General features: G+C 46.2%; 99 protein-coding genes, 5 tRNA genes and 3 rRNA genes (1 of these 107 cut by a window edge). 24 read left to right on the top strand and 83 right to left on the bottom strand.

Annotated features, from left to right (window positions below; translation table 11 throughout):
• The 4 genes from obgE to hpt all read right to left on the bottom strand — a co-directional run.
• Nucleotides 1-178: the 5' end (the start) of a GTPase ObgE gene (obgE, locus tag V8Z93_RS04610; protein ID WP_203048922.1), read on the bottom strand. Its footprint begins 983 nt before the window's first position; 178 of the gene's 1,161 nt are visible here — the first part of the coding sequence; the start codon lies at nucleotides 176-178; its stop codon lies off the left edge, out of view.
• 71 nt (nucleotides 179-249) lie between these two features.
• Nucleotides 250-822 carry an adenylate kinase gene (locus V8Z93_RS04605; RefSeq protein ID WP_089543891.1) on the bottom strand — a complete coding sequence of 191 codons (573 nt, stop codon included), beginning with the start codon at nucleotides 820-822 and terminating at the stop codon, nucleotides 250-252.
• Between the two features lie 149 nt (nucleotides 823-971).
• Nucleotides 972-1,214: a DUF6722 family protein gene (locus V8Z93_RS04600; protein ID WP_218411779.1), complete on the bottom strand. Its 243-nt coding sequence runs from the start codon at nucleotides 1,212-1,214 to the stop codon at nucleotides 972-974.
• Nucleotides 1,215-1,224: 10 nt separating this feature from the next.
• Nucleotides 1,225-1,764, bottom strand: a complete 540-nt coding sequence (gene hpt, locus V8Z93_RS04595) for a hypoxanthine phosphoribosyltransferase (protein WP_203048921.1) — start codon at nucleotides 1,762-1,764, stop codon at nucleotides 1,225-1,227.
• Between the two features lie 114 nt (nucleotides 1,765-1,878).
• Between hpt and V8Z93_RS04590 the strand changes: the two genes are divergently transcribed.
• On the top strand, nucleotides 1,879-3,396 hold the full coding sequence (locus V8Z93_RS04590) for an NAD(P)H-hydrate dehydratase (RefSeq protein WP_203048920.1): 1,518 nt from the start codon (nucleotides 1,879-1,881) through the stop codon (nucleotides 3,394-3,396).
• Between the two features lie 106 nt (nucleotides 3,397-3,502).
• Here the strand turns inward: V8Z93_RS04590 and V8Z93_RS04585 are convergent, their stop codons facing one another.
• Nucleotides 3,503-4,474: a helix-turn-helix transcriptional regulator gene (locus tag V8Z93_RS04585; protein ID WP_439432515.1), complete on the bottom strand. Its 972-nt coding sequence runs from the start codon at nucleotides 4,472-4,474 to the stop codon at nucleotides 3,503-3,505.
• 493 nt (nucleotides 4,475-4,967) lie between these two features.
• Between V8Z93_RS04585 and V8Z93_RS04580 the strand changes: the two genes are divergently transcribed.
• The 8 genes from V8Z93_RS04580 to V8Z93_RS04545 all read left to right on the top strand — a co-directional run bounded on the left by V8Z93_RS04580 (nucleotide 4,968) and on the right by V8Z93_RS04545 (nucleotide 16,886).
• On the top strand, nucleotides 4,968-5,555 hold the full coding sequence (locus V8Z93_RS04580) for a DUF3575 domain-containing protein (RefSeq protein ID WP_439432514.1): 588 nt from the start codon (nucleotides 4,968-4,970) through the stop codon (nucleotides 5,553-5,555).
• Between the two features lie 85 nt (nucleotides 5,556-5,640).
• Nucleotides 5,641-7,131: a DUF3868 domain-containing protein gene (locus V8Z93_RS04575; RefSeq protein ID WP_439432513.1), complete on the top strand. Its 1,491-nt coding sequence runs from the start codon at nucleotides 5,641-5,643 to the stop codon at nucleotides 7,129-7,131.
• An 80-nt stretch (nucleotides 7,132-7,211) separates the two neighbouring features.
• Entirely contained in the window at nucleotides 7,212-8,711 is a 1,500-nt protein-coding gene (locus tag V8Z93_RS04570; protein ID WP_439432512.1) for an Mfa1 family fimbria major subunit, read from the top strand.
• Nucleotides 8,712-9,040: 329 nt separating this feature from the next.
• The gene (locus V8Z93_RS04565) at nucleotides 9,041-10,159 is read left to right on the top strand and encodes a FimB/Mfa2 family fimbrial subunit (RefSeq protein ID WP_439432511.1); all 1,119 of its coding nucleotides are present in this window, start codon (nucleotides 9,041-9,043) and stop codon (nucleotides 10,157-10,159) included.
• Between the two features lie 69 nt (nucleotides 10,160-10,228).
• Nucleotides 10,229-11,908, top strand: a complete 1,680-nt coding sequence (locus V8Z93_RS04560; protein WP_439432510.1) for a hypothetical protein — start codon at nucleotides 10,229-10,231, stop codon at nucleotides 11,906-11,908.
• A 24-nt stretch (nucleotides 11,909-11,932) separates the two neighbouring features.
• Nucleotides 11,933-13,813 carry a hypothetical protein gene (locus V8Z93_RS04555; RefSeq protein WP_439432509.1) on the top strand — a complete coding sequence of 627 codons (1,881 nt, stop codon included), beginning with the start codon at nucleotides 11,933-11,935 and terminating at the stop codon, nucleotides 13,811-13,813.
• 14 nt (nucleotides 13,814-13,827) lie between these two features.
• A complete protein-coding gene (locus tag V8Z93_RS04550) occupies nucleotides 13,828-15,741 on the top strand; it encodes a hypothetical protein (protein WP_439432508.1) in 1,914 nt (637 codons plus the stop codon).
• A gap of 305 nt (nucleotides 15,742-16,046) precedes the next feature.
• Complete coding sequence (locus V8Z93_RS04545) at nucleotides 16,047-16,886, top strand: DUF5106 domain-containing protein (protein ID WP_439432507.1); 840 nt, start codon at nucleotides 16,047-16,049, stop codon at nucleotides 16,884-16,886.
• 144 nt (nucleotides 16,887-17,030) lie between these two features.
• Here the strand turns inward: V8Z93_RS04545 and V8Z93_RS04540 are convergent, their stop codons facing one another.
• From V8Z93_RS04540 to V8Z93_RS04495, 10 genes are all read right to left on the bottom strand, one after another.
• Complete coding sequence (locus V8Z93_RS04540) at nucleotides 17,031-17,513, bottom strand: hypothetical protein (protein ID WP_218411768.1); 483 nt, start codon at nucleotides 17,511-17,513, stop codon at nucleotides 17,031-17,033.
• Nucleotides 17,514-17,941: 428 nt separating this feature from the next.
• Nucleotides 17,942-18,955, bottom strand: coding sequence for a class II fructose-bisphosphate aldolase (locus tag V8Z93_RS04535; RefSeq protein ID WP_022122161.1), 1,014 nt, complete (start codon nucleotides 18,953-18,955; stop codon nucleotides 17,942-17,944).
• Nucleotides 18,956-19,161: 206 nt separating this feature from the next.
• The gene (locus V8Z93_RS04530; protein WP_439432506.1) at nucleotides 19,162-20,391 is read right to left on the bottom strand and encodes a sugar MFS transporter; all 1,230 of its coding nucleotides are present in this window, start codon (nucleotides 20,389-20,391) and stop codon (nucleotides 19,162-19,164) included.
• A gap of 17 nt (nucleotides 20,392-20,408) precedes the next feature.
• Entirely contained in the window at nucleotides 20,409-21,086 is a 678-nt protein-coding gene (locus V8Z93_RS04525; RefSeq protein WP_439432505.1) for a hypothetical protein, read from the bottom strand.
• 132 nt (nucleotides 21,087-21,218) lie between these two features.
• Complete coding sequence (locus V8Z93_RS04520) at nucleotides 21,219-22,529, bottom strand: DUF58 domain-containing protein (protein WP_439432822.1); 1,311 nt, start codon at nucleotides 22,527-22,529, stop codon at nucleotides 21,219-21,221.
• A gap of 17 nt (nucleotides 22,530-22,546) precedes the next feature.
• Entirely contained in the window at nucleotides 22,547-23,518 is a 972-nt protein-coding gene (locus tag V8Z93_RS04515; protein WP_254880594.1) for an AAA family ATPase, read from the bottom strand.
• Nucleotides 23,519-23,577: 59 nt separating this feature from the next.
• Nucleotides 23,578-24,819 carry a DUF4350 domain-containing protein gene (locus V8Z93_RS04510; protein WP_439432504.1) on the bottom strand — a complete coding sequence of 414 codons (1,242 nt, stop codon included), beginning with the start codon at nucleotides 24,817-24,819 and terminating at the stop codon, nucleotides 23,578-23,580.
• The gene (locus tag V8Z93_RS04505) at nucleotides 24,806-25,456 is read right to left on the bottom strand and encodes a DUF4129 domain-containing protein (RefSeq protein ID WP_439432503.1); all 651 of its coding nucleotides are present in this window, start codon (nucleotides 25,454-25,456) and stop codon (nucleotides 24,806-24,808) included. The genes V8Z93_RS04510 and V8Z93_RS04505 overlap by 14 nt, the downstream gene beginning before the upstream one ends.
• A gap of 53 nt (nucleotides 25,457-25,509) precedes the next feature.
• Nucleotides 25,510-26,448, bottom strand: a complete 939-nt coding sequence (locus tag V8Z93_RS04500; RefSeq protein WP_203048906.1) for a hypothetical protein — start codon at nucleotides 26,446-26,448, stop codon at nucleotides 25,510-25,512.
• Nucleotides 26,449-26,466: 18 nt separating this feature from the next.
• Nucleotides 26,467-27,438: a stage II sporulation protein M gene (locus V8Z93_RS04495; RefSeq protein ID WP_439432502.1), complete on the bottom strand. Its 972-nt coding sequence runs from the start codon at nucleotides 27,436-27,438 to the stop codon at nucleotides 26,467-26,469.
• A gap of 139 nt (nucleotides 27,439-27,577) precedes the next feature.
• Here V8Z93_RS04495 and V8Z93_RS04490 point away from each other — a divergent pair, with 139 nt between their 5' ends.
• The gene (locus tag V8Z93_RS04490; protein WP_203041732.1) at nucleotides 27,578-28,324 is read left to right on the top strand and encodes an RDD family protein; all 747 of its coding nucleotides are present in this window, start codon (nucleotides 27,578-27,580) and stop codon (nucleotides 28,322-28,324) included.
• 83 nt (nucleotides 28,325-28,407) lie between these two features.
• Here V8Z93_RS04490 and V8Z93_RS04485 read toward each other — a convergent pair whose 3' ends face one another.
• The gene (locus V8Z93_RS04485; protein WP_439432501.1) at nucleotides 28,408-31,449 is read right to left on the bottom strand and encodes a PEP/pyruvate-binding domain-containing protein; all 3,042 of its coding nucleotides are present in this window, start codon (nucleotides 31,447-31,449) and stop codon (nucleotides 28,408-28,410) included.
• 144 nt (nucleotides 31,450-31,593) lie between these two features.
• On the opposite strand from V8Z93_RS04485, the gene V8Z93_RS04480 reads away from it, so the two are divergent.
• The gene (locus tag V8Z93_RS04480) at nucleotides 31,594-32,142 is read left to right on the top strand and encodes a septal ring lytic transglycosylase RlpA family protein (protein ID WP_439432500.1); all 549 of its coding nucleotides are present in this window, start codon (nucleotides 31,594-31,596) and stop codon (nucleotides 32,140-32,142) included.
• A 68-nt stretch (nucleotides 32,143-32,210) separates the two neighbouring features.
• Here the strand turns inward: V8Z93_RS04480 and V8Z93_RS04475 are convergent, their stop codons facing one another.
• From V8Z93_RS04475 to V8Z93_RS04215, 53 genes are all read right to left on the bottom strand, one after another.
• Nucleotides 32,211-33,083, bottom strand: a complete 873-nt coding sequence (locus tag V8Z93_RS04475; RefSeq protein ID WP_203048901.1) for a hypothetical protein — start codon at nucleotides 33,081-33,083, stop codon at nucleotides 32,211-32,213.
• Between the two features lie 194 nt (nucleotides 33,084-33,277).
• Nucleotides 33,278-33,763, bottom strand: coding sequence for a 50S ribosomal protein L17 (gene rplQ / locus V8Z93_RS04470; RefSeq protein ID WP_203041087.1), 486 nt, complete (start codon nucleotides 33,761-33,763; stop codon nucleotides 33,278-33,280).
• A gap of 33 nt (nucleotides 33,764-33,796) precedes the next feature.
• A complete protein-coding gene (locus V8Z93_RS04465) occupies nucleotides 33,797-34,792 on the bottom strand; it encodes a DNA-directed RNA polymerase subunit alpha (RefSeq protein ID WP_203041086.1) in 996 nt (331 codons plus the stop codon).
• 12 nt (nucleotides 34,793-34,804) lie between these two features.
• Nucleotides 34,805-35,410, bottom strand: coding sequence for a 30S ribosomal protein S4 (gene rpsD, locus V8Z93_RS04460; RefSeq protein ID WP_203041085.1), 606 nt, complete (start codon nucleotides 35,408-35,410; stop codon nucleotides 34,805-34,807).
• 42 nt (nucleotides 35,411-35,452) lie between these two features.
• Nucleotides 35,453-35,842, bottom strand: a complete 390-nt coding sequence (rpsK, locus tag V8Z93_RS04455; RefSeq protein WP_153092358.1) for a 30S ribosomal protein S11 — start codon at nucleotides 35,840-35,842, stop codon at nucleotides 35,453-35,455.
• 20 nt (nucleotides 35,843-35,862) lie between these two features.
• On the bottom strand, nucleotides 35,863-36,243 hold the full coding sequence (gene rpsM, locus V8Z93_RS04450; RefSeq protein ID WP_022252022.1) for a 30S ribosomal protein S13: 381 nt from the start codon (nucleotides 36,241-36,243) through the stop codon (nucleotides 35,863-35,865).
• 97 nt (nucleotides 36,244-36,340) lie between these two features.
• The gene (gene rpmJ, locus V8Z93_RS04445; RefSeq protein ID WP_006848814.1) at nucleotides 36,341-36,457 is read right to left on the bottom strand and encodes a 50S ribosomal protein L36; all 117 of its coding nucleotides are present in this window, start codon (nucleotides 36,455-36,457) and stop codon (nucleotides 36,341-36,343) included.
• Between the two features lie 18 nt (nucleotides 36,458-36,475).
• Nucleotides 36,476-36,694 carry a translation initiation factor IF-1 gene (infA, locus tag V8Z93_RS04440; RefSeq protein WP_006848815.1) on the bottom strand — a complete coding sequence of 73 codons (219 nt, stop codon included), beginning with the start codon at nucleotides 36,692-36,694 and terminating at the stop codon, nucleotides 36,476-36,478.
• A 2-nt stretch (nucleotides 36,695-36,696) separates the two neighbouring features.
• Nucleotides 36,697-37,497, bottom strand: a complete 801-nt coding sequence (gene map, locus V8Z93_RS04435; RefSeq protein WP_439432499.1) for a type I methionyl aminopeptidase — start codon at nucleotides 37,495-37,497, stop codon at nucleotides 36,697-36,699.
• A 15-nt stretch (nucleotides 37,498-37,512) separates the two neighbouring features.
• A complete protein-coding gene (gene secY, locus V8Z93_RS04430; RefSeq protein ID WP_203041083.1) occupies nucleotides 37,513-38,850 on the bottom strand; it encodes a preprotein translocase subunit SecY in 1,338 nt (445 codons plus the stop codon).
• A 4-nt stretch (nucleotides 38,851-38,854) separates the two neighbouring features.
• Nucleotides 38,855-39,301: a 50S ribosomal protein L15 gene (gene rplO, locus V8Z93_RS04425; protein ID WP_203041082.1), complete on the bottom strand. Its 447-nt coding sequence runs from the start codon at nucleotides 39,299-39,301 to the stop codon at nucleotides 38,855-38,857.
• A gap of 26 nt (nucleotides 39,302-39,327) precedes the next feature.
• Entirely contained in the window at nucleotides 39,328-39,504 is a 177-nt protein-coding gene (rpmD, locus tag V8Z93_RS04420) for a 50S ribosomal protein L30 (protein ID WP_006848818.1), read from the bottom strand.
• A 16-nt stretch (nucleotides 39,505-39,520) separates the two neighbouring features.
• Entirely contained in the window at nucleotides 39,521-40,033 is a 513-nt protein-coding gene (gene rpsE, locus V8Z93_RS04415; RefSeq protein WP_117662536.1) for a 30S ribosomal protein S5, read from the bottom strand.
• Between the two features lie 6 nt (nucleotides 40,034-40,039).
• A complete protein-coding gene (gene rplR / locus V8Z93_RS04410) occupies nucleotides 40,040-40,384 on the bottom strand; it encodes a 50S ribosomal protein L18 (RefSeq protein ID WP_022122151.1) in 345 nt (114 codons plus the stop codon).
• An 18-nt stretch (nucleotides 40,385-40,402) separates the two neighbouring features.
• Nucleotides 40,403-40,975 carry a 50S ribosomal protein L6 gene (rplF, locus tag V8Z93_RS04405; protein WP_203041081.1) on the bottom strand — a complete coding sequence of 191 codons (573 nt, stop codon included), beginning with the start codon at nucleotides 40,973-40,975 and terminating at the stop codon, nucleotides 40,403-40,405.
• Between the two features lie 14 nt (nucleotides 40,976-40,989).
• On the bottom strand, nucleotides 40,990-41,385 hold the full coding sequence (gene rpsH / locus V8Z93_RS04400) for a 30S ribosomal protein S8 (RefSeq protein WP_006848822.1): 396 nt from the start codon (nucleotides 41,383-41,385) through the stop codon (nucleotides 40,990-40,992).
• Between the two features lie 70 nt (nucleotides 41,386-41,455).
• The gene (gene rpsN / locus V8Z93_RS04395; RefSeq protein ID WP_089543921.1) at nucleotides 41,456-41,758 is read right to left on the bottom strand and encodes a 30S ribosomal protein S14; all 303 of its coding nucleotides are present in this window, start codon (nucleotides 41,756-41,758) and stop codon (nucleotides 41,456-41,458) included.
• A 5-nt stretch (nucleotides 41,759-41,763) separates the two neighbouring features.
• Nucleotides 41,764-42,318, bottom strand: coding sequence for a 50S ribosomal protein L5 (rplE, locus tag V8Z93_RS04390; RefSeq protein ID WP_203041080.1), 555 nt, complete (start codon nucleotides 42,316-42,318; stop codon nucleotides 41,764-41,766).
• Nucleotides 42,318-42,635, bottom strand: coding sequence for a 50S ribosomal protein L24 (gene rplX, locus V8Z93_RS04385; RefSeq protein WP_203041079.1), 318 nt, complete (start codon nucleotides 42,633-42,635; stop codon nucleotides 42,318-42,320). The genes rplE and rplX overlap by 1 nt, the downstream gene beginning before the upstream one ends.
• Before the next feature lie 21 nt (nucleotides 42,636-42,656).
• The gene (rplN, locus tag V8Z93_RS04380; protein WP_089543923.1) at nucleotides 42,657-43,022 is read right to left on the bottom strand and encodes a 50S ribosomal protein L14; all 366 of its coding nucleotides are present in this window, start codon (nucleotides 43,020-43,022) and stop codon (nucleotides 42,657-42,659) included.
• 2 nt (nucleotides 43,023-43,024) lie between these two features.
• A complete protein-coding gene (gene rpsQ, locus V8Z93_RS04375) occupies nucleotides 43,025-43,291 on the bottom strand; it encodes a 30S ribosomal protein S17 (protein ID WP_006848827.1) in 267 nt (88 codons plus the stop codon).
• A 2-nt stretch (nucleotides 43,292-43,293) separates the two neighbouring features.
• Nucleotides 43,294-43,488, bottom strand: coding sequence for a 50S ribosomal protein L29 (gene rpmC / locus V8Z93_RS04370; RefSeq protein WP_006848828.1), 195 nt, complete (start codon nucleotides 43,486-43,488; stop codon nucleotides 43,294-43,296).
• Nucleotides 43,489-43,490: 2 nt separating this feature from the next.
• Nucleotides 43,491-43,919, bottom strand: coding sequence for a 50S ribosomal protein L16 (gene rplP, locus V8Z93_RS04365; protein ID WP_006848829.1), 429 nt, complete (start codon nucleotides 43,917-43,919; stop codon nucleotides 43,491-43,493).
• A 16-nt stretch (nucleotides 43,920-43,935) separates the two neighbouring features.
• Entirely contained in the window at nucleotides 43,936-44,670 is a 735-nt protein-coding gene (rpsC, locus tag V8Z93_RS04360; protein ID WP_203041078.1) for a 30S ribosomal protein S3, read from the bottom strand.
• Nucleotides 44,671-44,679: 9 nt separating this feature from the next.
• Nucleotides 44,680-45,084: a 50S ribosomal protein L22 gene (gene rplV, locus V8Z93_RS04355; protein WP_006848831.1), complete on the bottom strand. Its 405-nt coding sequence runs from the start codon at nucleotides 45,082-45,084 to the stop codon at nucleotides 44,680-44,682.
• 36 nt (nucleotides 45,085-45,120) lie between these two features.
• Nucleotides 45,121-45,387 carry a 30S ribosomal protein S19 gene (gene rpsS / locus V8Z93_RS04350; RefSeq protein WP_006848832.1) on the bottom strand — a complete coding sequence of 89 codons (267 nt, stop codon included), beginning with the start codon at nucleotides 45,385-45,387 and terminating at the stop codon, nucleotides 45,121-45,123.
• Between the two features lie 10 nt (nucleotides 45,388-45,397).
• Nucleotides 45,398-46,225: a 50S ribosomal protein L2 gene (gene rplB, locus V8Z93_RS04345; RefSeq protein ID WP_022122147.1), complete on the bottom strand. Its 828-nt coding sequence runs from the start codon at nucleotides 46,223-46,225 to the stop codon at nucleotides 45,398-45,400.
• An 8-nt stretch (nucleotides 46,226-46,233) separates the two neighbouring features.
• Entirely contained in the window at nucleotides 46,234-46,527 is a 294-nt protein-coding gene (rplW, locus tag V8Z93_RS04340; RefSeq protein ID WP_006848834.1) for a 50S ribosomal protein L23, read from the bottom strand.
• Nucleotides 46,528-46,544: 17 nt separating this feature from the next.
• Nucleotides 46,545-47,174, bottom strand: coding sequence for a 50S ribosomal protein L4 (gene rplD, locus V8Z93_RS04335; protein WP_439432498.1), 630 nt, complete (start codon nucleotides 47,172-47,174; stop codon nucleotides 46,545-46,547).
• Nucleotides 47,174-47,788, bottom strand: coding sequence for a 50S ribosomal protein L3 (gene rplC, locus V8Z93_RS04330; RefSeq protein ID WP_153125299.1), 615 nt, complete (start codon nucleotides 47,786-47,788; stop codon nucleotides 47,174-47,176). Before rplC ends, rplD begins: the two co-directional genes overlap by 1 nt.
• Before the next feature lie 20 nt (nucleotides 47,789-47,808).
• Nucleotides 47,809-48,114, bottom strand: a complete 306-nt coding sequence (rpsJ, locus tag V8Z93_RS04325; protein ID WP_006283658.1) for a 30S ribosomal protein S10 — start codon at nucleotides 48,112-48,114, stop codon at nucleotides 47,809-47,811.
• Nucleotides 48,115-48,227: 113 nt separating this feature from the next.
• Nucleotides 48,228-50,342, bottom strand: a complete 2,115-nt coding sequence (gene fusA, locus V8Z93_RS04320; RefSeq protein ID WP_203041076.1) for an elongation factor G — start codon at nucleotides 50,340-50,342, stop codon at nucleotides 48,228-48,230.
• Between the two features lie 30 nt (nucleotides 50,343-50,372).
• A complete protein-coding gene (gene rpsG / locus V8Z93_RS04315; protein ID WP_022110377.1) occupies nucleotides 50,373-50,849 on the bottom strand; it encodes a 30S ribosomal protein S7 in 477 nt (158 codons plus the stop codon).
• Between the two features lie 185 nt (nucleotides 50,850-51,034).
• Nucleotides 51,035-51,415, bottom strand: coding sequence for a 30S ribosomal protein S12 (gene rpsL, locus V8Z93_RS04310; RefSeq protein ID WP_006848839.1), 381 nt, complete (start codon nucleotides 51,413-51,415; stop codon nucleotides 51,035-51,037).
• 239 nt (nucleotides 51,416-51,654) lie between these two features.
• Nucleotides 51,655-51,978, bottom strand: coding sequence for a DUF3467 domain-containing protein (locus V8Z93_RS04305; RefSeq protein WP_203041075.1), 324 nt, complete (start codon nucleotides 51,976-51,978; stop codon nucleotides 51,655-51,657).
• A 195-nt stretch (nucleotides 51,979-52,173) separates the two neighbouring features.
• On the bottom strand, nucleotides 52,174-56,508 hold the full coding sequence (rpoC, locus tag V8Z93_RS04300) for a DNA-directed RNA polymerase subunit beta' (RefSeq protein WP_203048900.1): 4,335 nt from the start codon (nucleotides 56,506-56,508) through the stop codon (nucleotides 52,174-52,176).
• Between the two features lie 31 nt (nucleotides 56,509-56,539).
• Nucleotides 56,540-60,352, bottom strand: coding sequence for a DNA-directed RNA polymerase subunit beta (gene rpoB / locus V8Z93_RS04295; RefSeq protein ID WP_439432497.1), 3,813 nt, complete (start codon nucleotides 60,350-60,352; stop codon nucleotides 56,540-56,542).
• A 111-nt stretch (nucleotides 60,353-60,463) separates the two neighbouring features.
• Entirely contained in the window at nucleotides 60,464-60,841 is a 378-nt protein-coding gene (gene rplL / locus V8Z93_RS04290; protein WP_089543935.1) for a 50S ribosomal protein L7/L12, read from the bottom strand.
• A 56-nt stretch (nucleotides 60,842-60,897) separates the two neighbouring features.
• Nucleotides 60,898-61,416, bottom strand: coding sequence for a 50S ribosomal protein L10 (gene rplJ / locus V8Z93_RS04285; RefSeq protein ID WP_203041072.1), 519 nt, complete (start codon nucleotides 61,414-61,416; stop codon nucleotides 60,898-60,900).
• 18 nt (nucleotides 61,417-61,434) lie between these two features.
• Complete coding sequence (gene rplA, locus V8Z93_RS04280) at nucleotides 61,435-62,127, bottom strand: 50S ribosomal protein L1 (RefSeq protein ID WP_439432496.1); 693 nt, start codon at nucleotides 62,125-62,127, stop codon at nucleotides 61,435-61,437.
• A gap of 21 nt (nucleotides 62,128-62,148) precedes the next feature.
• Nucleotides 62,149-62,589 carry a 50S ribosomal protein L11 gene (gene rplK / locus V8Z93_RS04275; protein WP_118311603.1) on the bottom strand — a complete coding sequence of 147 codons (441 nt, stop codon included), beginning with the start codon at nucleotides 62,587-62,589 and terminating at the stop codon, nucleotides 62,149-62,151.
• Nucleotides 62,590-62,651: 62 nt separating this feature from the next.
• Nucleotides 62,652-63,194 (bottom strand): transcription termination/antitermination protein NusG, encoded by a 543-nt coding sequence (nusG, locus tag V8Z93_RS04270; RefSeq protein ID WP_203041070.1) that lies wholly within the window; start codon nucleotides 63,192-63,194, stop codon nucleotides 62,652-62,654.
• A 12-nt stretch (nucleotides 63,195-63,206) separates the two neighbouring features.
• Complete coding sequence (secE, locus tag V8Z93_RS04265; protein WP_089543940.1) at nucleotides 63,207-63,395, bottom strand: preprotein translocase subunit SecE; 189 nt, start codon at nucleotides 63,393-63,395, stop codon at nucleotides 63,207-63,209.
• A 16-nt stretch (nucleotides 63,396-63,411) separates the two neighbouring features.
• A tRNA-Trp gene (locus V8Z93_RS04260) sits at nucleotides 63,412-63,484 on the bottom strand.
• A 62-nt stretch (nucleotides 63,485-63,546) separates the two neighbouring features.
• The gene (tuf, locus tag V8Z93_RS04255) at nucleotides 63,547-64,743 is read right to left on the bottom strand and encodes an elongation factor Tu (protein ID WP_089543941.1); all 1,197 of its coding nucleotides are present in this window, start codon (nucleotides 64,741-64,743) and stop codon (nucleotides 63,547-63,549) included.
• 90 nt (nucleotides 64,744-64,833) lie between these two features.
• A tRNA-Thr gene (locus tag V8Z93_RS04250) sits at nucleotides 64,834-64,905 on the bottom strand.
• Nucleotides 64,906-64,918: 13 nt separating this feature from the next.
• A tRNA-Gly gene (locus V8Z93_RS04245) sits at nucleotides 64,919-64,991 on the bottom strand.
• Between the two features lie 12 nt (nucleotides 64,992-65,003).
• Nucleotides 65,004-65,085 (bottom strand) — tRNA-Tyr (locus V8Z93_RS04240).
• Between the two features lie 17 nt (nucleotides 65,086-65,102).
• Nucleotides 65,103-65,176: transfer RNA gene (locus V8Z93_RS04235), tRNA-Thr, on the bottom strand.
• A 100-nt stretch (nucleotides 65,177-65,276) separates the two neighbouring features.
• Nucleotides 65,277-65,576, bottom strand: a complete 300-nt coding sequence (gene hpf / locus V8Z93_RS04230; RefSeq protein ID WP_203041069.1) for a ribosome hibernation-promoting factor, HPF/YfiA family — start codon at nucleotides 65,574-65,576, stop codon at nucleotides 65,277-65,279.
• Between the two features lie 23 nt (nucleotides 65,577-65,599).
• Complete coding sequence (locus V8Z93_RS04225; protein WP_439432495.1) at nucleotides 65,600-66,484, bottom strand: tyrosine-type recombinase/integrase; 885 nt, start codon at nucleotides 66,482-66,484, stop codon at nucleotides 65,600-65,602.
• A gap of 104 nt (nucleotides 66,485-66,588) precedes the next feature.
• On the bottom strand, nucleotides 66,589-66,780 hold the full coding sequence (gene rpsU / locus V8Z93_RS04220) for a 30S ribosomal protein S21 (RefSeq protein WP_006848852.1): 192 nt from the start codon (nucleotides 66,778-66,780) through the stop codon (nucleotides 66,589-66,591).
• 139 nt (nucleotides 66,781-66,919) lie between these two features.
• Entirely contained in the window at nucleotides 66,920-68,707 is a 1,788-nt protein-coding gene (locus tag V8Z93_RS04215; protein WP_439432494.1) for an aminopeptidase P family protein, read from the bottom strand.
• Between the two features lie 303 nt (nucleotides 68,708-69,010).
• Here V8Z93_RS04215 and V8Z93_RS04210 point away from each other — a divergent pair, with 303 nt between their 5' ends.
• The 4 genes from V8Z93_RS04210 (at nucleotide 69,011) to V8Z93_RS04195 (ending at nucleotide 73,100) form a co-directional block, all read left to right on the top strand.
• Entirely contained in the window at nucleotides 69,011-70,003 is a 993-nt protein-coding gene (locus V8Z93_RS04210; protein ID WP_203041066.1) for a malate dehydrogenase, read from the top strand.
• A 220-nt stretch (nucleotides 70,004-70,223) separates the two neighbouring features.
• The gene (locus tag V8Z93_RS04205; protein ID WP_439432493.1) at nucleotides 70,224-71,078 is read left to right on the top strand and encodes a DUF3737 family protein; all 855 of its coding nucleotides are present in this window, start codon (nucleotides 70,224-70,226) and stop codon (nucleotides 71,076-71,078) included.
• A 241-nt stretch (nucleotides 71,079-71,319) separates the two neighbouring features.
• Nucleotides 71,320-72,522 carry a MalY/PatB family protein gene (locus tag V8Z93_RS04200; RefSeq protein WP_203041064.1) on the top strand — a complete coding sequence of 401 codons (1,203 nt, stop codon included), beginning with the start codon at nucleotides 71,320-71,322 and terminating at the stop codon, nucleotides 72,520-72,522.
• A 53-nt stretch (nucleotides 72,523-72,575) separates the two neighbouring features.
• Nucleotides 72,576-73,100 (top strand): nitroreductase family protein, encoded by a 525-nt coding sequence (locus tag V8Z93_RS04195; protein ID WP_118311611.1) that lies wholly within the window; start codon nucleotides 72,576-72,578, stop codon nucleotides 73,098-73,100.
• 145 nt (nucleotides 73,101-73,245) lie between these two features.
• On the opposite strand, the gene V8Z93_RS04190 is transcribed toward V8Z93_RS04195, so the two are convergent.
• Together V8Z93_RS04190 and gltX are read right to left on the bottom strand one after the other, a co-directional pair.
• Nucleotides 73,246-74,538, bottom strand: coding sequence for a 3-deoxy-D-manno-octulosonic acid transferase (locus V8Z93_RS04190; RefSeq protein WP_439432821.1), 1,293 nt, complete (start codon nucleotides 74,536-74,538; stop codon nucleotides 73,246-73,248).
• 108 nt (nucleotides 74,539-74,646) lie between these two features.
• Nucleotides 74,647-76,164, bottom strand: a complete 1,518-nt coding sequence (gene gltX / locus V8Z93_RS04185) for a glutamate--tRNA ligase (RefSeq protein WP_218411747.1) — start codon at nucleotides 76,162-76,164, stop codon at nucleotides 74,647-74,649.
• A gap of 212 nt (nucleotides 76,165-76,376) precedes the next feature.
• Here gltX and V8Z93_RS04180 point away from each other — a divergent pair, with 212 nt between their 5' ends.
• Nucleotides 76,377-78,512: an HD family phosphohydrolase gene (locus V8Z93_RS04180; protein ID WP_439432492.1), complete on the top strand. Its 2,136-nt coding sequence runs from the start codon at nucleotides 76,377-76,379 to the stop codon at nucleotides 78,510-78,512.
• A 177-nt stretch (nucleotides 78,513-78,689) separates the two neighbouring features.
• Nucleotides 78,690-80,243 (top strand): OmpP1/FadL family transporter, encoded by a 1,554-nt coding sequence (locus tag V8Z93_RS04175; RefSeq protein ID WP_439432491.1) that lies wholly within the window; start codon nucleotides 78,690-78,692, stop codon nucleotides 80,241-80,243.
• Between the two features lie 145 nt (nucleotides 80,244-80,388).
• Here the strand turns inward: V8Z93_RS04175 and priA are convergent, their stop codons facing one another.
• From priA to V8Z93_RS04115, 12 genes are all read right to left on the bottom strand, one after another.
• Nucleotides 80,389-82,662, bottom strand: coding sequence for a replication restart helicase PriA (gene priA, locus V8Z93_RS04170; protein WP_439432490.1), 2,274 nt, complete (start codon nucleotides 82,660-82,662; stop codon nucleotides 80,389-80,391).
• Between the two features lie 137 nt (nucleotides 82,663-82,799).
• Nucleotides 82,800-83,435, bottom strand: coding sequence for a porin family protein (locus tag V8Z93_RS04165; RefSeq protein WP_218411744.1), 636 nt, complete (start codon nucleotides 83,433-83,435; stop codon nucleotides 82,800-82,802).
• A 63-nt stretch (nucleotides 83,436-83,498) separates the two neighbouring features.
• Nucleotides 83,499-84,563: a gliding motility protein GldN gene (gene gldN, locus V8Z93_RS04160; RefSeq protein WP_439432489.1), complete on the bottom strand. Its 1,065-nt coding sequence runs from the start codon at nucleotides 84,561-84,563 to the stop codon at nucleotides 83,499-83,501.
• A 27-nt stretch (nucleotides 84,564-84,590) separates the two neighbouring features.
• Nucleotides 84,591-86,147, bottom strand: a complete 1,557-nt coding sequence (gene gldM, locus V8Z93_RS04155) for a gliding motility protein GldM (protein WP_439432488.1) — start codon at nucleotides 86,145-86,147, stop codon at nucleotides 84,591-84,593.
• Nucleotides 86,148-86,179: 32 nt separating this feature from the next.
• Nucleotides 86,180-87,166 (bottom strand): gliding motility protein GldL, encoded by a 987-nt coding sequence (gene gldL, locus V8Z93_RS04150; RefSeq protein WP_439432487.1) that lies wholly within the window; start codon nucleotides 87,164-87,166, stop codon nucleotides 86,180-86,182.
• A 5-nt stretch (nucleotides 87,167-87,171) separates the two neighbouring features.
• Nucleotides 87,172-88,632, bottom strand: coding sequence for an SUMF1/EgtB/PvdO family nonheme iron enzyme (locus V8Z93_RS04145; protein WP_203041055.1), 1,461 nt, complete (start codon nucleotides 88,630-88,632; stop codon nucleotides 87,172-87,174).
• Between the two features lie 28 nt (nucleotides 88,633-88,660).
• Entirely contained in the window at nucleotides 88,661-89,596 is a 936-nt protein-coding gene (locus V8Z93_RS04140) for a PorP/SprF family type IX secretion system membrane protein (RefSeq protein ID WP_439432486.1), read from the bottom strand.
• A 138-nt stretch (nucleotides 89,597-89,734) separates the two neighbouring features.
• A complete protein-coding gene (locus V8Z93_RS04135; protein ID WP_089543964.1) occupies nucleotides 89,735-89,956 on the bottom strand; it encodes a DUF2795 domain-containing protein in 222 nt (73 codons plus the stop codon).
• 124 nt (nucleotides 89,957-90,080) lie between these two features.
• On the bottom strand, nucleotides 90,081-90,698 hold the full coding sequence (locus V8Z93_RS04130; RefSeq protein WP_439432485.1) for a hypothetical protein: 618 nt from the start codon (nucleotides 90,696-90,698) through the stop codon (nucleotides 90,081-90,083).
• A gap of 153 nt (nucleotides 90,699-90,851) precedes the next feature.
• Nucleotides 90,852-90,964: ribosomal RNA gene (gene rrf / locus V8Z93_RS04125) — 5S ribosomal RNA — on the bottom strand.
• Nucleotides 90,965-91,040: 76 nt separating this feature from the next.
• Nucleotides 91,041-93,938, bottom strand: a 23S ribosomal RNA gene (locus tag V8Z93_RS04120).
• 360 nt (nucleotides 93,939-94,298) lie between these two features.
• A 16S ribosomal RNA gene (locus tag V8Z93_RS04115) occupies nucleotides 94,299-95,830 on the bottom strand.
• The 16S, 23S and 5S rRNA genes sit together here, the layout of an rRNA operon.
• Before the next feature lie 674 nt (nucleotides 95,831-96,504).
• On the opposite strand from V8Z93_RS04115, the gene V8Z93_RS04110 reads away from it, so the two are divergent.
• The 7 genes from V8Z93_RS04110 (at nucleotide 96,505) to V8Z93_RS04080 (ending at nucleotide 115,306) form a co-directional block, all read left to right on the top strand.
• Nucleotides 96,505-98,046 (top strand): DUF3575 domain-containing protein, encoded by a 1,542-nt coding sequence (locus V8Z93_RS04110; protein WP_439432484.1) that lies wholly within the window; start codon nucleotides 96,505-96,507, stop codon nucleotides 98,044-98,046.
• Nucleotides 98,047-98,082: 36 nt separating this feature from the next.
• A complete protein-coding gene (locus tag V8Z93_RS04105; RefSeq protein WP_439432483.1) occupies nucleotides 98,083-98,397 on the top strand; it encodes a hypothetical protein in 315 nt (104 codons plus the stop codon).
• Nucleotides 98,398-99,162: 765 nt separating this feature from the next.
• A complete protein-coding gene (locus V8Z93_RS04100) occupies nucleotides 99,163-99,924 on the top strand; it encodes a hypothetical protein (protein ID WP_439432482.1) in 762 nt (253 codons plus the stop codon).
• 85 nt (nucleotides 99,925-100,009) lie between these two features.
• On the top strand, nucleotides 100,010-100,990 hold the full coding sequence (locus V8Z93_RS04095; RefSeq protein WP_439432481.1) for a hypothetical protein: 981 nt from the start codon (nucleotides 100,010-100,012) through the stop codon (nucleotides 100,988-100,990).
• A 47-nt stretch (nucleotides 100,991-101,037) separates the two neighbouring features.
• Complete coding sequence (locus V8Z93_RS04090) at nucleotides 101,038-102,222, top strand: hypothetical protein (protein WP_439432480.1); 1,185 nt, start codon at nucleotides 101,038-101,040, stop codon at nucleotides 102,220-102,222.
• Nucleotides 102,223-102,235: 13 nt separating this feature from the next.
• The gene (locus V8Z93_RS04085; RefSeq protein ID WP_439432479.1) at nucleotides 102,236-114,430 is read left to right on the top strand and encodes a hypothetical protein; all 12,195 of its coding nucleotides are present in this window, start codon (nucleotides 102,236-102,238) and stop codon (nucleotides 114,428-114,430) included.
• 120 nt (nucleotides 114,431-114,550) lie between these two features.
• Entirely contained in the window at nucleotides 114,551-115,306 is a 756-nt protein-coding gene (locus V8Z93_RS04080) for a Bax inhibitor-1/YccA family protein (RefSeq protein WP_254880685.1), read from the top strand.
• The last annotated feature ends 37 nt before the right edge of the window (nucleotides 115,307-115,343 follow it).

The raw sequence follows: 115,343 nt of genomic DNA, 5'->3' as shown, positions 1-115,343 counted from the left end.
GCAGGGTCCAGTAGTTGTGGTTGCCGCGAAGATAGATGCTTCCTCCACGTCCGCCATCGCCACCGTCAGGACCGCCATTAGGTTGGTACTTCACGTGGCGCAGGTGCATGGAGCCTTTACCACCCTTACCAGAGCGGCAGTTGATCTTTACATAATCTACGAAATTGGATTCAGCCATTTATATTTTCTTTTTATATTTAACGAATAAATCTTCCCCACTCAGTTGTGGGGAAGATTTTTTTATCTTGATTACAAGTTGTCGATAACATTGCAAACGCGGGCGAAGATCTCATCCACTGTACCGAGACCCTCGATGTGGTGGTGGATACCTTCCTTCTCATACCAGTCGATGAGAGGTGCAGTCTGAGTGTGATATACGTTGAGACGCTTCTTGATAGTCTCCTCGTTATCGTCAGAACGGCCGCTCAACTTACCGCGGTTGAGCAAACGAGCCATCAGCTCATCCTCAGGAACAGCGAGCTCAATCATGGCAGCAATCTTGTGGCCACGCTCTGAGAGCATCTTCTTCAAAGCCTCAGCCTGTGGTGTGGTACGTGGGAAACCATCGAAGATGACACCTGCGTGATCCTTACCGAAGCTGTCGTATACGCTAGCGAGGATGTCGATCATCAACTCGTCAGGAATCAACTGACCATTGTCGATATAACCCTTAGCAGTCTTACCAAGCTCAGTACCGTTCTTGATTTCGTTACGAAGTACGTCACCTGTTGAAATGTGACCGAGACCATACTTCTCGATCATCTTGTCGCTCTGTGTACCCTTACCTGCACCAGGAGCGCCGAAAATTACAATATTCTTCATTTTTACCTTAAATATATATATAAATTGTTTTATGTTGTGTCAGAAACTAATATTCATTCATCCATTTCTGTCCCCAAGGAGACAAAAGTATAGCAATAGTTATGCCAAAGAAAACGGTAAACATGCCTAAAAATATTAAAGTGTTCATCTTACATCCTCCTATTTTTATTGTTAAACTTATTATATTTTTTACGCTTTGCTTCTTTTTCTTTTTTACCTTTCTTATCAAAATACAGAGCAAACCCCAAAAGGGCCACTGCCAAGATAAAGCTAACCAGATAAATAAGCCAATGAAGTTCTTCCCCCATATCTCCAACAAAAGTCGTAATAAACGCAGCTGTTATAAGATATTTGGAAATATCTATAAAATAATCGCTCAGTTTCTCCCACATGCTTCACCCCCTATTCTTCTACAATCGTGTAGATGTCGCGGAGGTTTCTGCCTTCTTGGTCGTAATCCAATCCATATCCCACGATGAAATCGTTAGGGATTTCCATAACAGCATAGTTGATATCAAGGTCAACCTTCAGGTTGCCTGGCTTCACGAGGAGGGAACAAACCTCAACGCTGGCTGGATTCATCTTCTTCAGGTCTTCTATCATGTGGGCCATGGTGAAACCGGAATCTACGATGTCCTCAACAATAACCACGTGGCGACCTGCCAAATCCTGGTTCAAACCCATCAGGGTCTTCATGCTGCCCGTAGAGGAAGTACCCTCGTAAGAAGCATACTTCACGAATGAAATCTCGCTTGGCACGGTAATCATTCGCATCAAGTCGGCTGCGAAGATAAATGCGCCGTTCAATACTGCCAAGAACACGGGGGTCTTGCCTTCATAGTCCTTGTTCAGACGGTCTGCTACGACCTGAACCTTCTTGAGTATTTCGGCCTCTGGAATGGAGGTTTTGAAGGTCTTATCCTTAATTTTTACTATGCTCATAGTCATATTATATAATATTTTCTGCAAAATTACGAAAAAATCGTGAAACTTCATGCTTTCATCGACTTTTTTTAGTACTTTTGCATGAAAATAATCAGATAATCGGACAAAGACATGAAGATTTTCACTAGTACTCAGATACATGAGTTGGATAAATACACCATTGAGCATGAACCAATCACTTCGCTCAACCTCATGGAACGTGCCGCTAAAGCACTGACACGTGCCATCGAGGCGGAATGGTCTAACCGTACTCCGGTGGTTGTTTTCGCAGGACCAGGCAACAACGGAGGCGATGCGCTTGCCGTGGCAAGAATGTTGGGAGAAGATGGTTATCAGGTTAACGTTTTCTTGTTTAACATCCACAACAAGCTCTCTGCCGACTGTGCCAGCAACAAGAAGCGACTCATCGAGAGCAAACGCGCCAAGCAGTTTACTGAGGTCACCGTCAACTTCGACCCTCCGCAGCTGGAAGCCGGCATGCTCGTAGTAGACGGTCTCTTTGGCAGCGGCTTGAACAAACCGCTGGCAGGCGGTTTTGCGTCCCTGGTAAAATACATCAACCAGAGTGCAGCCAAGGTGGTGAGCATCGACCTGCCATCGGGTCTGATGGCGGAAGACAACTCCTACAACATCGCAGCCAACATCATCCGTGCCGACCTGACGCTGACCCTGCAGCAGAAGAAGCTGGCGATGATGCTGGCAGACAACCAGATATACCTGGGAAGACTGAAGGTATTGGATATCCGACTCTCACCGGAATTCATCCAGAAGACGGAAAGCAAATTCAGCATCCTGGAAGAGAACGACATCCGCCTGCTGATGAAGCCCCGTGGCGACTTTGCCCACAAGGGCACTATGGGCACAGCACTCATCATTGCCGGAAGTTACGGCATGAGCGGTGCGTCCGTGCTGGCTACCAAGGCGTGTCTGAGAGCGGGAACCGGAAAGGTGATTACCCATACGCCGAAGCGCAACTACGAGATTATGCAGATAAGCGTGCCGGAAGCGGTGCTCCAGATGGATTCTGAGGAAACCATCTTCAGCGAACCGGTGGACACCGACTACTATAGCGCCATGGGCATAGGTCCAGGTCTGGGCACCAACGAATCCACCGCCATCGCCCTGATAGCCCAGCTGAGAAGATCCACCTGTCCTACGGTGGTAGATGCCGATGCACTCAACATCCTGGCGAGTCATCGTGCCTGGATGCAGCAGTTGCCTAAGGACATCATCTTCACTCCTCATCCAAGAGAACTGGACAGACTGGCTGGCAATACCAGCAGCAACTGCATGGAGCGCCTTGACAAGGCCATAGAACTGGCAGAGCGCCTGCAAGGCTACATTATATTAAAGGGGCACTATTCTGCCCTCTGCCATCCTAACGGAAAGGTGGAGTTCTGCTCTACCGGCAACAGCGGCATGGCCACAGCCGGCAGCGGCGATGTATTGACGGGTATCATCACCTCGCTTCTATCTCGTGGCTATAACCAGGCAGATGCCTGCCGAATAGGCATGCACCTGCACGGACTGGCAGGCGACCTCGCCATCAAGGATATCGGCAAAGAGAGCCTCATCGCCAGCGATCTGATACAATATCTCCCTAAGGCATTCCTGAGAATGGAAGACTGATATTTAGTTTATAGTTGATAGTTTATAGTTTATAGCAAGGCAGGAAAACGCATAATTATGCAAGTTTTCAACATTCTGCTATAAACTATAAACTTTTAACTATAAACTATATCAATGGCTTTTTCTTTCTGATTTCCGCAAATCGCAATTCCAGGGTGCGCTTTAAATCATCCTTACGATCCATATTCAGTTTCTTTCGGATATGGCTGCGCTGACTTGTGATGTTGGATTCGGTCTTATCAAGCAGGATGCAGATTTCCTTTAAGCTCTTATCCTTCAACACCAGCTTGCAGATCTGTATTTCACTATTGGTCAAATCAGCACACAGTTCATCCCACATCAGATTATTCAGTTCCTCCTTTTTCAGGTGCTCCGAAGCATTATTGATAATGTTCTGGCGCAATTCCGGATTCAGCCTTTCCATCAGATTTCCAGCATTATCATTATCCTTTTCCTTCAATTTGGCAAGCATATCCAGCGCCTTTCTCTCTACGTGGGTAACCTTCTGAGGCTGGCGAAGCCCCTTCAGAACATAGTTCGTATTATAGATATACACATAGATAATCATCATAAAACCCACAAAGAATGCCTTCATCCCGAAGAAGGATGTAACAGCAGGATGCTCTATGAAATAGAAGACAACCATCGGAACCAAACCGGCTATAAGAGCCAATGCGGTCTTATACATCAGTTGCGTCAACGCCATCAACACCAGCAGGAACACCAGAAACACATTGCTGATGCTACTCAACTCGTCGGGCAACGCGCCAAACACAGAGGAAAGTATACAGTTGGCAGTCAATTTGGCAAAAGCCAATATATATAAAAAGGTGAGACCCTTGGTAAAAGTAAGTTTCTTGGTCCAGATTGCCAGCTGCAGACTGGCAAACAAAACGGCATTCACCACATCAGCCACCACCCCATGAGGTTCTCCTAATCGGAGGATAAGGATAAAATGGTACAAAATAATAAGTACCTCGGAAACCGAGAAAAGTAGATAGCCTATCACTCTTCTGCGGTCTACGATACCACAATACTTGGGGCAAAAGTAATGCTCCAAGCCTAAAATTGCCTTCATTAAGTTAAGTTTTGGTTCCATTGTTTACTTATAAATTCTATCTTTTAGCTTATATCTTCTTATCATCAGCAGGCTTTTCAACAGCAAAATGCTGGAATTTCCATCTAACTGATAACGGCTGCAAATTTACAAAAATAAATAGAAATAGTGATGAGAAGATGATGAAAAAATGCCGGAATTAACAACTTTAAGTAGTTTTCAGTGTTGTTTTTAATTAAAAAAGGTACTTTTCAGTATTTTTCAGTGCTAAAAAACTTGCATGGTATTGCTTTTCTTTATAATTTTGCAGCCGAAAAAAGATGATGCGCTGAGCCAGGAACTCAGCTGCAAGGTTTATAATACGAGAATGTAAGATTCCTAACTGAAAAGTAAATTGAAAGTAAAGACAAAGTAGATTAACAGGAAGGGAATGGATATTAGATTTCTTATGTATTAGTTGTAAACCGGTAGATAAAAAGATATTGTATTAAGTATATAAAAGTATAAGAAAAAGATGATGAAAAGGATTAAAATGGCACTGATGATCGGACTGTGCTTCTTAGCACTCGATGCTTCAGCCCAAAAGGTTGCGGTGAAAACCAACCTTCTTTATGATGCGACCAGCACCATAAACTTGGGAGTAGAGTTCGCACTCACCCCCAAGTGGACCTTGGATGTAGCAGGCAACTACAATCCTTGGACATTTTCTAATAACAGGAAATGGCAACATTGGCTTGTGCAGCCAGAAGCAAGATACTGGTTCTGCAACAAGATGATGGGACATTTTGTGGGATTCCATGCTATTGCAGGATCCTACAACATCGGTAACGTGAATGCTGATTTCAAGTTATTAGGAACAGACTTTTCCAAACTGAAAGATTATCGCTACGAAGGATGGTTCGTGGGAGCGGGTGTGGCATACGGATATGCCTGGACCCTTTCCAAGCATTGGAACTTCGAGGCAGAACTGGGACTGGGTTACACCTACAGCCGTTCAGACAAGTTTGAATGTGCGGAATGCGGCGAAAAACTGGAAGACGACAAGAGTCACCACTATGTGGGACCCACCAAGGCGGCACTCAACCTCGTCTATGTGTTCTAATCGCCCCCATACGGACATACCTATTTAAATTGTATATTTATACATCATTATTCATTTGATCATTCATTTGGAAAGGAAACAATTCATGAATACAAAATATAACTTCTATAGTACACTGGGCGCTGCCCTCCTGCTGTTATCGCTCACAGCCTCAGCAGAAAGCAAGCCGATAGCCTCAGCAGAGAAAAAAGAAAAGAAAGAGAAAGCTGAGAAGAAAGAGAAGAAAGAGACAGCCGGAAAGCTGAAGATTTCGAAGAAAGAAGTGAAGAGAGATGGAGACGACGTGAACGTGAAGATGGACTTCAAGCTCGACGACATCATCCTGGGCAGCAACCGTGGACTCATCTATACCCCCATGATTGTGAACGATGAGGATACCCTGAAACTGCCAGCTGTTGAGGTGATGGGACGCAAGAGATACATCTATTATCAGCGCAACAATGCCACTGCCTCCAAGAACCCGCTCATCGTGGAGCAGCGACAGAACAAGAAAAAACAGACCCTACATTATATATATACCACTCCGTTTCAGGATTGGATGAGCAACTCGCAACTGGTTATCGGCAACGATACCTGCGGATGCAACCAGGTAATCCTGGCAGAAGGTCTGCTTCCGGCTGGCGATATCCTCAGCACGCCTCAGAAACTCTTCTACGCTTACCAGCAGCCTAAGGCGGAAGCAGTGAAGATAAGACAGGAAAACGGTTCGGCACGACTCAACTTCAGGGTGAACAAGTGGGACATCGTGGTAAACCTGGGCAACAACGCCAAGGAACTGGCTAAGATGATTGAAACCCTGGAGCTGGTGAAGAACGATTCGGATGTTACCATTACCCAGATCACCCTGCACGGTTATGCTTCTCCTGATGGTGGATATGCCAACAACGACAAGCTTTCACGCAACAGAACGCAAGCGCTGAAAGATTATCTCACGTCGGTTTATCCTATCGACCAGAAGCTGATCAAGGTAGCAGCTACCGCAGAAGACTGGGAAGGAACGGCAGAATACATCGCCCACAACGATATTCCTCAAAAGGACATAGCCCTCGGCATCATCAACAGCAGTTTGCAGCCTGATGCAAAGGAGAAGGCTTTGAAGAGAAAGGCTCCGGAAGCTCACCGCTTCCTGTTGCAGAACGTTTGGCCAGGCTTGCGCCGCACCGACTACACCATAGAATATGACGTAAAGGCATTCAACCTGGAAGAGGCAAAGAAGGTTATCAAGACCCGTCCGCAGAAGCTTTCTCTTCAGGAGATGTACATGGTAGCCAACAGTTTGCCTAAGGGCAGCGATGAATACAACAATGTATTCGAGACTGCCGTAAAGCTGTTCCCAGAAGACAAGCTTGCCAACCTCAACGCTGCCTATATCGCCATTGAGCGTGGTGACAAGGTGAGTGCAGAGAAATATCTGAAGAAGGTGGGCGATACCCCAGAAGCCAACAACGCCCGCGGTTGCCTCGCAGTTCAGAAAGAGGATTACCAGGCTGCCAAGGAATATTTCGAGAAGGCTGTAAAGGGTGGCTTGAAGAAGGCCCAGGAAAACCTGGACAAGGTAAACAAGGTTCTGGAATAGAAGGAACGAAATAAAGAAAAGAATAAGTAAAGAAAGTATTAATAAATATAGTTTTAACTAAAGTAATAAGTAACAAGATTATGAAAAAAATGAATTTGCTCGTAATGAGCTTGGTTTCAGCCGCAGCTTTGTCTTTCACCAGCTGCAGCAGTAATGATGATTTGGCTGGTGACAACGCAGATCAGGCTAAGGTAGATGGTTTCTACATGACATTGAACGTACAGACACCAAAGGCAGATGGTACCAGAACAGCAGTTATTGATCCTACAGAGAATGCCACAGCTGTTGAGGCAGCTATCAAGACTGGTACATTCTACTTGGTAGATAAAGATAATAAGATTGTTTTCTCTGAGAATCTTAAGGACCTGACTTGGTCTGGAGCCGTTAATGGTGAAAATGGTACTACAACACAGCAGGACGGTAACAAGACTTTCGAAATCAAGGTTGAGAATGTTGAAGCAGGTCAGACATACCGTGTATATTTCCTGGCTGGTAGCAACAAGCCAGCAGGTGATATGAACTTTGCTGCTACTAGCAACAACTTCTTCACTGCTGCTACAAATAGCTTTGCATCTCCATTTGCAGACGCCAACAACTTTGCCATGTTCAACCAGAACGATGCAGATGTGAATGGAAATGGTTATTCTGTAGAATTCATCAAGGCTAACAACAACAAGCAGAACCCAGCAAAGGTAACTTATACATCAGCTGATGGAAAAACTACACAAAAAGATGCAGCTATCAAGGTTGAGCGTGTAGTAGCTCGTATCGATGCTCCAAGTAGCACATCTGCAATTAGTACAGACGATCCAGCTGGTGCTTCAGAGGCTTTGAAGGTAGCTTTGAAGGATGCTAGAGAAAAGGTAGCTTCGTTTGAGTTGACAAACTATGCTATTTCTAACTTGGCAAACAAGTCTTACGTAATGCAGACTTGGAATTCTGCTGCACTTGTCATTCCTAGTGACAAAGAAGGCTTCAGCTACTACCAGCCAAAAGCTGCTTTCGGTGGAGATTACGATTACAAGAATGGCGGTTTCACTACTACAGCAACTGATGTAAACTACGTATTCGAGAACAATTCAACAGAAAATCCAACATCTATGTACTTTGAGTACAAGGTTACTTTGAAAGACTACAGTGATGCTGATTTCAAGGATGATGCTACCAATGCAGGTACATTCTATCGTTACAACAACGTAATCTACACCTCTTTCGCTCAGATCTACAAAGATTATGCAGATGTTGCAAACCTTTTCGGCAAAGGCATGGATGCTGATAAGATGAAGGCAGAATTGAAGAATGTCATCAATGATGAAGATAAGTTGGCAGACTTCCGTAAGACGTACAACATTGAGGTGTTCAAGGGAGGTAAGACATACTACAAGCAGGTTATCAAGGATAAGCACATCGCCGGCATTATCCAGCGTAACAGCATCTATCGTCTCAAAGTTAACAATATCTTCAATGTAGGTGCTCAGGTTCCTAATGGTAAGACAACAGAGAATGAATTCTACTATCTCAACGTTACTGTTACTGTTAACCCTTGGGTTCTCAACAACCAGGATGTTGATTTGCAGTAATCCCATTCCGGATTCCAATACGATTTCATAACAACACAGAATTCCTGGAATCAGGAATTATCATATCGCTTGAAATAAAATAACTCCAATCTCTCGGAGGACTCAGTTCCTCCGAGAGATTACCTAAAAACAACATCACCCCACCCTATGCCGTCAACAAAATGACGGGATTCACACCGTGCTTACAGGAAGAAAGATTCTTCACCAGGCACCACTTTTAGCAGAAAATGATGATGCCAAGACCATCAGATGTCACCCAACATCACAAGTCTGGCACTATATATATAATAAGGTATAAGTAAAAGAATAATATTAACAACAATAACAATATGGCACATTTCTTCACCCATAACTGTTGCAAAGCGGTCTGTATCTCAGCCATTGCACTCACCTCGCTTTCATCCTGCATGAAAGACGACCTGATGGGCTGTCCTACACCCAAAATATCGCTCGGTTTTGACTATACCTACAACGTGAAGGAAGCAGACGCTTTCTCGGCTGAGGTAAAAAACATCAACGTATATGTGTTCGACAAGAACGGAAAGTATTTCGATACCTACGTGGAGTCGGCTGATAAGTTTGAAAACGGGCATAGAATGGAAATCACAGACCTCAACGAAGGCAAGTACACCTTCGTCTGCCTGGCCCGTGACAAGCAGAACATCTCTGCCCGTGCTGACGGCGAGGATGACGAGATGGAATTCACCTTCACCCAGCTTACCCCAGGCGTATCAACCATCGACGACCTGCAGGAGGTGATGGGAAAGAACGAAGGCGAGAACTACGAGAACAACAGAAAATTCTCTGCACTCTATACCGCACAGACATCCCTCAACTACGAAGGCAAGGACGTGACATCAGAATTGAGTCTGATGAAATGTACCAAAACCTATCGCATCGTGATGCTGCCATACGAAAACGACCAGCCTGGTTTTACCCCCGACAACTTCGACGTAAGAATCAAGGGGTCTGCTGCCCTGCTCGACTATAAGGGCGACAAGGTGATGAACAAAGCCATCACCTACGTACCCTTCAGCGAGAAGATGGTGACCAACAAGAGCGGAGAAACCGAGGTGGAAGGCGAAAAGATAGACAAGGCACTGGTTTACGACCTGTCATCATCCCGAATGTTCGAGCGCAACGACGACCAGGTTTCCACCCGCAGTGGAAGCGAATATGACGACAAGCGCATCGTCATCACCGACAAGCGCAACAACAAGGTCATCTTCGACCACTCCCTGCCATGGTTCCTCGCCCTCTGCGGCGAACGTGCCGAAAAGGATTGGGATTCGCAGGAATACCTCGACCGCCAAGACCACTATGTGCTCACCTTCTACGTGCCAAGCGACAACACCAGCGACCACTACAGCCTCAACGCCAAGATTAAGGTGAACGGCTGGGTGATGAACCTGCAGGACGCCGACCTGGGAGGTTCAGAAACGAAGTAGTACTACCCATACTACTCCACCAACGCAACAACAAGTATAAGTATAAGTAAAAGAAAGAAAAAGAAAAAGATGACTAGCTATAAAACTACTTTGACCAAGATGATGCGCCAGACACTTACGGCACTAGCTGCCTTGCTCATGGTAGGCGCCATGGCATCTTGTTCAGAGAACCAAGACATAGAGACCGCTGAGAATCACGACGCATTTATCAGCCTCAGTTTCTCTAGCAATTCGGCTAACAGCACCCGAGCTGGAGAAAGCCGTACGGAAGGTGTGCTCGCAAATAATGAGAGCAAAGCTGACCCCAACTCAGAGAGCGACATTCACAGCATCAAGGTGTGGGTGTTTCAATCTGGCACAAACGAAGATGCCAATCCTATCGCATATAAGGAAGAAGCATTGAAAGACATTAATAGCAGCTACAATCTGCAGCTACGTTTCTTAAGAAAGATAGCAGGTAAAGAGGTGGAAAATATCGACCTCTACATCCTTGCGAATTCCGAAAGTACCAATATAGAAAGCAAGTTGAACGGTAAGGATTTCAGCAGCATCACCCGCAAGGAGTTGCAGAATATCTGCTTTGACTCTACTTTTGGCATTCAAAAAAATGGCAATCCACAAAACACGAAAGTTCCTGAAACAGGTCTCCCTATCTCTCGTGCCATCACCAACATTTCTGTAGAGAAACATGTTGGAACAACCGAAGCAGAGGCAAAGACCAAAGGCATCAAGATTCCTCTGGTTCGCGCTGTTTCCAAGCTCCACTTCTACTTTGCCCGAAAAACGGGCATAGAAAATGTAAAGGTTACCAGTATCGAGGTGGAAGGAAACACCATTCCTACCGCCAGCTACATCTTCCCTGATGAGACTGAATACAAAGAAAATGATGACAACCAGGTTGTTACCAGCAACAAATACGATGTAAACAGTAACGGCTATGTATCAACTATTTTGAAACTGAATGGTGTTGAGACTGATAACATCAAGGAAGTAGAAGATCCAGAGAAGTTCAAGAAGACCGAAACTCAAACTGCACAGGATTATCTGGATGCCTTTAAGAAAGCAGGAATTGCTTCCCACAACCTGTGCTATCTCCGTGAAACCACCAAGGCAATCAAAGGAAAGATTCATTATTCTTTAGGCACGGAAGAAAAAAGCGTTGACTTCAGTATCCCAACAGGCGGTAAAGCCATCCGCAACCGCGAGCTGGTAGTTTACGGTTACTTCCTCAACGGACAGATGGGCATGCTCACCGTTACTCCAACCATTAAAGAATGGCAAGATGGTGGAACGTATGATTACATCGATGCATCAACAGAAGTGATATTTTCTGATGCCGACAAGACTGATTGGGGCTACAAGGTATATTATGGTCAGCCACAACGCGGTCCGATGATTACACTGAAGGACATCGACACCAAAGGAGCACCATGGATTCTCCAGACAGACAACCCATTGTTCGGATTCGTAGAATGTAATGCAGATGGAAGTTACAAAGATGGACAGTCGGCCGACAGCTACAAGATAGAAAGCTACATCATCAACAAGGAAGGAGCAAAGAAAACCCTCTACTTCTATGTAGTGCCCAAGAACCGACTGGATATGGCTCAGCCACACAACGTAAGAGCACATGTGTTCCTGACCAAGAATCCAAACGAAAGGTTTGTTCTCAATCCTGATTTCAAACTGAAGGGATGTACCACCGGAGAAGATGCGGGCAAAGACATTCACTTCGAACAAGTATTATAAAGACATAAGAAAACAATATTCATCATGAAGAAGTTATATAAAGACATAAGATTCACGAAAGGCATCTTGACCCTGACGGCAGGTTTGCTCATGGCAGGATGTTCGGCTGAAGACGAGCTGGGAAACAACTCGTCTGCACAACAGCTGAACATGATTCCTATGGTCAACGACCTGCAGAAGTCAAGAGCAAATGATGAGGACGCTCTTCATGAGAAGACCTTGTCAAAGCTTGACTTCAAGATGTTCGAGCCGGAATTCGGCGAGTGCTGTGTCAATCACCAGAGTTCAAGTCCTGCAGAAAATCAGGCAGAAGTATTGGGCAAAGACAACTGGAAGGTGAATCTCAACCTACAGGAAGATCATTCCTACAACTACTATGCCGTAGCCAATGCCCAAGCCGATCTCAGCAAGAAGACTCTTGAAGAGTTGCAGGCAGCCACCCAGCAGGACAACGACATCTGGCTTCCCTATCCTCAGGCAAAAGACAAGAAGTTTCTGATGAGTGCCAAGGGGCAGTATATCATCAGCAAAGACCCTATACAGGATATTCCCGTAGAACTGGTGAGAGCGGCTGCCAAGATTAAGCTGAATCTCTCTTCATCAGTAAACGGCTACAATATCACAAACGTAAAGTGGAAGTTTCTCAACTACAACACCAATACTTCTGTATTTGCAGGCCAGACGGCTAAGCCAAACATCGAGAGCAACAACGCAGATAACACGGTGGATAAGATAGAAGCCAACAAGTGTTCTGTAACTACATACAGTTATTCCACCACCTGGACCAGCCAGGAGAATGCTCCGAAAATTGCCGTAAAGGTCGTTTTCGAAAGCACGGATGGCAAGAATGAAAAAAGGGAAAAAGAGCTGACCATCCCCGTTCGTGACCCAAAGGGAGAAAAGAAGCTGGAACGCAACTACATCTATACGGTAAATGCAGACATCAAGCGTCTCAAGGATAGTATAAACATTGATTACAATGAAGAATTGGGCTATCTGAAATGGGCTATCACCAAATGGACTACGGGAGAAGATACTAAAGTAGATGCTGATAAGGCAAGCTATCTGGTGGTATATCCTACGAAGCTGGATATAAAGGGAGTAGAGGATGACAACCAGGCAGATAAAACCATCCAATGGTTTGCTTCTGAGACTTGCCAAATCAAGGATGCCAAAGCATACTATTACGACAGATATGGTAAAGAAAACGGATATGACTGTGGACAAATCCTGGTAGGATATGACGGTAGCTATACTGACAACAAGAGAGGCTGGATAGACCTTCATGCAGGACGACCTATAAACAACACTATCGTATATGGCTCGTTTAAGGTTTATGTCCCTAATTCAGATAAGGAACAGGAAGTCTTTTTCAGAAAGTATCCTGCCATCTATTCGATGAATTTAAAAAGCAGCGGAACCACTGATGCTGAATGGCAATATGACAATCGTCTTTATACCGTACAATTTGCCAACAACAAGAAGGCAAATGACTATGTCGTAGCCAAGCCGGTGGTTAATGAAAATCATAAATCCACAGACAATACGGTTTCACCTGCGTTTATCATTGCTTCAACCCAAAAGAGTAATAGCAATCAGGTAGGCAGTTATCAAGATGCTATAGACTACTGCAGTAAGTATAGCGAAAGTGCAACAACCCAGAACAACAAGACGCTTCAACTTAATGGTTGGCGACTTCCTACCAGAGAAGAAGTGAAGAGAATATACGAGTTGGCTAAAGATGACAAGGCGGTGGGACAACAAGTGCTGAAGGGTGCGTACTATTGGACGTTAGACGGTAATAAGTCTGATTATAATAACTACAAGCAGCAAGATGGCACCTACGTGCGCTGTGTCCACGATTTGACTCTGGATGAAATTGAAGATATTGAGAATCAACAATAAAGAAGGTTAGTAACATGAAAGAAATAAAATTATATATCGGAATCATAGCAGTGCTGTTAACAACCATGTTGACAGCCTGTTCCGATTCTATGGTTGACAACGAACCTTCTACGACCAGTGAAACAGAAGAAGGTTACTATAAAGCCAGCTTCAGAATAGCCATTCCCAGTTTCGAAGAGAACGCTACCCGAAGCACCGTGTTCCTCAATGAAGGTATCCGAAACAAAGACGCCATGAAGCTGTTCTGCTTCGACAACAAGGGACAGTTTGTGGGATTCGGCAAAATACAGGATGATTTTACTGCGGTTCTTGGTTTCAAAAGAGATAACGACGGAAACTATCATGAAGTTGACGAGAATGGCAATTACACTGGAAGCATCACCCATAACCCAGCAGAAGGAGTGAACGGCGGAGGCATCAATACCAACGGAAGCACAGAGCCAAAAGAATTTTCGGCAATGATTCCGAACAACACCTCACGTATCCATCTGGTGGCGAATACCGACAATGTTTACCAAACCATCAATGAAAGCGATCAGTGGAAATGGGCAGGCATGCATGAGAACCTGCTCATGACTACTTTCGAGACCTATCACACAGAAGAACAGTCTGTGATTACGCGCTATTGGGGATATATCTGCAAAGAGAACCCAGAAAAACTGAAAGAATATCTGAATCCCAAAACTACAAAGGAGGATTATATCATCCATCTCATCAGAGACAGGGCTAAGATTTCGGCAGAATGGAGCAAAGATGCCATTGAAAATGCTAAGAAAGAAAACAGGACGCTGGAGAATGACTTCAAACTGACAGTGATAAACGGAGTGGCATACGGAACCCTGGCACCATTCGACAGAACGAACCTCAAATTCACCCCAACAACAGGCGGCTCCAAATGGGTATGGAACGTAGATTATGTAACTCCCCCCCTGGACGGAAGCAGACTGGCAGGTGATGCCACCCAGATGTTTAACCCTACGGGCGTATTCGAAGATACCAACCTGCCATCAGAACCTTCAAAAGTTCTTATGGGGCACAACGGAAAGTATTATCTAATATACCTGCAAGATAAAAACAACAAGCCATACCAAATCAAGCGAAACTATGAATATAAAATCATCATAGACAAGCTGGATGAAAACAGAGGATATAGCAATCTTCAGGAGGCATTGAAAAGTGCTCCTGTCAACAACCCATGGATTACCATACAGCAAATCGTACCAGGGGTTTCTAATGGCGATGACGAGCTGAAAATTGAAGGTGGAACCTATAAATTTGTGCATTCGGGCGAAGGAACAAAGCAGGAAATCAGCTTTACCTATAAAGGTAATGACGCTGCCAGCAAGCAGGCGTCAGCTTTCAAGGCAATATGGACAGAAAACCTGGCATACGCAGAAGATGCCCAGCCTGTGGTTTCAAGCTACACGTATGATTCTGCAACAAAAACGGGCACTGGTACCATCACATACAACCTGGGAATCGTTGATGATAACTGGCGAGAAGGAACCATCCACCTCTACGATACCAAAAAGCATGGATTGAGCATCAATATCCATCTCTACAGCATCAACGAGGTGCAGTATCAGGTAAACGCTCCTGCCCAAATCGGAACAAATGCAAATGCCGAGGCAGAGTTTAAGTTTACCGTTCCCGCTAACTACCCGAAGGAGTTGTTGCCAGTAACCGTGAAGTTTGCATCGGGCGATGTAGTTCCAGAAGACTGTGACATAGAGTACAGTTCTACAAATGAAATTGGCAAGACTTGGGACAGCTGGTATGTATTCAAGGCTGATAAAGCCGGCACAACATACACCGTGAAGCTGAAGAATGTCCGTCAGGCGAATGCCGGAACAAGCGGCAGCTATTACGTGAAGATGGACAATGCCAACCAAGGCAATGCACAGAATTATACTTTTACATACAAATAAATTAGATTGAAAAGTTCTCGTATAATATCATTAATAAGAAGTAGAAAGAATTATTATCATTTACTATTGCAAATATCATGCGGAGACTTATTATAACTAGACTGGTCGTTGGAGCTGTAGTTGCCGAGGTGATCTCGCCTTCTATGGTTCCGCGACTTTTTTATGCCAATCGCTTTGCCATCCCGAATATTATTTGTAATTTTGCACTCGATAGTAAGCTGGCGTAAGATGCAGCCTGGCAATTTATCAAAAAATAAAAAGTAATCAGAAATCTGTAATCAATAATCAGTAATCAATAATCAGAAATGAAAGCAAGACTCTTCTCTCTATTCATATTGCTGGCTTGTATGCTCATACAGGCGCAGACACAGGCGCAGACAAAGGCACAGGCGCAGACACAAAGCCAGCCTCAGCAGTCGTTTCCCTATCCTGCCCTTCCCGATACACTCCGCAGCGTGGAGCAGCGTGCCGGCTATCTGAGCGAGCACTACTGGGACAACTACAACTTTGCCGATACCCTGATGCTGAAAAGCGAGGAGGTGACAGAGCAAGGCTTCGTCAACTTCATCGACATCCTGGGCAGATTCAATCCTGCCATCGCCCAAAAGGGCATCGCCGGCTTCACCCGAAAGGCTTTCACAAATGCTGTCGCCAAGGAAAGATTCGAGAGTCTGATAGAGCATTATTTCGAGAATCCCCAGTCGCCCCTGCGCAACGACAGAGTCTACCTGCTCTTCCTGGAAGAAATGAAGAATTCACCTTGTTTCGACGAGGCGGAAAAGGAACGTCTTGCCTTCAAAATCAAGACCACCAACAAGAACTTGCCTGGCGATATCGCCATCAACTTCAACTTCAAAGACGAAAACGGAAAGTCCCATCAGTTGAGCGATTACAGAGACCAGAAGGTAATCCTCTACTTCTACGACCCCGACTGCGAGAATTGTCACAAGGTTTCAGCATGGCTCAAGCAGCAAACCATCCCTGCCGACATCAAGGTGCTGAAAATCATCGCAGGCAACCCTATCAGCCACATCTATAGCCTCAGGGCCATGCCTACGATATTTCTGCTGGATAAAGGGAATCTGGTGGTTCTAAAGGACTGTACTGCCCAAGAACTGATAGCGTATGTTTCCTCCAAGCATTAGATCAAGCATCATGCCTGACTTTAAATCAGGCGAAATCATTTTTAAAATTTAAACTAGACTGTGTCGTTGGACGCTGTAAACCATCTATTATTATTTATCGATTAATCGCAACTATTACCATTTACACCATTTATCAATTACCATTTACTTTGCCTTTGAAGAATCGTATGTCATTTTGAATTCTTCGCGGACGTGATTGTTTCTCTTCACTACAACCACATAGTCACCATCCTTTATTTTTCCAACTGTAGCAACAAGTGTATAGTAACCATACTTGCCAGACTTACCATAGTTGCCTGTCTCAGAAACGATCAACTTATTGCCAACCAACTCTGTTGAAAACTTGATGTCAGTGTTCTCATCGAAAATCACATTCTTGTGAGTCAACTTCAACTCTCCACCTGCAAGAACCTTGCAAACCAACTTCTCTGTCATCTCTGCGCTCTGCGAATCATCTCCGCTGATAGGAGTTCCAACCAACTTGCTGTAGCTGAGCAAAGAGAACTCAGAAGAAGAAGCTGATGAAGCAGCTAAATTATCACTAAAATCATCTCCAGATGCACTGCAACTTGTCATTCCAACAGCCATCATCATTGTGGCTATCGCCATCATTAAAACCTTTTTCATAATTTATATCATTTACTAATTGTTAATATACCAATGAAGAATATCACATGCTTCCCTGCAAGGGGGATAGCAAAGACATTGGTTAAAACAAATACCAACCATTCAGTTGGTTCATCTTTCACAATTATACTAAATGATATGCAGGATATGTTTCCTTTACATATAATGTGATTTATATCATATCACAAGTGCAAATTTAAGAAAAAAAGAGAGAAACGCCAAACTTATTGAGTTAAATATTGTAAACTATTTCGTGTCAACGCACACAATTTAATGCCGCAGAAATGTGTGCGACAACAAGAATAAGAGAATGAGAAAAGAAGGGAGAAAGGAGGGAGAAAGAAGGGAGAAAGGGAATAGCAGGGAAACAAAAAAGCGGAAACCCTTTCGGATTCCCGCTCATATCTTTTGTTGTAAAATCTCGAAGATTAGTCGAGGTTAGCCAACTTGTTGTCAGAATGAAGAACATCCTTGATCTTGTGGCTATAGAGGTCAACCATATACTCACGAGCCTTACCGCAGTACTGACGTGGGTCGAAGTACTCTGGGTGAAGAGCCAATGTCTCACGAACACCTGCTGTGAAAGCAAGACGAGAGTCAGAGTCGATGTTGATCTTGCAAACAGCGCTCTCAGAAGCCTTAGTCAACTGCTCCTCTGGGATACCAACTGCATCTGGCAACTTGCCACCGAACTTGTTGATGATATCAACATACTCCTGAGGAACTGAAGAAGAACCGTGGAGAACGATAGGGAAACCAGGAAGCTGCTCCTCAACTGCTGCCAATACGTCGAATGCCAATGGAGGAGGAACGAGGTGACCAGTCTTAGGGTCACGTGTGCACTGCTCTGGCTTGAACTTGTAAGCACCGTGAGATGTACCGATAGAGATAGCCAATGAATCAACACCTGTACGTGTAGCGAAATCAACAACCTCCTCAGGCTTTGTATAGTGAGACTCCTCAGCAACTACGTCATCCTCAACACCAGCGAGGACACCGAGCTCACCCTCTACAGTTACACCGAACTGATGAGCGTAGTCAACAACCTTCTTTGTCAATGCAATGTTCTCCTCGTATGGAAGTGCAGAACCGTCGATCATTACAGAAGAGAAGCCGAAATCTACACAGCTCTTACATGTCTCGAAGCTATCACCGTGATCGAGGTGGAGAACGATCTCTGGATGGTTGCAACCCAACTCCTTAGCATACTCTACAGCACCCTCTGCCAAGTAACGGAGCAAAGTAGGGTTAGCATACTTACGAGCACCCTTAGATACCTGGAGGATAACTGGTGACTTCAAGTTTGAAGAAGCCTGGATGATAGCCTGAAGCTGCTCCAAGTTATTGAAGTTGAAAGCAGGAACGGCCCAACCGCCCTTGATAGCTCTTGCGAACATGTCCTTAGTGTTCACAAGACCGATTTTCTTGTAATCTACTGCCATAATTGTTTAAAATTTATATTTTAATGAAACATTCTCGTTGTTTTGGAAGGCCATTCTCCCTAAGGGGAACGCCTACCTTTTTATTTTTCCGAGTGCAAATTTAACTTTTTCATTTGAGATAGCAAAATGTTGGCGGAACTTTTCGGGTTACAATCAAGTTAAAAAAGTTAATATTTACACTTCTCATCTTTTCTTAACCCTTTTTGCTAAACGCACTTTGCAATTCTGTACTCTCTAGCCGCATACGCCAATACCACCACAAAGCCGATGAAAGGCACAATGAAAGGCATCACCACATGCGTGGTATCGGCTATCAGCCCCATCAGCAGGAAGCCGCATCCGCCTATCGGAGTCATCATCAGGAGGGAGGATGCCGTCTTCGTAAGATTGCCCAATCCCGTAAGGGCGAGACTGAAGATGGTTGGGAACATGATGGCCTCAAAAAGATAGTTGGCTACCAAGGCTACCAGCGATACAGTGCCTAAATTGCAGAGTACCAAACCGATGGAACAGACGCTGCCCACGGCACAGATCAGGAGCATGGTGGTTGCCTTGATGTGGCGCATAATCCAGCTGCCCAGAAATCTGCCCACCATGAAGAATGCCAGCGCCAGGGTGAGCACGAGAGAAGCCGTGCGGTCGTCCATCCACTGCATGCCCGTTACGAAATTGATGAAGTATGAATTGATGGAAATCTCTGCCACCTCGTAACTCAGCAAGGCAAAGAGACCGAACACGAACATCTTATGATTGGCAAAAAGCTTGCTGATATTGCTACCCTTTGCCTTATCTTCCCTGGTCTGAGCATGCTGAATCTCAGGCAATTCCACACGAGAAAACACGAAGGCTATCAGCAATACCAATACGCCCAGGATGCCGTAGGGAATCACCACGTTGCCACCTTCCTGGGTGCCATTGAAGAGAAACTGACCGATGCAGAAAGTGGCGAAGATGCTGCCCAAACCATTGAACGACTGCGAGAGGTTCAGTCGGCTGGTAGCCGTTTCCTTGGCACCCAACTCCGTTACGTAAGGATTGGCAGCCGTCTCCAGGAACACCAGTCCGCAACCGATGATGAAGAGGCAAAGCAGGAAGGCATAGAAACTGCCCATCGATGCTCCGGGGATGAAGAGGATGGCTCCCAAGCCAAAGAGCAGGAGTCCGAACACCACTCCACGGCGATAGCCATACCTATTTATAAATATACCCGCCGGTATCGCCATGAGGAAATAGCCCAGATAGGTGGTTACCTGAATGAGCGAAGAGTGCGTAATGCTGATATGAAGTGCATTCTGGAAATGCTTGTTGAGCACATCGAGGATAGCACGTGCGAAGCCCCACAAGAAGAAGAGCGACGTGATGAGAATGAATGGGACAAGATATTTCTTGTCGGCAATCTGAGTTGTTTCTGTTGTTTCCTTTGTTGCTTTTGACATGATTATTTATTTTAATCTTATTTTTCTTCATAATGGAAGTAGGTGAAGTCGGCATGACCGCTCCTTGGCTTTCCCTCGGCAAACATGCCCAGCGTAACGCCCGTGAATCCGCCTGCCACCTCGGTGCTCATCAGGCTGCAGTTCATGGAAGCCAACTCGTGGAACTTCTTTCCATCGAGCGAATAGTCGAAGAAATACATCTCGCCATTGCTTCTGATGCGCAGTTTCACCGAACCCTTGCGCAGGCGAGGCACGCTCTTCACCACATAGTCGATGCTCTTCAGCTTGCAGCGCAAAGCCACCTGCTTCTTGGATACGAAAAAGTCGAAATGCCCGTCGCTGACACGATAAACCGAGAGTCCCGCCTCCACATTTCCCTTGGTAACAACCTCTGTTTCCAGGGTGAAACTGGCACATTCCTGCAGGCGTCCTGCAAAGGTAGGCTGCTGATTCTCCGTCAGGGAACCATGAGGATAGAGACGCATCAGATACTTCTTCCCCACAGCCATCGTATCATTGCAAAGATAGTTATCTGGAATGGAATTCTGTAAATGAACCCATTTATCCCCTGCCCGACACACGTATGGGGAGGGATGATAACCTGGCATCACCGGATTACGAAACTCCAGAGCCGAAACCGGCAGCCATGCCAGCATCAGCACACATAAAAGTGCAAATAGGTTTGGTCTATTCATAAGGCATTCGTTTTAATTGGGAACAAAGGTAAGACTTTTTGATGAGAATTCCAAACATTCCCTGCGTTTTTTATTACTTATGCTAAAGAAAAATGTATTCTTCTTGCTATAAAGAAGTATTCTTCTTACTATTTACAACAATTCCCGTGCCTTGATTTCGAGATATTTGTTAAGTACGTCAACCGACAGCTTCTCGGGCGTGGTCAACAAGGCCATGATGCCCCGCTGCTTGAGCGAGGAAACGATGAGACGCTGCTCGTAGGCAAACTGCTCGGCAATGACATGGCGATAATATTCCTCATCGCTATCAGGACGGGTGGCAAGATAATCTTTCACCTCATCATCCTCGAAGAACACCACCAGAAGACGGTGGCGGCGGTTGAGCTGAAGAAGATAAGGCAACTGCCTCTCCATGCTGACACGATTGGCAAAACTCGTATAGAGCACCAGGAGCGAACGCTTGCTGACGTGCAGGTTTACCCCATCTACCAGGGCAGAATAGTCGGATTCGGCAAAGCGGGTCTGCTGGCGATAGAGAATCTCCAAGATGTTCTGCATGTGGCCGGCGTATCGGGAGGCTGGCACGAAATCCTCGAAACGGGAGCTGAAGGTTACAATGCCCGCCTTGTCTTCCTTGCGCATCGCCATATACGAAAGCACCAGCGAGGCGTTGATGGCATAATCCAGATAAGTCACCCCCCGGAAAGCCTGCTGCATCACCCTACCCTTGTCGATGATGCTGAACACCTGCTGCGAACGCTCGTCCTGATACACGTTCACCATCAGCCGGGAGGTGCGGGCGGTGGCCTTCCAGTTGATGAGCCGGAAATCATCACCCGTCACATAATCCCTGATCTGTTCAAACTCGGTATGATTGCCCACACGGCGAATCTTCTTGATGCCGAGTTCGGTTAGATTATTGCTGATGGCAAGCAACTCATATCGGGTGAGCATCAGATAGGAAGGATATACCTTCACCTGACGGGGCTGCCCCAGCGAGAAGCGGCGCTGCAAGAGCGAGATGGGCGAAGAGACAAAGATGCGGATTAAGCCGAAATCATATTCACCCCGCTCTGTGGGACGAAGAAAATACCGGATATTCTTGCCCTCGCCCATGCCCAGCCTTAGACGAAAGTGGATATCACGACGCTGGAATACGGGCGGAATCTCATCAATGACATGAAGCAGAACAGGAAAGGAATAAATACTTTCCACACGGATGTTCACCTCGTTGTCATCACCATTGGAAAACCTATCTGCCATCGTTCGCCTAGCCATAATGCCCCGCTCGTGATAAAGCAGGAAAGCCTCCAGCAGGAGCAGAACGCCCAGGGCAACAAGCAGCCATCTCCCAATGAGGAACATCGGGGGAACAAAGCTGCCCAAACCTGTGATAAAGACCAGGACTGCTAAAACGATATAAAATCTTCTGGTAAGAAACAATGTACTCTTCACTTTATTTATTTCGGAACTTCAACTTTGTCGATGAGTCGCTGCGCCACTTTATAGGCGGTGTATCCTTCCATCTCTGCCTCGGCGGTGAGCACCAGGCGGTGCTGGAGAATGGATGGAGTAACCTGCTTGATATCTTCGGGCGTTACGAAATCGCGACCTTGCAGCAGGGCGTATGCCTTGCTAGCCTGGAGCATTGCCACAGAAGCTCGGGGCGATGCTCCCAGATAAACGGCACGGGTGCTGCGGGTTTGCTGAACTATCTGGGCTATATAGCGAAGCAGACTCTCGTCGATGACCACCTTATTTATATAGCTGCGCAACTGCAGGAGTTCTGCCTTGCTCAGAACGGGCTGAATATCGGCAAGCTTCACCAGATTGCTATGCTCCTGATGGCGCTTCAGAATCTCCAGTTCATCATCCAGCGAAGGATAGCCCATCGTTATCTTCATCAGGAAACGGTCGAGCTGAGCCTCGGGCAGGCGATAGGTTCCTTCCTGCTCCACGGGGTTCTGGGTGGCAAGGATGGTATAGAAATCGCCCATCTTGTGGGTAACGCCATCGATGCTCACCTGTCGCTCTTCCATCACCTCGAAGAGTGCCGCCTGCGTCTTGGCGGGTGCACGGTTGATTTCATCTACCAGAACAATGTCGGAGAAGACGGGGCCCTGATGGAACTCAAACTCCTGGGTCTTGACATTGAAGATGTTGATACCTAGCAAATCGCTAGGCATCAAGTCGGGGGTAAACTGCACCCGGCTGAACCCGGCATCTACCAATCGGGCTATCAACCGGGCCAAAAGGGTCTTTGCCACTCCCGGCACTCCTTCGATAAGCACGTGTCCGTTGGCAAGGATAGAAGTAAGCACCAGTTCGATGGCTTCATCCTGCCCCACTATCACCTTCGCTATCTCCTGTCGAAGGCGTTCTATCTTTTCTGAGAAAAGAGTTAAGTCTAATCTTTGTTCTTCCATTTTCATTACTATATTATATTGAATATTCGCATACTATCATGTACCGATATTTCACCTATTATATTTTACTGAATATTCTCAAGTATGCGATTCATCTCGTCGATGAGTTTCCTCATTTGCCTGGCTGGGATATTCAAATCTGAATGTATCACCAGTCGAATCTCACGGATGGTTTCCTTGATTTTTTCCACATCCATGCCTGTTATCTCTGCCAAGGCTCGGCAATCGGCATCTCCCTGGTTCACATCGCTGATATCAATGCCCGCACTCCTTCTTACCTCTTCGGCAAAGAACCTGAATTTCTTCCGCACCAGATCGGCATGGTCGTGACGCTGATAATAGAGCGTACCGATGAGCTGGATAAACTCCAGCGACCTGTTCTTCGGCTTTTCCACTATCGGGATAACCCGCTGGCGCCGGCGGGCTGTGAATATCATGAAGAGCACTACGCCCAGCATCATGAGATAGACCGCCCACCGCAAAGGAGGGCGCTTCAGCAACTCGCGGAGCGGCGACTGTTCTGCTTCGAGCTTCACCTTCGATTCCAGATATACTTCCGTGCGGTAAACCGGCAAATCGGCCATCTGCGACATGATTCGGAAGACATACTGCGAAGAAACATCATCCAACACACCCATATTGGTAAAGAGCAACGGAGTGGCCACAAAGATGACCTCGCCCTTACCGCAAGGCAAGGAAACTGCTGACGGAAACTTGCGATTAGCCTGAAGACTGTAAGCCAGCACCGTGGCTTTGCTGGCTGAATCGAGAGAAATCGAGCCGCTTATCAGCTGGTCTATCAACCGATATTCCCGCTGGGGATAAGCCAACGGATAGCCACACCAGGTAAGGGTATCATACACATCCTGCTGACTCGCCATCCTTCGCATGATATTATCCAGATAAAACGCCCCGCTCGACATATCGACATGAAAACTGCTATCCAGTTCATCTGAACCTCCCCAATGATAGGCAACCATCACTTTTCCGCCACGCTGGGCTATCTTCCGGAGGTGACCTACATCCACCTTCTTCAGTCTCAGGGAATTATCCAGCACCACCACGGCTATCTTCCGGTTTCTGTTTTCCTCATCAAGCTGCCTGAAGGTTTTGGCGGTAACCTGATAACCTTGAGGCAAGCTTTGGCGCATGATGCTATCGAACACGTAGCAGCCGAAAGGCTGGCGGTCGGCATGATAGAAGGTAGGATTCCACACAAACTTCTTGGGCAGTTGCATCTGAAGCAGGAACATGAGGATAAAAAGCACCATCATGCTCAGGAAAAACTTATAACTACTTTTCATCATCACCCCCTTTCGCTGATTTTAAGTTACTTACAGAGTTATCCACACTCATCTTACAGGTGTGGATATCTTTCAGCATTTGCTCCGTTGCCTCGAATCCGCCATAACGCACACGGACAAAGAGGTTCGTAATCTGCCGGAAATCCCGATTTTTCCACTCGTGGGTATATTGGGTAGGCGTCTTGAAAGGTTGCCAGTCGATAAGCTGATGATCGCTCAGCATCTTCAGGGTTTGCAGATAAGTGAGTCGCATCACCTCCCGATAATCCTTCCGCTCCATCGCCCTGGCTATCTCCCTTTCGAAATCAACGCCATAGATGGTATCCTCGGTTACCTCATACTCCAAAGGAGCCTGCCTGCCGGAACGCATGAACAGTTCGGGATGCTTGTAGAAGAGGAACAACAGGATGCCTATAACAAGAAACACACCCACCAATATCCACATTAGCGAAGAATACTCCTGATAGAAAGCGGTGCCGAAAACGGATTCCCAGAACTGATCAAACTGCTCGCCCAACCAATCCATCAGACTCTTCTGGGCAGGCACCAATTCCCTACTGTAAGCATAATCGTCATCCTGCTGCCAGACACGGAGCCTGGCAGTATCGAGAACCAATGTATCGGAAGGAGTAAAGGGCATACTTTGATAGTTTACAGTTTACAATTGATAGTTTATAGTTTACAATTGATAATTTACAGTTGATAGTCGTCGGCATCCTGATTTTTATCGGCCATCTCCTCGAAATGGTCAACGCCCTCGGCTACCGACATCTGATCGAGTTTCTCGGCAGCATGGCTATAGAGATAGCTGATGCTGACATAGAATATGGCCAACAACAGGAAGCGGGCAAGCATCATCAGGACACCCAGCAGATACTGTAACAGCATGAAAGGCACACCATTGAAAGCAGAATCGGCATTTCCCTGATTTACAACAAAAAAGGATTTCAACAGATAGCAGATTTCCCATGGCAAAGTGCAGACAAACGAGATGATAGCCGTAAGAATCATCAACACAATGCCCAGGGCTAAGATGCCACCCAAAGTATGCCAACCCAGACGAAAGCTTCGGGCAAAAGCCTGCCAAAGGGGAATATCCTCGAAGATGTAAACCGGCGCAAAGAGTACAAACGGAATCATTAATGCCATGCAGACAAGATAAACGACTGCGGCAATAACAGGCATCTGCAAAGCGAACAGACAGCCTGCAAGTATCATCACAACCAGGAGGACGAGGCTGAGCGCCAATCCCGACTTCACCAATCGCCAGGCATTGCGCCCAAGAAGAGGCTTGAAATCGGCAAAGACGATGTTCTGCAAGCCATCGGGACGGGCATTATAAACCTGGAGTAAGGAAAAGGAAACCGCACCCATCCACAAGTAAACGGCAATGCTCACCAGGAAAAAGCCGCCATACGAAGGAATCAAATTCATCAGCTCTTCAGGATCTGTAGCCAAAGTCATGACATTCTTCATCATAGCTTCCATGAAGAATTCAGCTACAAAACTCAATGGCAAAACAACATAAGCAAAATAACGAAGCATCAGCTTCCAGTTTTGCTTGATAAACTCGAAGGTAACATTGAACTTATCTCCGAAGGTTCTCTCTTGATAAAAAACGATTTTATTCATATCATAAAATTTTTATTGTTAGTCTTTAGAATCCTTTTTTCTCTGGCGATGCCTTATCTGGGGCAATATCACGAAATAGCCGATGACAAAGGCAAGGGAAAGGAGGATGAAGGCAAGGCGTATGGCATCGGGAACTTCGGTGTGCCTCGTTACAAAGCCTTCGATAAAACCTGCCAGGATAAACACGGGCACCGTGCCTGCCACTATCTTCAAGCCCCGCTTGGCTCCACGACGGAAGGAAACCAGGCGGGAATAGGTGCCGGGGAAAAGCCAGCCGTTGCCTATAGCCAGACCGCCTGCTGCTGCAATGATGATGGCTGATATTTCGAGCGTGCCATGCAGGAAGACTGCAAGGAAGGATTCATAAAGGAGTCCGCGCTGCGCAAAGAAAGTTTCGAAACAACCGAGCATCACGCTATTCTGAAAGAGATAGGCACCCGTGGCTATGCTTGTAAGGATGCCCGAAACGAACACCATGAACGAAACCCTGATATTATTGAAGGTGATGCCCAGAAACATGTTTAGCTCTCCGTCACTATCATATACCGCCATCGGCTTACCCTTGGCTATGTTATCAAGCGTCATATCCACATAATAATCGCCCAGGATGATGCGGCAGAAGTCATGATCGAAGCATTGGGACATCACACCAATGAGCATACTGATGAGAAAGATAAGGAAGGAGGCAAGCAACAGCTTGCGGGCATCGTACATGACCTGGGGAACTTCTTGTGTCCAGAACGTGAGGATGCGAGTCCATTTCTCCCGCTTGTTGCGATAAATGGAGTTATGAAGCACGGATGAAAGTTTGTTCAGATAGATGGTGATGCGGGAATCGGGATAATGCGTCTGCGCAAAAGCCAGGTCGGACGTAAGGTCGGTATAGACCTCAGCCAGACGATCGGGCGATTGCGAGTCGGCATCAGAAATGATGATTTCCGCACGCTGCCACTTATCGATATTGTTACGTATAAAGGTAAATTCTTTCACGATTGCTTATTATTTTTGTTGCAAAAGTAAGTAAATATTCTTATATATGCAAATTTTCGGGGAAAAGATTCTTGTATTTGTAGTTTTTTCCGTAAGTTTGCAGACAGAATAACATCAATCATCTATAAAACGTGGAATTATGACAAGTTCTAACATCACAACCAACCAATTCGTAAGAATAGACCAGACGCCTGCGAGCATTGCCGAAAGAGTGATAGCACGCATCATCGACATGGTTATAGCTGGCATCATCGGCTTCACTGCCATGTATTTCTACTTTGAACTCGACTATGAAACAAGAAACCAACTCAATTATTTGTTTTTCTTTCTGATTATATTGCCACTCTGGCTGTACGACTTCCTCTGGGAAACCTTCAACGAAGGTCAGTCGCCAGGGAAATATATCATGAAGATAAGGGTGGTGAACAAAGATGGTTCCCGCCCCACCATGGGTTCTTTCTTCATGAGATGGCTGCTCAGCACGATAGATGTGGGATTAAGCGGCATCGGACTCCTGTTTATCCTGCTCACCAAGAATGCGCAGCGCCTGGGCGATCTGGCTGCTGGAACAATGGTTATCAAGCAGGTGAACCTGGATAAAATCCATGTATCACTAGATGAATTCTACTATGCCAAGAAAGACTATCGCCCGGTATATGAAGAGGCGAAGAATCTATCGCAGGCACAAATTGAGGTGATTGAGAAAGCGGTTTATGGCGGCAATGGGGAACACGAAAACCAGATAGCCACCCTTGCCGACAAGGTTGCGAAATTCCTGGGGATAGAAGATAAGCTGAAGGCTTCTATACAAAAAGGAAATAGCAAGGAAAAATTCCTTGCTACTATCCTTCATGATTACAATTACTATCTGCTGGAGCTGGTATAAGTACATTACTGAAGTTATATACGTACCTTGATAGAGCAGGCTTGATTATAACTTGTTTACGTACTTTGATGGAACTGTCTTGATTACTCTTTCGGAATCAAGACTGCTCCTTCCTGCTTCTTTCCATCCATCAGTATCCTCATCGGATGCGCAAAGCGCACATGGCGTACATACTGCGTCTCTTCTACTGCCGGCATCGCATCCAATATCTCCTTGTTCACGAAACCGCCTTCTTCGGTGTTGGTATCTACCGTGAAGTAACCCACACCGAAAGAGGTGAGGTTCTGGAAGAAATGGGTGCCTTGGCTCGGGTCGATGTTGTAGTTCTTCAAAGCTACTTCCACGATGACCCGAGCGGCGCTGATATGCGGCCACTTGACCGGCACACCCAGATAATGGTCGCTAGAACCCCAACGGCCCGGACCTATCAGCACATAATTCTTCCCTTCGGCAAGGAACTTACGATTGATTCGTTCGATATCATCAGCCACATAGAAATTATTCATCGCCGAGAAGTGATCATCATACTTCACATAGACCACATCTACCACATCTTCGCAGATTCCATGCCCGAGCGAATTGTGGGAACGGAGCAGACAGTCGGCATCCGGTATCGCCTTCACATCCTCATCGAGCATTTCCTTGGCATCCACTATCGGACGAATCTGGAGCAGATAGAATTCGCACGTTCTATCATTGCTGATATTGCAGGCAAACTCTATTTCCACAGGACGGCGCATCGCCTCGGAGCCAAACTTCATCGACATCTGCATCAACTCTGGCAAAGGTACTACTCCATGCTGGAGCACACTGGCAAAGGTAATCAGTTTTCTGCCCGTTTCATACACACCATCATTGATAACCTGGTCGTATGGGTCGAAAGTAGAAGCGATATAGGTGAGGCTCAGGTCTTCCACGGCATCCTTCACACGAAGTTTGAGGATGTTGAAGCCATCATCTACCTTGAAATCCTCGCCCACATGCTTCATGTCGAGGGCATAAAACTGGGTCTGCGTATCACGCAAAGCCATCTCCGTTTCTGATGTCTGGAGCACCTGATGCGGATGATAAGGACAGACACGCAGGGTTTGACCGCCATCCACGATATACTTACCCAATCCGAGGGCGAGACTAGCTATGCCTTCCTCTGCCTCTTCATCTCCTATAGGATAATAGTTGAGCGAACGGAGCACACCACTCATTGTTGGGTAGAAACGGGTGCCATAATCCTTACCCACCACCTGCTGCAGGATAACCGCCATCTTCTCCTGGTCGATGACGTTGCTGGTGGCTGTCATATACGCCTTGGAATCACGATAGAACACGGAGGCATACACGCCCTTGATGGCACAAGCCAACATCTGGAGCATCTGATACTTATCCTCAAGATAAGGAATCATATAGGTGGAATAGATGCCGGCGAAAGGCTGATAGTGCGCATCCTCAAGAAGCGAACTGGAACGGATGGCGATAGGACTCTTCGTTGCCTCAAAGAAGGTGAAGAAGTCGGCTATCAGGGAATCCGGCAACTGCGCATGCAGGAAGTGCTTCAATATCTCATCATCGCTGGCATCGCTCAACGCTATCGGATAGAGATTGTTGCTCATCATAAATTCATCGAAGATATCGGTACAGAGCACCACGGTCTTCGGAATCTGCACGGTGGCATTCTCATACTGATTGAACTCCGGATGGCGCTTGATGATATTGTCGAGGAAGGCAAGACCTCTACCCTTTCCGCCCAGTGATCCCTCGCCAATGCGGGCAAAGTGAGCATACTTATCGAACTTCATTCTATCGAACACAGCTACCACACCCAGGTTCTTCATGTGGCGGTACTGCACGATGGCATCAAAGATAATCTGCCTGTGGGCATCCACATCCTGAAGCTTCTCCCAAGTAACATGCTTCAGGAAAGCCGACACTGGGAAGATGGCACGTGCACAAAGCCAGCGGCTCATGTGGTTGCGGCTGATATGATAGAGCATCGAATCGTTAGGGATGTTGAAGATATTATCCTGCAACTCCTTCAGGCTTCTGATGCGCATGATCTCCTCGTGGGTCTTAGGATCACGGAAGATGAAATCACCAAAGCCCATGTGCTCCTCCATCAATCTTCGGAGATCTACACTCATCTTCTTGGAATTCTTGTCCACGAAGCGGAAACCCTCAGCTTCTGCCTTGGCACGGTTATCACTCTCAGAACTTTCGAGGATGAGGGGCACGAAAGAGTCATGCTTACGGATGTAACGGAAGAGCTGCAAACCTGCATCAGGACATTTCTCGCGACCGAAGGTATCGGTGCCATACTCAGGCTTGACATCTTCATCAACCTCATTTCCAAAAGCCCTGGCGGCACACTTCAAAGGGAACCGGGCATCGCTGATGACTCCAAGGGTATTATTGGAATACTTATCATACAGTTTCTTCGCCTCCTCATAGGTACGAGCCAATACCACCTTAGGACGGCCACGCATACGCATGGTTGCGGCATGGCGGTTCAGGGCTTCCTTGGAGAAGTTCTTGCTCTGCTCCAGAATGTAATTATAGAGGTTGGGCAAGATGGAACTGTAGAAGCGAATAGAGTCCTCGACCAGAAGAATCATCTGCACACCCGCCTCCTGAATATCATGCTCCAGATTCATCTTATCCTCAATCAACTTGATGATGGAAAGAATCAAGTTGGTATTTCCCAACCAACAGAATACATAATCGAAGATGCTCAAATCCTCGTTCTGCATTCGCTTGGTGATACCATGTGAGAAAGGGGTAAGAACCACACAGTGGATGTTAGGGAACTTGCCCTTGATATCACGGGCCACATCAAAGGCATCATTATCTGCATTACCAGGCATACAGATGACCAGGTCTATCACCGTAGAACGCAACACCTGAGCAGCCTCTTCCGTGGTAGAAACCTGTGTAAAGGTAGGCGGATAACGAAGACCAAGCTCCATATACTCATTATATATCTTCTCCTCGATGCGACCATCATCTTCAAGCATGAACGCATCGTAAGGGTTGGCTACAATCAACACATTGTAGATACGGCGCATCATCAGATTGACAAACGATACGTCTTTCAAGTAGAACTTATTCCACTCATTAGGTACATTATTTTCCATATCTGTCGCTATTTATACTGCAAAGATAGTATTTTTCTGATATTTCCTTGCATTTTTCATCTATTTTTTATATATTTGCAACCAAAATATCGAGAAGTTATGAAAATAAAATACTTAATCATAGCATTATTGACTACGTTTTTTATGAGTCCATGTTGTGCACAGAAGCATCAACACGGAAAGGCATCGTATTATTCAAAGCGAGCCACAGGCGCACGCTCTGCAAGCGGGCAAAAGATACATCACGACAGTTTGACGTGTGCACACCGTTACTATCCATTCGGCACCATGCTGAAAGTAACCAATCTCAGAAATGATAAAAGCGTAATCGTGAAAGTAATAGATCGTGGTCCTTACGGAAGAGGAAGAATCATCGACCTTTCATGGGCGGCTGCCAAGGAAATCGGCATGATTGCACAAGGTGTAGGAACCGTCAAGGTGGAGAGACTGGATAACCCTGTGCCATATAAGCCAGAAGACTGTAAACTTCCTAAGATTGATTTCGAAATGGCAGAATTTGAACCCAAGAACTATTTCGAAAAAAAGGAGGAGGCTTTGGAACAGGCAGCTGAAAAAAAGCATAAGTCATCATCGAATGAGAACGCTAAAAAAGGCGAAATAAAAGACAAAGACAAACATAATAATACAAAAGATAAACATAACAATACAAAAACGAGCAAGAACCATCATTAACAGGTTCTTGCTCGTTCATATTGAATATGTGGCAACTTATGGAAAACAAATCTAAGGGAACAGACATATCATCGTTTGGTAGGGATATTGAATTCATTCACCTTAGAGATTGATTTCCCTTCATGAATGACACTCACACAGAAACGAGCCATACCATCCTTTAACTTTCTATCGGACTTCACCATTGCGGTATATCTCACTCCCGAACCTGGAGCTATCTTTTCAATATGAATACTAGGCGAAATAAAGATGTGCCTGTTACCTGTCATCTCAATCACTGTAGGCACAACATCAAATACAGGATACTGCCCACGATTCATCACTTCGAATATCAACTTACAGGTTTCATCACGATTCAGACAATTGTCTTCATTTGCATCCACAAAACGGGCATTTACTATCTCTAAGCTAGGGCAATAAGATAGTCTGGCACCGAGTTCTTCAACTGTTGCAGATGGCATAGAAGTAGTTGGCTGCTGAGCACTATAATCACCGGTATAATCCTTACCCTGGAAATCATAGAGACGGTCGTCTCCTCCATTATTGGAATCAAAAATATCAGAGTTATCAGTTACTGGAGTACTATAATCATATATGTCATCACTATTGACTGAGGAAGAGCGATCAGTACGAGGATGATGACGAGAAGCAGATGGATAATTGGAACGAGAACGGTCAATCCTATCACGTTGATAAGCAGCTTCACGATCGGCCTGAGCCTTATCTGCCTGACTACCGATGGCCGCACCAACCATAGCACCACCAGCCATACCTACAATCGTACCAATGTCAGAACCTCTTGGACCACCAGAAAGACCACCTATAGCGGAACCGAGGATAGACCCGATGGAACTGCCGGCATAAGCTCCACTTCCCGTATATGTATCGCAACTACTCATCAGCATAGACGAGCAAAGCATAAAAAGTATCACCTTTTTCATAACCTTATCTTTTAAATCTACTGCAAAAGTACAACTAATTCTTGAAAACTTCAAGAAAGAATCCCTAAATAATGTTAGGGAATCCCCTAAATAAAGATAAAGAGTAAAAGAAGGCAAAACTAAAAAAGAAGGAACTAAAAAAGCGCTCCTGTCTGAAGACAAGAGCGCTTATATTTTGTGAGATCTGTTGTAACTTATTCAGCTGCAGCTTCCTCAGTTGCAGGAGCCTCTGCTACAGGTGCCTCCTCAGCCTTAGTTGCCTTGCGACTACGACGAGTCTTCTTAGCAGCAGCCTTAGGAGTCTTAGCCATGTTCTCATCAAAGTCAACGAGCTCGATGAAAGCAATCTCAGCTGCGTCACCCTGACGGGTACCCAACTTGATAACGCGAGTGTAACCACCTGGACGGTTAGCTACCTTCTCAGCTACCTCACCGAAGAGAGCCTTAACAGCATACTTGTTCTGAAGATAACGGAAAACAACACGACGTGATGTAGTTGTATCATTCTTTGAACGAGTGATTAATGGCTCAACATACTTCTTAAGAGCCTTTGCCTTTGCGAGGGTCGTAGTGATTCTTTTGTGCTCGCTCAAGATAAGTGATGAAGCCATGTTAGCCAACATCGCGTTACGATGAGAAGCAGTACGACCTAAATGGTTGAATTTCTTATTGTGTCTCATTTTTGTTTTTGTTCTTTTTGGACAAAGGATGCATTACGCATCCTTGTCTAATTTATACTTTGAAATATCAGTTCCAAAAGACAGATTCAGACTCTCGAGCAAATCATCAAGCTCTGAAAGCGATTTCTTACCGAAGTTGCGGAACTTCAAGAGGTCAGTCTTGTTATACTGAACCAAGTCACCAAGAGTCTCTACATCAGCTGCCTTCAAGCAGTTGAGAGCACGAACACTCAAGTTCATATCTACGAGACGAGTCTTAAGCAACTGGCGCATGTGGAGAACCTCCTCATCAAACTCTTGATTGCTCTCTTGATCAGGGCTTTCGAGAGTGATCTTCTCATCAGAGAAGAGCATGAAGTGATAAATGAGAATCTTCGCAGCCTCTTTCAGTGCATCCTTAGGACTAATGGAACCATCTGTTGTAACTTCAAGTACGAGCTTATCGTAGTCAGTCTTCTGCTCAACACGATATGGCTCTACAGCGTACTTCACGTTACGAATAGGGGTGTAGATGGAATCGATTGGGAGAACGTTAACGTCTGTGCAGAATTGACGATTCTCATCAGCAGGCACGTAACCACGTCCCTTATTAATAGTCAAATCAATCTGCATCGAAGCTTTGGAGTCTAAATGACAAATCACCAAATCAGGGTTTAACACTTCAAATCCAGTCAGATACTTGCCAATGTCACCAGCCTTGAATTCTGTAGAATTCTCAACGGTGATACTAACTTTCTCATTCTCGAATTCTTCTACTACTTGCTTGAATCGAACTTGCTTGAGATTCAAGATAATGTTGGTAACATCTTCCTTTACACCAGGAACTGAAGAGAACTCGTGCTCAACACCCGCAATGCGGATTGTGTTGACAGCATAGCCCTCCAGCGATGAAAGGAGAATGCGGCGCAAGGCGTTACCGATGGTTACGCCAAAGCCAGGCTCCAGAGGACGGAATTCAAACTTTCCGAACTGGTTGTCAGCCTCCAGCATTACTACTTTATCAGGTTTTTGAAATGCTAATATCGCCATTAATTTAATGATTTATTTAGAGTACAACTCAACGATTAACTGCTCCTTGATATTCTCTGGAATGTCGGCACGCTCTGGCTTGTGCAAGAACTTGCCACTCTTTGAATTATCATCCCACTCAATCCATGGGTACTTGCTATGATTGAAACCAGCGAGTGCTGCTTCGATTACCTCGAGAGACTTAGACTTCTCACGAACAGCAACAACCATACCTGGCTTAACTGCAAATGAAGGGATATTAACTACCTTGCCATCAACAGTGATGTGCTTGTGACCTACCAACTGGCGTGCAGCAGCACGAGTTGGAGCGATACCAAGACGGAAAACCACGTTGTCAAGACGGCACTCGAGATTCTGAAGAAGAACCTCACCAGTAATACCCTCAGCCTTAGCAGCCTTCTCAAACATATTACGGAACTGACGCTCTAATACACCATAAGTGTACTTAGCCTTCTGCTTCTCTGCCAACATGACACCGTACTCAGACATCTTTCTGCGACGGCTGTTGCCATGCTGTCCAGGAGGGAAGTTTCTCTTGGACAAAACTTTGTCTGCGCCGAAGATTGGCTCACCAAAACGACGCGCAATTTTAGATTTCGGACCTATATATCTAGCCATAATATTTATAAAATGCTATAATGTTTGTATCAATGAATGCTATTATACACGACGACGCTTTGGAGGGCGACATCCGTTGTGTGGTAATGGAGTTACGTCAACGATTTCAGTAACCTCGATACCTGCACCGTGTACGGCACGGATAGCAGACTCACGACCATTACCTGGACCCTTTACGTATGCCTTCACCTTGCGAAGACCAAGGTCGAATGCAACCTTAGCACAATCCTCTGCAGCCATCTGGGCAGCATAAGGAGTATTCTTCTTAGAACCACGGAAACCCATCTTACCAGCTGAAGACCAAGAAATAATCTGACCCTCGTTGTTAGCAAGAGATACAATGATGTTGTTGAATGAGCTGTGTACGTGAAGCTGACCGATAGCGTCAACGCGTACGTTTCTCTTCTTAGATGTTGCTTTTTGCTTTGCCATAATTAATTTCCTCCTTAGAATTACTTAGTAGCCTTCTTCTTATTAGCAACAGTCTTCTTCTTACCCTTACGAGTACGAGCATTGTTCTTAGTGCTCTGTCCGCGAACAGGAAGACCATTACGATGTCTAACTCCACGATAGCAACCAATATCCATCAGTCGCTTAATGTTCATCTGGATCTCTGAACGGAGATCACCTTCAACCTTGAACTCAGCGCCGATAATTTCACGGATCTTGGCTGCCTGATCGTCAGACCACTCGCTGACTTTCAGGTCACGGCTTACACCTGCCTTATCCAATATCTTTGCTGAACTACTTCGACCGATACCATAGATATAGGTCAATGCGATTTCGCCACGCTTATTCTGGGGCAAATCTACTCCAACAATTCTTATTGCCATTGTTTAATAAAAAATTAAAAATTAATACCTTGCTTTAAAAGCGGTGCAAAAGTACAACTTTTTTTTGAATTAGCCATACTTTTACCAAACTTTAACATTAGCCCTGACGCAATTTCATCTTAGGGTTCTTCTTGTTAATAACGAAGAGACGACCCTTACGACGTACGATCTTGCAATCAGCTGAACGCTTCTTCAATGATGCTCTTGTCTTCATAACCTTATATAGTGATAATTATTTGTATCTAAAAACAATTCTACCCTTTGTCAAGTCGTATGGACTCATTTCCACCTTAACCTTATCACCAGGTAAAATCTTGATGTAATGCATTCTCATCTTACCAGAGATGTGGGCAGTAATGTCAACACCATTCTCTAATTCAACGCGGAACATAGCATTTGATAATGCCTCTACAATAGTTCCATCTTGCTCAATAGCGGCCTGTTTTGCCATAATTAAAAATTTTGTCCTTCTAAATGTTCAACTTCTACGAATGAAGATAAAATTTCAGCTTTACCTTTTCGAACAACTATAGTATGCTCGTAATGAGCAGCTGGCAGACGATCTCTAGTTACTATACTCCATTTATCGGGAAGTAATCCTATCTTTCGGTCGCCCATAGTAATCATTGGCTCAATGGCAAGGCACATGCCCTCTTTCAACAAGATGCCAGAACCTCTACTACCGTAGTTACGGACTGGAGGATCTTCATGCATTTCCTTCCCAATACCATGACCAGTCAATTCACGAACAACTCCATAACCAAAACCTTGGCAATGGTTTTGAATCGCATAACCAATATCACCCAAGTGATTTCCTGCTATAGCCTGTTCAATACCTAGATACAAAGATTCTTTAGTTACCTTTAGAAGTTGCTTAACATCAGAAGATATTTTTCCAACAGCGAAAGTATAGCAACTGTCACCATTGAAACCTTCGAGAAGAGTTCCACAATCAATGGAAATAATATCTCCTTCCTTGAGGACACTCTTTTCACTTGGTATTCCATGTACAACTACATCATTGATAGATGTACATATACTAGCGGGAAAAGGCTCTCCAAATGGATTAGGAAAATTCTTAAACGTTGGAATCGCACCATGATCACGGATGAATTCCTCGGCTACCTTATCCAATTGGAGAGTCGTTACACCTGGTTTTATATGTTTACCTAACTCTGCAAGGGTAGCACCAACGAGTTGGTTTGCCTTACGCATTAGGTCAATTTCATCCTCTGTCTTCAGAAATATCTGCATTTCAAAAGATAAAGATTAATATGCAGCAACACCACCCTGACGAGTATGGCCTGAATTAAGAAGACCATCGTAGTGGCGCATAAGCAAATGACTCTCAATCTGCTGCAATGTGTCAATGACAACACCTACCAAAATCAACAGAGATGTACCTCCGAAGAATTGTGAGAAGGCCTGCTGCACATCAAGAAGTCCTGCAAGAGCTGGCATAATCGCAATAAATGCTATAAATAATGAACCTGGTAAAGTAATACGAGACATTACGGTATCAATGTACTCAGCGGTATCCTTACCTGGCTTAACGCCTGGAATGAAACCATTGTTACGCTTCATATCTTCAGCCATCTGAGTTGGGTTCAATGTAATCGCAGTGTAGAAATATGTAAATGCAATCACTAAGGTTACATAAACAACATTATAAAGCAAACTGCGGTTATCCATCAACTGCTGAACAACGCTGCTTGCGTTCTCAGACTGATAGCGAACTATCGCCAATGGAATAAACATCAAAGCCTGTGCAAAGATGATAGGCATCACGTTGGCTGCAAAAAGCTTCAAAGGAATGTACTGACGTGCACCACCATACTGCTTATTGCCAACCAATCGCTTGGCATACTGAACCGGAATCTTGCGTGTACCCTGTACCAAAAGAATTGAAGCACAAACTACAGCATAGAGAATGAGAATCTCAACAATGAACATAATAAGACCACCACCAGAAATTGCCTGCAAACGAGAAGTAACCTCCTGAACGAATGCCTGAGGCAAACGAGCGATGATACCAATCATAATGATCAGAGAGATACCATTACCAACACCCTTATCAGTGATACGCTCACCTAACCAGAGAATGAACATACTACCTGCTGCCAAGATGATAGTTGCCGGAATCATGAAGACAGTCCAGCTAATACCTGTTGCCAGAGCATTGGCTGCCTGCATCTTCAAGTTCAAAAGGTAACTAGGAGCCTGAAAGACCAAGATGGCGACAGTCAGGACTCTAGTATACCATTGTATTTTTTTGCGGCCACTCTCACCCTCTCGCTGCATCTTCTGGAAATAAGGCACAGCGACAGCAAGAAGCTGCATAACAATTGAAGCTGAGATATAAGGCATAATTCCCAACGCAAAGATAGACGCATTGGAAAATGCACCACCAGAGAACATGTCCAGAAGCGACATAAGACCGCCAGAGGTCTGCGACTGCAATTTTTCCAACATGCTCGGGTTGATACCAGGAAGTACAACAAACGAGCCAAAACGGTAAATAGCCGTAAACAGAAGAGTAATAAGGAGTCTCTGACGGAGATCCTCAATCTTCCAACAGTTCTTTAGTGTCTCAATAAACTTTTTCATTTACTTAGATTATAGTTGCGTTACCACCAACTGCCTTGATTGCCTCTTCAGCAGTCTTTGAGAAAGCATTAGCTTCAACTTCCAATTTTGCTTTAAGTTCGCCGTTACCGAGAACCTTAACCAGCTCCTTACCATTGGTAAGACCTGCAGCCTTAAGTTCCTCAATACCGATCTTTGTAAGGCTCTTTGCCTCGGCAAGAGCCTGAAGAGTTGAAAGGTTTACTGCGAAGTACTCCTTATGGTTGATATTCTTGAAACCAGCCTTTGGAACACGACGCTGCAATGGCATCTGACCACCTTCGAAACCAATCTTTCTCTTATAACCAGAACGAGCCTTGGCACCCTTGTGACCACGTGTAGAAGTACCACCGAGACCAGAACCTGGACCACGACCAATACGACGACGTGAATGGGTAGAACCTGCAGCAGGTTTCAAATTATTTAATTTCATAATCGTTCCTAATTTATAAAGATTAATTAATCAACTACACTTACGAGGTGATGAACCTTACGGATCATACCACGGTTGCTAGGAGTATCCTCTACCTCAACAACCTGAGAAATCTTGTGGAGACCAAGACAAGCGAGTGTACGCTTCTGATCTACTGGAGCACCGATTTTACTCTTAATCTGCTTGATTTTAATTGTTGCCATATTCGACTTTTCCTAATTAACCGTTAAATACTTTATCCATACTGATACCACGCTCACCTGCAACAGTGTAAGCATCGCGCATCTCAGCGAGAGCTGCGATAGTAGCCTTAACAAGGTTGTGGGCATTAGAAGAACCCTTAGACTTTGCGATGACATCCTTGATACCAACACTCTCAAGTACAGCACGCATAGCACCACCGGCCTTCAAACCAGTACCGGCTGCAGCAGGCTTGATGAGTACCTTAGCACCACCGAATGCAGTCTCTACCTCATGAGGAACTGTACCCTTAAGTACAGGAACCTTAACCAAGTTCTTCTTAGCAGCCTCAGTACCCTTGGCGATGGCAGCTGTAACCTCACCTGCCTTACCAAGACCGTAGCCGATTACGCCATTACCGTCACCAACAACGACGATAGCAGCGAATGTGAAAGTACGACCACCCTTAGTAACCTTAGTTACACGGTTGATAGCAACCAAGCGATCCTTAAGTACTTCTTCGTTATTTACTTTTACTTTATCCATTGCCATAATCGTTTAAAATTTAAGACCACCATTACGAGCACCCTCAGCCAACTGCTTTACGCGACCATGGTAGAGATAACCATTACGGTCGAAAACTACTGCCTCAACGCCAGCAGCCTTAGCCTTCTCAGCGATGAGCTCGCCAACCTTAGTTGCCTGCTCCTGCTTAGGCATCTTCTCCAAACCGAGTGAAGAAGCTGATGCAAGTGTAGTGCCTGTCAAATCATTAATAACCTGAGCGTAAATCTGCTTGTTAGAGCGGAAAACACTAAGACGTGGACGCTCAGCTGTTCCGTTAACACTCTTACGAATGCGGAACTTTATCTTAATTCGTCTTTCTACTTTCTTTGTTGTCATAATCGTAAATACTTAAAATTACTTAGCTGAAGCACTCTTACCAGACTTTCTGCGAATAACTTCACCCTTAAAGAGAATACCCTTACCCTTATAAGGCTCAGGCTTGCGGAAAGAACGAATTTTTGCACAAACGAGTCCCAACAACTGCTTGTCGCATGACTCCAATGTCAAGATTGGGTTCTGGTTTCTTTCAGACTTAGTCTCAACCTTAATCTCCTTAGGCAACTGGATGAAAATAGGGTGAGTGTAACCCAAAGCGAACTCAATAAGGTTGCCCTGGTTAGAAACACGATAACCAACACCTACCAATTCCAAAACCTTTGTATAGCCTGCGCTAACGCCAACAACCATGTTGTGAACGAGAGAGCGATACAAACCGTGGAAAGCCTGCTTCTGCTTAACATTTACAGGACTATTTTCATCGATTTCAAAGCTAATATGACCATCTGCATTGTTAAACTTGATAGATGGATCAATCCACTGAGAAAGTTCACCCTTAGGGCCCTTTACTGTACAAACGTGTGAATCGTTGTCATAGTTTACAGTAACGCCTGCAGGGATACTAATTGGCAATTTTCCTATTCTAGACATATAAAAGCCTCCAATTAATAAATATAGCAAAGAACCTCGCCACCGATCTTAAGATCAGAAGCCTCTTTGTCTGTCATTACACCTTTGGATGTAGATAAGATAGCAATACCTAATCCGTTAATAACTCTTGGCATGTCCTTGTAACCAGTGTACTTACGCAAACCTGGAGTAGACACGCGCTTCAAACACTTGATAGCGTTTTGCTTTGTAGTTGGGTTGTACTTCAAGGCAACCTTGATTGAGCCCTGAGGACCATCCTCTACAAACTTGTAGTTGAGGATGTAACCTTTCTCGAAGAGGATCTTAGTAATCTCTTTCTTCAAGTTAGACGCAGGAACTTCAACAACACGGTGATGAGCCATGATTGCGTTTCTGAGTCTTGTCAGATAATCTGCTATTGGATCTGTCATAATATAAATGTTTAATTAATCGGGACTACCCCGACAATATTAAATAAAAAAATTCTTTTGCCTGTAAGGATTACCAGCTTGCCTTCTTTACACCTGGAATCAAACCTGCAGAAGCCATCTCACGGAACTGGATACGTGAAAGACCGAACTGGCGGATATAACCCTTTGGACGACCAGTGATCTTGCAACGGTTGTGAAGACGGATAGGGTTTGCATTCTTAGGGATAGCCTGAAGCTTACGAGCTGCCTCGTATGCTTCGGCTGGATCATTAGAAGTTGCAATAATCTTTTTCAGAGCTTCGCGCTTTTCAGCGTAACGAGCTACAAGCTTTGCACGCTTAATCTCGCGAGCTTTCATTGATTCTTTTGCCATATCTCTTAATCTTTATTTGCGTTCTTGAATGGAAGACCGAATGCCTTCAAAAGAGCAAAACCTTCCTCGTCTGTCTTAGCAGTTGTAACGAAGGTGATGTTCATACCCTGGATGCGATCGATCTCATCGATGTTGATCTCAGGGAAGATAATCTGCTCTGTGATACCCAATGTATAGTTACCACGGCCATCAAACTTGCTCTCAATACCCTTGAAGTCGCGGATACGAGGAAGAGAAACACGAACGAGCTTCTCCAAGAACTCATACATACGCTCACGACGCAATGTTACCATAACACCGATAGGCATCTTCTTACGAAGCTTGAAGTTTGCAATATCCTTCTTAGAATATGTAGCAACAGCCTTCTGACCGGTGATAGCAGTAATCTCATTGATAGCTACGTCAACAATCTTCTTGTCCTGTGTAGCATCACCGAGACCCTGGTTGATAACAATCTTCTTCAACACAGGAATTTCCATTGCTGAAGAATAGTTGAACTGCTTCTGCAAAGAAGGAGCGATAGTCTCCTTATATACTTTCTTTAACTGTGCTGTATCCATTACTTGATTTCCTCCCCTGACTTTTTAGCGATGCGAACAACGTTTTTACCCTCATGCTTGATAGCAACGCGAGTAGCCTTGCCACTCTTAGGATCGATCAAACTCAAATTTGAGATATGAATAGGAGCCTCCTGCTTAACAATACCTCCCTGAGGATTCTTTGCAGATGGCTTAGTGCTCTTAGATACCATGTGCACACCCTCAACGATGGCACGGTTCTCGTCAACGAGGACCTTGAGCACCTTACCTGTCTTGCCCTTATCAGCACCGGCAATAACGATAACGGTATCGTCTTTCTTAATATGTAACTTACTCATTACTTTATACTTTTAAAAATATTAAAGAACCTCAGGTGCCAAAGAAACGACTTTCATATTAACTGCACGAAGCTCACGAGCAACAGGACCGAAGATACGGCTACCACGAAGCTCACCTGCATTGTTGAGCAATACACAAGCGTTATCATCGAAACGGATGTAAGAACCATCAGCACGACGAATTTCCTTCTTTGTGCGAACAATCAAAGCCTTTGATACTGCACCTTTCTTCAAATCACTTGATGGGATAACGTTCTTGACAGCAACGACAATCACGTCACCAACACTAGCGTAACGACGGCCTGTACCACCGAGAACTCGAATGCAAAGAGCCTCGCGAGCACCGCTGTTATCACATACTGTAAGTCTTGATTCTGCCTGTATCATAATTACTTAGCTTTTTCTACAATTTGTACTAATCTCCATCTCTTAGTCTTAGACAGAGGACGAGTCTCCATGATCATAACTGTATCACCTACGTTAGCCTCATTGTTCTCGTCATGTGCATGGTACTTCTTTGTCTTCTGGACAAACTTACCATAAATAGGGTGCATCTCCTTGAACTTAGCTGCAATAACAATGGTTTTATCCATCTTGTTGCTGATAACAACACCCTGTCTTACTTTTCTTAAATTTCTTGTTTCCATCTGGACCATTATTATTTGTTAAGTTCTCTCTGACGAAGTTCAGTTTTCATACGTGCGATATCACGACGAGCAACCTTAATCTCTGATGGATTCTCAAGTGGAGTTACATTGTGGTTGATCTTCTTCTTGTTCAAAGCGTCAACAGCTGCCTCCAACTTCTCAACCAATTCCTTGGTCTCGATATTTTTAATTTCTGCAATCTTCATAATTAAGCGTTTTTATCGTAATCACGTCTAACAATAAACTTAGTCTTCACAGGAAGTTTCTGAGCGCAAAGACGGAGTCCCTCCTTTGCGATGTCGAAACTAACACCCTCTACTTCAAAGAGAATGCGACCTGGTGTAACAGGTGCAACCCATCCTGCTGGATCACCCTTACCTTTACCCATTCGGACATCGGCTGGCTTACGAGTGATTGGCTTATCAGGGAAAATGCGGATCCAGACCTGACCCTGACGATTCATGTAGCGGTTCAATGCCACACGAGCTGCCTCGATCTGACGGCTATCGATCCACTTTGACTCAAGAGTCTTGATGCCGAAAGAACCGAATGCCAATTGTGTACCTCTATGAGCGTTGCCTTTGTTGCCACGACCATCTTGAGGTCTTCTATATTTTACTCTTTTTGGCTGTAACATGATAGCTTTCTAAAATTTAACGGTTATTGTTTCTTTTACGATTACCACCACGGTTGTTAGAGCGACCGTTACCACGGTTGTTGTTGCTCTTGTTATCCTGAGAGAAGTTTGGAGTAAGATCAGCCTTACCATAAACCTCACCACGACAAATCCAAACCTTGATACCAAGCAAACCTACCTTAGTAAGTGCCTCGCACTGGCAGTAGTCGATGTCTGCACGGAAAGTGTGAAGAGGAGTACGACCCTCCTTGTACATTTCCTTACGTGCCATTTCAGCACCGTTCAGACGACCTGTAATCTGAATCTTGATACCCTCAGCACCAGCACGCATAGTGTTAGCAACTGCCATCTTGATAGCGCGACGATAAGCAATCATGTGCTCAATCTGGCTCGCGATGTTCTTACCTACGATGGTAGCATCAAGCTCAGGCTTCTTAACCTCGAAGATGTTGATCTGAATATCTTTCTTATAAAGCTTCTTCAACTCTTCCTTCAACTTATCTACATCCTGACCACCTTTACCAATGACAATACCTGGACGGGCTGTGCAAATAGTAATGGTAACAAGCTTCAATGTACGTTCGATAACGATACGAGAAACGCTTGCCTTAGCAAGGCGCTCGTTAAGATACTTACGGATTTTCTGATCCTCAACGAGGTTGTCACCGAAGTTCTTACCACCGAACCAATTTGAATCCCAACCACGGATAACACCAAGTCGGTTACTAATCGGATTAACTTTCTGTCCCATTCTACTTAATTATTTTTCGTCATTAGTTTTTGCATCAACAAAGAGAGTTACATGGTTAGAACGCTTACGGATTCTATAACCACGACCCTGTGGTGCAGGTCTCATACGTTTCATTGTAACGCCTTCGTCAACGAAGACCTTACTGATATAAAGCTCACCGTCTTCAGCCTTGCGATTATTCTTTGCCTCCCAGTTAGCGATAGCTGAACGAAGTAATTTCTCAACGTCAGCAGATGCCTGCTTCTTAGAGAAGCGAAGTACTCCGAGTGCACGGTTAACCTCCATACCACGAATCATGTCTACTACATAGCGCATCTTACGTGGAGAAGAAGGAACGCCTACCAACTTAGCGAAGTACAAGTTTTTACGGGCTTCTTTCAATTTCTCAGCCGCAATATGTTTTCTTGCTCCCATTATTTACTTAAATTTTTAAATGGTTTAACCCTTAGCTTACTTTCTGTTACCAGAGTGACCGCCAAAGCGACGTGTTGGAGCGAACTCTCCAAGCTTGTGGCCAACCATATTCTCTGTAACATAAACAGGGATAAATTTGTTACCGTTATGAACTGCAACAGTATGTCCTACGAAATCAGGAGATATCATTGAAGCTCTAGCCCATGTCTTAACAACATTCTTCTTGCCACTCTCGTTCATAGCGAGAATCTTCTTCTCGAGAGAAACGTTGATGTATGGACCTTTTTTAAGTGAACGACTCATAATTTACTCTTTATTTTTTGTTAGCTCTTTCGATAATATACTTGTTAGAAAGCTTCTTAGGTGCGCGAGTCTTAAGACCCTTAGCGTACAAGCCCTTACGTGAACGTGGGTGACCACCACTCTGGCGACCTTCACCACCACCCATTGGGTGATCAACAGGGTTCATAACAACACCACGGTTGTGTGGACGACGACCCAACCAGCGTGAGCGACCAGCCTTACCAGACTGCTCAAGAGCGTGGTCAGAGTTACCAACACTACCAACTGTAGCCTTACAAGCACTCAAAATCTGGCGTGTTTCACCAGAAGGGAGCTTAATTACACAATAACTGCCCTCACGAGAAGTCAACTGAGCAAAATTACCAGCCGAACGAACCAACAAAGCACCCTGACCAGGACGCAACTCAATGTTGTGAATCACTGTACCAACAGGGATGTTTGCCAAAGGAAGACAGTTACCAATCTCAGGAGCAGCTTCTGCACCTGACATCAAAGTAGCGCCTACCTCAAGTCCGTTAGGAGCAATAATGTAACGTTTTTCACCATCAGCGTAGTAAAGCAATGCGATACGAGCCGAACGATTTGGATCGTACTCGATTGTCTTAACAACTGCTGGAACACCATCTTTCTCACGTTTGAAGTCGATTAAACGATACTTCTGCTTGTGACCACCGCCAATGTAGCGAACGGTCATCTTACCGGTGTTGTTTCGACCGCCGGTAGAACGTTTACCGTAAACGAGAGACTTCTCTGGCACGGATGCAGTAATATCCTCGAACGTGCCAATAACCTTGTGTCTTTGACCCGGAGTAACCGGTTTTAATTTACGTACTGCCATTTTTTATTTTAAATATTGCTGTAAAAATCAATTGTATCGCCCTCCTTAAGAGTAACGATTGCCTTCTTGAACGCATTCTTCTGACCCTTAACAAGACCTGCCTTAGTGTAACGGGCAGAGCGCTTGCCAGCATAGCGAATTGTGTTCACGTCAACTACTGTAACATTATACAGACTCTCAACTTCCTTCTTAATCTCGAGCTTATTAGCCTCAGGACGAACAACGAAGCCATAGCGGTTAGGCTGCTTGTCTGTAATCTTGGTCATCTTCTCAGTAACCAATGGTTTGATAATAAATGCCATATTCTAATATCTCCTTTTTACTTTGTTAAGATCTGGTCGATAGTCTCCAGCGACTTTTCAGTAATCACTACTACATCAGCATTCAAAACTTTATACGAATTGACGTTAGATGCGAGGATAACCTCAGCGCGCTGTAAGTTACGTGCAGACAAATATACGTTTTTATTTGATTCTGGCAAAACGAAGAGCACTTTTTTGCCCTCAATTTTAAGATTCTTAAGAACACTTAAGAATTCTTTAGTCTTAGGAGCCTCAAAAGTGAAATCTTCCAACATCACGATAGAGTTCCCCTGAGCCTTGTAAGACAATGCTGACTTACGAGCAAGAATCTTTACTTTCTTGTTGAGCTTGAAGCGGTAATCACGTGGCTTAGGACCAAATACGCGAGCACCACCTACGAGTACAGGTGAGTTAATATCACCACGACGAGCACCGCCGCCGCCCTTCTGACGACCAAGCTTACGAGTAGAACCGCTCATCTCGCTTCTCTCCTTAGACTTAGCTGTACCCTGACGCTGGTTAGCGAGATACTGCTTTACGTCGAGGTAGAGAACGTGATCGTTAGGCTCAATGCCGAAGACTGCATCATTAAGAGCTACCTTGCGGCCGGTCTCCTGACCTTTGATATCTAATACGCTAACTTCCATTATTTCTCAATTAAAACAGTTGAACCTTTGCATCCAGCGAAAGAACCCTTAACGATAAGGAGATTCTGCTCTGGAATTACCTTTAACACCTGAAGGTTCTGAGTAGTAACTCTGTCACCTCCCATTTGGCCGCCCATGCGCATACCCTTGAATACCTTAGCAGGGTAAGAACATGCACCAATAGATCCCGGCTTGCGAGCGCGGTCATCCTGACCGTGAGTAGACTGACCTACACCACCGAATCCGTGACGCTTTACAACGCCCTGGAAGCCTTTACCCTTTGATGTACCAATTACGTCAACGAACTTGCAGCCGTTGAAGATTTCAACTGTAATGGTGTCACCGAGGTTGTACTCCTCATCAAACTTGAACTCGGCCAAGTGCTTCTTAGGTGTTGTGCCTGCCTTCTTGAAGATTCCCATCATAGGCTGAGAAGTACGCTTCTCCTTTGCCTCGCCGAAACCTAACTGATAAGCCTTGTAACCATCCTTCTCTACGGTCTTAACCTGGGTTACAACACAAGGACCTACTTCGATAACAGTGCACGGAATATTCTTACCGTCGGCACTGAAAACGGATGTCATTCCGATTTTCTTTCCAATTAATCCTGGCATTTCAATTTAATTTTTAATAATTAGACTTTGATTTCTACTTCTACACCACTTGGCAATTCAAGCTTCATCAAGGCATCAACTGTCTTAGCTGTTGAGCTGTAGATGTCGATGAGACGCTTGAAATCTGAGAGCTGGAACTGCTCGCGAGACTTCTTGTTAACGAAAGTACTGCGGTTTACAGTAAAAATACGCTTGTGTGTTGGCAATGGAATAGGACCGCTAACGATAGCGCCTGTTGCCTTAACAGCCTTCACAATCTTCTCAGCTGACTTGTCAACCAACTGGTGGTCGTAAGACTTCAGCTTAATTCTGATTTTCTGACTCATTTTTAAAATTAAGTTATTAATATTATGAATTATTTTAGTCTAATGGAAGAAGAGGTACGCTGCTTAAGAGTCATTCGCTAAGCAGCGCCTCATCTTACCGTTATTTCTTTTTATTAAAGGAGTTCTGCGTGACCCTTAACCTCCTCCAACACTGCCTTAGCGATTGTTGAAGAGAGAGGTGCATGGTGATCATACTCCATAGAGCTTGTTGCACGACCAGAAGTGATAGTACGCAAAGCTGTTACATAACCGAACATCTCAGCCAATGGAACCATAGCCTTTACGATGCGAGCACCGCTACGACCTTCTTCCATACCCTGAACGAGACCACGGCGCTTGTTCAAGTCACCGATTACATCACCCATGTTCTCTTCTGGAGTAACAACCTCTACCTTCATGATAGGCTCCATCAAAACAGGACCTGCCTTAGGGCAAAGTACCTTGAATGCCTGATGTGCTACCAACTCGAATGACAACTGGTCAGAGTCAACTGGGTGGAAGCTACCATCGGTCAAAGTTACCTTCAAACCTGTCATTGGGAAGCCACCGAGTACACCATTTGACAAGCAATCAGCGAAGCCCTTCTGTACAGATGGGATGAATTCCTTAGGAACGTTACCACCCTTAACCTCGTTGATGAACTGCAAGTCGCCCTCCTTATAATCCTCGTCCTTAGGACCGATGGTTACGTCGATACAAGCGAACTTACCACGACCACCAGACTGCTTCTTGTAAGTCTCACGGCTCTGAGCTGTCTTAGTGATAGCCTCCTTATAGTTAACCTGAGGCTTACCCTGGTTACACTCAACCTTGAACTCACGCTTCAAACGGTCGATGATGATATCCAAGTGGAGCTCACCCATACCAGAGATGATAGTCTGACCGCTCTGCTCGTCTGTACGAACTGTGAAGGTTGGGTCCTCCTCAGCCAACTTAGCGAGACCGTTATCCATCTTAGCGATGTCAGCCTGGCTCTTTGGCTCAACTGCGATAGAGATCACAGTATCAGGGAATGTCATAGACTCCAATACGATTGGGTGATCCTCATCACAGAGTGTATCACCTGTACGGATATCCTTGAAACCTACACCTGCACCGATATCACCAGCGTCGATAGACTCCATTGGAATCTCCTGCTTAGAGTTCATCTGGAACAGACGGCTGATACGCTCGCGCTTGCCAGAACGTGGGTTGTAAACGTAAGAACCAGCAACAACCTTACCTGAGTAAACACGGAAGAATACCAGGCGGCCCATGAATGGGTCTGTAGCAATCTTAAATGCGAGAGCAGATGTTGGCTCATCCTCAGATGGCTTGCGATCCTCTTCCTCCTCAGTATCAGGGTTAGTACCGACGATATTTGGAGTATCCATTGGTGAAGGCAAGAATGCGCATACATAGTCGAGCAATGGCTGAACACCCTTGTTCTTGTATGAAGAACCGAGCAACATTGGGCAGCACTCCATAGCACAGCAGCCCTTACGGATAGCAGCAAGCAGCTTCTCCTCTGGAATATCCTGGCCATCGAGATAGAGCTCCATAACCTCGTCGTCGAAGTTAGCAGCACCCTCAAGAAGCTTATCACGCCACTCTGCAGCCTCGTCAGCCAAATCAGCAGGAATATCCTCTACATCATACTCAGCACCCATAGTCTCATCGTGCCAGAGAATAGCCTTCATCTTAATCAGGTCAACTACACCCTTGAAGTTCTCCTCTGCACCAATAGGAATCTGAATAGCAATAGGATTAGCACCCAAGATATCCTTCATCTGCTGAACTGTCTCAAAGAAGTTAGCACCTGAACGGTCCATCTTGTTTACATAACCGATACGAGGTACATTGTACTTGTCAGCCTGGCGCCATACTGTCTCTGACTGTGGCTGTACACCATCAGCTGCAGAATATGTAGCAACAGCACCATCGAGTACACGGAGTGAACGCTCAACCTCAGCAGTGAAGTCAACGTGTCCCGGAGTATCGATCAAGTTAATCTTATAAGACTTACCGAGATAGTTCCAGTTACAAGTTGTAGCTGCAGAAGTAATAGTAATACCACGCTCCTGCTCCTGGGCCATCCAGTCCATAGTAGCAGCACCATCGTGTACCTCACCAATCTTATGAGTCTTACCTGTATAGAACAAGATACGCTCAGATGTTGTTGTCTTACCGGCATCGATGTGCGCCATGATACCGATGTTACGTGTCAAATGTAAATCGCGATTTGCCATTTTTCTTTTAAACCTATTTTATATGTTAAATTAGAATCTGAAGTGAGCAAATGCACGGTTAGCCTCAGCCATACGATGCATATCCTCCTTGCGCTTGAAAGCGCCACCCTGATTGTTATAAGCATCCATAATCTCTGCTGCGAGCTTATCTGCCATAGTCTTACCACCGCGCTTACGAGCGAAGATAATAAGATTCTTCATAGAGATACTCTCCTTACGATCAGGACGAATTTCTGTAGGAACCTGGAAAGTTGCACCACCGATACGGCGGCTCTTAACCTCAACCTGTGGAGTAATATTATCGAGAGCCTGCTTCCAAATCTCAAGTGCAGACTTCTCCTCGTTAGCCATCTTAGCCTTTACGGTATCGAGTGCATTGTAGAAAATCTCATAAGATGTATTCTTCTTACCGTCATACATCAAATGATTTACGAATTTAGAGACCTTCTGGTCGTTGAAGACTGGATCTGGAAGGATCACTCTCTTCTTTGGTTTTGCTTTTCTCATTTTTAATTGAAAAATTTAAATTCTGCATGGGGCTGTATATCGTTCTTCAACACTCGCACCCGAGTATTTACTCAACCTGTTACTTCTCCAGCAAAACGTTTAAAAAATAATCTTTTTTACCTAGAACTCCCGACCTTCTCCGACCGTGAGTTTTTGGATTTTAATTTTTGTCCGGATTGAAGGAATTACTTCTTAGCCTTTGGACGCTTAGCACCGTACTTAGAACGACGCTGTGTACGGTTTGCAACACCTGCAGTATCAAGAGTACCACGAACGATGTGATAACGTACACCAGGAAGGTCCTTAACACGACCACCACGAACCAATACGATTGAGTGCTCCTGCAAGTTGTGACCCTCTCCTGGGATGTAAGAGTTAACCTCCTTAGAGTTTGTCAAACGAACACGGGCAACCTTACGCATTGCCGAATTAGGCTTCTTAGGAGTTGTTGTGTAAACACGGACACAAACACCACGACGCTGTGGACATGAATCCAAAGCTGGTGACTTGCTCTTGTCTACCAAAACTCGTCTGCCTTTTCTTACTAACTGTGAAATAGTAGGCATAATTTTACTTTTTAATTTATTATTTTGTTTTTATTATTGTCTTATTTCCGTATAAGCCACCACATTATGGGGCTTTCGGGGTGCAAAGTTACGATTTTTTCGGCAAACTACCTAATAATAAAAGTAACTTTTGAAAAAGGAAGGCAAGTTTTAACGTTATATAACTATTAAAAACAAATATTATAAAGAAAAAGTAGTATTCAGCGGAAAATTTAGTCTTAGCACGTATGCTTTATCAATTAAGCCTCACCTTTTGGAGTACCGAATGGAGCGATGGTACGCTCTTGCTCATCGGCAATCTTAATCTTACCAAAAGTCTGCTCGTAATTGTAGATATTACCCTGCAATGCCTGAAGCAGACGCTTAGCATGTTCTGGTGCCATGATAACACGGCTCTTAATCTGGGGCTGTGGCATTCCTGGGAGTGCACATGCAAAATCCAAAATGAAATCAGAACTTGAGTGAGTAATCAAAGCCAAATTTGAATAGGTGCCTTCTGCAACCTCTGGCTTGATGCCCATCTGAAACTGACTCTGCTCTTGATTATTCTTATTTTCTTCCATAATTATATTAAGTTAATAGGGTTAAACTTCTTTTGATGATGCAAATTTACACATAAAATCTGAAAAAAACAAATAATTTCATACTTATTTTTAAATCAGCACTCAAAAAAGACAAAGAACTGCCTACAAAGCAAAGAGCCATAGATGAATCATCACCTATGGCTCTATACCTTATTATATATACTCTATATGGTATTAATCAACGATTGGTGAATCACCATAGTCGAGTACTGTCTTTCTATTAGCCTGCATGCGCTCGTATTCTTCCTTAGAGCCTACAATCAGCTTATCCCACTGACGAAGACCTGTACCTGCAGGAATCAAATGACCGCAGATTACATTCTCCTTCATACCCTCAAGGTAATCTACCTTACCACGGATGGCAGCCTCATTCAAGACCTTAGTGGTCTCCTGGAAGGAAGCAGCACTCATGAAGCTCTTAGTACCAAGAGCAGCACGGGTAATACCCTGAAGAATCTGAGTTGATGTTGCAGCTACGGCATCACGAACCTGAACAAGTTTCTTGTCACGACGCTTCAAAGCTGAATTCTCATCACGCAACTTGCGTGCTGTGATAATCTGACCTGGCTTGAGTTCAGTACTGTCACCAGCGTTGGTAACAACCTTCTTACCCCAGATACGGTCATTCTCCTCTGCGAAGTCGAGCTTGTCAACCAACTCCTGCTCCAGGAATGTAGTATCACCTGGATCGTCGATACGAACCTTACGCATCATCTGACGAACAACCACCTCGAAGTGCTTATCGTTGATAGCCACACCCTGGAGACGATAAACGTCCTGAATCTGGTTAACGATATACTCCTGAACTGCGGTAGGACCCATGATAGCGAGGATATCGCCTGGAGTTACGCTACCATCAGAAAGAGGTGTACCAGCACGAACGGCATCATGCTCCTGTACCAGAATCTGCTTAGAGAGTGATACGAGATACTTCTTCTGGTCACCAGTCTTTGAGGTAACGATGATTTCACGGTTACCACGCTTTACCTTACCCATGGTTACCTCACCATCGATTTCTGATACGACAGCAGGGTTAGATGGGTTACGAGCCTCAAGAAGCTCGGTTACACGTGGAAGACCACCGGTGATATCACCTGCACCACCTACGGCACGAGGAATCTTAACAAGCACCTCACCTGTCTTGATAGTCTGACCATCCTCAACAACAAGGTGACCACCTACAGGGAAGTTGTAAGTACCAATTACCTCACCATGAGCATCGATTACATCACAAGATGGAACCATTGCCTTGTTCTTTGAATCAGTGATAATCTTCTCCTCCAAACCTGTAGTCTCATCGACCTCGGCACGGTAGGTCTGATCCTTCTGGACGTCATTGAACTTCAATGTACCAGCATACTGGCTGACGATAACGGCGTTGAATGGGTCCCAACGGGCAATCACAGTATCCTTCTCTACTACTTCACCCTCCTTGTGATACAAAGAAGAACCATAAGGAACATTCAACGTTGCAAGGATGATATTGGTATTAGGATCAACGAAACGGATTTCAGCCAAGTGGCTTACTACCTTCTCACACTTGATATCGTTGCCTTCCTCATCTTCCTCTACGAATGGAACAGTGCTCAACTCATCAAACTCGATACGAGACTTATTCTTCGCTGCAATCTTAGCATTGGCAGCAGCGTTAGATGCAATACCACCGGCGTGGAATGTACGGAGAGTAAGCTGAGTACCAGGCTCACCGATAGCCTGAGCTGCGATGACACCCACAGCCTCACCAAGCTGAACCATACGGGCTGTAGCCAAGTTACGACCGTAACACTTCATGCAGACACCCTTCTTGCTCTCGCAGGTAAGTACTGAGCGAATCTCTACGCTCTCGATAGGTGACTCGTCAATCATCTTAGCCTTAGCCTCTGTGATTTCCTCACCCGACTTAACGATCAGTTCACCAGTAGTTGGGTGAATGATGTCATGTACAGAAACACGACCCAGGATACGCTCGTAGAGAGAAGAGATGATTTCATCACCATTCTTCAAAGCTGTGCAAACCAAGCCACGCAATGTACCACAGTCTGTTTCAGTAATAATCACGTCATGTGATACGTCTACAAGACGACGGGTCAAGTAACCAGCATCGGCAGTCTTCATTGCGGTATCAGCAAGACCCTTACGAGCACCGTGAGATGCAATAAAGTACTCCAACACAGACATACCCTCCTTAAAGTTAGAAAGGATAGGGTTTTCAATAATCTGCGCACCCTCGGCACCAGCCTTCTGAGGCTTAGCCATCAAACCACGCATACCAGACAACTGCTTAATCTGATCCTTAGAACCACGGGCTCCGGAATCAAGCATCATGTAAACGGCATTGAAACCCTGGTCTGCCTCGGTCATCTCCTTCATCAAGATGTTACCCAAGTCGGTGTTCACGTGAGTCCACGCATCAATCACCTGGTTGTAACGCTCCTTGTTGGTGATGAATCCCATGTTATAGTTGTTGGTGATTTCCTCAACCTCCTTGCGGCCACGCTCAACGATAGTCTCCTTCTCTGGTGGGATGATGATATCGCCAAGGTTAAATGACAAACCTGCCACGTAAGCCATGCGGTAACCCAAGTTCTTGATACCATCGAGGAACTCACATGCCTCAGCCATACCTACAGCCTTGATAACATTTGAAATCAAACCGCGGAGAGTCTTCTTAGAGATGACATCATTGAAGAAGCCCACCTCATCAGGGATGATACCATTTACGATAACTCGACCTACAGAAGTCTCGACCATACGCTTCTGAATCTTACCATCAACCAAGTCGTCAACGATAACCTTTACCAGAGCGTGAAGGTCACAACGGCCCTCATTACGGGCAATCAAAGCCTCCTCAGGACCATAGAATGTCAATCCCTCACCCTTAGCACCTGGGCGAATCTTAGTAATATAGTAGAGACCAAGCACCATATCCTGAGAAGGAACGGTGATAGGCGCACCATTAGCAGGGTTCAGAATGTTGTGGCTCTGGAGCATCAGGATCTGAGTCTCCAAAATAGCCTCATTGCTCAATGGAAGGTGAACAGCCATCTGGTCACCATCGAAGTCGGCGTTGAACGCTGTACATGCCAATGGGTGCAACTGGATAGCCTTACCCTCAATCATCTTAGGCTGGAAAGCCTGGATACCGAGACGGTGAAGTGTAGGGGCACGGTTCAACATAACCGGATGACCCTTCATTACATTCTCCAGGATATCCCAAATAACTGGCTCACGGCGATCCACAATCTTCTTGGCACTCTTCACAGTCTTTACGATACCACGCTCAATCAACTTACGGATGATAAATGGTTTGTAAAGCTCTGCAGCCATCAACTTAGGAAGACCGCACTCACCCATCTTCAGCTCAGGACCAACGACGATAACCGAACGAGCAGAATAGTCAACACGCTTACCCAAGAGGTTCTGACGGAAGCGACCCTGCTTACCCTTCAAAGAGTCAGAGAGTGACTTCAATGGACGATTGCTCTCACTCTTCACAGCAGAGCTCTTACGAGAGTTGTCGAACAAACTGTCTACAGCCTCCTGCAACATACGCTTCTCGTTACGGAGAATAACTTCAGGAGCCTTAATCTCAACCAATCTCTTCAAACGGTTGTTACGGATAATAACACGACGATAGAGGTCGTTCAAGTCGGATGTGGCAAAGCGACCACCATCCAGTGGTACCAAAGGACGGAGCTCTGGTGGAGTAACAGGGATGATCTTCATCACCATCCACTCAGGCTTGTTGATACCCTTGCTGGCACGGAAGCCCTCTACTACATTCAAGCGCTTCAAAGCCTCAGTCTTACGCTGCTGGCTAGAATCGTTATTAGCACGGTCGCGAAGCTCGTAAGACAATGAATCGAGGTCTACATTCTGCAACAACTGATAGATTGCCTCAGCACCCATCTTGGCAATGAACTTGTTTGGATCAGAATCATCCAAGTTCTCGTTGTCACCATTTGGGTCATACTTGTCGAGGATGTCCATGTATTCATCCTCTGACAAGAGATCAAGCTTGGCAGAACCAAGCAAAGGAAGACCGTCGGCATCTACCTTACCCTCGAGAATACCTGGCTGAATCACTACATACTTCTCGTAGTAGATAACAGCATCAAGCTTCTTGGTTGGCATACCCAAAAGGTAACCAATCTTATTTGGCAGAGAACGGAAATACCAGATATGAGCTACAGGAACAACAAGTTCGATATGACCAGAACGCTCACGACGAACCTTCTTCTCAGTAACCTCAACACCGCATCGGTCACAAACGATTCCCTTATAACGGATGCGCTTGTACTTTCCGCAGGCGCACTCGTAGTCCTTGGTAGGACCAAAAATGCGCTCGCAGAACAAACCGTCACGTTCCGGCTTATATGTACGATAATTAATGGTTTCAGGCTTAGTAACCTCACCATACGAATTTTCCAGGATCTCCTCTGGCGAAGCGAGACCGATGGTAATCTTCGTAAAATTATTCTTTACCTTTGTATCTTTTTTGAAAGCCATGTTTCTTTATCTTAATTAGGGGTTCTCAAAATTAATCAAGTTTGATGCTCAAGCCAAGGCCGCGAAGCTCGTGGAGCAATACGTTGAGTGACTCTGGAATGCCAGGTGTTGGCATTGGGTCGCCCTTAACAATTGCCTCGTATGCCTTGCTACGTCCAACAACATCATCCGACTTAATGGTCAGAATCTCCTGCAATACGTGGCTAGCACCGAATGCCTCGATGGCCCAAACCTCCATCTCTCCGAATCGCTGACCACCAAACTGTGCCTTACCACCAAGTGGCTGCTGAGTAATCAGAGAGTAAGGACCGATAGAACGTGCATGCATCTTATCCTCAACCATGTGACCTAACTTCAAGAAGTAGGTCATACCTACGGTAGCTGGCTGGTCAAACTGCTCACCTGTCTCACCATCATAAAGGTAAGTAGAACAGAAGCGTGGCAAGCCTGCCTTATCTGTCCACTCTGAGAGGTCTTCCAACTTAGCACCATCAAAGATAGGAGTAGCGAACTTAACGCCCAACTTCTTACCTGCAGCACCGAGAATACACTCGAAGATCTGTCCAAGGTTCATTCGAGAAGGCACACCCAATGGGTTCAATACCATATCTACAGGGCGACCATCAGCCATAAACGGCATATCCTCAAGACGTACCACCTTAGAAACGATACCCTTGTTACCGTGACGACCGGCAAGCTTATCACCTACTTGGATCTTACGCTTCTTCGCGATGTATACCTTAGCCATCTGGAGAATACCAGAAGGAAGCTCGTCACCGATAGTAATAGCAAACTTACGACGCTTCAACTCTGCATCAAGCTGCTTGTACTTGCGGATATAGTTCATGATCAGACGCTGAATCAAAGTATTTGTATGATCATCATCTGTCCAACCATTAGACTGAACACCATCGTACTCCAAGTTTTTCAAAGCTGCTGCTGTGAATGTGCTACCCTTAGTGATGATTTCAACACCTGAGTAATCCTTCACACCCTGAGAAGTCTTGTCCTCAGTCAGAGTGAGCAACTTATCAACCAGGATATCCTTCAAGTCATCGCCCTTAGCCTCGTACTCCTCATCAATCTTGGCAAGGATAATCTTATCCTGCTTCTTAGACTCACGAGTCTTAACGGCACGAGAGAACAACTTCTTGTCGATGACAACACCACTCAATGATGGATTAGCCTTCAAGGAAGAATCCTTCACATCACCAGCCTTATCACCGAAGATGGCACGGAGCAACTTCTCTTCTGGAGAAGGATCACTCTCACCCTTAGGAGAAATCTTACCGATCATGATGTCGCCTGGCTCAATACGCGCACCAACACGTACGATACCGTTATCGTCGAGATCCTTTGTTGCTTCCTCACTTACGTTAGGAATATCAGAAGTGAACTCCTCTACACCACGCTTTGTCTCACGTACATCGAGAGAATACTCATCCACATGAACTGAGGTCAAAACGTCATCACGAACCATACGCTCAGAAATAACGACAGCATCCTCATAGTTGTAACCCTTCCAAGGAATGTAAGCAACCAGCAAGTTTCTACCCAAAGCCAGCTCACCGTTCTCGGTAGCATAACCCTCTGTCAGGATATCACCAGCCTTAACGCGCTGACCCTTGTTACAGATAGGACGCAAGTCGATGGTCATATTCTGGTTGGTACGACGGAACTTAGGAATGCGATACTCCTTCAAGGCAGGCTCGAAGCTGACGAACTCATCATCCTCTGTGCGATCATAAAGGATACGGATGGTTGTAGCATCAACATACTCGATAACACCCTCGCCTTCTGCGGTAATCATTGTACGTGAATCCTCACATACCTGCTTCTCAAGACCGGTACCTACGATAGGTGCATCATTGTGAAGCAATGGCACTGCCTGGCGCATCATGTTACATCCCATCAACGCACGGTGACCATCATCGTGCTCCAAGAATGGAATCAGACCTGCAGAAACAGATGCAATCTGCTGTGGAGAAACATCCACATAGTCAACGTCTGATGGTGGAACCACTGGATAATCAGCATCCTGACGGCACTTAACGACGTCACGGATGAAGGCACCATCCTCTGTCAAAGGCGCATTACCCTGACCGATGATCTTAGCTTCCTCATCCTCAGCTGTCAGATAAACAACATCATCGTTGTCCATATCCACTGTGCTGTCGCTAACCTTACGGTAAGGAGTAACGATGAAACCGAGGTCGTTGATCTTTGCATACATACAGAGTGAAGAAATCAAACCGATGTTAGGACCTTCAGGACTCTCGATAGGACAAAGACGACCATAGTGGGTATAGTGAACGTCACGAACCTCGAAACCTGCACGCTCACGAGACAGACCACCAGGACCAAGGGCAGAAAGACGACGCTTGTGAGTTACCTCAGCCAATGGGTTTGTCTGGTCCATGAACTGTGACAATGGGTTTGTACCAAAGAATGAGTTGATAACGCTAGAGATTGTCTTGGCATTGATCAAATCTGTTGGAGTAAACACCTCGTTGTCGCGAACATTCATACGCTCACGGATGGTACGGCTCATACGTGCCAAACCAATAGAGAACTGGTTAGCCAACTGCTCACCAACGGTGCGTACACGACGGTTAGACAAGTGGTCGATATCGTCGACGGTAGCACTTGAATTGATGAGCTGAATCAAATATTTGATAATCTCGATGATATCGTCCTTCGTCAATACGCGGACATCCATATCGGTATCGAGACCTAATTTCTTATTAATACGGTAGCGACCTACCTCACCCAAATCGTAACGCTTGTCAGAGAAGAAGAGGTTCTGGAAAACTTCGCGTGCACTGGCATCATCGGCAGGATCAGCATTACGCAACTGACGATAGATGTAAGTAACAGCCTCCTTCTCAGAGTTACTTGGGTCTTTAGCCAAAGTATTGAAGATGATAGTGAACTTGCTGGCAGCCTCTTCGTCCTTATGCAGGAGCACGGTAGTAGCACCACTCTCAACAATCTCCTCAATATTATCGGCAGTAAGCTCAGTCTCACGCTCCATGATTACCTCGTTACGCTCGATAGATACAACTTCACCAGTATCCTCGTCAACGAAGTCCTCATTCCAGCTCTTCAAGACACGAGCAGCCAATTTACGACCGATGGCAGCCTTCATATTCTTCTTGTTCACCTTCACCTCCTCAGCGAGGTCAAAGATCTGGAGAATATCCTTATCCTGCTCATAACCGATGGCACGGAGCAAGGTAGTAACAGGCAACTTCTTCTTACGGTCGATGTAAGCATACATCACATTATTGATGTCAGTAGCAAACTCAATCCAGCTACCCTTGAATGGGATGATACGTGCTGAATAGAGCACAGTACCATTCGCATGCACGCCCTGACCAAAGAACACACCAGGAGAACGGTGCAACTGAGAAACGACAACGCGCTCAGCACCATTGATTACGAATGTACCATTGGCGGTCATGTAAGGGATAGTACCCAAGAACACATCCTGGATGAAAGTACCGAAATCCTCGTGATCAGGATCCGTACAATACAGCTTCATCTTAGCCTTCAAAGGTACGCTATATGTAAGACCACGCTCCAGGCACTCATCGATGGTGTAGCGAGGAGGGTCAATATAGTAATCCAAGAACTCAAGAACGAAATTGTTACGTGTATCGGTGATAGGGAAGTTCTCAGAGAACACCTTATACAAACCGTCATTCTTGCGTTCCTCAGGCGGAGTATCCAACTGTAAGAAGTCCTTAAAAGACTTTAACTGCACATCGAGGAAATCCGGATATGGGTACGGATTATGAACGCTGGCAAAATTTACTCTGTTATCAACAATTTTTGTAGCCATTAGAAGTTATTAAATGGGGTTTTATTAACATGATAATAAAAGACACAAAAAGGTTAGGACTCGCCTACCAGGAGAATCCTAACCATTATGTAAGAGATGTAATTAATCTAATTACTTGAGCTCTACCTTAGCACCAGCCTCTTCGATAGCCTTCTTAAGGTTCTCAGCCTCGTCCTTAGATACACCCTCCTTGATTGTAGAAGGAGCACCGTCTACGAGATCCTTAGCCTCTTTCAAACCGAGACCGCAAGCCTCCTTAACAGCCTTAACAACCTGGAGCTTAGCGCCACCAACCTCAGCGAGGACTACGTCGAAAGAAGACTTCTCCTCAGCTGCAGCTGCACCACCAGCAGCAGGACCAGCAGCTACAGCTACAGCTGCAGCAGCAGGCTCAATACCATACTCGTCCTTGAGGACTGTTGCCAACTCATTAACTTCCTTAACAGTAAGATTTACTAACTCTTCTGCAATAGCTTTGATATCTGCCATTTTATTCTAAATTTTTATTTTGTTTATACTATTAAATTTGATAACATTGTGATTGATTACTCAGGACGCTCGCCCAATGTCTTAAGCACACCGTGAATAGTGTTGCTTCCTGATTGAAGAGCAGAAATAACGTTCTTTGCTGGAGACTGGAGCAAAGCAACAACCTCTGCGAGAACCTCGTTCTTGCTCTTGATTGCTGAAAGTTCTGCGAGCTTGTCTGCGCCAACATAGAAACCTTCCTCTGCATAAGCAGCCTTCAATGCTGGAACGCCGTCCTTCTCGTACTCTTTCAACAACTTAGCTGGTACGTTAGCTACGTTAGTGAACATAACTGCTGTAGTACCCTTCAAGCTGCCATAAAGCTCAGAGAAATCGATGTCTGAAGCCTCGAATGCCTTGTGAAGCAAGGTATTCTTAACAACAACCATCTTAATCTCACTCTTGAAACACTTGCGACGAAGATTACTTGTCTTCTCTGCATCCAATCCTGTAACGTCTACAAGATAGAAATGAGGGAACTCCTGAAGCTTCTGTCCAAGTTCGGTGATGATAGTATCTTTAACTTCTTTCTTCATTTTACAAAACTTTTAGAGTTATTCAACTGATTTAGGATCAATCTTGATACCCTTACTCATAGTGCTTGAAATAAAGATACTCTTGATATATGTACCTTTAGCAGCAGCAGGCTTCAACTTGATAACAGTATTGATGAACTCCTTAGCATTTCCGTAGATCTGCTCAGCTGTCATGCTAACCTTACCGATTGAAGTGTGGATAATACCAGCCTTATCAACCTTAAAGTCAATCTTACCTTGCTTTACTTCCTTAACTGCCTTAGCAACATCCATAGTTACAGTGCCGCTCTTAGGGTTAGGCATCAATCCACGAGGACCGAGAACACGACCCAAAGGACCAATCTTACCCATGCAAGATGGCATTGTGATGATGACATCAATATCTGTCCAACCACCCTTAATCTTCTCAACATACTCGTCGAGACCTACGTAGTCAGCGCCTGCTTCCTTAGCAGCAGCTTCCTGATCAGGAGTACAGAGTGCGAGCACGCGAGTAACCTTACCGGTACCGTTTGGCAATGAAACAACGCCACGAACCATCTGGTTAGCCTTACGTGGGTCAACACCTAAGCGTACATCAATATCAAGAGAAGCATCAAACTTGGTAGTGGTAATTTCCTTTACCAACTCTGCAGCTTCCTTCAATGTGTACACCTTCCCTGCTTCAACCTTATCAGCTACTGATTTTTGATTTTTTGTCAGTTTACTCATTTTTCTAATTGAAGTTTTAAATTATTTACCAGGGAAGTCTCCCTTTACAGTAATACCCATACTTCTTGCAGTACCAGCGATGAGCTTCATAGCTGACTCTACAGTAAAGCAGTTCAAGTCCTTCATCTTGTCCTCAGCGATTACCTTTACCTGATCCCAAGTAAGGGTAGCAACTTTCTGACGGTTAGGCTGAGCAGAACCTGACTTGATCTTAGCAGCCTCTTTCAACTGTACTGCAGCAGGTGGAGTCTTGATTACGAAATCGAACGACTTGTCAGTGTAGTATGTAATAACAACTGGCAATACCTTACCTGCCTTGTCCTGGGTACGGGCGTTGAACTCCTTGCAGAATCCCATGATATTAATACCTTTAGAACCCAGAGCAGGTCCTACTGGAGGTGAAGGATTTGCAGCGCCACCTTTAATCTGTAATTTGATTAATCCAGCAACTTCTTTAGCCATTTTTTTTGTTAATATTTAAAATTGAAACTTATAAAAGGACTTCAAGTTCTCGTAACAGAACCCTATTCCTTTTCTACTTGCATAAAACCTAATTCCAATGGAGTTTTACGTCCAAAGATCTTAACCGTAACTTTCAGCTTGCGCTTCTCCAAGTTAACCTCTTCGATAACGCCGCTAAAGCCACTGAATGGACCTTCCATCACCTTGACTGTATCATTAACCAAGTATGGACAATCGAGATTCTCCTCAAACTCAGTCTCTTCTACAGAACCCAACATGCGATTGATATCGCGCTGTGGTACAGGAGTCGGTTCATCCAATCCTCCAAGGAAACCCAAAACATTTGGCATGAAGCGCAAAGTATGCGCCACATCACCCTTCAGTCTTGCCTCAACAAAAACGTAACCAGGAAGAGAGACCTTTTCCTTAACGACCCTCTTACCATTACGTACAGATGCATGCTTCTCGAGTGGAATTAACACCTGAGAAACATTTGCTGCAAGTAAATCATTGTGCTTCATTTCAGCCTCGATGTATTCTTTCACCTTGGCTTCCTTGCCACTAGCGGCCTTGAGCACATACCATTTATTTCCTGTGTCTGCCATTTCCTTAAAAAATTAACCTGGATAAACTACACCCATAAAGGCTTTGAATACAGAATCCATCGCGAACACAACTAATGCAATGACTAGGGAAGCAGATAATACAACCATTGCACTATGAGTTAGTTCGGCACGTGATGGCCAAGTAGTCTTATGCGCAAGTTCATCGTAACATGCCTTGCAATAACTTACTATTTTATTCATATTATCTTCTATTTAGCACGGGTTGAAGGGCTCGAACCCTCGACACCTGGTTTTGGAGACCAGTGCTCTACCAACTGAGCTAAACCCGTAAGTTGACTTCCGCCTCCGCAGAAGCGGAAGTCATTATATAGTAAATCTAGAAAATTCTAAATTACTTGATATCGTCGAGGATTGATGTAATCTGACCAGAACCTACTGTACGACCACCCTCACGGATAGCGAAACGGAGACCCTCGTTCAAAGCAACCTTGTAGATCAACTCTACCTCAATCTCTACGTTATCACCAGGCATTACCATCTCAACTCCCTCTGGAAGCTTGATCTCACCTGTACAGTCCATAGTACGGAGATAGAACTGAGGACGATACTTGTTACCGAATGGTGTATGACGACCACCCTCTTCCTTCTTCAATACGTAGATAGAAGCCTTGAAGTGATCGTGAGGAGTAATAGCACCTGGGTGTACAACTACCATACCACGCTTAACCTCTGCCTTATCAATACCACGGAGAAGCAAACCTACGTTATCACCTGCCTCACCCTCAGCGAGTACCTTGCGGAACATCTCAACACCAGTGATGACAGACTTCTTATCCTCACCAAGACCGAGCAACTGAACTTCGTCACCTACCTTGCAACGACCAGTCTCGATACGACCAGTAGCAACAGTACCACGACCTGTGATTGAGAATACATCCTCGATAGGCATCAAGAATGGCTTGTCAACCTCACGCTCAGGCTCCTGAATCCACTCGTCAACAACGTCCATCAAGTGCTCAACAGACTTAACCCACTTCTCAACACCGTTCAAAGCGCCGAGAGCAGAACCGCGTACGATTGGAGTATCCTCCTCATAACCGTACTGCTCGAGGATCTCATGAAGCTCCATCTCAACGAGCTCAAGCATCTCCTCATCGTCAACCATATCGCACTTGTTCAAGAAAACAACCAAGCGAGGTACGTTTACCTGACGTGCAAGAAGTACGTGCTCACGTGTCTGTGGCATAGGACCATCAGTAGCAGCACAAACCAAGATAGCACCATCCATCTGAGCAGCACCAGTAACCATGTTCTTTACATAGTCAGCGTGTCCAGGACAGTCAACGTGTGCATAGTGACGCTTTGCTGTCTCATACTCGATGTGAGCAGAGTTGATAGTGATACCACGCTCTTTCTCCTCAGGAGCATTATCAATCTGATCGAATGACTTAACTGCCTCAGATGTACCGAGCTTCTCATTCAATACCTTAGAGATAGCTGCAGTAAGAGTAGTCTTACCATGGTCAACATGACCAATTGTACCAATGTTTACATGCGGTTTGGTACGCACGAATTCTTCTTTAGCCATAGCTTTTTCTTTTTATTTATATAAATGAATAATCAATTAATTAATATATTGTTTTTAATCTTTTCTACCCATCCTTTCGGACTTGAGTAGAGCTGTAACTGAGAGTTGAACTCAGGACCTCTTCCTTACCAAGGAAGTGCTCTACCACTGAGCTATTACAGCATTTAAAACATTGAGCGGAAAACGGGGCTCAAACCCGCGACCCCCAGCTTGGAAGGCTAGTGCTCTATCAACTGAGCTATTTCCGCTTATCAAGGAAGTGGGTGGTGATGGATTCGAACCACCGAAGGCATAGCCAGCAGATTTACAGTCTGCCCCATTTGGCCACTCTGGTAACCACCCTACTTTCTTTTCCTTTGAGCCTCTTGTCGGATTCGAACCAACGACCCCGAGATTACAAATCACGTGCTCTGGCCAACTGAGCTAAAGAGGCAATCTTCACAGCCGCATTACGGCTAAGTTTTCGACCTATCGGAAAACGGCTGCAAAGATACTACATTTTTTTGAATCCACCAAATTTTTCGGCGATTTTTTTATCTATTTCTTGATTTTTCTTTAAATTTGGTCAATTGAACCTTCATTGAGTCCACTGCCTGGTCAATTCCCTCCTCAAAAGTATCACATGTCTTCTCAACGAACAATGTCGTTCCTGGGACCGTAACTTCCAAGTGAACTTCCTTATTAAGAGCAGTAGCTGGCTTAACGACCTTCAGTTGCACCTCTACTTTCTGTATATCTTCATAAGTTTTTTCTAACTTGGCGACTTTCTTCTCGATAAACGCCTGTAACTTCTCGGTAGCGTCGAAATGAATCGACTGAATCTTAATTTCCATAGTGACCTCCAATTTTTAAAAGGTTACGCCCTTGGATGGGCTTCATTATACACTCGTTTTAATTGCTCGAACGTTGTATGCGTATAAATCTCGGTTGTCGAGATGCTCGCATGCCCAAGCAGCTTTTTCAAATTTTCAATACCTACATGGTGATTCAGCATTGCCGTAGCAAATGAATGTCTCAGCACATGCGGGCTTTTCTTCTTCAACGAGCAGACCCTTGAAAGGTTACTCCTCACGATATCTTGAACATTCCACGGATTCATACGTGTTCCTTTATCAGAAACTACGAGTGCAGGAGTCTTCACTTCCACACTTGCATCACGTAGCCGTCTAAACTCAAGAAGAGTATTTTTAAGCTCGTCGCCGAATGGCACTATACGTTGCTTGTTCCCCTTACCGGTAATCTTGATTTCCGAAGTAACGAAATTCACATCTTTATCATCCAGATTAACCAGTTCTGATAATCGCATCCCGGTTTCATAAAACAATATTATAATAGTACGCGCACGTACATTATTATAATCGTCGCCCCATGCCTGCCTGTCGAGGAGTTCATCCATTTCGCTTTCCTTAACGAACTGCGGAAGTGGCTTTTCCTTCTTGGGCCCCTTGATGCTATACACTGGATCTGACTCAACATAGCGTCTTGCCAGAGCAAACCGATAGAAAGTTTTCAGAGCACTGAGCCGTCTACTGACCGTGGCTGCTGAATTTCCCTTATCCATCATGCTTTCCATCCAATCCCGAACCATGTCGGAATCAACGGTCTCCCAGGAGAACGAATCAGACAAGTCTTTGGCAAACTTCTCGAAGTGTTTTAAATCATCCCGATAGCTTTCCACCGTCTGTTGCGACCTATTCAGTTCGCTACTCAAGTAATCCAAAAACTTGTCTACATTCAACATACTAGTTGCACTTATTTCTTTTCGGCAACGAAAGTACGAAAATTATTTGAAACTACCAAATTTTTTGAGGTTTTTTTAATATTATTCCTCAAAAAAGAGGAAAATTACTCCTCGTTAGCGCGCAACTGCTGTACGTAGATGGCGTGTTCCATCTTGAGACGCTTCAAAACAGATGGCTTGTCGTACTGCTGACGAGCACGCAATTCCTTAACAACACCTGTCTTTTCAAACTTTCTCTTAAACTTCTTGAGAGCTCTCTCGATGTTCTCACCGTCCTTAACTGGTACAATAATCATTTTTTTGCTTTTTAATTTATTATGTTAAACTTATGTTATTTCTAGCGAAAAGGGCATACTGCCACAATTTGCGGGTGCAAAATTACATCTTATTTTTCAGATAACCAAGAAATTAGACGTTTTTTTTGCTTTAACCCCTTCATTTTATGAGTTTTGTCGCATTTTTCAGCCAAATTTGCTCTTCTTCATCAAGATAAGGAGCCAATTTTGCATAAACTTCAGCATGATAGCTGTTCAGCCAGTTCAATTCTTCAGGAAGCAGCATATCCACGTCAATAGGGGCTGTATCTATCGGACAGAGCGTAAGAGATTCCATCTGCAGGAATTTACCGAACTCCGTCTCCATATAGTCCTTAATCAACAGGGTGTTCTCTATTCTCACACCAAACTTGCCTGCCAGATAAAGACCAGGTTCATCCGTCACAGTCATACCGGCACGAAGCGGAGCTGGCATATATTCCATTCTCACCTGATGAGGTCCCTCATGCACATTCAGATAAGAACCTACTCCATGTCCCGTGCCATGCAGGAAGTTGAGTCCTTCTCTCCACATACACTCTCTTGCCAGTGCATCGAGCTGGGTTCCGGAAGCGCCATCAGGGAACTTTGCCAATTCCAGCTGTATGTGTCCCTTGAGAACCAGGGTATAGATATGCTTCATTTCCTCTGTCACCGGTCCCAGGGCTATGGTGCGGGTAATATCCGTGGTTCCATCCTGATATTGAGCACCCGAATCCAAGAGCAAAAGTCCTTCCGGCTTCAGCGGTGCATCCGTTTCGGCTGAAGCTTCATAATGAACGATGGCACCATGAGCCTGGTATCCCGCAATCGTATCAAAGGAAATATCACGGAACTGCTCCTGCTCTGCACGCAAGGAGGTCAACTTTCTATCGATAGACATCTCCGTCTGTCCTCCAGCCTCAACAGCCGGAACCAGCCATTTCAGGAATTTAACCATGGCTACGCCATCACGAAGCATCGCTCTGCGATAGCCCGCAATTTCAGCCTCGCACTTCACAGCCTTCATTGCCGGGATAGGAGAAGTCTTAGCCACTATTTCCTGGCACTTCACCGTCTTCCAGAGATAATAACTTGTTTCGTTGCCATCCAAAAGAATATTATACTCCGAATACTCCTTCAACCCATCTTCCACCTTATTATAATTATATAGGGATACACCATGAGCCTCCAGATAAGCACGCACCTCGGCGCTCACCTTAGCCTCATCCACAAAAAGAGACACCTTATCGGACGCTATCAGGAGATAGCTAACAAACACAGGATTACAATGCACATCCGTGCCACGCAGGTTCAAGGTCCATGCGATGTCATCCAAGGCGGAAACCAGCATGCCGTCAGCATGATAAGTTCTCAAAGCCTTTCTGATGCGCTGGATTTTAGAAGTTGCATCTTCGCCTGCATATTCCAAAGGCTGAATTTCTACCGGATTCTCAGGAATAGAAGGACGGTCTTTCCATATTTCCGCCAAAGGATCCAGGTTAGTACGCATCGTGATACCTCCTGCCTTGCGCAAATCTGAAATCAAGCTAGAGGTTGCTGCATAGGAATTCACCCATCCATCCAATCCCACTTCAGGAGAAGCAACATCAGCCAACTCCTTTCCCAGCCACTCAGCAATAGAAGGAGTTCCCGGAATTCTCAGCTTCATCAACTGGAACTCAGTTCCATGCAACTGTTCTTCTGCCGCAAGGAAATAGCGGGAGTCGGTCCACAGCGCAGCAGAAGTCATGGTAACCACAGCAGTTCCTGCCGAACCGTTGAAGCCTGAAATCCAAGCCCTACCCAACCAATGGTCTGCCACATACTCACTCTGGTGAGCATCCGTACTAGGGAAGATGAACGCAGCAAGATGTTCGCGCTTCATCACTTCCCTCAAGCTTGCCAATCTTTGATTAATATTGTTCATGAGTACACATTATTATATTATACATTTCATTTTTATAGCCATAAATTCCCCTGGAAAGAGAAATAAATATGGCATTTTGCTAGTTAGAGATTACAAAGATACGAATTTTAAGAATTAATCACAAATTTAAGCGGAAATAAATGCACGTTTTACATTACTTTTTAGTAATTTTGCGGTCGGAAAGCCAAAAGAGCGAGATTTACGGTCTTTTTATCCGATGACTTTCCACAAAACAAAAGCTGCAAGAGCTTGCAGCCCAATAGACAAGAAATTTATAAACATCTTTAATAAAATATTGTAGTTATGGAATTTTTAACAAATGACAAACTCGTTATCGTCGGTGCAGGCGGTATGATCGGTTCTAACATGGTACAGAGCGCTTTGATGCTCGGTCTTACTCCAAACATCTGTCTTTATGATATCTTCGAGCCAGGTGTACATGGTGTATTCGATGAGATTCAGCAGTGCGCATTCCCAGGCGTAAACGTTACTTATACAGTAAATCCTGAGGAGGCTTTCACTGGTGCTAAATATATTATCTCTTCTGGTGGTGCTCCTCGTAAGGAGGGTATGACTCGTGAGGACCTCCTCAAGGGTAACTGCAAGATCGCCGCTGAGTTCGGTGACAACATCAAGAAGTACTGCCCAGAGGTTGAGCACGTAGTTGTTATCTTCAACCCAGCAGACGTTACAGCTTTGACAGCCCTCATCCACTCTGGTTTGAAGCCAAATCAGTTGACTTCACTCGCTGCTCTCGACTCTACCCGTTTGCAGCAGGCTTTGGCTCTCGAGTTCGGTGTACAGCAGGATAAGGTTACTGGTGCTCACACTTACGGTGGTCACGGCGAGCAGATGGCAGTATTCGCTTCTCAGGTTAAGGTTGACGGCAAGCCATTGTCTGAGATGGGTCTTTCTGACGAGCGTTGGGAGGAGATCAAGCACCACACAGTACAGGGTGGTTCTAACATCATCAAGCTCCGTGGCCGTTCTTCATTCCAGAGCCCAGCTTACAACGCTGTTAAGATGATCGAGGCTGCTATGGGTGGCGAGAAGTTCACATTGCCAGCAGGTTGCTACGTTAAGTGCGACAAGTGCGGCTTCAAGAACGTAATGATGGCTATGCCTACTACTATCGACAAGACTGGTGTTCACTTCACAGAGCCTACAGGTACAGAAGAAGAGCTCGCTAGCCTCGCTAAGTCTTACGAGCACCTTTGCAAGATGCGCGATGAGATCGTAGAGCTTGGCATCGTTCCTCCAGTAGCTGAGTGGAAAGAGATGAACCCTAACTTGTAATTCTCCACTTCGGATTTTTAGAAGTTAACTCGATAAGGGCTGAATCGTGAAAATGCTTCATGATTCAGCCTTTTTTTGATTTCTCATCCATCCCAAATGCCCTATTCTAGGCAAATACGCCAAATAGTTACATTTTTCAGTAGAGTAGGTTATACGACTTTGGCATTATTTTTGTATTTTTGCAAACAGAAATAATAATCAAGAAAGGATAAAAGAAAATATGGAACTGATAAAGAACAAATCATTCGGCGGCGAACGCCCTCTTTTTGGTGCGCATGACGTACGCCTGGAAGATATTACGATTACAGATGGCGAATCGGGCATCAAGTGCTGCAAGAACATTGAATGCCATAACTCCAAGTTTTATGGCAAATACCCTTGGTGGCATGTGGACGGTTCCCTTATCACAGACTGCTACTTCGCTCCAGAAAGCCGTTCTGCCATCTGGTATAGTGATAATATGGTAATGAAGGACTGTACCATCGATGGTCCAAAATTCTTCCGCGAAATGAAGAACCTGGAACTGGAGAATGTGAACCTCACCGATGCTGACGAGACTTTCTGGAAGGTAGATGGTCTGAAACTGAAGAACGTAAAGCTCCACGACGGCACCTATCCATTCATGTTCTCCAAGAATATCTATGTAGATGGATTGGAGAGCGACTCCAAGTATGTATTCCAATACTGCAGCAACGTGGAGATTCACAATGCCAAGATTACGACTAAGGACAGTTTCTGGGAGTGCGAGAATGTGACGGTTTATGATTCAGAACTGAATGGCGAATATCTCGCCTGGCACAGCAAGAACATCAAGCTGGTGCGTTGCCACATCAGCGGCGAGCAGCCTCTCTGCTATATGGATCATGTGACATTGGAGGATTGCACCTTTGACAAGGAATGCGACCGTGCCTTTGAAGATTGTACCATTATCGATGCGCACATCAAGGGAGCTATTACCAATATCAAGAACCCTATTTCCGGAAGAATCGAGGCAGACGAAGTGGGAAGCGTAACCTACACTGAGTTTGCCAAGGCACCTAAGGGAGCATGTGAAATCATCGACCATTCGAAATAGCAGAAGCATTCATTGCGATTCTGTATTCCCTTAAACAAAATAAGCATTGCCTTTAAGGAAAAATGTTCGTAGTATTAAGAGAAATCTCCGTTCAACGACGCTGAACGGCGGTTCAACGTCGTTGAATGTACGTTCAGCGTCGTTGAATATACATTCAAGGTCGCTGAACAGAGATTTCAAATAGGGAAAAAGAGATTTATCCTATGGGCAATGAAGAAATAGCATAGATAGATAATAAAATATGAAATACAATTTTGATGAAATCATCGAACGCCGCGGTACCAATTCCTACAAATGGGATCTGGTAAAGGAAGACGGCGTTATTCCGATGTGGGTAGCAGACATGGATTTCCAGACTGCTCCCTGCATCATCGAAGCCCTGCAGAAGCGCGTGGCTCACGGCATCTTCGGCTACACCCTCGTACCGGATTCTTATTACGAGGCAATCGTCAGCTGGTTCGCACGCCGCCACCAGTGGAACATCGAGAAAGACTGGATTCTCTATACTTCGGGCGTAGTGCCAGCCATCTCCTGCTGCCTGAAGGCAATCTGCATGCCAGGCGAGAAGGTTTTGGTGCAGACTCCTGTGTACAACTGCTTCTTCTCCTGCATCAAGAACAGCGGCTGCGAAGTAGTGGAAAATGAATTGAAACGTGTAGGCAACTGCACCTACGAAATCGATTTCGAGGATTTCGAGCGCAAGTGTGCCGACGAGAAGACCACCGCCTTCATCCTCTGCAATCCTCACAACCCAGCTGGAAGAGTATGGAAGAAAGAGGAACTGGAGCGAATGAACGACATCTGTCTCAAGCACGGAGTAAAGGTCATCGCAGATGAAATCCATTGCGAACTCATCATGCCAGGCTACCAGTATACTCCATTTGCAAGCATCAGCGAAGCTTGCCGCGACAACTGTGTGGTACTGAACTCACCATCAAAGTCATTCAATATTGCCGGACTCCAGATTGCCAACATCATCTGTCCGGATGCAGCATTGCGCCGCCGCATCAACCGTGCCATCAACATCAACGAAGTATGTGATGTTAATCCATTCGGTGTCATCGCTCTCCAGGCTGCCTACAACGAGGGTGAGGAATGGCTCGACGAACTGAACCAGTATCTCTACGAGAACTATCAGGCAGTAAAGGAATTCTTCAATTCTGAGTTGCCGCAGGTTCGCGTTACCCGTCTTGAGGGCACTTATCTGGTTTGGCTCGACATCCTGCCATTCGAGTTATCAAGCGACGAGGCTTACGAAAAGCTGATGAATGACGGCAAGGTGTTCGTCAACAGCGGTACGATGTATGGAAGAAAGGCTGGTCAGGGCTACCTGCGCCTCAACATCGCCTGTCCTCGCAAGACCCTGATGCAGGGGTTGATTCGCATCGCACGAGTTCTCAGCCAGTATATGGATGAAGAGGATTTGAGCGGATGCCCTGCATAAAAGAGAAAAGAAAGAGAAAAGATTTCTAAATACAATGTTTAAAACAAGATAACATGGAAAATGAAGTTTTAAAAGCCATCAAGGAGAGAAGAAGCATTCGTCGCTTCAAGGCTGACCAGATTACCGACGAAGAATTGAAGACTGTATTGGAGGCCGGCACATGGGCAGCAACAGGTCATGGTACCCAGGAGCCTTTCATCATTGCCGTTCAGAACCCTGAGGTTTGCGCACAGCTCCGCAAGATGAACGCAGACATCATGGGCGTAGAGAGCGATCCTTACTATGGAGCACCAACCATCGTCATCGTCCTGGCTCCTGAAAGCAATGTGAACGGAGTAAAGGATGGCAGCCTCATCTTGGGCAACATGATGCTTGCCGCCCACTCTATCGGTCTTTCTTCCTGCTGGATCAACCGTGAAGACGGCATGTTCGCTTCAGAAGAAGGCAAGAAGCTGATGAAGGATTGGAATCTCCCGGAAGGTCTGATGGGTGTAGGTGCCCTGGCATTGGGTTATGCTTCAGCTCATCCTCACACCGTGAAGCCTCGCAAGGAGGATTACTACCGCATCATCAAATAGGAAAAGCATAATACAAGCATGGAATGAAACAAATGGAATTCTATGCCAAACATCAAAAAAAGGTCTCATGGATTTTGAAAACCATGAGACCTTTTATTTTTATATATAAGATACTATATATTATATAATGTAATCCTTTTATTAACTATAATTCAATCTTTGCCAAAACCTTACCGGTGGCACCCGAAAGACTCGCTACGAAAGCTCCTGCCTTATCGCCAGCCTGCTTCAGGAAAGCCTCATCGTTCATCATGGAACTCATCAGCCCATCGAAGTCCTCATAGGTATTGATTTCAAAACCGCCACCCGACTTCAGCAAGCCCTGAGCTTCCTGGAATTTCTTATTGTTCGGACCAAAGATTACCGGCATATTCCATACAGCAGCCTCCAGGGTATTATGAATACCCACACCGAAACCACCGCCGATATAAGCCACATCACCATAATTATACATGCTGCTCAGCAATCCGAAGCAATCGATAATCAGCACATCAGCCTTGGCTGCTTCTTCTGGCGTAGTCTGCGTATAGCGCACTACCTTCTTATCATTCAAGAGAGAAAGAATCAACTTCAGATGTTCCTCAGCAATCACATGAGGTGCAATCAGCAGTCGCCAGTCCTTATGCTCATTGAAGAAGCGGATAAAGATTTCCTCATCAGGAGGCCAGGAACTACCAGCAACGAACACCTTATAGTCAGGATGATGAACAGCATTCTCCGAAGAAGAATCAGAAGAAGCCGAAGCATTTCCTTCCGACGTCGCCACCCCACTTCTGAAAGCCTCGCAGATAGGCAGATGTTTAGCCGCCTGCTTAATCTGGAGCACACGGTCGAAACGGGTATCGCCTACCACATCCACCTCCTTGATACCGATGCTTTCGAGCAATCGCTTGCTCTCCTCGTTCTGCACGAAGAAACGGGTGAAGCATTTCAGAACATTCGCATAGCTTCTGCCATACCACTTGAAGAACACCTGATCCTCACGGAAGATGCTGCTCACACTATAGGTAGGAATATTGCGATGCTTCAGGATATGAAGGAAGTTAGACCAGAATTCATACTTGATGAAGAAAGCCATCACCGGATGTACCAGACGAAGGAATCGGATGGCATTCAGGCGGGTATCCACAGGCATGTAGCAGATGATATCAGCCCCCTCATAGTTCTTGCGCACCTCATAACCCGAAGGAGAATAGAAGGTGAGCAAAATCTTATACTGAGGATAATCCTTGCGGATTTGCTCCATCAATGGTCGTCCCTGCTCAAACTCGCCGAGCGAAGCCGCATGAAACCAGATGTACTTGGCATTGGGATCCACCTTCTGCTTTAATATCTTGAAAGCCTCACGCTCGCCACGCCACATCTTGCGCACCTTTTCATTAAACAAGCTGGCGACGGCTATGCCCCAAAGGACGAAATAGATTACGATATTATAGATCATGATATTTCTTTATATTGGTTACTATCTATAAATACGTGAACTCTCTGAGGAAAATGCCGCATCGTCTGCCAGCCATTTCCCCAGAGAGATATTTATATCTGAAAATTAACCCAGAACTTCGATTGCCTTGCGAAGACGACGCAATGTCTCCTCCTTACCAAGGAAGGCAGAGATGTCGAACATGCCAGGACCCTTACCCTCACCAACGAGAGTCAAGCGGAAGGCGTTCATCACGTCACCGAGCTTATAGCCCTTGTCCTCTACCCACTTCAATACGATTGGCTCCTGACCCTCGATAGAGAAGTCCTCAATGCCCTCGAGCACCTCAGCGAGTTCGGTCATCTGCTGTGCAGAATACTCCTTCCAACGCTTCTTGGCGGTCTTGGCATCATACTCTGTAGGAGGGATGAAGAAGAATGAGCACAATGGCCACAACTCATAGACGAAGTTCACACGGTCCTTCATCATGTGTACCACCTGCTTTACTCTATCCAAAGTCTCCTCTACACCATTGTTGGCAACAATTGGTGCAAAGAGGTTGGCTATCTCATCATCACTCTTCTTGAGAATGTACTCGTGGTTGAACCAGATACCCTTCTTGAAGTCGAACTTGGCACCAGCCTTAGAGCAGCGGGAGATATCGAATGCCTTCACCAACTCGTCGAGAGAGAAGATTTCCTGCTCTGTACCTGGGTTCCAGCCGAGGAGCGCCAGGAAGTTGACCACTGCCTCTGGGAAGTAGCCACTCTCACGATAACCGGAAGAAACCTCACCCGTCTTAGGGTCGTGCCACTCCAATGGGAATACAGGGAAACCAAGGCGGTCGCCATCACGCTTAGAGAGCTTACCCTTACCCTCTGGCTTGAGGAGCAAAGGCAGGTGGGCGAAGCGAGGCATGGTGTCCTCCCATCCGAATGCCTGATAAAGAAGAACGTGCAATGGAGCACTAGGCAACCACTCCTCACCACGGATTACGTGAGAGATTTCCATCAGGTGGTCGTCTACGATGTTGGCCAAGTGATAGGTTGGCAATTCGTCTGCGCTCTTATAGAGAACCTTGTCGTCCAAGATGTCGCTCATCACCTTCACGTCGCCACGAATCATATCGTTGACGTGGATTTCCTGTCCTGGCTCAATCTTGAAGCGAACGGTGTACTGCTTGCCGTCGGCTATCAGCTGATCCACCTCCTCCTTAGAGAGAGTCAGGGAGTTGCGCATCTGCATACGGGTATGAGCATCATACTGGAAGTTCTGAATTTCGGCACGCTTAGCCTCCAACTCCTCAGGAGTATCGAAAGCGATGTAAGCCTTGCCATTGTCCAAAAGCTGCTGCACATACTTCTTATAGATGTCGCGACGCTCGCTCTGGCGGTAAGGACCATGCTCACCACCGAAGCTCACACCCTCATCAAACTGGATGCCCAGCCACTTGAAGGATTCCAGGATGTATTCCTCGGCTCCAGGAACGAAACGATGAGAGTCAGTATCCTCGATACGGAACACGAGTTCACCACCATGCTGGCGGGCAAACAAATAATTATAAAGGGCAGTACGAACACCACCGATATGCAATGCACCCGTTGGACTTGGGGCAAAACGCACTCTTACTTTTCTATCTGTCATGTCTTATTTTATAGCTAATTTTAAATTTTTCTGCAAATTTACATCTTTTTTTGCGATTATAATAGTTTTTTTTCGTATTTTCGCACTGTGAATGGGAATTAATCGTAGAAAAGTGGCTTTTTTGCTCAAAACAGAGGAAAATGAGCAGCTATTTCGCCCCATATCAGAAGTTAGTTAACAAGAGTATTCACGACTAAACAAAGCGATACAATATGAGCATATTTAACAATCCGGAGGAGAACTTCTGGCGCAACTTCATCACCAAGGTCGTCCTCATCCTCTTCACCGTTTCCATCATTGTATGGTTCCTGCCACGCAATGAGGGCAGACAGTTCCGCTACGATATAGGCAAACCGTGGATGTATGGTTCTGTCATTGCCACCTTCGACTTCCCTATCTACAAGACTGACGAGTCGATCAAGCACGAACAGGATTCGCTGCTCAAGCAGTTCCAACCTTACTATTCGGTGAACACCACCGTGGGTGACGAACAGGTTAAGCGATTCCTCCACGACTTCAGCCAGGGCATCCCGGGATTGCCGAAGGAATTTGTGGGGCTTGTTGCCCAGCAGCTGCATCATGTTTACCAGACGGGAATCGTAAGTACCCCCGAGTACAATCGCATCTACAAGGATTCCACAAGCATGATCCGCATCATCAGCGGCAAGAACGTAAAGAGCGTACCCATCGGTACGTTCTACTCTACCATTGCTGCATACGAGCGCATTTTCTTCAACCAGCAGATTGCCGAACAGCGACAGATTCTATCACGCTGCAACCTGAACGACTACGTGGAGCCTAACCTGATATACGACAAGGAACGCTCGGAGACGGAGAAGACCGATTTGCTGAGCAGCATTCCGCTGGCAAGCGGTATGGTGATGAGCGGTCAGAAAATCATCGACCGTGGTGAAGTCATCACCCCTTCCAACTATCGGGTGCTCACATCCTTTGAAAAAGAGACGAAGCGCCGCAGTTCCACCGAGGATGAACTTACCACCACCATCATCGGCCAGGTACTTTTTATCTTCCTCCTCGTCATCATGTTCACCAGCTATCTCACGCTGTTCCGCAAGGATTACTTCGACAAGCCTCGCAGCATCACCATGCTCTATGCGATGATTACGCTGTTCCCTATCTTCGTGTCACTCATCATGAAGCACAATTTCTTCAGCGTCTACATCATCCCATTCGCCATGGCCCCTATCTTTGTGCGCGTGTTCATGGATTCCCGAACGGCATTCATCACCCATGTCACGATGATTCTCATCTGTGCGGCTGCGGTGAAATACCAGTACGAGTTTATCATCGTACAGCTGGCATCAGGTCTGGTTGCCATCTACAGCCTGCGTGAACTTTCCAAGCGTTCGCAGATATTCATCACGGCCCTGCTGGTCACCCTGAGCAGCGGCATAGTCTATCTCGCGCTCCAGCTGATGCAGGACAACCAGGTGTTCAACATCGACCGCAGCATGTACACCTATTTCACCGTGAATGGCATCTTCCTGCTGCTGTCCTATCCGCTCATGTATATCATCGAGAAGACATTCGGATTCACCTCTAATGTCACCCTCTTCGAGCTGTCTAACACCAACAAGGGATTGCTCCGCAACCTGAGCGAGATTGCACCGGGCACCTTCCAGCATTCCATCACGGTGGGTAACCTGGCAGCAGAGATTGCCAACCGCATCGGCGCCAACAGTCTGCTGGTACGTACGGGCGCACTCTATCACGACATCGGAAAGATGACCAATCCAGTGTTCTTCACGGAGAACCAGGCGGGCGTGAATCCGCACGATCAGTTGAGCGACCTGGAGAGTGCCCAGATCATCATCAGCCACGTAACCGAGGGTCTGAAAATGGCAGAAAAGGTGGGACTTCCGGGCATCATCAAGGATTTCATCACCACCCATCACGGCACAGGCCTGACCAAGTATTTCTATGTAAATTATTGCAATGAGCACCCTACTGAGGTGGTGGACAAATCACTATTCCAGTATCCGGGACAGAACCCATTCACCCGCGAACAGGCCATTCTGATGATGGCTGATACCGTGGAAGCAGCTTCCCGCTCGCTCAATGAATACACAGAAGAGAGCATCAGCAACCTGGTAAACAAACTCATCGACGGACAGGTGGCAGAGGGCTTCTTCAAGGAATGTCCTATCACCTTCCGCGACATCGCCCTCGCCAAGCTTGTATTGACAGAGCGACTCAAGGCCATCTATCATACCCGCATCTCTTACCCTCACATGAATACGAAGGCTGAGAAAAATGCAAAGAGTGACACTCCTGAACAGGAGGAAGCTCAAAACGAGGAAAAAATGATAGAAAAGGCGGAAAGCTAAGCACTTACGCCTTGCCCTATTTTACATCTCAAAAACTCCTTTTTCCTGCACAGTTTTAATAGATTGTGCAAGAAAAAGGAGTTTTTGCGTTAATATATTTTAAATAAACTCCCGTTTTAATAGAGAAATAGAACATTATAATTACCTTTGCGGACGTTTTTATTTAATATTATTAAAATGAAGAAAGTAAAATTAGTTAGTTTAGCCATTGCGATGGCTTGTGCAGCACCTTCTTTTGCAGGTGGTTTGCTCACTAACACCAACCAGCATGTTGCATTCAACAGAATGATGAGCCGTGAGGCTTCTATCGGTATTGACGGCGTTTACTACAATCCTGCCGGCGTTGTATTCATGGGTGAAGGAAAGCATCTCGCCATCAACTGGCAGTTGGCTTACCAGACACGTAGCATTGAAAATGATTATGCATTGTTCACTAACAATGTGAACAATCCTACTACTCCACGCGAGTTCAAGGGTAAGGCGTTTGCGCCTGTCATCCCTTCTTTCCAGTATGCTTATAATAAAGGCAGATGGTCACTCCAGGCAGGTTTCGCCCTTACAGGTGGCGGCGGAAAGTGTACCTTCGATGATGGATTGGGCTCTTTCGAGAAGATTGTTGCCGAAACTGCTTTGGCAGCTTGCCAGTTGGCAGGTGCAGTGGATCAGGTTGCAGCACAGTATGGAGTTCCAGCCGTATTCACTGGCGAAAAAGCTTTCGGAACAAAGGGACAGTATAGCTACAATAGCTATATGCACGGTCGCCAGTACTACTATGGCCTCTCTCTGGGTGCCGCTTATAAGTTCAGCGACAACTTCAGCGCATTCGCAGGTGTACGTGGTATCTATGCATCTACTAACTACTACGGATATGTAGAAGATATCAAGGTTGGCAACATGCCTCTCTATAAGGTGCTCGACCCAACCAAGGAAACAGCTGCCAACATTGAGTTGAGCTGTGACCAGAGCGGTGTGGGCTTCACTCCTGTTATTGGTGTGGATTTCAAGACTGGCAAGTGGAACTTCGCAGCTAAATACGAGTTCAAGACTCGCATTCGCTTGAAGAACAAGTCAGTAAACCAGGTGCCTAGTATCGGTAACCTTCCTGACAACCTCCGCAATGCTTACATCGCAGGCGGTGTACCTGAGCAGGCTGCTGATGCTATCTTGAATAACGCCACCATCCAGGGAGCAATGGGTCAGTTGAAGACCCAGTTCGACACCAAGCTCGATAAGGCTATCGGCGAATACGCAGATGGTAAGAAGATTGCAGGCGATATTCCTGCATACCTGGCACTTGGTGTAGGTTACAGCCCTGTAAATGCCGTACGCGTAAACGTAGGTTTCCACTGGTTCGACGACAAGCACGCTACATCATACAACAATCGTCAGGAGAAATTGGACCGTGGTACCTTAGAGTACAACGCAGGTGTTGAGGTGGATGTCAACAAGAAGATTACCTTGAGTACAGGTTGGCAGAACACCAACTATGGCTTGAGCGATGAGTATATGGATGACAAGTCATTCGTTGTTGGTTCTAACTCTGCTGCTATCGGCGGTGTTTACCATATCAACAAGAAGATGGATTTGAACGTGGCCTACTTCCACACATTCTATCAGCATAAGAAGACCTCAGAGAATGTTCAGCTCAGTGCAAACCAGAGCATCAACTACACCTCTGACTACACCCGTAACAACAATGTGTTTGCGGTAGGTCTCGACATCAACTTCTAAAGAAGAGGTTGAAAAAAGTAGAATTAGACTTATGTTTCCTAAACATAATAGATCAGTCATAACTACAAACATGCAAAAAAGGCTATCCCTTTCCTTCGATTGGGATAGCCATTTTTTTATTTTGTAGCAGCAATCATCTGTCTGATTATTGCGGATCCACATCATAATATATCTGCAAAGCTCCATACCTCGGATCTTTTGCCATCATCTGCTGGGCATACTTCAGATATTCGCGCACCTTCTTCTGGTCGATACCATTCTCCAGCTTGATGACAATCTTGCGGATATTCATTGTCTTCACCCTAGCCACAGCCGGCTTATCCGGTCCGAGCACTCTTTCGCCAAACCAGCTTCTCAACGTCTTGCCGAGTTCCAGACTTGCCTGCTGGCAAACCTTCTCGTTCTTATGTTTCAGGAACACGTTGATAAGATGGAAGAATGGTGGATAATGAAACATTCTTCTCTCTTCCAGGATACCCTTGAAAAGGGCTTCGTAATCATTGTGTACCACCTGGCTGATGATAGGAAGCGTAGGATTCTTGGTCTGCAGAATCACGAGTCCCCGCTTGCCCTTTCTTCCGGCTCTTCCGCTCACCTGCGCCATCATCATGAAGGCATGCTCGTAGGCTCTGAAGTCAGGATAGTTCAGCATCGAGTCGGCATTCAGAATACCCACAACCCTCACTTTGTCAAAGTCGAGACCTTTGGATATCATCTGCGTACCTATCAGAAGATTGGTCTTTCCCGATGAGAAGTCGCTGATCAGTCGCTCGTAGGCATTGCGCGTACGGGTGGTATCCAGATCCATGCGGGCAATACGTGCCTCGGGGAATATCTCGGCTATCTGGTCTTCTATGCGTTCCGTTCCAATACCTCGTCCCATCAGTTCCGTACTACTGCAGTTAGGGCATACCGTAGGCACGGGATAGGTGAATCCGCAGTAATGGCAGGTCAGCAGGTTGATGCTCTTATGCAGGGTGAGCGAAACATCACAGTTCTTGCATTTCGGAACCCATCCGCACACCTTGCACTCTATCATCGGTGCAAATCCCCTTCGGTTCTGGAAGAGAATGGCTTGCTCACCATTCTTCAACGCCTCCCTCACCGCAGCCAGCAACTGTGGCGAATAAGCCCCCGTCATCATCTTTCTATGGCGAAGGTCCTTCACATCCACCACCTGAATCTCCGGCAATTGAATGTCCTTGAATCTCGTCTTCAGTTCCACCAGTCCATACTTGCCCTGCTGCGCATTGTAGTAACTCTCCATCGATGGCGTAGCCGTACCCAGCAGCACCTTTGCCTCGGGATACATGCTGGCAAGCACGATGGCGGCGCTTCGGGCATGATAGCGTGGCGATGGGTCCTGCTGCTTGAAAGAGTTCTCGTGCTCCTCGTCGATGATGACGAGTCCCAGTTTCTGGAAAGGCAGGAAGACGGCACTTCTCGCTCCCAAGATTACATCATAGGGATGACCCGAAAGCTGCTTCTGCCAGATTTCCACACGTTCTGCATCGCTGTATTTAGAATGGAAGATGCCGAGCCGGTCGCCAAAAACTTTGTGCAGTCGCTCCATAATCTGAACCGTCAGGGCGATTTCGGGCAGCAGATAAAGCACCTGCTTATGTTCCTCGATGGCTTTTCTGATAAGATGGATATAGATTTCAGTCTTTCCGCTCGATGTCACACCATGCAGAAGCACCACGTTCTTGTTCATCATCTTCAGGAGAATCTGATTGTAGGCATCCTGCTGGGCTTCGGAAAGCGGCTTGATGAGTTCGAAATGCGATTCGCCCGAAGTGTTCAGTCTGCCCACCTCCAGTTCATAGGTAGAGAGAATACCCCTGTCGATGAGTGCCTTGACCACAGCAACCGTACAGCGAGACTCATTCATCAGTTCCTCCTTGGTCACCTTCTTAATACCTTCCCTGGGAGTATCACCTTCCAGACTATCCCAGTGGGAAAGAGCGAGGAAAGTAGTCAACGTTTTCGATTGCTTCAACGACCGCTGCACCATACTGAGCGCCACATGCAGGGCCTGCTCGTTGCGATAACTGCTAGCCAACTCCACATAAAGCTCCATCTTCGGCTTGAATTTCTCTATAGATTTCATGCCCGATGGCATAGCAGCATCAAACACGTCACCTAAGGGCGACATGTAGTAATCGCTGATCCATTGCCAGAGGCGCATCTGCTGGGACAGCAGAGAAGGATATTTGTCGAGCACAGCCTCAATAGGTCTACAGTCGAATTCCGGCTTTTCCGAATGCACATCAACAACCATCGCGATATACTTCTTGCTCTTGCCCAATGGAACAAGCACACGCATGTTGGGCACAACCTTCTCTTCCATCCCTTCGGGGATAGAATAGGTAAAGGTTCCGTCGAGCGGAAGGGGCAATATCACATCTACGTATCTCATGTTATAACGTTCTCCTTTTCTTTTTACGATCTAAAGTTCTGCAAAGATAGCAAAAAAAAAGCAGATACCCAACTAGGGGTACCTGCTTTTATATATTTTAATGTATAAACTTGTGAAGTGTACTGTCTAACTTCTCATTAGAACCAGTAACCCAAGGCAATCTGCCAAGAGTTGTTGCGGCTCTTGTCCTTGCCTGCATTGGTAAGTGCCTCGGCAGCCTTGACAAGGCTGGCATCAGCCGACTTGCCACAAGCGATGTTATAGTTGGCTGAAATCTGAAGATGGCTCAACAGGGTAACACCAGCACCTACGTTTACGCTGAAGTTTGACTTCTTCAGAGAATAGCTGCTTGTCTCATTCCACTTGAAGTTCTTGTCACCTACATTGATACCCCACTGTGGACCAGCAAAAACAAAGGCATTTGCCAAACTGCTCAAGCCGAAGCCATAACGCACGTTCACAGGGATGTTGATAGACTGCTGCTTCACGTTGACTTTACCCAGTTCACCATCAGTATCGGCATACTTAACGTCAGCCTCTTTCTGGTCGTACAAGGCTGCAGCATCGAAGCTCAAGCCTACGATAGGCACAGTAAACTTAACCATAGGACCAACAAAGAAACCAGTCTTGTTGGAAGCATCGAATACATCCTCGCTAAACGACATGCTTGTCACATTCAAGCCGCCCTTCAAACCGAACTTTACCTGGGCGTTAGCGCTAGTAGCAAACATCATTGCTGCTACCAAAAATACAAGAGATAAAATCTTCTTCATTTTTTCTACCTTTTAAAATTAAAATTCTATTTTTCTATTATCACACTCGTTGTGATTCATTTTCTAATGTCTCTGGCGGCGCACGGTTACTCGTGCCGAACCGCTGGATGCTGAAGAAGAACTGCTGTTGCTGCGCTTTTCCTTCACCTTAGCCTGCTTGCTGGAAGATGAACCGCCACGGCGATTGCTCTTCTTCTCCTTCTTCAACTTGCCCTTTACGTTCTTGTCCGCCTTGGCAATACTGTCGAGCGAATCCTTCTTCTCCTGGTTTCCCCAGAGATTCTTCTCAAAGGTAGCCAGTTCGCCCTCAATTCGCTTCTGCTCCTTTACCAGAGCCGAATCGGAGTGGCAATACTGCGCCAAGGTTTGTCCCAACATATTGTTGGTCTTGTAGATTTTTCCTTTATACTGATTTCTCACAAAGTAATCATCCACACTCATCACCGCCGCATTGTTCAGATTGCTGGTCATTATCTGCTGCTTGGCAAGATAAGGAGCCAGGTCGTCGTAGCGCACCCAGAAAAGCGGATACTTGGTTCCGCCATCGCCGAAGTCATCATCACGGGTCATGATAGGACAAAGTGCCAACACCTTGGTATGGAAGGTGGAAGTTCGCTGGTCGAAATAGGTTGACTCCTTAATATAATATGCCTTCACTTCTCTGGAAGGAATGTCGCTGTTGTCGAGCGAGATTCTTCCGTTTGCCTTCTTTTCATAATAGATATGATAGTTGTCCAGGAAAGACTTCGGGTCTACCCTGTCTGCTGCCGTAAAACTCTCGTTGCCATCCAGACGATATTGGAACACCGCCACCTTACCGGTCATCATCAATCTGAAGATGTTGGTAAAGAGGTTCATCTGGTTGCCCATAGGCTCCACAGGATAATACAGTCCGGCATTGGCATTATCGGTAAGACTCAGCTCACGATAGATGTCTCTTCTCCATACCACGTCCTCCTCCATAGGAGCAGCAGTAGGGAAAGAGATTTGTGCACGGGTGGTAATGTTGCCGGCATTCGATTTCTTCGCAGCCGCCTCCTTTGCCGCCTGCTGACGGCGTGCCTGAGGTTGAGCCACGATGCCCTGCACCATTCCCAAGAGCATGAATATGAACAATATCTTTTTCATTATTTTGAACTTTGAAATTTTACTAATTTATTTCACGATTACTTCCATCGCAGTAGGCAGATTTCTGGTGATGCCATCCGGTCCCACAGCCTTGATATGCGAGATATAGAAACGGCGACTGCGAGAAAGCTTTCTGAACTCGTTTCTCTGACGGTCGGAGAAGTTGGAGCCTGCTGATGCCAATGGGATGGCGTTACCCATGTTGTCGAAGAAGACGGTCTCGAAACTCAACACCTTGAAAGGTATATCCAGCAATCCGTCGTCGATGGCTGCATGGATGCCTGTGGCACCCATCAGGGATGCCTTCGCCAGACCGCCGCCACGGAAACGGGTGGTTCCCAATGCCAGGTAAGCCGTTGGATCTGGCAACTTTCTTACATGGAAGACAAATGGAGGCATCGTGCGGGTCTGTCCCTTGTCGCGTGCCGTTACATGGATGGTCACATCCTTGCCCACAGCCGCTGGGGTTGCCACGAAATGGCCGTTGCCCTTCGATACGAACGAACCGCCAGTCATCGATGCAGAGATGGCATTGGCTGGCACGCCCGGCACACTGATACTGATAGGATTCTGAAAACCTGCATAGAGCACGTTCATCAGGTCTGCCGCCACAGTTGCGGTGTTAGGTGCCGGAATCACGCTGTATTTCTGGATGAAGTTGCGCTTCATCACGTCGCCCTTGGCATTGTTCATCAGAATGTAGCCGGAGAACTGATGTTCTCCCACTCCACCTGCCGTGAAACTATACTGTCCACGGGCGCTGTTCACTCTCATGCCATTCACGTAGATTTCCGGCTGCTGGGTAGTATCCACGGCAGCCATCACGATGTTGGCATTGAATCTTTCGCCCGGATAAAGCGTAGTCTTCTCAGGAATCACGAAGGCATCGAGCTTGTTCACACGGATATCCTTCATGTCGATATTCGCCACCAGGTTGTGCAGCACTTCTCCCTCAGCATAGCGCACATCGCTCTGAATCTTCGAGAGTATGGTCACGGCAGCAGCCACTGGCATGTTCTCAAACATGTATTCCTGCCAGTTCTTACCCAGATATTTCTCGCCCTTAGGCACCTGGGTAGAGAAGTTGCTGGCTATGATTTTCTTCTGATGCTCATCTGTCACCAGTTCCAGGATGCGGTCGCGGTAGCGATTCAGCTCCCTATAGAGTTTCTTTCCCTTGCCCGTACCCGGTGCAAGCATCACGATGCCGGCAGCCTCCAGGTTTTCCTTGTTCTTGATATTGCTCACGTCGCCATCCTTGCCGTCAGCCTCCTTTACGATAGCAACCTTCAGTTCCTGTGCAAAGTTATAGAGCGCATCACTCATGTCCTTTACCTGCTTAGCCTTCTCGAACCATTCCCTCACCTTGGTAGGGTTTTGCTTCATCTGATCGGCAAAGTCACTATAGATTGCATTGTTCTCTGCGGAAGAGTTGGCTGTGGTTCGATTCAGACTGTCTTCCACAATAGAGAATCCGTCGAGCACCTCCGTAGAGACGTTCAACGCAAGCATAGCCATCAGGACGACGTACATCAGGTTAATCATCTTCTGGCGTGGTGAAACGGGTCTTTTCTTTATAGCCATTTATATTAATTTGCTAAATTCAATACTTTTCGTTACTCTTCACTCTTTACCTGAGGAGCTGCAGCACGCATGTTCACGGTCATCGCCTCTATCATACGTGCGTAAATCTTGTTCAACTGCTCAATCTGCTGAGCCATCTTGCGGCTCTGCTCGTTGATCTGGTCAATAGTTCCAATCTGCTGGCTGGCACCCTTCAACTGCATCTCGTAAACCTTGCTGATACCTGTGAGCGTACGGTTCAGGTTCTCCATCTCCTCGCTGTCACGGGTCAAACGGGTACTCTGCTCATTCACCTTTTCAAGGGTTTCAACAAGCTTCTTCAATTCCTCAACATAATTATTCTGGGCATCAGCCATCTCTGGGGTAACACCCTGCTGACCAGCTACCCAAGCGGCATTACCGCCTGCAACAGAGCCACCGGCCACAGAACCACCAGTCATAATGGCACCGGCTACGGCTTCACCATTCTCCGAGAATCCTGCTCCTGGAGCTACGGCCGCTGCAACACTCTCGTCAATCTGCTCAGCGCCTTCGCTCTCGCTTCCAGGAACAGAAGAAGAAGATGCAGATACACCAGCACCTCCGCTAAAGCTTCCACCGCCGATAATGATGGTCTGACTACCAGAAACAGGAGTTCCTGAAACAGAAGCAGCAGAAGATGAACCAGCTACAGTTGCAGAACCGGAGGCAGCAGATGCCGCTGCTTCTTCAGTCTCCCCATAAGTAACCTTTCCAGTCTCCAAGTACTCCTCAGTAACATGAGTAGGAATATCTCTTCCATCGGCTGTCTTGTCAAAAGGACGGTCGAAGGCTGAAAGGAAGAACACGAACGCCTCAGTACCCATACCGGCAAACAACATGAAATTGGCTCCCGGCAAGTGGGTCAACTTAAAGAGGGCACCCAGGATAACGATAGATGCACCCCAGCTATAAGCATAGTTCAGAAAGGTCTGTCCAGGCACACTGTCCATCCATTTCTGCAGATGATATACGATGTTAAACTTACTATATTCGCCCATTTTTATTATCTCCTATTCTTGTTCTTTGATGGTTTCTGTTTTGCACTCGATGTGGTGGCAAGACTGCGCACACAGCGGAATCCGATATACGAACGTGGCTGGTTCTGGTATTCCCAAGAACGCCATGCCGAACGGATGAACGATTCCGGATCTTTCCAGGAACCGCCTCTTACGCTCTTCTTCTTCAAGCGGTAAGGGTCTTCCTTTGCAGCATTGTATTTCAACTCAGGGTTCAGGTCGTTCATGGCATCTACACCAGCCTCGGTATAGATGGTACTGGTCCATTCTGCCACGTTACCTGCCATATCATAAAGTCCGTTTGAGTTTGGCGAGTAGATGCCCACCTTGCTGGTTATCAGATTGCCGTCCTTGGTATAATTACCGCGGTCTGGCTTGAAGTTGGCATAGAAGCATCCGTCTCCGTTCTTCACGTCCTGGTTCTCCCAAGGGAACTCGTTCTGGTTCTTGCCTCTTGCCGCATACTCCCATTCTGCCTCAGTAGGCAAGCGATAACGCTGCACGAATCGGGCTTCAGGTCCCAGACCTTTCAGCAGATAGTCGGTACGCCAGGCGCAGAAAGCATTTGCCTGCTCCCAAGTAACGCCCACCACCGGATAATCATTGTATGCCGGATTACTGAAATAACTTCTCAAGTAAGCCTCGTTGTCTGAATTGCGGAAATCATTCACCCAGCAGGTGGTGTCTGGATACACATTCACGATGTAGGTATTAAGGAAGTCCCATGGTCCGCTCAACGGGCGGTTGATGGTTTCACTGATGATTCGTCCCTCATCATCCACATAGGCAGTATCCTTAGAAATCATCACCACCTCGTTGGCATTCACCTGCTCATCGGTATTCAGGTTGCGTTCCTGCGGGTTCAGACGGTTTCTGCGGAGTGCCGCAGCGGTATAATCGTAAATCTCGTATTTGTAGTTCAGCTGTCGCCAGTCTATCAGCTTTTCGCCAGTCACAGGATTGGAAGTATAGAGACTTTCCATCGCTCTCTTCTCATCCTCGTTTGGCTTTCTTGGCAACTGCTTCTTCCAGTTAATCTGTGGAGTCACAGGGTCGCCGTTCTTATCCTCGGTAATCATGTAAGTCTCGTCGCCGCCATAGGCAGGGTCAGCCAAACGGGTACGGAGAATGGAATCGCGAACATAGGCGATAAACTGCTTGTATTCTGAGTTGGTGATTTCCGTATCATCCATCCAGAAGCCATCCACGGAAACATCCTTGCGAGGCGTCTTCTGTCCCCACAAAGAATCCTGGGTTTCCAGACCCATCTTCAGGAATCCTCGGTTCACCTTCACCATGCCGTATGGGGCAGGTTCGGCGAAACTTCTTCCGCCAACTCCAACCACCTCACCGCCTCTGCCTGCCATCGAGCTAGACTTGGCACCGAAACAACCGCTGAGGGTCAGGAGAGCCACCAGCGAGCTGAGGAGCATTATACTTTTCTTCATATTACGGTTCATATTCTTGATCTTCTTCTTAGAGTATTCTTACACTTTGATGTTTGTTTCTACCTTTCTTTACCAGGTTCAGGTCCATCTGGTATCCGATGTAAAGCTCATGGCTTCCGTTGCCAAAGCTCAGCTTCGAGGTGTACCATTCATAACTGTAACCCAAAATGACGCCATGGAAGGAACCGCCCACCAGGAAAGTTACGGAATTGTCAGGACTGTAGGTCAAGCCGCCATAGAGCAGACGCTTGTCATATTGGTAAACCAATCGCCCGGTAACGTCGCCTCGCCATGCCGTTCCGTCATACTTCACGAGGGCAGACGACTTTATAGTTAAAAACGGATTTCGGAGCTTAATATTGTATCCGCCAGTCAAATAATACGTTGCGTCAATCTTAAGCTCATTGGTTTCTCCCAGTTCAATGGTTGGTGAGGTAAGATGCTGTGCAGAAAGTCCCACATACCAGTTGCCATGCAGATAGTAGAGTCCGGCTCCCGCATCAAATCCGCTACCCTTCACATCAGATGTGGCGAGTGCAGGGTCGCCCGATTCTCCAGCATCCACTTTGCTGCCATCGAAACTCTCGCTGAGGAATCCGGCTTGCAGACCCACGCTCATCGTTCCTCCGAAGAGTTTGGTCTTGTAGGCATACTGCAGGTTGAGTCGCTGATGGGTGAAGAGTCCAATCTGGTCGTTCATCATCGTAGCACCCACGCCGTGATAATTCTTCAGCGCATAGAAAGGCAGGTCGGCTGCCAGATACATGGTTCTAGGATTATGTTCGAATCCGGCCATATCCAATGCGTAAGCAGCCGTTACGTTGAGTTTTGCCTGCTTACCCACTGCCGCAGGATTGTAGGATGGTTCCATGTCGAAATAATGACTGAAGGAAGGATCATACTGTGCTCTGGAAACGAGCACTCCTGTCAGCAAAAAAACTAATATGATGATTCGTCTTAACACAATGTAATAACGTAAAAGCGGGCGAAATATTATATATCGCCGGGATTATTATATATTAATAAGGTATAGTCGGAAGAGAGACATCAGAAAGATGAAAAAGGCTGCCCCCTGGTAAGAGAACAGCCCTATCATCGACTTTTAATATTCGTCGTCATTCCACAAGAAGTCATCCTTTGAAGGATAATCAGGCCAGATGTCCTCGATACTCTCGTAAACATCACCTTCGTCTTCTATCTCCTGCAGATTCTCCAGAACTTCCAGAGGCGCACCTGAGCGAGTTGCATAGTCGAGCAGCTCTTCTTTAGTTGCAGGCCATGGTGCATCTTCTAGCTTTGAAGCTAATTCAAGTGTCCAATACATAGCTATATTATTTAACGTTTCTACCAATTTGGCTGCAAAAGTAATAAAATTTATTTTATCTGCAAGTTTTTTGGCGTTTTTTTTCTCTAGAAAGTGCAGATAATAGCATTTATTTGCATTTTTTCTAGAAATTCATGCGATAATGCTGCTTAAATTTCTTTTTATCGAAGAAAATGATGCCCAAAGAGTAGAGGTCGTAGGTGATGCCACAATAATCTGATTCCTGCAGATGGTGCCACTCCTCGCCTTGCTTTTCACGATAAAGATTGCCCAGAAGTACGAGCATCGTCTGGTCGTCGCAAAGTGGAAGAACCTGTGTTCTCACTTCCTTCATTCCCATCTTCTCCAGATTAATGACCATCATCCTCTTCTTTCCCCATGCCTCCTTAAGGAGTAGATTATCTTTCAAAAGCAGATAATCTGTCTGAATTGGATGCTCCAATTCTACCCGCTTGACTTTCCTGCAACCGGCACGCAGATAATCTTCAAAAAGAGAATCATTGCAGATACTTATTTCCGGTTGCCAGAAGTTTGCCAGTCTCAACAGGAGTCTCCCCAGTTTATGTTGCCGCCTGTCGAGATGTACAAGTCGTTCCTTGAGTTCCTGATAGGCATAATAGGGATAATGCTCATTGATGACATAGCGGATAAAGGCATAAGCCGAAGGCGACTGCACCCCGAAGCCACGGCTACAGCCGCAGCGTCTCAACCATCTCCACCATGTACTCAAATAATAATGCATAATCCTTTTTTTAAATGCAAAGATACAAAAAATCTGTGAAATCACAGACCGAACAGGTCAAAAAATCTGTGCACATCTGTGAAATCTGTGGGAAAAAGAAAAAGAAATAGAAAAAGCCTCAGAAATCTTTCGAAATCTGAGGCTCTTGATAAAAGAAGGCGGCTACCTACTCTCCCGCATTGCATTGCAGTACCATCGGCGCAAGTGAGCTTAACTTCTCTGTTCGGAATGGGAAGAGGTGGGACCTCACCGCAATAACCACCTGATAATGGGGTATGACGTATTTGCACACAAGCAAAACAACATAATGAACTGAAAATACAGTTGAAACTATGAACTTTCAAAAGAAAGTGTTCGGGCAATTAGTAATGCTCGGCTTTGACATCGCTGTCTTTACACCTGCATCCTATCAACGTCATCGTCTTTGACGACCCTCAATGGAGTTCTCATCTTGCGGCTGGCTTCGCACTTAGATGCTTTCAGCGCTTATCCAATCCAGACTCAGATACCCAGCGGTGCGCCTGGCGGCACAACTGGTAAACCGGAGGTCTGTCCATCACGGTCCTCTCGTACTAGTGACGGCACCACTCAAAACTCCCACGCCCACGATAGATAGAGACCGAACTGTCTCACGACGTTCTGAACCCAGCTCGCGTGCCACTTTAATGGGCGAACAGCCCAACCCTTGGGACCTTCTCCAGCCCCAGGATGTGACGAGCCGACATCGAGGTGCCAAACCACCCCGTCGATATGAGCTCTTGGGGGGGATCAGCCTGTTATCCCCGGAGTACCTTTTATCCTTTGAGCGACGGAGTTTCCATACACATCCGCCGGATCACTATGCCCCAGTTTCCTGCCTGCTCGGCATGTCTGCCTCCCAGTCAAGCGCCCTTATGCCATTGCACTCTTTGAGGTCGGTTACCAATCGACCCGAGGGCACCTTTGGAAGCCTCCGTTACGCTTTTGGAGGCGACCACCCCAGTCAAACTACCCACCAAGCAGTGTCCGCGCATCTGCGCGTTAGACCTCAGACAGCCAAAGGGCCGTATTTCAAGGATGGCTCCACGAAAGCTGGCGCTCCCGCTTCAAAGCCTCCGGCCTATCCTACACATCGGATGACCAAGGTCAATGCTAAGCTGTAGTAAAGGTTCACGGGGTCTTTTCGTCCCATCGCGGGTAATCGGCATCTTCACCGATACTACAATTTCACTGAGCTCATGGTTGAGACAGCGTCCGGATCATTACACCATTCGTGCAGGTCGGAACTTACCCGACAAGGAATTTCGCTACCTTAGGACCGTTATAGTTACGGCCGCCGTTTACCGGGGCTTCAATTCAATGCTTCCCATTGCTGGTGACATCTCCTCTTAACCTTCCGGCACCGGGCAGGTGTCAGGCTGTATACGTCATCTTTCGAGTTTGCACAGCCCTGTGTTTTTGTTAAACAGTTGCCTGGACCTATTCTCTGCGCCTCGCTATTCACGAGGACCCTTTATCCCGAAGTTACAGGGTCAATTTGCCTAGTTCCTTAACCATGAATCTCTCAACGCCTTAGTATGTTCTACCCGACCACGTGTGTCCGTTTGCGGTACGGGTGCCGCATGGGTTAAGCTTAGCGGATTTTCTCGGGAGTATGATTACCCACACTATTGGATTCTTCCGAAGAAGACTCCATACTGTCAAGTTCAGCTCGGATGGTGGATTTGCCTGCCATCCTCAACGCCTACACTCTTCAACGGGGACTTCCGTCGCCCCGCGGTGGTTTCACTGCTCCGTCTCCACGTCGCCCCATGCGGCAGTGACGGAATATTAACCGTCTCTGCCATCGCCATCGCCGTTCGGCTTAGACTTAGGACCCGACTGACCCCGGGCTGATTGGCATTGCCCGGGAAACCTTGGTCTTACAGCGGGAGGGAATCTAACCCTCCTTATCGTTACTTATTCCTACATTTGCTTTACTCACCGCTCCAGGATAACTTACGTACACCATTCGACGCTGTGAGTATGCTCCCCTACCGATACTTTTATAATTGCTATCCCGCGCCTTCGGTGTCTGCCTTATACCCGATTATTATCCATGCCCGGACCCTCGACTAGTGAGCTGTTACGCACTCTTTGAATGAATGGCTGCTTCCAAGCCAACATCCTAGCTGTCATAGGGACCAGACTTCGTTAGACTAACTCAGGCAGAACTCCGGGACCTTAGACGGCGGTCTGGATTCTTCTCCTCTCGGGGACGGACCTTAGCACCCGCCCCCTTACTGCCGGACTGCAAACCGTGAGCATTCGGAGTTCGTCAGGACTCGATAGGCGGTGAAGCCCTCTTGTCCTATCGGTCGCTCTACCTCTCACGGTGACCATCCGACGCGGCACCTAAATGCCTTTCGGGGAGTACGAGCTATCTCCAAGTTTGATTGGCCTTTCACTCCTACACTCGGCTCATCCAGAAGCTTTTCAACGCTTATTGGTGCGGACCTCCATCCCGTGTTACCGGGACTTCATCCTGGCCAAGTGTAGATCACTTGGTTTCGCGTCTACCCCCACTGACTGTGCGCCCTGTTCAGGCTCGCTTTCACTGCGGCTACGTGTCTCGTGACACTCAACCTCGCCAGTGACGGTAACTCGTAGGATCATTATGCAAAAGGCACGCCGTCACATCGTAAGATGCTCCGACCGCTTGTAGGCGCATGGTTTCAGGAACTATTTCACTCCCCTGCTCGGGGTTCTTTTCACCTTTCCTTCACAGTACTCGTTCGCTATCGGTCTCACGGGAGTATTTAGCCTTACCGGATGGTCCCGGCAGATTCGCGCAGGATTCCTCGTGTCCCGCGTTACTCAGGATACCGCTATGCTTGATTTGGCTTCGTGTACAGGATTATCACCTTCTGTGATGTAACTTTCCAGATACTTCCACTCACCATTTCAATACAATGTCGCGGTCCTACAACCCCAGCCACGCCTTGCGACGCCACTGGTTTGGGCTGTTCCCCGTTCGCTCGCCACTACTAGGGGAATCATTCATTTATTTTCTCTTCCTGCAGGTACTAAGATGTTTCAGTTCCCTGCGTTAGCTCTCTTACATTGGTAAGAGTAACCGTCCTTCAGACGGCTAGGTTGTCCCATTCGGAAATCTCCGGATCAAAGGTTATTTGCACCTACCCGAAGCTTATCGCAGCTTATCACGTCCTTCATCGCCTCCGTGAGCCTAGGCATCCGCCATACGCCCTTTCTTACTTTCTTTACGACTGTATTTGTTATCTCGTTTATCATTACTGATTACTCGACAACGAATAAGTAGCTCATACTTTCAGCTGTATTCTAACTTGTGAAATCTCATCTTGCGATTTGATTCACTTTAGTCTGAACTAAAGTTCATTACTTACAGTTTTGCTTGTGTCAATATGTCAAAGATCTTCTTGCCTTAAAAGGCATGGTGGAGATTGTGGAGTTGAACCATTTTGCTTGAGCCATCCCTATATATTATATAATGTATAAGGAATCCCAGTCTCCTGTATTTAATTAAACAGATGGTGCGTACAAGAAGAGAAGCGAACTTTTAAGTCTTGTTCCTAAATCTTCATAGGAAATTCGTCTCTCCAGAAAGGAGGTGTTCCAGCCGCACCTTCCGGTACGGCTACCTTGTTACGACTTAGCCCCAATTACCAGTTTCGCCCTAGGCCGCTCCTTACGGTCACGGACTTTAGGCGCCCCCGGCTTTCATGGCTTGACGGGCGGTGTGTACAAGGCCCGGGAACGTATTCACCGCGCCATGGCTGATGCGCGATTACTAGCGAATCCAGCTTCGTGGGGTCGGGTTGCAGACCCCAGTCCGAACTGAGACAGGCTTTAAGGATTAGATGCGCTTTGCAGAACACCATCTCTCTGTACCTGCCATTGTAACACGTGTGTAGCCCCGGACGTAAGGGCCGTGCTGATTTGACGTCATCCCCACCTTCCTCACACCTTACGGTGGCAGTGTCCCCAGAGTGCCCAGCTTAACCTGATGGCAACTAAGGAGAGGGGTTGCGCTCGTTATGGCACTTAAGCCGACACCTCACGGCACGAGCTGACGACAACCATGCAGCACCTTCACAGAGACCCCGAAGGGCGTCATTGTCTCCAAATCCTTCCTCTGCAATTCAAGCCCGGGTAAGGTTCCTCGCGTATCATCGAATTAAACCACATGTTCCTCCGCTTGTGCGGGCCCCCGTCAATTCCTTTGAGTTTCACCGTTGCCGGCGTACTCCCCAGGTGGGATGCTTAATGCTTTCGCTTGGCCGCTGACCTATTCAGACCAACAGCGGGCATCCATCGTTTACCGTGCGGACTACCAGGGTATCTAATCCTGTTCGATACCCGCACTTTCGAGCTTCAGCGTCAGTTGCGCTCCAGTGAGCTGCCTTCGCAATCGGAGTTCTTCGTGATATCTAAGCATTTCACCGCTACACCACGAATTCCGCCCACTTTGTGCGTACTCAAGGAAACCAGTTCGCGCTGCAGTGCAGACGTTGAGCGTCTACATTTCACAACACGCTTAATCTCCGGCCTACGCTCCCTTTAAACCCAATAAATCCGGATAACGCCCGGACCTTCCGTATTACCGCGGCTGCTGGCACGGAATTAGCCGGTCCTTATTCATAAGGTACATGCAAAAGGAGTCACGACTCCCACTTTATTCCCTTATAAAAGCAGTTTACAACCCATAGGGCCGTCATCCTGCACGCTACTTGGCTGGTTCAGGCTCTCGCCCATTGACCAATATTCCTCACTGCTGCCTCCCGTAGGAGTTTGGACCGTGTCTCAGTTCCAATGTGGGGGACCTTCCTCTCAGAACCCCTACTGATCGTCGCCTTGGTGGGCCGTTACCCCGCCAACAAGCTAATCAGACGCATCCCCATCCATCACCAATAAATCTTTAATCTCCTTCAGATGTCTTCTAGAGACGTCATTGGGTATTAGTCTTACTTTCGCAAGGTTATCCCCAAGTGATGGGCAGGTTGGATACGCGTTACTCACCCGTGCGCCGGTCGACGCCTAGAAAAAGCAAGCTTTCTCTATCGTTTCCCCTCGACTTGCATGTGTTAAGCCTGTAGCTAGCGTTCATCCTGAGCCAGGATCAAACTCTCCATTGTAAAATATCATTTTTACGTCGTCACTTCCGAAGAAGTAACTCGGTGTTTGTTGTCTGTACTTAGGACGAATATCCTTTTCGTTTATTGAAGCTTAGTAAACCTGACTTGTCAATTGCTTGACGGTTCGTTTCTTTTTACCCAGTTCCTTCATACTCCCTATATATAATAAGGTGTAATTCAAAACCGCTTCTTGTACTACTTGTCTGTTTATGTAAAATCTTACAAAGAACTCTTTCTTTATTGCTTCGAGTAATGCTTGATTTCTCAAAAGCGAGTGCAAAAGTACTAATTATTTTCGAAACCACCAAATTTTCAGAGAAGAAAGTTTTATTTTTGTCTAAAATTTAACAGTCTTAAACATTTTAACTTTTAATTCCCCATCAAACTCCTTATAATATACATACACACGCTGGGCGCATGTGTGTACGCACACGATACTATAAAGGTTAAGAAAATCTAAAATACGAATTTTTTTCCCCCCCCCCGTTTTTTTGGAGACTATTAGTTTTTTTGCTACCTTTGTCTGTGAAAAAATGAAAGTAATAAAGACTTGAATGGTATATTCTGAGCAAAATCAGGTATATCCGCACAAAAAAACATGGTATATCCGCACAAAAAACGGTATATCTGAGAACGATAAAGAAAATTAAGAACAATTTAAAATAGACCGATTCATGAATAGAAGTAATGGACTGCGCATGCTGCTCCTCTTGATTTCTACTCTTACGATGAATTCCGCGCTGGCACAAGACTGGCGATTGAAGACGAACCTAGCATACTGGGCTACAACAACACCCAATATCGCTGCAGAAACCAGACTATCTAACCGATTGTCGATGGATCTATCATTAGGATGGAACACATTTACGTATAGTGGAAACAAAAAGCTGAAGCACATTGCGATACAACCGGAAATCAGATACTGGCTTGGATGCCCCTACATCGGACACTTCCTGGGAGCCAACATACTCTACTCGCATTACAATGCGGGCGGCGTACACTTCCCCTTCGGCTTTTTTCCAGAGCTAAAAAAGCATCGGTTCCAAGGTGACTTGGGTGCCATAGGACTGGTGTATGGTTACGACTGGTCGCTCGGCAAGAGCAACAGATGGAACCTGGAAACGGCACTGGGACTGGGAGTGGGATTTACTCGCTATACCAAATATAACTGTTATGGGAAATGCGGTACGGCTATCGAGAAAAAAAACAAGACTTTCGTGATGCCTACCAAGTTGGCTGTTTCGCTGGTTTACAACATCGGTCCTACCGACCGCATGGACAACTGCCGACAGAAGGAGCCACAGGAGATCATCCTTCCGGAAGATAGCTGTACGCTCAACGAAATCCAGTTTATCCCAGCCCTTTCGTTCGTCAAGGACAACACGGGCAAGGCGGGCGAATTGCAGAAAAACAATCCTGTGCTTCAATACGTTAAAAACTATCGTCCTTACACCAAGGATTTGGTTTTGAGCCAGGAAGAAGGAGCACTCTACATCTTCTTCCCGAAGTCAAAGGCTGAGATTACGCAGGAGTTCCGCAATAATAACAAGGTGCTCGACCAGATTATCGACATCACCAAAGCCATCATGAAGGATACCACTTCTTCGGTGAAGATTATCCAGATAGTGGGTCTCGCATCCATCGATGGTTCCGTGAAATTTAATGAACAGTTAGCTGGTAAGCGAGCAGAGGCATTGAAGGATTATATCCAGCAGCGCACCTTGCTTCCCGATTCGCTCTTCGAGTGCAATAATGGCGGAGAGGCTTGGGCTGAACTTCGCTATAGCATCAAGGAGAGCAATCTGAAATGCAGGGACGAACTGCTGAAGATTATCGACAGCGAGCCAGATGCCGACCGCAGGGAGCGACGCATCAAGAGTATCGACCAAGGCAGGGCATGGGCAGAACTTCGTGATAAGATTCTGGGCAACCAGCGCAATTCCGGTTTCCTCCGCATCTACTACGATTACGTACCTGACGAGGCGGCGACCACCATCAACCTAGCCACCCAGTTGCTCAGGTCGGAGCGTTACCAGGAGGCGTTGAAGGAGTTGCAGAAGGTAAAAGCCGACAAGCGAGCCGCCAATGCTCTCGGCATAGCCTACTACATGACGGGCAACCGAGAAGCCGCCCACCGTTACTGGCAGCAGGCGATGGAGACTGGCGATGAGGAGGCGAAGAAGAACCTCATGCAATATGATAGAATTTTTAATTAACAAGATTATTTACATACTAAAAATCTGACTAAAGTTATGAAAAGATTTCAATTATTCAGCTTGGCAAGTGCAATGCTACTTGCAAGCGTAGCAGGTTTCACTTCCTGCTCATCAGATTCAGAAAATCCTCTGGACGGAGGATCAGGTGTGGCAGGACAGGTGGTAAAGACCCAGTTCGCCATAAACATTCCTTATGGCGGTAACTCTTCGACAAACCAGGCGAAGAAGGTGACTCGTATGACAGATGAAATGACTCAGCAAAGTGGCAAGCCTTTCCGTGGCATTTCAGACATCGTTTTGCTGACTTTCAACGATAATCCAGAAACAGCCGGAACAATCAATGCGGATTAGCCAATCAGCCTTGGTACAGATGGTAATGCATACAGTAAAGACGAATATCGCAGACTTTATCGTGACATTGAAATTCCTGTAGGAACTAGCCACATGATTTTCTATGGTAGAGCAACAAAGAAGAGTAATAATACAAACTTCCAGGCAGGTAAGATTACGGATAAAGGTTAGAAAAAAACTCTTGCAAACATATCTCATGAGTTAACTGCGATTAGTAGCGAGGCAAATTTTGCAACAGATGCAGATGCAAAAGCTATTATCAACGCATTAAATAACATTGCCAACGCAAAGGTTACAGATGATGATGGAACAGATTATACTTGGGCAAATATCGGTAATGTATTTACTCTCCCAACATGGCTTACTGCACATGAGAAAGAGTTTTTAAAGACACGCTATAACAAATTCACTGCACTCAAAGCGGGTTCGAAAACATCTGTCGTTGCGTTTATCAACAACCTCAAGACTGCATTAGCTGGTGAAACTACAACAGGTGAACCTATCCCTGGAGAGAAAAAATTAACTAAAGAGATTTACGAGCAATGCGAAACAGCTCTGAATGCTATCAAAGACATCGACTTCCCAGGAAAGTTCAACCTGCCTGATGGTGTTGCTACTTTAAGCTGGACTACAGAAGGATTCGCTTACAACGCTCCTGAAACCGAGCTTTTCGGTAATGGCAACTCTATCAAGTATAATAAGATTTGCTATCCTGCAGAACTGTCGTATTTTGTAAGTACCAAGACTATGGTTTCTGATAAAGATATGTCTAATCTAAGCGAATTCCCTTCATATACAGATTGGACAAAGAAAACTCAAAGTGGATGGGGTGAAAAGACAAGTTTTGCAGAAAAAGCTGTTGAAAATTCAACAAGAACTGTAGGTTTGAAAGATCCTGTTCAGTATAGCGTGGCTGTATTGAAATCAACAGTAAGATGTAAAGCAGCAACTCTTGAAGATAACGCTCAAGTAGCAGGCAAGGCTAATCAACAAATTACAGTTCCTGAAGACGGTTTCCCAGTAACAGGCATTTTGATTGGTGGTCAGCCAGCATCAGTAGACTGGAAGTATGAGCCAGCAGCTTCTGAGACGTTTGAAAATACCATCTATGATAACGTAATGAACGGCTCTTCTATGTATGCCAAGTATACATCTGAAGTTCCGACAGTAGGAAACTATACGCTTGTCTTTGATAACAAAAGTACAGATAAAAAACCTGTATTTGTAACCATCGAGTTAAAGAACGACTCAGACAAGGACTTCTACGGAAAAGATGGTATCATTCTGAAGGGAGCTAAGTTCTATCTGGTTGGTAAGTTGGACCCTGAGGCCACAACAGGAACACCCAAACCTACTGGCGTTGATCGCGTATTCATGCAGGACTATGTTACAACAGCCAACTTTAAAATCACAGATTTAAAGAGCGCATACAACTGTATTCCTGACCTCAGAACATCAGGCATCAACGTAGGCCTTGCTGTAGATCTTGACTGGAAGTCTGGTATTACATTTGATGTAGAAATTTAATCATTCTACCTTACTGAGCTTTCGCAAGTTACGAAAGTTCAGTAGGGTAGATTTCGCTGTTTATAATCCTAATAGAGGACGGAAAATGAGAAAGAAAAAATCATATAGAATATTTCTGATAGCTCTGATGACATTAAGCACTGCTTTCGGATTGTCTTCATGCATCGATGAAGACATGAGCAAGTGTGGCAAAGACTATAAGATCAAGTATAATCTGAGGCTCAACACACAGATTCATACCCTCATCGATATTGACCTCAATACCACCGAGGAGCGACACATCGCCAACCGGCTGAAACAGGAACTAGGCACAGTCTTCACCGACCATGCCCTAGACAACGATTTGTCTTTCTTTATCGGAAAAGTTCTCTACCGTCACGAAGCTAACATCATGAATGCCAATTCGGTATCCTACACCATCTATCTGCCGCGAAACGACTACCAGAACCTTTCGCTCGCCAACACCGGAAGCGCCAGGAACGTGAAGATTACCGGTGCAAATGACTGCAAGGCTCTCGCCCTGGAACAGGAGCAGAAGGATACCATCAACAGTCACAACATCGGACTGTTCACTTCCCGACTCTCCATCGACGAGAACGATTTCGAACACGATCTGCAAACCACGCTCTATATGGCAAACAGCTCAGCTGTGGTGGTCATCGACCAGAGCAAGGTGCAGCCCACAGAACTCTGGGGATTTGTAGAAGGCATGGCAACCCAATTCCAGGTGAACGACAGCACCTATTCTTCCAGCCTCAACACGATGGTCAAGGCGAAGAGAATCAACCAGGATTTCATCACCAACTCCATTCCAACCCACGATGCCCTCTACACAATCTGTTTCCCGAGCATCAAACCGGAATGGCGCTACCACGTCATCGCCAAGGTGAACGGCAAATACACCGAAACCATCTTCACCATGAACGAACCGCTGAAAGCCGGCAAGCTAAAGATTATCAAGACCCGACTGAAGGAAGACGGTTCGCTCTCTACCAGTAACACCGCCGTAGGCGTAAGCGTGAAACTCGACTGGAAGCCAGGCGGAAGCCACGACATTGACATTTAAGTGAAGAGTGAAGAACGAAGAATTCAACGGCTATAAAGATTTGATACATGAATCATATTACGAAATACATATTTGCGATACTATCGCTTATCATGCTGGCAGGATGCAGCGGAAGCGAGCAGAGCGAGGAGAGGCCAAAGGACACATTGGCACCCATCTCGATCACCCTCTCCGTGCCTAACGACAAGTCAAGCACCCGCGTCGGAGACCCGGGAGAAGACACCCACGACATGGAGGACTGGGACCGGCTCACCATCATCGTTGCCTATAAGGAAAAGGCCCAAGGCGACGAAATACACGATGCAGCCCCCCAGAAAATGGTATATTACGATACCTATACCAAGGAAGAATTCGACAGAAAAACCCTCGTCACCCATGCCACCTCAACCCTATCAGGACCTGAAGCCAACGGCTTTCGCACCTATACGATGTATCTGCCGTTAGGCACCTGTTGCGTTTATGGGGTTACCTACAGTAACGGAGAAGGACTGAATCTGGAGGGAATGCTAGACGGCATCGCAAAAGACGGAAAAGACCATAACTCAGACATTTATGATTTACAGATTAGCAACGACTATGCCAAACCAAGCGGCGGCACTACGAACATAGCCAAGTTTATCAGCGTAGCCACAGGCTATGCACTCAAGCTGGACAAGAACCAGCCATTGACAACAGACAGAGAAGTAATAGTAGAAAAAAACATCAATGCCGATATCAACACCAAACAATACTGGCGCATGGTACTGGGCAGACTGGCTGCCAAGATTGACATCCAATGGGATGCCAAGGGAGCCTATGAGAAAGACAAGGATGGAAATCTGAAATATACCAACGTGAAAGTAAGCCAGTTTACTTATCACGGAGAACAGGTAAATCAAGAATCAACCATTTCCGGCTCCGGGAATGGTAGACTCTTCCCTACCCTTTACCACCAAGAAGTATCTTCCAGGACTTCGGTAAGCGGCCACACAACCTTTGTGAACACCTCGGAAATCAGCAAGCGTAACGGAAGAGTATATCATTATACCTTCCCAGACGGAGCCATTCCTCCTCGCCTCACCTTCAAGCTTGACACAGAGAAAGAAGGAACGACAGGGAAATACAACGTAACATTTGACATGAGCAATCTGAAAGATGGCTTTATCCCAGCTCGCTGGTACAAGATCAATGTAAAAATATCGGGTACTCAGCTCACAAAGGAAAATATCACGATCAACAATTTCAACATATAAAACTCTTTTCAGCATGAGAATACAACATACGACATACAGGAAAATCATAGCAGTCCTCATCCTCCTGAGCTGTGTCAGCTCCCTGTTCGCACAGGGCAGCAAGACCTATCATGTAACAGCTGAGGCAACTGACGGTGGTGACGGCTCATCATGGACTCAAGCTATCACCCTGGAAAATGCGCTGAGCCGAGCCAAGGCTGGCGATGAAATCTGGGTGAAAGGCTACGAGGATATTACCGGCCACATCTACAAGGCACCGAAGGGAGGCTTCGTCCTCCCTTCGGGCGTTGCCATGTATGGAGGTTTTGCAGGAAATGAAACCATCAAGAACGATCTCCCTACGGGCAGACATAAATATCAGATGAAGTATCAGACGGCTCTGGTGGGCGATATCAACACCAACGACAAGGCGAGCCAGCAGCTGATTATCTATCCAGAGAACACCACCCGCACCGACAATGCCACCCATGTGCTGACCCTCCAGATGGGCGTAACACAGGACAACACCAACGACGGCAACAAGCCAACCATTGTTTCCGGTTTCCTCATCGCAGCAGGTAATGCCAGAGGAGAGAACACCTCTGCAAATGGCAGAGGCGGCGGCATCTACGTGGTGAACAACAGCAACGACGGCAATGCCCAGAGTCGCTTCTTCCGTATTTCGCAATGTAACTTTGCGAACAACTACGGCATGCGCGGCGGTGCCATCTATGTGGATATTTCCTGTACCAACCAGCAGTCAGCCATCAGCTACTGCAGCTTTTTTAATAATGTGGCAGGCAAGCGAGGCACCAGCGAAAACGAAGGTGGCGGTATGTGGATAGACGGAACAGCCACCGTCTACAACTGCAACATCAACAACAACACAAACGGCGGCATCCGACTTTCGGGCACATCGAAAATCGTCAACTGTTCTGTAATTGCCAACACCGTATCAGCCGCAGATCTGACCACAGACGGGGCTTCAAACAGCAATGGCGGCGGAGCGGTTTACAATACCGTGCTCTGGCATTCCACTACACTCAGCAAGCAAGACACCCGTCCTGCCTTCTATTCCTGTGCTTTTCCTGAAGTAGAAGTTACCAATCCCGATACCAACACCGACGCCAACGGGAACGTAAGGATCAGCAACGAGAACCACGGCATTGAGCCTGCCCCTTGGTTCAAGCAGAGTGCCGTAACCCAGGGTTACGACTTCTCGTTCAGCAGTAACCTGAAGCAATTATACAGCACCGCCTTCACTTTCGAGGAAACCTCTGCCCTTCTGAACAAGGGAAAACTGGAATACTACAAAAATCTTGTAGTTGATGCAAACCTGGAAACAGCTTCTACCGACATCATGGGCAGGACACGCTATCAAACAAGCACCATCGACATCGGCGCCTACGAGTATGCCCGAATGAAGGCAGGACGCATCAGATACGTGAAGCCCCAGAAAGAGGGAAAGGGCGACGGATCAACATGGACTGATGCCACGGACGATATCCAGTGGGCCATCAACGATTTGGCAGAAAAGGCACCAGGCGAGAAAGGCGAAGTCTGGGTAGCAGCCGGAACCTATGTAGTAAAAGACCGCATCCTTAACGATCCATCTGCCCCAGTATCCCTACTGATGAAGAATGGCATCAGCGTTTATGGTGCATTTAAGGGAACCGAAAAAAGACGTTCCGAGCGCATCGAGGAATCCAAGGGTTTAAAGCCATGGGGCTGGGAACAAAAATCCATCATCAGGGGTGCGGAATTCAAGGGAAGCGACGATGCCAACTGGAATAATAATGACGAAGCCTGGAACATACAGAACAGCGGTTCCTACCATGTGGTATGGTTTGCTCCCCTGCCTGAAGGAAATGCCTTTACCGACGAAGTATATCTGGAAGGTTTCACTATTGAGGGAGGTAAATTTAACGAAACGAACGCAGCCCAATACGCCCCAGACTGTGGCGCGGGCGTTTATATCAATGACCCATCAGCCCGAATGCGCTACTGCACCGTGAGATTCTGCAACCCTGGCATGAAGAGAACCGAGAATACCCAGCCACGTGGTGGCGGCATCTACTGCAAGAACGGACAGACGGAAGGTAACCTGGTATATAACTGCTCGGCTTATCAGGGCGGAGGCATCTATATAGACGAAGCCGGCTTCATCACCCGAAGCATGGTAACCAACTGTTCTGCCTATCAGGGATCGGGCGTTTATCTGAAAGGCAGCACCACAGACCCAGAGAAAGCCTATTATCAGATTCTTGCCACCTCTGTAATCAGCAACAATACCAGTACCCGAAATGGGGCTGTGTATCTGGACGGTCATGGACTGGTAATCAACAATACCATCGTCAACAACTACACCAACAACACCTCGGATGCTGCCGACGAGAGGTCATCCTATACGGGTGGTGTGTATATTGCCCAGAAGGGTCTGCTTGCCAATAACGTCATCTGGAACAACTCGCTGCTCCAGCACACATCAAGCACCAGTAACTCAGCATCGATGGCACAGATTTATGCAGCCAATCCATCAGAAAAGACCGTACAGTTCTACAACAACGCCATCTCAGATGTAAATGCAGCCAAATGGACCAGCACCTATCAGAGCGGAACCATCTCCATCAACACGTATTACTCGGGCAAGGGATTCGTGATGGGCAATGAAGCACCTTACAACACGGTGGAAGCCTTCAACGAGAAACGTGGCGTTCTTACAGACATGAAGACGGTGAACTATTACTGGGAAACATTGAAAGGTACCCGACTGCGCAACGTGGGCATCAGCTATGCCCTCCTGCCATCTTCCTACCTGTATCAGCCAAAAATAGACCTGAGTGGAAAGGCTATCAGTTCGGTTCCGTCAGCAGGAGCCTATATAGCTGACAACCAAGACCTTGTATTTGAAAAGAATGAGAACAGAAAACGCCTGCGCATCTACTTTGACCGTTCTCGAGAACTGGTGGACGGAACAGGACAATCGTGGGAAAAGAGCTATACCTCATCATCTGTAGATGAAATTCTCGGTTATCTTGCCGACATCAAGGATGAAGACAAGGTAAAGGTGGTTACTGCGGGCAATACTACACCAGAGGATTTCACTATTGAGAAGAACAGCGGATGGGAGTTTGAAATCTGCGGTCGTGAGGGTATCTTCGAACCGAAGATTGCCTACACGTTCGAGGAAACAGACGCCAGGTCATGCACCTTTAACATTCAACCTTGCGTACTTCCTGTAACCGTATATGGCGGTTATCCGGATTATTCAGAGAATCCGAATCCGAAAGATGAAGACCGCGACCCTATCAAATACCGCACCGAACTGAACGGAAACCTGAACGGTTCAGAACTCAACGAGGGCCTCTACCATCTGGTCCGCATCGAAGCGGGTGCCAACATCACCATCGACGGCTATGCCTTTACCCATGCATACGCTGCCGGTACTGCCTACATGCCTTATGGTGGCGGCGTGCTGATAGGCAGCATGGACCAGAGCAGCCAAGCAACCACCGTGAAGCTGAAGAATTGTATCTTTGAGAACAACACGGCGGCAGATGGCGGTGCTATCGCTACCATGCCGGATGCAGTGAACGTAACATTGGAGCTGGAGAACTGCATCATCAACAACAATACAAGCAAGGATCCGCATAATCCAAGTCCTTCGGCGCTGCCTTCCATCATCTATCTGAACAAAAGCCAAGGCAGCAAAAACTCTCTCACACTCAACCACGTGAGCATCATCAACAATGAGGGAGTAGCACCAGATTACGACCTTGTGAAGAGAACCTCGTATGCTGTAGGAAACAAACTGAACATCAACGGCACATGGGATGGTTCGGAATGCAAGAACAGCATGGATATCAACACTCTGGGAAAAGACGGAGCCCCGAACTTCAGCAACCCAACCAATGAAGTGGGTGCCAAGATGAGCGGCAACGTTTATTACGGAGGCTATTCATCCTTCCGCCCGCTGACTAGTTCTGCAGAGGCTGGCGCCATCATCAACAGCGTCCAAGAAAACAATGCAACCACAACAGCCAAGGACATCACCGGCGAAGACCGCAACCTAGGTGGTGTTCCTGACCTGGGTGCATACGAAGCTCTCCTGCCAAAAGCAGGAAAGATTATCTACGTGCGTTCGTACAACCAGAACTATGAAAGCAGCAGCGATGCCAACAAAGACGACAAAGACGGCAACCCAGACTTTAATCTTCTGAATGAATCTGGAACCGAATATGATGGAAGCAGCTGGGACAAGGCTATCATCGGCAACGCCATGTGTGACAATACAAAGAATAGAACAGGCAATGATTTCTATGTAAAGCAGAGTGACAATACGCTGCTTAGCACCACTATTGACAATACAGATTATAGTCAGACTAACGGCAAGTATCGTTCAGAAACTGACTCTTATGGTAATTTCTGGACTAACTCAGGAAATCAGGAGAAGCAGTATCTCTCTGGCTGGGGATCATATAATAAAATCACCAACAACAGAGACGAACGATACATCAGCGGTCTACAATATGCTGTGGAAAAAGCAGCTGAGTTGAATAAAATAAAAAAAGACAGCGTTGTGGTGTGGGTAGGTGCAGGTATCTATACCGACTACAAAGGATTCGTTATCAGAGACAACGTGAAGGTTTATGGTGGTTTCCCATACGAAGGCTATCCTGGAGAAGACGACCGCCATCCGCTGCTGTCACAATACGTACCAGCACGTAAGGAATACGAAAAACTGGTCAAGACCAAGTATGAAACCATTCTACAGATCAGAAAGGAATCGCCTGTATACTTCAAAAACGGAGATAAGGAAATGTGGTATCAGGAGAAAAATCCTACTGATGGCTCTAATTATGACTTTACAAAAACGTTGATAAACAGCGGGAAAACAGAGCGCCATTATGTACTGTATCAGCCAGACGTATGCCTTCCTACCTGGTCGCCATCGGGTGATGGAAACGCCACACGTACCGACGGTAATGCCGTACGCTATAAAGAACCTTTAAAAGACGATAAAAACTACGTGAATTACGAGCATGCCAAATGGGATGGCTTCTCTGTACGTCATGGTTATATCATCAACTATCCTGGTGCCAATCGTGACGGAGGTGCAGGTGTGCGTGTATTCCGAGGTGTAGAACTGGAAAATCTTATCATCGTCAACAACCTCAACCATGGCAGTCGCGTACGTGGTGGCGGTTTGTATATGGACGGCGAGAACAGTAAGATTTCGAATAGTTACCTGCTGAGAAACCTGAGTTATGCCAACAGCAGTGAAAGTTATGGAGGCGGAGCCTATATGATTCAAGGTACCGGCTACAACCTTGTGGTGGCAAACAACCGCTGCTATAACGGAACCTGTCGTGGTGGAGGTATCTTCCTGGAGAGTGCCAAGTTCTACAACAATACCATCGCCTACAATATGGCGACAAACGGAACCGGCATCTATCACTGGCAGGATGCCAAAACCGGAGTAGAATCGCAGCTTTCACTCTACAACTGTATCATCTATGATAATTATAACAACGGCAAGCAGATTACAGATCAGGTAAACTCAGCTGCATCGGGCAAGATGAATCCATCTCACAACTGCTACATGAACAGTAGTGATAGCAATAGTAAATTCCTTACCAGCGATGGCAATTTCACGGGCACGGATCTGATATTCCCATTTGAGGACCAGACCTACGAGAGTGGACATGATAATGACAATAACAAATTCCGCTTCCGCAATGCCCGACTGGAGAACAACTTCCGTCTGTACGAGGCGGGTGGTTTGACGGGTAACAAATGTCTGAATGGTGGAACCACAAATGTAGGAAATGGAATCATCCTGCCTGAAACCGACATGGACTATACCAACCGAATCAAGGACTGCGCCATTGACATCGGTGCCTACGAGGCTGATAATACTACCAATATCGCACCACAGGAAAAGACAAACAGCGCAGGTATTGTAGATTACATTTATTATGTAACCCAAAACGGATGGGGAAACAGAAGTGGAGACAGTCCGGAAAACGCAGCCTGTGCAGACAAGTTGCAGGACGTGCTGACTGCTGCCGGAAAGAAATTTGAAACAGAGAACCGGGGCATCACTGATAACAGTCAAATGCATCAGGTATATGTAAAAGTAGCAGGCTATCAGGCTGATGAAACCGGAAAGCGCTTTACTTATCATGCCAATACGCTGGCAGACCCTAGCGATCCGCAGAGCTATACCTTCCTGATACCTAACGGAGTACGCCTGATGGGTGGTTACTATGAGGGTGATCAGGAAGGAGGGAAGCCGAAATATGGAACCGCCAATTGGGATAATGACAAACGCGACTGTATCAGCTCATACCAGACGGTATTAAGCGCGAAGACCGAAGTAAAAGAAGGTTCTGCCGTTAACCAGGAGGTGAACGGCTACCATACCGTGTGCTTCGGCAAATGGCCTACGGGCGACTATGATGACTACAACACCACTGCCTTGACAGAGAATACCATCATAGATGGCTGTCGCCTGATAGACGGTAACGCAAGCGACAAGTCGGGCTTCAAGAGTATGGGTGGTGCAGCCATTGTGCCAAGAAAGGCACATGTACGAAACTGTGAGATTTCCGACTGTCAGGCTACCCAAGGCGGTGCTCTCATGTTGCTGAAAGGTAGCATTGTAAGCGGTAGCGTCATCGTAAGAAACAAGGCACAGAAAGGTGGCGCCATCTATGCACTCCGTTCCAACGACAAGAACGAAGACGCCAAGAAATACCATGCCTACGTCATCTCATGCACCATCGCTAAAAACGAGGCAACCATTGGCGGCGGAATCTACCAGGAGGAAAATTCCCTGATTGGCGGTAACTCCGTGATATGGGGAAATACGGCACAGACCGACAACAACATCAGCGGTGATGTGAACTATCAGTCTCACGACTTTCTGCAGGGAATCGGAAAATATTCGGAAGAATTATTCTATCCATACAACTATTGTTTCGTAGAGAAGATGGCGTTACCAGCCAACAGAATGAACACGGAAATGACCAGCGACCTGGACAGTTATTTCAACGACAACAAAATCTTCAAGCCTCGTGCCTATTCACCATTGATTAGCAACGGAGTTGAGAAAGAATACGTCAATGCATGGGAGAATTATGGCATCAGCAGCTACGACATTACCGGTAAGGAAAGAACCAGGACCAAGCAACAGACAGCCGGCGCATACACATCTGATCTGCCTGCGTTTGACGATACCAAGCTTCTGAAGCGCCTGTTCGTTTCTCAGACAGGTGGTGAGATTGTAACAGAAGAAGAGAAGGCAAAGTATTATGGCCGCTCCTTCCTGACTCCTTTCAACAGTCTCGAAGCAGCCCTCGATTACATCAATGAGGCACGAGAAAAGAATGTGGCGAATGATAATACCCACTTCGAGATTCTGATGACAGGTGGAACCTACAAGCCGAGCAAGATGCGACAGAATAAAGACCTTTCGCCAGAGCAAAACACGATAGACCGCCGCTTGCAGAGCTTCACCATCCCTGTGAACGTAGATATCTTCGGCAGTTTCACTGTAAACGATCTGTACTCATCAACGCCTGAAGCTACTACAGGTGAGGATACTTATGAAAAGCTTACAAGCCTGGGAGATAAGACATTGGTAGCAGATGGAGATATTGAGGCCATCCTGAAGAATCGCAATGAGAATCACATGACCGACAAAAACAAGAACGGTCTGATTGAGCCATGGGAGTTCCAGAATCCTACGATTCTTTCCGGTGACATCAAGGCATCGGAAAAGGAACGTAATGTATATCATGTAGTCTACAGTAATGCGGAATCCACAGGTACTTCGGCAACATTGAACAATGATGTCGTATTAGACGGTATTACCATCATGAATGGCGAAACCATGACACAGTTGAAGACAGAAGAAGGAGGAACTGACGAAGTTGCCGAGATTGGTCGTGGAGGCGGTATCTACACCAACCGTGTGAACTATACATTGAACCGTTGCCGACTAATGAAGAACTCCGGTCTGCATGGCGGAGCTATCTATGTAAACAATGCAAGTCTAGACATCATCGGCAGTACAATCAGCGGCAATAGAGACGTATCGGAAAAAGCAAGTCAAGATGTAATTACCGAACCAGGTAAGGGTGGAGCCATCTATCTCTATCTCACGAATTCAGAGAATGGAAACCTGCATATCATCAACTCGCTCTTAGCCAACAACGATGTAACTTGTGGCAGATATACGGGCACACAAAGCTCGCAAGGCGGAGCTATATTCATCCGTAGAGCTGATGATGCTGACAGCATGGAGGAGGGCTATCAGGATGCCTACATCGTAAACAGCCTCATCGTGAACAACAAGGCAATGCAAGACGGAGCCATCCATGTGGACAACGAGGTGCCAAGCGGTACGATTACACCTATATTATATAATACCGCCATTTGGGGGAATGAATCAACTGTAACAGAGGGTGACAAAGTTCTCCTCAAAAGAGAGCACATGCGCAACTGCGCCTGGGATGAATTACCAGCTTCTTCTGCAAAGGATGGTAACATCAAGCTGAACAAGGCGAACATTGCATCGGACGGTCCACGCTTCACAGCGCCTACAACGACAAAGGGTTACGAAGGTTATACACAGGATGCCAAGTGGAATCCACAGGCTATCTCTGTGCTTACGGATGCTGGAGATGGAAAGAAAAAAGCAGACGATGCAAACAAGGAAAACGAGGAAGGTAAGTATTTTGATTGGTGGAATAAGCACGAGAAGCGCCTGAAAGCTTATGGTTATCGATCTGAGTATATCCGTTCTGCCAACAGCAGCAAGGAATACAACAGATACGTTGGTCCGAAAGACGAGAATGGTAATGTAGCCGAAAAGCCTATCGACATCGGTATGTATGAATTCCAGTACGTATTCAAGTTTACAGACTTCGAAAATGTTTATATCGGAATGGAAGAGAAAGGAAATGGCGATGGTAGCAGTTGGGATAATCAAAGCACCGACCTTCGTGGTGCCATCATTGCCATGGCCAACCCATCAGGTAGCACCACACCAGGTTCTACAACCAACAGCAAGAGAAAGGTGTTTGTACGTGGAGGCACTTATTATTCGCCAACCTACTCTAGCGGTGATGCCTTCTCTCTCATTGTGAATAATGATGCCGTGAAGGCTGGCTGGTTAGAGTCGATTGAACTTGTGGGTGGTTGTACGGGCTCGAAGAATACTGACGGAACAGAGGTACAAGACTTCAGCAAGCCTTCGGTACTCATTGAGAACCCAGCCAAGGCGGGCGAAACCAAAAACTTGCTCAATATCGTAACGAATGGTAAGCCGGTGACTATTTCCGGTTTCACATTCCAGAACCTGAGTGGTGTGGGAGTAAATGCGAAGATCAATTTGTCTACCAATAATGAAGGAAGTCTTTTAAAGATACACAATAGTGCCTTTAGAAAGAACAAGGGAACCGGTATGGCAGTTGACAATAATGCTGCGACAAAAGATAACGAATCCGGTATAAAGATGTGGAACGTATTGTTTGCTGACGGAGAAGGAAATGGTCTTGAAATCAAGAATTCCCAATCAGCAGACATAACAAATGCTACGTTTGTCAACAATACAGGCACTGCGGTTAGTGGAACAGACAACGTGTATAATTCTGTCGCCTGGAAGAATGGTACTCAAGACCTGAAAACAGGCAACAAAAATGTCGTGATTGCTAATTCTATCAAGAATGGAGATGTGCTAAACGGTCCAAACTTTGTAGATCCAACGAACGGCGACTATAGAATACGACCTAGCCTCATGTTGCTTGATCAAGGAAATAATGAGAAATATCCGCTAAATGCTGATATAAACACAGAAAAGGACTTGGGCAATACTGCCCGTCTGATTGGCGACAACATCGATATCGGTGCATACGAATGCGACACGAAGATGATTCAGGTTATCTATGTAAAAGAAGGTTCAGCTATAGCTGGAACAGGTGAAAGCTGGGATAACCCAACCAACGACCTGCAAGGCGCCATCAACCTGGCTAAGCTTTATGCCAACAAGAATGCAGGTAAATATGGCTACGTCTTCGTAGATAGGAATCTGAAGGCTGATAACGTGAACATCAGCATGCCAGGCGTCAAGATGTTTGGTTCGATGCGCGAAGAAAAAAGTTCTAAAACAGAACCAGAAGCTATCGTGAAGGATCTCCTTACTCAGAGAAAAGGAATCATCGAGTCTTCCAGTCAATCTACCATCAATGGGCTGACACTCAACAGCGGAACTACTGATACCAGAATGTGTCTTGTTGATGGTTTCAAGGTTTCGGACGACGTCAGCCTCCAAGGCAACAGCATGCTCTCTACCTCTATCCTCGATGCAAATGCAAAGGTATCTGGCGATGCAAGTAGTTTGCTCTACAACAGTCTGGCATTAGGAAGCGTGGAGAATGTGAACTCTGTCAATGTAACTGCTTCTGGCGCATTACCATCATTGACAGGTAGTGCTGTCAACAGATCATCTGTAACCACCTATAATAAATATGTGAAAGATGATTATTGGAAGTACCAGCTTGACGAGACAGACAATGCCAACATCAACGCTAACACAGACGCAAGCAAAACCCAAGAATGCATCGACAAGGTGATGCACAACCATGACCTTGCCGGCAATCTGCGCATCAGAGACAAGGTTGACTACGGATGTTTCGAGACTTGGTATCTGACAAACGATGCTACAGCAAACCAGGACGATTATCCTCATGGTAAATCTGTGGTCTATGTCATGACAGAAGACAAGGAACTGAAACTCGACAACACATTCTATACAGAGATGAATCCGTTCACCCCAGGCTTCCTGCTCTTGAAGCACCACGCCGGTTTAAGAGGCAACAACAGTTATGTAAACCTCACCAACTTTGCCGTGGAAAGAAACTTAAAGGCTGGAACCAACTTCTTCTCCATGCCTTTCAAGGCTACCAATATGGAGGTTGAGGGCACAAATAATCCTGCTGATGGTAGTGTAATCGCCTACTACTATAATGCTGCAACCCGTGCCAAGTACGACTATAAGTTTGACAAAACCAATAGTAAAGCATGGGTAAAGGGCGTGGATAACCAGCGAAACTTCACCGCAGGTTTCAGAATGGAAGCAAATGCCGACAAAATGGATGCAACCGGCAAGAAGACCGTCCGTTTCTATGGAATCAGTTACACAGAGAAGGGTAGTCAGTTAGGGCAGATTACCCTTGTGCAGAACAATAACCAGCAGCCATGGTCAGACAGTAATGGTGGCGGTTTGAAGTTCACCCACAAGGAGAACATGGGCTGGAACCTCTTCGGTTCACCTTATCTCTGCGCCATGAACTACAGCGATATGGAATATGGCAGAGTCATCTATCAATATGACAACGGCAGTTACAAGCCTATTAATACGGATGGTGTAACAACCGGCTACATTCCGTCAATGGATGCCGTATTTACGCAGACTGCTACTCTGGAGAATTCAGAAAACGTAATCGTGGAGCATTCACCAAAAAGGGCAGCAACAGCCTATCAAACAACCCGAGCCCTCGATATCGCCATCACGCAGAACAACAGAATAAGCAGAGCCAGCAACGGCACTCCTGTAGATGACCAGCTCCAACTGAACGCAGTTCCTGCACAGGAGGCGAAATCAGACTTCGACCTGGGAAGCGACGGTGTGAAATGGATGACCAGCCAGAATGCTCAGATCTATGCTACCCGCAACGGCGGACGCTACTCGCTCCTCTCTGCCATCAGCATAGATGCAGAACAGAGCATCGGCATCAGTCTACCAGAAACGGGTGAATACACCATCAGCATCCCTGAAGAATGCGATGCCAGCGAATACGAAACCGTATGGCTGAAGGACAAGGAAACCGGAAAGGCTATCGACCTGAAGGAAGGCGATTACCGATTCCATGCAAGCCAGGCAGGCGAGCAGAACCATCGCTTCACCATCAGTTTCAACCGTATGGCAACTGACATGAAGTCAGACATCAGCATCCAGGGTATCGGATTCAGAACCATCGTCCTCAAGGGACTCCAGCCAAACGACCTCATCAGCGTGTATGCTGCCGATGGCGTTCTCGCCCTTCAGAAGAAGGCAAAGGCTGAGAAGGAACAGGTTCGCACAGCCATCCGGGGCAACGTAATCGTAGAAGTGACACGAGGCGGCAAACAGATGGCAGTGAGAAAGATTGCCCTGAAATAAAAGATAGAAAGCCGTAAAAGAACGGAATAAATGTTAATAAAGCGCAGAGATAATCGCTAGTTTCAATAATTGGCATTATCTTTGCGCTTTGTATTTGCACAACAATTAGAAAATAAAACTATGACAGAAAAGGAAATGTACAATCTGATTAATAATCAGAATGAACAGCAAAGCAACGGCTTTGCTATCAATGAGAAGGAGCGTGGATTGAGCGGCGTGTTCTCCGCACTGATGCGCAAGGTTTATACATGGATGACCCTGGCTCTCGTTATTACGGGTGTTACTGCATACGGCGTGGCTGCCAGCCCAACCCTGATGATGACGCTGATGACTAGCCGAGGCTTGCTCTTCGGACTGGTAATCGCTGAACTCGCCCTGGTATTCATTATCACAGGTGCCCTGAACCGCCTGTCGCTAAGTACGGCTACCCTGCTCTTCATCGTCTACTCGGTATTGAACGGAGCGATGCTCTCTTCCATCTTCGTGGTTTACACGATGACCAGCATTGCCAAGGTGTTCTTCATCACAGCCGGAACCTTCGGTGCCATGGCTGTATATGGTTACACCACCAAGAAGGACCTGACCTCGATGGGCAAGATTCTCTTCATGGCTTTGATTGGTTTGATTATCGCCACCGTAGTAAACATGTTCCTGAAGAGTTCTGGATTTGACTACATCCTGAGCTACGTGGGTGTTGCCATCTTCACCGGTCTCACAGCATGGGATAGCCAGAAGATTAAGCACATGCTCCAGACACAGTACGACATGAGCGAAGGTGCTCAGAAGTTGGCACTCATCGGAGCCTTGACATTGTACCTCGACTTCATCAACCTGTTCCTCTATCTGCTTCGCATCTTCGGAAGCAACAAGGAATAAGATTTCAACAGAAATAAAAAAGCAGAGGTTGGCTTGC

This window comes from Segatella copri (assembly GCF_051861805.1).
GTDB lineage: Bacteria > Bacteroidota > Bacteroidia > Bacteroidales > Bacteroidaceae > Prevotella > Prevotella copri_M.
The sequence above is the reverse complement of the archived record's forward strand: the minus strand, read 5'-3'. Positions and strand labels throughout refer to the sequence as shown.

Coding starts and splice junctions, on each gene's coding strand:
- rplF (WP_203041081.1), bottom strand. CDS start 40,975: ATGTCTAGAATAGGAAAATTGCCAATTAGTATCCCTGCAGGCGTTACT.
- V8Z93_RS04480 (WP_439432500.1), top strand. CDS start 31,594: ATGAGTCCATGTTGTGCACAGAAGCATCAACACGGAAAGGCATCGTAT.
- gldL (WP_439432487.1), bottom strand. CDS start 87,166: ATGGGCGAATATAGTAAGTTTAACATCGTATATCATCTGCAGAAATGG.
- V8Z93_RS04555 (WP_439432509.1), top strand. CDS start 11,933: ATGAAGAAGTTATATAAAGACATAAGATTCACGAAAGGCATCTTGACC.
- V8Z93_RS04130 (WP_439432485.1), bottom strand. CDS start 90,698: ATGCATTATTATTTGAGTACATGGTGGAGATGGTTGAGACGCTGCGGC.
- V8Z93_RS04215 (WP_439432494.1), bottom strand. CDS start 68,707: ATGAACAATATTAATCAAAGATTGGCAAGCTTGAGGGAAGTGATGAAG.
- V8Z93_RS04560 (WP_439432510.1), top strand. CDS start 10,229: ATGACTAGCTATAAAACTACTTTGACCAAGATGATGCGCCAGACACTT.
- rpsE (WP_117662536.1), bottom strand. CDS start 40,033: ATGGCAATGGATAAAGTAAAAGTAAATAACGAAGAAGTACTTAAGGAT.
- rplC (WP_153125299.1), bottom strand. CDS start 47,788: ATGCCAGGATTAATTGGAAAGAAAATCGGAATGACATCCGTTTTCAGT.
- V8Z93_RS04205 (WP_439432493.1), top strand. CDS start 70,224: ATGGAACTGATAAAGAACAAATCATTCGGCGGCGAACGCCCTCTTTTT.
- V8Z93_RS04605 (WP_089543891.1), bottom strand. CDS start 822: ATGAAGAATATTGTAATTTTCGGCGCTCCTGGTGCAGGTAAGGGTACA.
- V8Z93_RS04085 (WP_439432479.1), top strand. CDS start 102,236: ATGAGAATACAACATACGACATACAGGAAAATCATAGCAGTCCTCATC.
- V8Z93_RS04550 (WP_439432508.1), top strand. CDS start 13,828: ATGAAAGAAATAAAATTATATATCGGAATCATAGCAGTGCTGTTAACA.
- infA (WP_006848815.1), bottom strand. CDS start 36,694: ATGGCAAAACAGGCCGCTATTGAGCAAGATGGAACTATTGTAGAGGCA.
- rplX (WP_203041079.1), bottom strand. CDS start 42,635: ATGAGTAAGTTACATATTAAGAAAGACGATACCGTTATCGTTATTGCC.
- V8Z93_RS04485 (WP_439432501.1), bottom strand. CDS start 31,449: ATGGAAAATAATGTACCTAATGAGTGGAATAAGTTCTACTTGAAAGAC.
- V8Z93_RS04540 (WP_218411768.1), bottom strand. CDS start 17,513: ATGAAAAAGGTTTTAATGATGGCGATAGCCACAATGATGATGGCTGTT.
- rpsN (WP_089543921.1), bottom strand. CDS start 41,758: ATGGCAAAAGAATCAATGAAAGCTCGCGAGATTAAGCGTGCAAAGCTT.
- V8Z93_RS04095 (WP_439432481.1), top strand. CDS start 100,010: ATGAGAAAGAAAAAATCATATAGAATATTTCTGATAGCTCTGATGACA.
- V8Z93_RS04585 (WP_439432515.1), bottom strand. CDS start 4,474: ATGAAGGCAATTTTAGGCTTGGAGCATTACTTTTGCCCCAAGTATTGT.
- V8Z93_RS04145 (WP_203041055.1), bottom strand. CDS start 88,632: ATGAAGAAAAGTATAATGCTCCTCAGCTCGCTGGTGGCTCTCCTGACC.
- gltX (WP_218411747.1), bottom strand. CDS start 76,164: ATGACAGATAGAAAAGTAAGAGTGCGTTTTGCCCCAAGTCCAACGGGT.
- V8Z93_RS04210 (WP_203041066.1), top strand. CDS start 69,011: ATGGAATTTTTAACAAATGACAAACTCGTTATCGTCGGTGCAGGCGGT.
- V8Z93_RS04565 (WP_439432511.1), top strand. CDS start 9,041: ATGGCACATTTCTTCACCCATAACTGTTGCAAAGCGGTCTGTATCTCA.
- rpsK (WP_153092358.1), bottom strand. CDS start 35,842: ATGGCAAAGCAAAAAGCAACATCTAAGAAGAGAAACGTACGCGTTGAC.
- V8Z93_RS04575 (WP_439432513.1), top strand. CDS start 5,641: ATGAATACAAAATATAACTTCTATAGTACACTGGGCGCTGCCCTCCTG.
- nusG (WP_203041070.1), bottom strand. CDS start 63,194: ATGGCAGACACAGGAAATAAATGGTATGTGCTCAAGGCCGCTAGTGGC.
- hpf (WP_203041069.1), bottom strand. CDS start 65,576: ATGGAAATTAAGATTCAGTCGATTCATTTCGACGCTACCGAGAAGTTA.
- rplO (WP_203041082.1), bottom strand. CDS start 39,301: ATGAAATTAAATAATTTGAAACCTGCTGCAGGTTCTACCCATTCACGT.
- V8Z93_RS04525 (WP_439432505.1), bottom strand. CDS start 21,086: ATGAATAGACCAAACCTATTTGCACTTTTATGTGTGCTGATGCTGGCA.
- rplQ (WP_203041087.1), bottom strand. CDS start 33,763: ATGAGACACAATAAGAAATTCAACCATTTAGGTCGTACTGCTTCTCAT.
- tuf (WP_089543941.1), bottom strand. CDS start 64,743: ATGGCTAAAGAAGAATTCGTGCGTACCAAACCGCATGTAAACATTGGT.
- V8Z93_RS04580 (WP_439432514.1), top strand. CDS start 4,968: ATGATGAAAAGGATTAAAATGGCACTGATGATCGGACTGTGCTTCTTA.
- rplP (WP_006848829.1), bottom strand. CDS start 43,919: ATGTTACAGCCAAAAAGAGTAAAATATAGAAGACCTCAAGATGGTCGT.
- V8Z93_RS04200 (WP_203041064.1), top strand. CDS start 71,320: ATGAAATACAATTTTGATGAAATCATCGAACGCCGCGGTACCAATTCC.
- rpsL (WP_006848839.1), bottom strand. CDS start 51,415: ATGCCTACTATTTCACAGTTAGTAAGAAAAGGCAGACGAGTTTTGGTA.
- secY (WP_203041083.1), bottom strand. CDS start 38,850: ATGAAAAAGTTTATTGAGACACTAAAGAACTGTTGGAAGATTGAGGAT.
- V8Z93_RS04475 (WP_203048901.1), bottom strand. CDS start 33,083: ATGAAAAAGGTGATACTTTTTATGCTTTGCTCGTCTATGCTGATGAGT.
- rpsH (WP_006848822.1), bottom strand. CDS start 41,385: ATGACAGATCCAATAGCAGATTATCTGACAAGACTCAGAAACGCAATC.
- V8Z93_RS04570 (WP_439432512.1), top strand. CDS start 7,212: ATGAAAAAAATGAATTTGCTCGTAATGAGCTTGGTTTCAGCCGCAGCT.
- V8Z93_RS04105 (WP_439432483.1), top strand. CDS start 98,083: ATGAAAAGATTTCAATTATTCAGCTTGGCAAGTGCAATGCTACTTGCA.
- fusA (WP_203041076.1), bottom strand. CDS start 50,342: ATGGCAAATCGCGATTTACATTTGACACGTAACATCGGTATCATGGCG.
- rpsQ (WP_006848827.1), bottom strand. CDS start 43,291: ATGGTCCAGATGGAAACAAGAAATTTAAGAAAAGTAAGACAGGGTGTT.
- V8Z93_RS04535 (WP_022122161.1), bottom strand. CDS start 18,955: ATGGCAGTAGATTACAAGAAAATCGGTCTTGTGAACACTAAGGACATG.
- rpmD (WP_006848818.1), bottom strand. CDS start 39,504: ATGGCAACAATTAAAATCAAGCAGATTAAGAGTAAAATCGGTGCTCCA.
- V8Z93_RS04510 (WP_439432504.1), bottom strand. CDS start 24,819: ATGATGAAAAGTAGTTATAAGTTTTTCCTGAGCATGATGGTGCTTTTT.
- rpsM (WP_022252022.1), bottom strand. CDS start 36,243: ATGGCAATAAGAATTGTTGGAGTAGATTTGCCCCAGAATAAGCGTGGC.
- rpsU (WP_006848852.1), bottom strand. CDS start 66,780: ATGATTATTGTACCAGTTAAGGACGGTGAGAACATCGAGAGAGCTCTC.
- hpt (WP_203048921.1), bottom strand. CDS start 1,764: ATGAGCATAGTAAAAATTAAGGATAAGACCTTCAAAACCTCCATTCCA.
- V8Z93_RS04515 (WP_254880594.1), bottom strand. CDS start 23,518: ATGAAAATGGAAGAACAAAGATTAGACTTAACTCTTTTCTCAGAAAAG.
- rplR (WP_022122151.1), bottom strand. CDS start 40,384: ATGACAACAAAGAAAGTAGAAAGACGAATTAAGATAAAGTTCCGCATT.
- rplV (WP_006848831.1), bottom strand. CDS start 45,084: ATGGGAGCAAGAAAACATATTGCGGCTGAGAAATTGAAAGAAGCCCGT.
- V8Z93_RS04225 (WP_439432495.1), bottom strand. CDS start 66,484: ATGTTGAATGTAGACAAGTTTTTGGATTACTTGAGTAGCGAACTGAAT.
- V8Z93_RS04135 (WP_089543964.1), bottom strand. CDS start 89,956: ATGTATTGGACACTTGAATTAGCTTCAAAGCTAGAAGATGCACCATGG.
- V8Z93_RS04305 (WP_203041075.1), bottom strand. CDS start 51,978: ATGGAAGAAAATAAGAATAATCAAGAGCAGAGTCAGTTTCAGATGGGC.
- V8Z93_RS04505 (WP_439432503.1), bottom strand. CDS start 25,456: ATGCCCTTTACTCCTTCCGATACATTGGTTCTCGATACTGCCAGGCTC.
- rplN (WP_089543923.1), bottom strand. CDS start 43,022: ATGATACAGGCAGAATCAAGACTTACAGTATGTGATAACAGCGGTGCT.
- V8Z93_RS04180 (WP_439432492.1), top strand. CDS start 76,377: ATGAGCATATTTAACAATCCGGAGGAGAACTTCTGGCGCAACTTCATC.
- rpoB (WP_439432497.1), bottom strand. CDS start 60,352: ATGGCTACAAAAATTGTTGATAACAGAGTAAATTTTGCCAGCGTTCAT.
- rpoC (WP_203048900.1), bottom strand. CDS start 56,508: ATGGCTTTCAAAAAAGATACAAAGGTAAAGAATAATTTTACGAAGATT.
- rpsD (WP_203041085.1), bottom strand. CDS start 35,410: ATGGCTAGATATATAGGTCCGAAATCTAAAATTGCGCGTCGTTTTGGT.
- V8Z93_RS04600 (WP_218411779.1), bottom strand. CDS start 1,214: ATGTGGGAGAAACTGAGCGATTATTTTATAGATATTTCCAAATATCTT.
- V8Z93_RS04500 (WP_203048906.1), bottom strand. CDS start 26,448: ATGAATAAAATCGTTTTTTATCAAGAGAGAACCTTCGGAGATAAGTTC.
- rpsG (WP_022110377.1), bottom strand. CDS start 50,849: ATGAGAAAAGCAAAACCAAAGAAGAGAGTGATCCTTCCAGATCCAGTC.
- rplK (WP_118311603.1), bottom strand. CDS start 62,589: ATGGCTAAAGAAGTTGCTGGATTAATCAAATTACAGATTAAAGGTGGC.
- gldN (WP_439432489.1), bottom strand. CDS start 84,563: ATGAAAAAGATATTGTTCATATTCATGCTCTTGGGAATGGTGCAGGGC.
- gldM (WP_439432488.1), bottom strand. CDS start 86,147: ATGGCTATAAAGAAAAGACCCGTTTCACCACGCCAGAAGATGATTAAC.
- rpsJ (WP_006283658.1), bottom strand. CDS start 48,114: ATGAGTCAGAAAATCAGAATTAAGCTGAAGTCTTACGACCACCAGTTG.
- V8Z93_RS04590 (WP_203048920.1), top strand. CDS start 1,879: ATGAAGATTTTCACTAGTACTCAGATACATGAGTTGGATAAATACACC.
- rplJ (WP_203041072.1), bottom strand. CDS start 61,416: ATGAAGAAAGAAGTTAAAGATACTATCATCACCGAACTTGGACAGAAG.
- V8Z93_RS04090 (WP_439432480.1), top strand. CDS start 101,038: ATGAATCATATTACGAAATACATATTTGCGATACTATCGCTTATCATG.
- V8Z93_RS04100 (WP_439432482.1), top strand. CDS start 99,163: ATGTCTAATCTAAGCGAATTCCCTTCATATACAGATTGGACAAAGAAA.
- rplD (WP_439432498.1), bottom strand. CDS start 47,174: ATGGAAGTTAGCGTATTAGATATCAAAGGTCAGGAGACCGGCCGCAAG.
- rplE (WP_203041080.1), bottom strand. CDS start 42,318: ATGGATACAGCACAGTTAAAGAAAGTATATAAGGAGACTATCGCTCCT.
- rpmC (WP_006848828.1), bottom strand. CDS start 43,488: ATGAAGATTGCAGAAATTAAAAATATCGAGACCAAGGAATTGGTTGAG.
- V8Z93_RS04165 (WP_218411744.1), bottom strand. CDS start 83,435: ATGAAGAAGATTTTATCTCTTGTATTTTTGGTAGCAGCAATGATGTTT.
- rpsS (WP_006848832.1), bottom strand. CDS start 45,387: ATGAGTCGTTCACTTAAAAAAGGTCCATACATCAACGTTTCTCTCGAG.
- rplA (WP_439432496.1), bottom strand. CDS start 62,127: ATGAGTAAACTGACAAAAAATCAAAAATCAGTAGCTGATAAGGTTGAA.
- V8Z93_RS04490 (WP_203041732.1), top strand. CDS start 27,578: ATGACAAGTTCTAACATCACAACCAACCAATTCGTAAGAATAGACCAG.
- V8Z93_RS04465 (WP_203041086.1), bottom strand. CDS start 34,792: ATGGCGATATTAGCATTTCAAAAACCTGATAAAGTAGTAATGCTGGAG.
- V8Z93_RS04195 (WP_118311611.1), top strand. CDS start 72,576: ATGGAAAATGAAGTTTTAAAAGCCATCAAGGAGAGAAGAAGCATTCGT.
- V8Z93_RS04175 (WP_439432491.1), top strand. CDS start 78,690: ATGAAGAAAGTAAAATTAGTTAGTTTAGCCATTGCGATGGCTTGTGCA.
- priA (WP_439432490.1), bottom strand. CDS start 82,662: ATGAGATACGTAGATGTGATATTGCCCCTTCCGCTCGACGGAACCTTT.
- map (WP_439432499.1), bottom strand. CDS start 37,497: ATGCAGATATTTCTGAAGACAGAGGATGAAATTGACCTAATGCGTAAG.
- secE (WP_089543940.1), bottom strand. CDS start 63,395: ATGAATAAAATAGTAAGTTATTGCAAGGCATGTTACGATGAACTTGCG.
- rpmJ (WP_006848814.1), bottom strand. CDS start 36,457: ATGAAGACAAGAGCATCATTGAAGAAGCGTTCAGCTGATTGCAAGATC.
- V8Z93_RS04530 (WP_439432506.1), bottom strand. CDS start 20,391: ATGTCAAAAGCAACAAAGGAAACAACAGAAACAACTCAGATTGCCGAC.
- rplW (WP_006848834.1), bottom strand. CDS start 46,527: ATGGCATTTATTATCAAACCATTGGTTACTGAGAAGATGACCAAGATT.
- rplL (WP_089543935.1), bottom strand. CDS start 60,841: ATGGCAGATATCAAAGCTATTGCAGAAGAGTTAGTAAATCTTACTGTT.
- V8Z93_RS04545 (WP_439432507.1), top strand. CDS start 16,047: ATGAAAGCAAGACTCTTCTCTCTATTCATATTGCTGGCTTGTATGCTC.
- V8Z93_RS04080 (WP_254880685.1), top strand. CDS start 114,551: ATGACAGAAAAGGAAATGTACAATCTGATTAATAATCAGAATGAACAG.
- rplB (WP_022122147.1), bottom strand. CDS start 46,225: ATGGCAGTACGTAAATTAAAACCGGTTACTCCGGGTCAAAGACACAAG.
- rpsC (WP_203041078.1), bottom strand. CDS start 44,670: ATGGGACAGAAAGTTAATCCGATTAGTAACCGACTTGGTGTTATCCGT.
- V8Z93_RS04110 (WP_439432484.1), top strand. CDS start 96,505: ATGAATAGAAGTAATGGACTGCGCATGCTGCTCCTCTTGATTTCTACT.